This window comes from Streptomyces sp. NPDC041968 (assembly GCF_055589025.1).
The window spans coordinates 1-111,149 of sequence record NZ_JBVJCB010000005.1 but is presented as its reverse complement, the minus strand read 5'-3'; the positions used below and the strand labels follow the sequence as shown (position 1 = coordinate 111,149).

108 protein-coding genes, 1 pseudogene and 1 riboswitch (1 of these 110 running past the window's edge) are annotated in these 111,149 nt (G+C 72.9%); of the genes and pseudogenes, 62 read left to right on the top strand and 47 right to left on the bottom strand.

Annotated features, from left to right (window positions below; genetic code table 11):
• Positions 1-224 carry the 5' end (the start) of a hypothetical protein gene (locus ACZ6EG_RS14140; RefSeq protein ID WP_469604491.1) on the bottom strand. 583 nt of this gene lie to the left of the window's left edge, so only the first 224 of its 807 coding nucleotides appear in the window; it begins with the start codon at positions 222-224; the stop codon falls past the left edge of the window.
• A 348-nt stretch (positions 225-572) separates the two neighbouring features.
• Here ACZ6EG_RS14140 and purN point away from each other — a divergent pair, with 348 nt between their 5' ends.
• Both purN and purH read left to right on the top strand, forming a co-directional pair.
• Complete coding sequence (purN, locus tag ACZ6EG_RS14135; RefSeq protein ID WP_384695082.1) at positions 573-1,211, top strand: phosphoribosylglycinamide formyltransferase; 639 nt, start codon at positions 573-575, stop codon at positions 1,209-1,211.
• Positions 1,208-2,773, top strand: coding sequence for a bifunctional phosphoribosylaminoimidazolecarboxamide formyltransferase/IMP cyclohydrolase (gene purH / locus ACZ6EG_RS14130; RefSeq protein WP_391969887.1), 1,566 nt, complete (start codon positions 1,208-1,210; stop codon positions 2,771-2,773). The genes purN and purH overlap by 4 nt, the downstream gene beginning before the upstream one ends.
• 76 nt (positions 2,774-2,849) lie before the next feature.
• On the opposite strand, the gene ACZ6EG_RS14125 is transcribed toward purH, so the two are convergent.
• On the bottom strand, positions 2,850-3,227 hold the full coding sequence (locus tag ACZ6EG_RS14125) for an ATP-binding protein (protein ID WP_469604487.1): 378 nt from the start codon (positions 3,225-3,227) through the stop codon (positions 2,850-2,852).
• On the bottom strand, positions 3,224-3,427 hold the full coding sequence (locus tag ACZ6EG_RS14120; protein ID WP_469604484.1) for a hypothetical protein: 204 nt from the start codon (positions 3,425-3,427) through the stop codon (positions 3,224-3,226). Before ACZ6EG_RS14120 ends, ACZ6EG_RS14125 begins: the two co-directional genes overlap by 4 nt.
• 121 nt (positions 3,428-3,548) lie before the next feature.
• On the opposite strand from ACZ6EG_RS14120, the gene ACZ6EG_RS14115 reads away from it, so the two are divergent.
• A complete protein-coding gene (locus ACZ6EG_RS14115; protein WP_469604481.1) occupies positions 3,549-4,457 on the top strand; it encodes a helix-turn-helix domain-containing protein in 909 nt (302 codons plus the stop codon).
• Positions 4,381-4,578 carry a DUF397 domain-containing protein gene (locus tag ACZ6EG_RS14110; protein WP_469604478.1) on the top strand — a complete coding sequence of 66 codons (198 nt, stop codon included), beginning with the start codon at positions 4,381-4,383 and terminating at the stop codon, positions 4,576-4,578. Before ACZ6EG_RS14115 ends, ACZ6EG_RS14110 begins: the two co-directional genes overlap by 77 nt.
• 120 nt (positions 4,579-4,698) lie before the next feature.
• Here ACZ6EG_RS14110 and ACZ6EG_RS14105 read toward each other — a convergent pair whose 3' ends face one another.
• From ACZ6EG_RS14105 to ACZ6EG_RS14090, 4 genes are all read right to left on the bottom strand, one after another.
• Positions 4,699-5,166 carry a hypothetical protein gene (locus tag ACZ6EG_RS14105; protein ID WP_469604475.1) on the bottom strand — a complete coding sequence of 156 codons (468 nt, stop codon included), beginning with the start codon at positions 5,164-5,166 and terminating at the stop codon, positions 4,699-4,701.
• A 97-nt stretch (positions 5,167-5,263) separates the two neighbouring features.
• Complete coding sequence (locus ACZ6EG_RS14100) at positions 5,264-6,832, bottom strand: protein kinase domain-containing protein (RefSeq protein ID WP_469604472.1); 1,569 nt, start codon at positions 6,830-6,832, stop codon at positions 5,264-5,266.
• The gene (locus tag ACZ6EG_RS14095) at positions 6,829-7,575 is read right to left on the bottom strand and encodes an FHA domain-containing protein (RefSeq protein WP_356601915.1); all 747 of its coding nucleotides are present in this window, start codon (positions 7,573-7,575) and stop codon (positions 6,829-6,831) included. The genes ACZ6EG_RS14100 and ACZ6EG_RS14095 overlap by 4 nt, the downstream gene beginning before the upstream one ends.
• A 126-nt stretch (positions 7,576-7,701) precedes the next feature.
• Positions 7,702-8,289 carry a hypothetical protein gene (locus ACZ6EG_RS14090; RefSeq protein ID WP_391969880.1) on the bottom strand — a complete coding sequence of 196 codons (588 nt, stop codon included), beginning with the start codon at positions 8,287-8,289 and terminating at the stop codon, positions 7,702-7,704.
• Positions 8,290-8,637: 348 nt separating this feature from the next.
• On the opposite strand from ACZ6EG_RS14090, the gene ACZ6EG_RS14085 reads away from it, so the two are divergent.
• The 12 genes from ACZ6EG_RS14085 to ACZ6EG_RS14030 all read left to right on the top strand — a co-directional run bounded on the left by ACZ6EG_RS14085 (position 8,638) and on the right by ACZ6EG_RS14030 (position 23,793).
• Complete coding sequence (locus tag ACZ6EG_RS14085) at positions 8,638-9,492, top strand: bifunctional methylenetetrahydrofolate dehydrogenase/methenyltetrahydrofolate cyclohydrolase (RefSeq protein ID WP_356601919.1); 855 nt, start codon at positions 8,638-8,640, stop codon at positions 9,490-9,492.
• The gene (locus ACZ6EG_RS14080) at positions 9,482-10,039 is read left to right on the top strand and encodes a DUF3017 domain-containing protein (RefSeq protein ID WP_391969879.1); all 558 of its coding nucleotides are present in this window, start codon (positions 9,482-9,484) and stop codon (positions 10,037-10,039) included. Before ACZ6EG_RS14085 ends, ACZ6EG_RS14080 begins: the two co-directional genes overlap by 11 nt.
• Positions 10,040-10,428: 389 nt before the next feature.
• On the top strand, positions 10,429-11,715 hold the full coding sequence (locus tag ACZ6EG_RS14075) for a helix-turn-helix domain-containing protein (RefSeq protein ID WP_469604467.1): 1,287 nt from the start codon (positions 10,429-10,431) through the stop codon (positions 11,713-11,715).
• A 401-nt stretch (positions 11,716-12,116) separates the two neighbouring features.
• Positions 12,117-13,106, top strand: a complete 990-nt coding sequence (locus ACZ6EG_RS14070) for a malate dehydrogenase (RefSeq protein WP_391969877.1) — start codon at positions 12,117-12,119, stop codon at positions 13,104-13,106.
• Between the two features lie 168 nt (positions 13,107-13,274).
• Positions 13,275-15,032 carry a hypothetical protein gene (locus ACZ6EG_RS14065; protein WP_469604464.1) on the top strand — a complete coding sequence of 586 codons (1,758 nt, stop codon included), beginning with the start codon at positions 13,275-13,277 and terminating at the stop codon, positions 15,030-15,032.
• Positions 15,019-15,372 (top strand): hypothetical protein, encoded by a 354-nt coding sequence (locus ACZ6EG_RS14060; protein WP_361012625.1) that lies wholly within the window; start codon positions 15,019-15,021, stop codon positions 15,370-15,372. Before ACZ6EG_RS14065 ends, ACZ6EG_RS14060 begins: the two co-directional genes overlap by 14 nt.
• Before the next feature lie 367 nt (positions 15,373-15,739).
• On the top strand, positions 15,740-16,462 hold the full coding sequence (locus ACZ6EG_RS14055) for a hypothetical protein (RefSeq protein WP_469604461.1): 723 nt from the start codon (positions 15,740-15,742) through the stop codon (positions 16,460-16,462).
• Between the two features lie 194 nt (positions 16,463-16,656).
• Entirely contained in the window at positions 16,657-18,177 is a 1,521-nt protein-coding gene (locus ACZ6EG_RS14050; RefSeq protein ID WP_391969873.1) for an aldehyde dehydrogenase family protein, read from the top strand.
• Positions 18,178-18,241: 64 nt separating this feature from the next.
• Complete coding sequence (locus ACZ6EG_RS14045) at positions 18,242-19,774, top strand: GMC family oxidoreductase (RefSeq protein ID WP_469604457.1); 1,533 nt, start codon at positions 18,242-18,244, stop codon at positions 19,772-19,774.
• On the top strand, positions 19,771-20,898 hold the full coding sequence (locus tag ACZ6EG_RS14040; protein ID WP_391969871.1) for a quaternary amine ABC transporter ATP-binding protein: 1,128 nt from the start codon (positions 19,771-19,773) through the stop codon (positions 20,896-20,898). The genes ACZ6EG_RS14045 and ACZ6EG_RS14040 overlap by 4 nt, the downstream gene beginning before the upstream one ends.
• Positions 20,898-22,841, top strand: a complete 1,944-nt coding sequence (locus ACZ6EG_RS14035) for an ABC transporter permease (protein ID WP_469604454.1) — start codon at positions 20,898-20,900, stop codon at positions 22,839-22,841. Before ACZ6EG_RS14040 ends, ACZ6EG_RS14035 begins: the two co-directional genes overlap by 1 nt.
• Position 22,842: 1 nt before the next feature.
• Positions 22,843-23,793, top strand: a complete 951-nt coding sequence (locus ACZ6EG_RS14030; protein WP_469604451.1) for an ABC transporter substrate-binding protein — start codon at positions 22,843-22,845, stop codon at positions 23,791-23,793.
• Between the two features lie 60 nt (positions 23,794-23,853).
• Here ACZ6EG_RS14030 and ACZ6EG_RS14025 read toward each other — a convergent pair whose 3' ends face one another.
• Entirely contained in the window at positions 23,854-24,327 is a 474-nt protein-coding gene (locus ACZ6EG_RS14025; RefSeq protein WP_469604448.1) for a carboxymuconolactone decarboxylase family protein, read from the bottom strand.
• Positions 24,324-24,857, bottom strand: coding sequence for a carboxymuconolactone decarboxylase family protein (locus tag ACZ6EG_RS14020; protein WP_391969867.1), 534 nt, complete (start codon positions 24,855-24,857; stop codon positions 24,324-24,326). The genes ACZ6EG_RS14025 and ACZ6EG_RS14020 overlap by 4 nt, the downstream gene beginning before the upstream one ends.
• Positions 24,858-24,904: 47 nt before the next feature.
• Here ACZ6EG_RS14020 and pdxR point away from each other — a divergent pair, with 47 nt between their 5' ends.
• The 4 genes from pdxR (at position 24,905) to ACZ6EG_RS14000 (ending at position 29,841) form a co-directional block, all read left to right on the top strand.
• A complete protein-coding gene (pdxR, locus tag ACZ6EG_RS14015; protein ID WP_469604445.1) occupies positions 24,905-26,308 on the top strand; it encodes a MocR-like pyridoxine biosynthesis transcription factor PdxR in 1,404 nt (467 codons plus the stop codon).
• Between the two features lie 144 nt (positions 26,309-26,452).
• Positions 26,453-26,538: riboswitch (ZMP/ZTP riboswitch) on the top strand.
• A gap of 35 nt (positions 26,539-26,573) precedes the next feature.
• Entirely contained in the window at positions 26,574-28,019 is a 1,446-nt protein-coding gene (locus ACZ6EG_RS14010; RefSeq protein ID WP_469604443.1) for a glycine hydroxymethyltransferase, read from the top strand.
• Between the two features lie 52 nt (positions 28,020-28,071).
• Positions 28,072-29,085 (top strand): tryptophan--tRNA ligase, encoded by a 1,014-nt coding sequence (gene trpS, locus ACZ6EG_RS14005; RefSeq protein ID WP_391969864.1) that lies wholly within the window; start codon positions 28,072-28,074, stop codon positions 29,083-29,085.
• A 177-nt stretch (positions 29,086-29,262) separates the two neighbouring features.
• Positions 29,263-29,841, top strand: coding sequence for a 2'-5' RNA ligase family protein (locus tag ACZ6EG_RS14000; RefSeq protein ID WP_391969863.1), 579 nt, complete (start codon positions 29,263-29,265; stop codon positions 29,839-29,841).
• A 6-nt stretch (positions 29,842-29,847) separates the two neighbouring features.
• On the opposite strand, the gene ACZ6EG_RS13995 is transcribed toward ACZ6EG_RS14000, so the two are convergent.
• Both ACZ6EG_RS13995 and ACZ6EG_RS13990 read right to left on the bottom strand, forming a co-directional pair.
• The gene (locus tag ACZ6EG_RS13995; RefSeq protein ID WP_391969862.1) at positions 29,848-30,603 is read right to left on the bottom strand and encodes a decaprenylphospho-beta-D-erythro-pentofuranosid-2-ulose 2-reductase; all 756 of its coding nucleotides are present in this window, start codon (positions 30,601-30,603) and stop codon (positions 29,848-29,850) included.
• A 16-nt stretch (positions 30,604-30,619) separates the two neighbouring features.
• Complete coding sequence (locus ACZ6EG_RS13990; RefSeq protein WP_391969861.1) at positions 30,620-32,011, bottom strand: FAD-binding oxidoreductase; 1,392 nt, start codon at positions 32,009-32,011, stop codon at positions 30,620-30,622.
• Positions 32,012-32,144: 133 nt separating this feature from the next.
• Between ACZ6EG_RS13990 and ACZ6EG_RS13985 the strand changes: the two genes are divergently transcribed.
• Genes ACZ6EG_RS13985 through ACZ6EG_RS13970 form a run of 4 tightly spaced genes read left to right on the top strand, consistent with a single transcriptional unit; the run spans position 32,145 to position 35,002 of the window.
• Entirely contained in the window at positions 32,145-32,654 is a 510-nt protein-coding gene (locus ACZ6EG_RS13985; protein WP_384695159.1) for a phosphatase PAP2 family protein, read from the top strand.
• Positions 32,647-33,597, top strand: a complete 951-nt coding sequence (locus tag ACZ6EG_RS13980) for a decaprenyl-phosphate phosphoribosyltransferase (RefSeq protein ID WP_391969859.1) — start codon at positions 32,647-32,649, stop codon at positions 33,595-33,597. Before ACZ6EG_RS13985 ends, ACZ6EG_RS13980 begins: the two co-directional genes overlap by 8 nt.
• A gap of 8 nt (positions 33,598-33,605) precedes the next feature.
• Positions 33,606-34,076, top strand: coding sequence for a GtrA family protein (locus ACZ6EG_RS13975; protein WP_469604987.1), 471 nt, complete (start codon positions 33,606-33,608; stop codon positions 34,074-34,076).
• The gene (locus ACZ6EG_RS13970) at positions 34,064-35,002 is read left to right on the top strand and encodes a YihY/virulence factor BrkB family protein (protein ID WP_391969858.1); all 939 of its coding nucleotides are present in this window, start codon (positions 34,064-34,066) and stop codon (positions 35,000-35,002) included. The genes ACZ6EG_RS13975 and ACZ6EG_RS13970 overlap by 13 nt, the downstream gene beginning before the upstream one ends.
• On the opposite strand, the gene ACZ6EG_RS13965 is transcribed toward ACZ6EG_RS13970, so the two are convergent.
• A complete protein-coding gene (locus ACZ6EG_RS13965) occupies positions 34,950-36,230 on the bottom strand; it encodes a D-alanyl-D-alanine carboxypeptidase family protein (RefSeq protein ID WP_391969857.1) in 1,281 nt (426 codons plus the stop codon). The two genes, ACZ6EG_RS13970 and ACZ6EG_RS13965, sit on opposite strands and share 53 nt — an antisense overlap.
• A 91-nt stretch (positions 36,231-36,321) precedes the next feature.
• Here ACZ6EG_RS13965 and ACZ6EG_RS13960 point away from each other — a divergent pair, with 91 nt between their 5' ends.
• On the top strand, positions 36,322-36,561 hold the full coding sequence (locus ACZ6EG_RS13960; protein WP_391969856.1) for an SCO4848 family membrane protein: 240 nt from the start codon (positions 36,322-36,324) through the stop codon (positions 36,559-36,561).
• A 36-nt stretch (positions 36,562-36,597) separates the two neighbouring features.
• Positions 36,598-37,962: a metallophosphoesterase gene (locus ACZ6EG_RS13955; RefSeq protein ID WP_469604434.1), complete on the top strand. Its 1,365-nt coding sequence runs from the start codon at positions 36,598-36,600 to the stop codon at positions 37,960-37,962.
• Here ACZ6EG_RS13955 and ACZ6EG_RS13950 read toward each other — a convergent pair.
• From ACZ6EG_RS13950 to ACZ6EG_RS13935, 4 genes are all read right to left on the bottom strand, one after another.
• Positions 37,948-38,724, bottom strand: coding sequence for a TetR/AcrR family transcriptional regulator (locus tag ACZ6EG_RS13950; protein WP_469604431.1), 777 nt, complete (start codon positions 38,722-38,724; stop codon positions 37,948-37,950). The genes ACZ6EG_RS13955 and ACZ6EG_RS13950 overlap by 15 nt on opposite strands.
• Positions 38,725-38,735: 11 nt before the next feature.
• Positions 38,736-39,218 (bottom strand): thiol-disulfide oxidoreductase DCC family protein, encoded by a 483-nt coding sequence (locus ACZ6EG_RS13945; RefSeq protein ID WP_391969853.1) that lies wholly within the window; start codon positions 39,216-39,218, stop codon positions 38,736-38,738.
• Positions 39,219-39,222: 4 nt separating this feature from the next.
• Positions 39,223-39,630 (bottom strand): hypothetical protein, encoded by a 408-nt coding sequence (locus tag ACZ6EG_RS13940; protein ID WP_356601976.1) that lies wholly within the window; start codon positions 39,628-39,630, stop codon positions 39,223-39,225.
• A gap of 122 nt (positions 39,631-39,752) precedes the next feature.
• The gene (locus ACZ6EG_RS13935) at positions 39,753-40,163 is read right to left on the bottom strand and encodes a VOC family protein (RefSeq protein WP_391969852.1); all 411 of its coding nucleotides are present in this window, start codon (positions 40,161-40,163) and stop codon (positions 39,753-39,755) included.
• A 167-nt stretch (positions 40,164-40,330) separates the two neighbouring features.
• Between ACZ6EG_RS13935 and ACZ6EG_RS13930 the strand changes: the two genes are divergently transcribed.
• The 3 genes from ACZ6EG_RS13930 (at position 40,331) to ACZ6EG_RS13920 (ending at position 41,706) form a co-directional block, all read left to right on the top strand.
• Complete coding sequence (locus tag ACZ6EG_RS13930) at positions 40,331-40,780, top strand: TM2 domain-containing protein (RefSeq protein ID WP_391969851.1); 450 nt, start codon at positions 40,331-40,333, stop codon at positions 40,778-40,780.
• Positions 40,773-41,192: a DUF2752 domain-containing protein gene (locus ACZ6EG_RS13925; protein WP_469604426.1), complete on the top strand. Its 420-nt coding sequence runs from the start codon at positions 40,773-40,775 to the stop codon at positions 41,190-41,192. The genes ACZ6EG_RS13930 and ACZ6EG_RS13925 overlap by 8 nt, the downstream gene beginning before the upstream one ends.
• A 247-nt stretch (positions 41,193-41,439) precedes the next feature.
• Positions 41,440-41,706: a TM2 domain-containing protein gene (locus ACZ6EG_RS13920; protein ID WP_356601983.1), complete on the top strand. Its 267-nt coding sequence runs from the start codon at positions 41,440-41,442 to the stop codon at positions 41,704-41,706.
• A gap of 98 nt (positions 41,707-41,804) precedes the next feature.
• Here the strand turns inward: ACZ6EG_RS13920 and ACZ6EG_RS13915 are convergent, their stop codons facing one another.
• The 5 genes from ACZ6EG_RS13915 to ACZ6EG_RS13895 all read right to left on the bottom strand — a co-directional run bounded on the left by ACZ6EG_RS13915 (position 41,805) and on the right by ACZ6EG_RS13895 (position 45,982).
• Positions 41,805-42,578 carry a succinate dehydrogenase iron-sulfur subunit gene (locus ACZ6EG_RS13915; protein ID WP_053136005.1) on the bottom strand — a complete coding sequence of 258 codons (774 nt, stop codon included), beginning with the start codon at positions 42,576-42,578 and terminating at the stop codon, positions 41,805-41,807.
• Positions 42,578-44,332, bottom strand: a complete 1,755-nt coding sequence (sdhA, locus tag ACZ6EG_RS13910; protein ID WP_356601985.1) for a succinate dehydrogenase flavoprotein subunit — start codon at positions 44,330-44,332, stop codon at positions 42,578-42,580. Before sdhA ends, ACZ6EG_RS13915 begins: the two co-directional genes overlap by 1 nt.
• A gap of 19 nt (positions 44,333-44,351) precedes the next feature.
• A complete protein-coding gene (locus tag ACZ6EG_RS13905; protein WP_356601987.1) occupies positions 44,352-44,840 on the bottom strand; it encodes a succinate dehydrogenase hydrophobic membrane anchor subunit in 489 nt (162 codons plus the stop codon).
• Positions 44,841-44,845: 5 nt separating this feature from the next.
• Positions 44,846-45,226, bottom strand: coding sequence for a succinate dehydrogenase, cytochrome b556 subunit (sdhC, locus tag ACZ6EG_RS13900; RefSeq protein WP_079030355.1), 381 nt, complete (start codon positions 45,224-45,226; stop codon positions 44,846-44,848).
• A gap of 180 nt (positions 45,227-45,406) precedes the next feature.
• Positions 45,407-45,982, bottom strand: a complete 576-nt coding sequence (locus ACZ6EG_RS13895; RefSeq protein ID WP_391969849.1) for a 2-oxo-4-hydroxy-4-carboxy-5-ureidoimidazoline decarboxylase — start codon at positions 45,980-45,982, stop codon at positions 45,407-45,409.
• Positions 45,983-46,263: 281 nt separating this feature from the next.
• Here ACZ6EG_RS13895 and ACZ6EG_RS13890 point away from each other — a divergent pair, with 281 nt between their 5' ends.
• From ACZ6EG_RS13890 to ACZ6EG_RS13855, 8 genes are all read left to right on the top strand, one after another.
• On the top strand, positions 46,264-47,841 hold the full coding sequence (locus tag ACZ6EG_RS13890; protein ID WP_391970124.1) for a beta-N-acetylhexosaminidase: 1,578 nt from the start codon (positions 46,264-46,266) through the stop codon (positions 47,839-47,841).
• 125 nt (positions 47,842-47,966) lie between these two features.
• Complete coding sequence (locus ACZ6EG_RS13885; RefSeq protein WP_469604420.1) at positions 47,967-48,482, top strand: hypothetical protein; 516 nt, start codon at positions 47,967-47,969, stop codon at positions 48,480-48,482.
• 87 nt (positions 48,483-48,569) lie between these two features.
• Positions 48,570-49,178 carry a hypothetical protein gene (locus ACZ6EG_RS13880; RefSeq protein WP_469604417.1) on the top strand — a complete coding sequence of 203 codons (609 nt, stop codon included), beginning with the start codon at positions 48,570-48,572 and terminating at the stop codon, positions 49,176-49,178.
• Positions 49,179-49,343: 165 nt separating this feature from the next.
• Complete coding sequence (locus ACZ6EG_RS13875; RefSeq protein ID WP_356602963.1) at positions 49,344-49,730, top strand: hypothetical protein; 387 nt, start codon at positions 49,344-49,346, stop codon at positions 49,728-49,730.
• Between the two features lie 185 nt (positions 49,731-49,915).
• Positions 49,916-50,533 carry an RNA polymerase sigma factor gene (locus tag ACZ6EG_RS13870; protein WP_391969846.1) on the top strand — a complete coding sequence of 206 codons (618 nt, stop codon included), beginning with the start codon at positions 49,916-49,918 and terminating at the stop codon, positions 50,531-50,533.
• Positions 50,530-51,366 (top strand): hypothetical protein, encoded by an 837-nt coding sequence (locus tag ACZ6EG_RS13865; RefSeq protein ID WP_469604414.1) that lies wholly within the window; start codon positions 50,530-50,532, stop codon positions 51,364-51,366. The genes ACZ6EG_RS13870 and ACZ6EG_RS13865 overlap by 4 nt, the downstream gene beginning before the upstream one ends.
• Positions 51,367-51,751: 385 nt before the next feature.
• Entirely contained in the window at positions 51,752-52,414 is a 663-nt protein-coding gene (locus ACZ6EG_RS13860; RefSeq protein ID WP_383641179.1) for an RNA polymerase sigma factor, read from the top strand.
• On the top strand, positions 52,414-53,580 hold the full coding sequence (locus tag ACZ6EG_RS13855) for a hypothetical protein (protein ID WP_469604411.1): 1,167 nt from the start codon (positions 52,414-52,416) through the stop codon (positions 53,578-53,580). The genes ACZ6EG_RS13860 and ACZ6EG_RS13855 overlap by 1 nt, the downstream gene beginning before the upstream one ends.
• A 209-nt stretch (positions 53,581-53,789) precedes the next feature.
• On the opposite strand, the gene ACZ6EG_RS13850 is transcribed toward ACZ6EG_RS13855, so the two are convergent.
• Positions 53,790-54,635: a L,D-transpeptidase family protein gene (locus tag ACZ6EG_RS13850; RefSeq protein ID WP_391969843.1), complete on the bottom strand. Its 846-nt coding sequence runs from the start codon at positions 54,633-54,635 to the stop codon at positions 53,790-53,792.
• Positions 54,636-54,887: 252 nt separating this feature from the next.
• Here ACZ6EG_RS13850 and ACZ6EG_RS13845 point away from each other — a divergent pair, with 252 nt between their 5' ends.
• Together ACZ6EG_RS13845 and leuE are read left to right on the top strand one after the other, a co-directional pair.
• Positions 54,888-56,468, top strand: a complete 1,581-nt coding sequence (locus ACZ6EG_RS13845) for an acyl-CoA mutase large subunit family protein (RefSeq protein WP_391969842.1) — start codon at positions 54,888-54,890, stop codon at positions 56,466-56,468.
• Positions 56,469-56,546: 78 nt separating this feature from the next.
• Positions 56,547-57,200: a leucine efflux protein LeuE gene (gene leuE, locus ACZ6EG_RS13840; protein WP_391969841.1), complete on the top strand. Its 654-nt coding sequence runs from the start codon at positions 56,547-56,549 to the stop codon at positions 57,198-57,200.
• A 79-nt stretch (positions 57,201-57,279) separates the two neighbouring features.
• Here leuE and ACZ6EG_RS13835 read toward each other — a convergent pair whose 3' ends face one another.
• Together ACZ6EG_RS13835 and ACZ6EG_RS13830 are read right to left on the bottom strand one after the other, a co-directional pair.
• Positions 57,280-58,239, bottom strand: a complete 960-nt coding sequence (locus tag ACZ6EG_RS13835; protein ID WP_391969840.1) for a class I SAM-dependent methyltransferase — start codon at positions 58,237-58,239, stop codon at positions 57,280-57,282.
• 241 nt (positions 58,240-58,480) lie between these two features.
• A complete protein-coding gene (locus ACZ6EG_RS13830) occupies positions 58,481-59,389 on the bottom strand; it encodes a class I SAM-dependent methyltransferase (RefSeq protein WP_469604406.1) in 909 nt (302 codons plus the stop codon).
• A gap of 382 nt (positions 59,390-59,771) precedes the next feature.
• Between ACZ6EG_RS13830 and ACZ6EG_RS13825 the strand changes: the two genes are divergently transcribed.
• A complete protein-coding gene (locus ACZ6EG_RS13825; RefSeq protein ID WP_469604403.1) occupies positions 59,772-60,860 on the top strand; it encodes an acyltransferase in 1,089 nt (362 codons plus the stop codon).
• Between the two features lie 81 nt (positions 60,861-60,941).
• Here the strand turns inward: ACZ6EG_RS13825 and ACZ6EG_RS13820 are convergent, their stop codons facing one another.
• From ACZ6EG_RS13820 to ACZ6EG_RS13795, 6 genes are all read right to left on the bottom strand, one after another.
• Positions 60,942-62,297, bottom strand: a complete 1,356-nt coding sequence (locus ACZ6EG_RS13820) for a polysialyltransferase family glycosyltransferase (RefSeq protein ID WP_391969837.1) — start codon at positions 62,295-62,297, stop codon at positions 60,942-60,944.
• Positions 62,298-62,300: 3 nt separating this feature from the next.
• Positions 62,301-63,266, bottom strand: coding sequence for a glycosyltransferase family 2 protein (locus ACZ6EG_RS13815; RefSeq protein WP_391969836.1), 966 nt, complete (start codon positions 63,264-63,266; stop codon positions 62,301-62,303).
• Between the two features lie 153 nt (positions 63,267-63,419).
• Complete coding sequence (locus ACZ6EG_RS13810; RefSeq protein WP_469604399.1) at positions 63,420-65,732, bottom strand: polysaccharide pyruvyl transferase family protein; 2,313 nt, start codon at positions 65,730-65,732, stop codon at positions 63,420-63,422.
• The gene (locus ACZ6EG_RS13805; RefSeq protein ID WP_391969834.1) at positions 65,729-66,994 is read right to left on the bottom strand and encodes a hypothetical protein; all 1,266 of its coding nucleotides are present in this window, start codon (positions 66,992-66,994) and stop codon (positions 65,729-65,731) included. The genes ACZ6EG_RS13810 and ACZ6EG_RS13805 overlap by 4 nt, the downstream gene beginning before the upstream one ends.
• 158 nt (positions 66,995-67,152) lie before the next feature.
• On the bottom strand, positions 67,153-68,508 hold the full coding sequence (locus ACZ6EG_RS13800; protein WP_391969833.1) for a polysialyltransferase family glycosyltransferase: 1,356 nt from the start codon (positions 68,506-68,508) through the stop codon (positions 67,153-67,155).
• Positions 68,505-69,494: a glycosyltransferase family 2 protein gene (locus ACZ6EG_RS13795; RefSeq protein ID WP_356602025.1), complete on the bottom strand. Its 990-nt coding sequence runs from the start codon at positions 69,492-69,494 to the stop codon at positions 68,505-68,507. The genes ACZ6EG_RS13800 and ACZ6EG_RS13795 overlap by 4 nt, the downstream gene beginning before the upstream one ends.
• A 198-nt stretch (positions 69,495-69,692) precedes the next feature.
• On the opposite strand from ACZ6EG_RS13795, the gene ACZ6EG_RS13790 reads away from it, so the two are divergent.
• The 13 genes and pseudogenes from ACZ6EG_RS13790 (at position 69,693) to ACZ6EG_RS13730 (ending at position 85,273) form a co-directional block, all read left to right on the top strand.
• On the top strand, positions 69,693-71,036 hold the full coding sequence (locus ACZ6EG_RS13790; RefSeq protein ID WP_469604394.1) for a DUF6716 putative glycosyltransferase: 1,344 nt from the start codon (positions 69,693-69,695) through the stop codon (positions 71,034-71,036).
• A gap of 134 nt (positions 71,037-71,170) precedes the next feature.
• The gene (locus ACZ6EG_RS13785; RefSeq protein ID WP_391969831.1) at positions 71,171-72,445 is read left to right on the top strand and encodes a cytidylyltransferase domain-containing protein; all 1,275 of its coding nucleotides are present in this window, start codon (positions 71,171-71,173) and stop codon (positions 72,443-72,445) included.
• 14 nt (positions 72,446-72,459) lie between these two features.
• Positions 72,460-73,398, top strand: coding sequence for an N-acetylneuraminate synthase family protein (locus ACZ6EG_RS13780; protein WP_356602031.1), 939 nt, complete (start codon positions 72,460-72,462; stop codon positions 73,396-73,398).
• A gap of 40 nt (positions 73,399-73,438) precedes the next feature.
• Entirely contained in the window at positions 73,439-74,506 is a 1,068-nt protein-coding gene (locus ACZ6EG_RS13775; RefSeq protein WP_391969830.1) for a hypothetical protein, read from the top strand.
• A 245-nt stretch (positions 74,507-74,751) separates the two neighbouring features.
• Positions 74,752-75,987: a M20 family metallopeptidase gene (locus ACZ6EG_RS13770; protein WP_391970123.1), complete on the top strand. Its 1,236-nt coding sequence runs from the start codon at positions 74,752-74,754 to the stop codon at positions 75,985-75,987.
• Between the two features lie 262 nt (positions 75,988-76,249).
• The gene (locus ACZ6EG_RS13765) at positions 76,250-77,299 is read left to right on the top strand and encodes a BMP family lipoprotein (RefSeq protein WP_356602035.1); all 1,050 of its coding nucleotides are present in this window, start codon (positions 76,250-76,252) and stop codon (positions 77,297-77,299) included.
• A gap of 355 nt (positions 77,300-77,654) precedes the next feature.
• A complete protein-coding gene (locus tag ACZ6EG_RS13760; protein WP_469604388.1) occupies positions 77,655-78,704 on the top strand; it encodes a BMP family lipoprotein in 1,050 nt (349 codons plus the stop codon).
• 224 nt (positions 78,705-78,928) lie between these two features.
• Complete coding sequence (locus tag ACZ6EG_RS13755; protein WP_391970122.1) at positions 78,929-80,494, top strand: ABC transporter ATP-binding protein; 1,566 nt, start codon at positions 78,929-78,931, stop codon at positions 80,492-80,494.
• A complete protein-coding gene (locus tag ACZ6EG_RS13750; protein WP_391969828.1) occupies positions 80,494-81,615 on the top strand; it encodes an ABC transporter permease in 1,122 nt (373 codons plus the stop codon). The genes ACZ6EG_RS13755 and ACZ6EG_RS13750 overlap by 1 nt, the downstream gene beginning before the upstream one ends.
• Positions 81,612-82,877: an ABC transporter permease gene (locus ACZ6EG_RS13745; protein WP_391969827.1), complete on the top strand. Its 1,266-nt coding sequence runs from the start codon at positions 81,612-81,614 to the stop codon at positions 82,875-82,877. The genes ACZ6EG_RS13750 and ACZ6EG_RS13745 overlap by 4 nt, the downstream gene beginning before the upstream one ends.
• Entirely contained in the window at positions 82,874-83,266 is a 393-nt protein-coding gene (locus tag ACZ6EG_RS13740) for a cytidine deaminase (protein ID WP_469604383.1), read from the top strand. The genes ACZ6EG_RS13745 and ACZ6EG_RS13740 overlap by 4 nt, the downstream gene beginning before the upstream one ends.
• Before the next feature lie 51 nt (positions 83,267-83,317).
• Positions 83,318-84,595, top strand: coding sequence for a thymidine phosphorylase (locus ACZ6EG_RS13735; protein WP_391970121.1), 1,278 nt, complete (start codon positions 83,318-83,320; stop codon positions 84,593-84,595).
• 95 nt (positions 84,596-84,690) lie between these two features.
• A pseudogene (locus ACZ6EG_RS13730) lies at positions 84,691-85,273 on the top strand (Uma2 family endonuclease).
• Position 85,274: 1 nt separating this feature from the next.
• Here the strand turns inward: ACZ6EG_RS13730 and ACZ6EG_RS13725 are convergent.
• On the bottom strand, positions 85,275-86,195 hold the full coding sequence (locus ACZ6EG_RS13725; protein WP_391970120.1) for an AEC family transporter: 921 nt from the start codon (positions 86,193-86,195) through the stop codon (positions 85,275-85,277).
• 129 nt (positions 86,196-86,324) lie between these two features.
• On the opposite strand from ACZ6EG_RS13725, the gene ACZ6EG_RS13720 reads away from it, so the two are divergent.
• Complete coding sequence (locus ACZ6EG_RS13720) at positions 86,325-86,711, top strand: STAS domain-containing protein (RefSeq protein WP_391969825.1); 387 nt, start codon at positions 86,325-86,327, stop codon at positions 86,709-86,711.
• Here the strand turns inward: ACZ6EG_RS13720 and ACZ6EG_RS13715 are convergent.
• Both ACZ6EG_RS13715 and ACZ6EG_RS13710 read right to left on the bottom strand, forming a co-directional pair.
• Complete coding sequence (locus tag ACZ6EG_RS13715; protein ID WP_469604380.1) at positions 86,595-87,608, bottom strand: sigma-70 family RNA polymerase sigma factor; 1,014 nt, start codon at positions 87,606-87,608, stop codon at positions 86,595-86,597. The two genes, ACZ6EG_RS13720 and ACZ6EG_RS13715, sit on opposite strands and share 117 nt — an antisense overlap.
• A gap of 141 nt (positions 87,609-87,749) precedes the next feature.
• Positions 87,750-89,069: an MFS transporter gene (locus ACZ6EG_RS13710; protein WP_469604377.1), complete on the bottom strand. Its 1,320-nt coding sequence runs from the start codon at positions 89,067-89,069 to the stop codon at positions 87,750-87,752.
• A gap of 63 nt (positions 89,070-89,132) precedes the next feature.
• Here ACZ6EG_RS13710 and ACZ6EG_RS13705 point away from each other — a divergent pair, with 63 nt between their 5' ends.
• The gene (locus ACZ6EG_RS13705; RefSeq protein ID WP_469604374.1) at positions 89,133-90,086 is read left to right on the top strand and encodes a LysR family transcriptional regulator; all 954 of its coding nucleotides are present in this window, start codon (positions 89,133-89,135) and stop codon (positions 90,084-90,086) included.
• A gap of 7 nt (positions 90,087-90,093) precedes the next feature.
• Here the strand turns inward: ACZ6EG_RS13705 and ACZ6EG_RS13700 are convergent, their stop codons facing one another.
• Complete coding sequence (locus ACZ6EG_RS13700) at positions 90,094-90,855, bottom strand: alpha/beta fold hydrolase (protein ID WP_391969821.1); 762 nt, start codon at positions 90,853-90,855, stop codon at positions 90,094-90,096.
• Positions 90,856-91,003: 148 nt separating this feature from the next.
• Between ACZ6EG_RS13700 and ACZ6EG_RS13695 the strand changes: the two genes are divergently transcribed.
• Positions 91,004-92,173: an adenosine deaminase gene (locus tag ACZ6EG_RS13695; protein ID WP_469604371.1), complete on the top strand. Its 1,170-nt coding sequence runs from the start codon at positions 91,004-91,006 to the stop codon at positions 92,171-92,173.
• A 138-nt stretch (positions 92,174-92,311) separates the two neighbouring features.
• Complete coding sequence (locus ACZ6EG_RS13690) at positions 92,312-92,680, top strand: ATP-binding protein (protein WP_391969819.1); 369 nt, start codon at positions 92,312-92,314, stop codon at positions 92,678-92,680.
• Between the two features lie 134 nt (positions 92,681-92,814).
• On the opposite strand, the gene ACZ6EG_RS13685 is transcribed toward ACZ6EG_RS13690, so the two are convergent.
• From ACZ6EG_RS13685 to afsQ1, 5 genes are all read right to left on the bottom strand, one after another.
• Complete coding sequence (locus ACZ6EG_RS13685) at positions 92,815-93,018, bottom strand: PspC domain-containing protein (RefSeq protein WP_053136142.1); 204 nt, start codon at positions 93,016-93,018, stop codon at positions 92,815-92,817.
• Between the two features lie 94 nt (positions 93,019-93,112).
• Positions 93,113-93,664 carry a VanZ family protein gene (locus ACZ6EG_RS13680; RefSeq protein ID WP_469604367.1) on the bottom strand — a complete coding sequence of 184 codons (552 nt, stop codon included), beginning with the start codon at positions 93,662-93,664 and terminating at the stop codon, positions 93,113-93,115.
• Positions 93,665-93,778: 114 nt separating this feature from the next.
• Positions 93,779-94,390 (bottom strand): hypothetical protein, encoded by a 612-nt coding sequence (locus tag ACZ6EG_RS13675; RefSeq protein WP_391969817.1) that lies wholly within the window; start codon positions 94,388-94,390, stop codon positions 93,779-93,781.
• Entirely contained in the window at positions 94,390-95,973 is a 1,584-nt protein-coding gene (locus ACZ6EG_RS13670) for an ATP-binding protein (protein ID WP_384695285.1), read from the bottom strand. Before ACZ6EG_RS13670 ends, ACZ6EG_RS13675 begins: the two co-directional genes overlap by 1 nt.
• Positions 95,970-96,647, bottom strand: a complete 678-nt coding sequence (gene afsQ1, locus ACZ6EG_RS13665) for a two-component system response regulator AfsQ1 (protein ID WP_053136154.1) — start codon at positions 96,645-96,647, stop codon at positions 95,970-95,972. Before afsQ1 ends, ACZ6EG_RS13670 begins: the two co-directional genes overlap by 4 nt.
• Positions 96,648-96,917: 270 nt before the next feature.
• Between afsQ1 and ACZ6EG_RS13660 the strand changes: the two genes are divergently transcribed.
• Entirely contained in the window at positions 96,918-97,664 is a 747-nt protein-coding gene (locus tag ACZ6EG_RS13660) for a SigE family RNA polymerase sigma factor (protein ID WP_458418884.1), read from the top strand.
• Positions 97,665-97,916: 252 nt separating this feature from the next.
• Here the strand turns inward: ACZ6EG_RS13660 and ACZ6EG_RS13655 are convergent, their stop codons facing one another.
• On the bottom strand, positions 97,917-98,519 hold the full coding sequence (locus tag ACZ6EG_RS13655; protein ID WP_391970119.1) for a uridine kinase family protein: 603 nt from the start codon (positions 98,517-98,519) through the stop codon (positions 97,917-97,919).
• Between the two features lie 192 nt (positions 98,520-98,711).
• Here ACZ6EG_RS13655 and ACZ6EG_RS13650 point away from each other — a divergent pair, with 192 nt between their 5' ends.
• Positions 98,712-99,125, top strand: coding sequence for a hypothetical protein (locus ACZ6EG_RS13650; RefSeq protein WP_391969815.1), 414 nt, complete (start codon positions 98,712-98,714; stop codon positions 99,123-99,125).
• 99 nt (positions 99,126-99,224) lie between these two features.
• Here ACZ6EG_RS13650 and ACZ6EG_RS13645 read toward each other — a convergent pair whose 3' ends face one another.
• From ACZ6EG_RS13645 to deoC, 3 genes are read right to left on the bottom strand one after another with little or no spacing between them, the layout of a single operon-like run.
• On the bottom strand, positions 99,225-100,142 hold the full coding sequence (locus tag ACZ6EG_RS13645; protein WP_469604361.1) for an aldehyde dehydrogenase family protein: 918 nt from the start codon (positions 100,140-100,142) through the stop codon (positions 99,225-99,227).
• On the bottom strand, positions 100,135-101,571 hold the full coding sequence (locus ACZ6EG_RS13640) for an aldehyde dehydrogenase family protein (RefSeq protein ID WP_391969813.1): 1,437 nt from the start codon (positions 101,569-101,571) through the stop codon (positions 100,135-100,137). Before ACZ6EG_RS13640 ends, ACZ6EG_RS13645 begins: the two co-directional genes overlap by 8 nt.
• A gap of 5 nt (positions 101,572-101,576) precedes the next feature.
• The gene (gene deoC / locus ACZ6EG_RS13635) at positions 101,577-102,548 is read right to left on the bottom strand and encodes a deoxyribose-phosphate aldolase (RefSeq protein ID WP_469604359.1); all 972 of its coding nucleotides are present in this window, start codon (positions 102,546-102,548) and stop codon (positions 101,577-101,579) included.
• A 107-nt stretch (positions 102,549-102,655) separates the two neighbouring features.
• On the opposite strand from deoC, the gene ACZ6EG_RS13630 reads away from it, so the two are divergent.
• Positions 102,656-103,351, top strand: a complete 696-nt coding sequence (locus ACZ6EG_RS13630; RefSeq protein ID WP_391969811.1) for a PH domain-containing protein — start codon at positions 102,656-102,658, stop codon at positions 103,349-103,351.
• Between the two features lie 55 nt (positions 103,352-103,406).
• On the opposite strand, the gene ACZ6EG_RS13625 is transcribed toward ACZ6EG_RS13630, so the two are convergent.
• The 4 genes from ACZ6EG_RS13625 to ACZ6EG_RS13610 form a co-directional block, all read right to left on the bottom strand.
• Positions 103,407-104,648 (bottom strand): hypothetical protein, encoded by a 1,242-nt coding sequence (locus tag ACZ6EG_RS13625; RefSeq protein WP_391969810.1) that lies wholly within the window; start codon positions 104,646-104,648, stop codon positions 103,407-103,409.
• Between the two features lie 221 nt (positions 104,649-104,869).
• Positions 104,870-106,501, bottom strand: coding sequence for a phospho-sugar mutase (locus ACZ6EG_RS13620; RefSeq protein WP_391969809.1), 1,632 nt, complete (start codon positions 106,499-106,501; stop codon positions 104,870-104,872).
• 362 nt (positions 106,502-106,863) lie between these two features.
• Entirely contained in the window at positions 106,864-107,688 is an 825-nt protein-coding gene (locus ACZ6EG_RS13615; protein WP_391969808.1) for a purine-nucleoside phosphorylase, read from the bottom strand.
• A 92-nt stretch (positions 107,689-107,780) separates the two neighbouring features.
• Positions 107,781-108,218, bottom strand: coding sequence for a gamma-glutamylcyclotransferase family protein (locus tag ACZ6EG_RS13610; RefSeq protein ID WP_391969807.1), 438 nt, complete (start codon positions 108,216-108,218; stop codon positions 107,781-107,783).
• Positions 108,219-108,301: 83 nt separating this feature from the next.
• Here ACZ6EG_RS13610 and ACZ6EG_RS13605 point away from each other — a divergent pair, with 83 nt between their 5' ends.
• Both ACZ6EG_RS13605 and ACZ6EG_RS13600 read left to right on the top strand, forming a co-directional pair.
• Positions 108,302-109,750, top strand: a complete 1,449-nt coding sequence (locus ACZ6EG_RS13605) for an NAD(P)H-quinone dehydrogenase (protein WP_356612948.1) — start codon at positions 108,302-108,304, stop codon at positions 109,748-109,750.
• A gap of 218 nt (positions 109,751-109,968) precedes the next feature.
• Positions 109,969-110,961, top strand: coding sequence for a DeoR/GlpR family DNA-binding transcription regulator (locus ACZ6EG_RS13600; protein ID WP_391969806.1), 993 nt, complete (start codon positions 109,969-109,971; stop codon positions 110,959-110,961).
• The last annotated feature ends 188 nt before the right edge of the window (positions 110,962-111,149 follow it).

Genomic DNA, 111,149 nt, shown 5'->3' with positions numbered 1-111,149 from the left:
CCCGACGGGTGCCGAGGCTGCCACGGACGGTCCGGCGTGCCCTCCGGGGGCGGGGCGAACGGGTTGTCCTGCTGGCCGGCGCCGTCCTGCCCGCCGCCGTTCCTCCCGTCCGAAGGGGTGTCGGGCGGTGAGGAGGGGCGCTCCCGCAGCAACACGGTGCTGCGCTCCCCTGGCTGCGCCGACTGCTGGGGGAGGGTGAGCAGTCGCAGGCTGCGGTCCGGCATCAAGTGAGCGTCTTCCCCTTGGCGATCGTGACGGTAAGGAACGGGCGAACGGGTCGGTACGACTGGTGAACGCCTGACACACGGGTCGCGTTCCCGGCCCGGCTCCACGCAGACGCTACCTCCCGGCCGCGCCCCCGTCCCGAGGGGGCCGTCCGGTGTGCCGGTATCGTTGCTGACGGTCGGCCGCTTCGTAGACTTCCCCGTATACCGGGGCGCGAAGCATTCGTACGACCGTACAAACCGATGAACGTGCACAACCGCCGGTCGCCTCCGACCGGCGGACGAGCGCAGCCGACGGCCGTACGAGACCGACCGCACCGACCCGCTCCCCCGAGAAAGGCCCCCACCGTGGCCGCCAAGCCCGTGGCCCAGCGAGCCAAGCGCCTCGTCGTGCTGGTCTCCGGTTCCGGCACCAACCTCCAGGCGCTCCTCGACGAGATCGCCGCCACCGGGGTCGAGGCCTACGGGGCCGAGATCGTGGCCGTCGGCGCGGACCGCGAGGGCATCGAGGGGCTGGCCCGCGCCGAGCGCGCCGGGCTGCCGACCTTCGTGCGGAAGGTCAAGGACCACGGGACCCGTGAGGAGTGGGACGCCGCGCTCGCCGAGGCCGTCGCCGCGCACGAGCCGGACCTCGTCGTCTCGGCCGGGTTCATGAAGATCGTGGGCAAGGAGTTCCTGGCCCGCTTCGGGGGGCGGTTCGTGAACACCCACCCCGCCCTCCTCCCCAGCTTCCCGGGAGCCCACGGCGTGCGGGACGCGCTCGCGTACGGCGCCAGGGTCACCGGCTGCACCGTCCACTTCGTCGACGACGGCGTCGACACCGGGCCGATCATCGCGCAGGGCGTGGTGGAGATCCGGGACGAGGACGACGAGAGCGCTCTGCACGAGCGCATCAAGGAAGTCGAGCGAAGGCTGCTCGTCGATGTCGTGGGGCGGCTCGCCCGCAACGGCTATCGCATCGAGGGACGAAAGGTAGTTATCCAGTGACCGCCGAGAGCAACAAGCGGGCCATCCGTCGCGCGCTGGTCAGCGTCTACGACAAGACCGGGCTGGAGGATCTCGCCCGCGGGCTCCACGAGGCGGGCGTCGAACTCGTCTCCACCGGCTCCACGGCCGGCCGTATCGCCGCCGCCGGCGTCCCGGTCACCAAGGTCGAGGAGCTGACCGGCTTCCCCGAGTGCCTGGACGGCCGCGTCAAGACCCTGCACCCCAAGGTGCACGCCGGCATCCTCGCCGACCTGCGCCTGGACAGCCACCGGCGGCAGCTCGGCGAGCTGGGCGTGGAGCCGTTCGACCTGGTCGTGGTCAACCTCTACCCGTTCCGCGAGACCGTCGCCTCGGGCGCCACCCCCGACGAGTGCGTGGAGCAGATCGACATCGGCGGCCCCTCCATGGTCCGCGCCGCCGCCAAGAACCACCCCTCCGTCGCGGTCGTCACCAGCCCCGCCCGGTACGCCGACGTGCTCTCCGCGGTCAAGGACGGCGGCTTCGACCTCGCCGCCCGCAAGCGGCTGGCCGCGGAGGCCTTCCAGCACACCGCCGCCTACGACGTGGCCGTCGCCTCCTGGTTCGCCTCCGAGTACGCCCCCGTCGACGAGACCCGGTTCCCGGACTTCCTCGGCGCCACGTACGACCGCGCCCACACCCTGCGCTACGGCGAGAACCCGCACCAGCCGGCGGCCCTCTACACGTCCCCCGAGGGCGGCGGCCTCGCCCGTGCCGAGCAGCTGCACGGCAAGGAGATGTCGTACAACAACTACACGGACACGGACGCCGCCCGCCGTGCCGCGTACGACCACGACGAGCCCTGCGTCGCGATCATCAAGCACGCCAACCCGTGCGGCATCGCGGTCGGCGCGGACGTCGCCGAGGCCCACCGCAAGGCGCACGCCTGCGACCCGCTCTCCGCGTTCGGCGGCGTGATCGCGGTCAACCGCCCGGTGTCCAAGGAGATGGCCGAGCAGGTCGCGGAGATCTTCACCGAGGTCATCGTCGCGCCGGACTACGAGGACGGCGCGCTGGAGGCCCTCGCCAAGAAGAAGAACATCCGCGTGCTGCGCGCCCCCGAGGCGCCCGCCGCCCCGGTCGAGGTCAAGCCGATCGACGGCGGCGCCCTCCTCCAGGTCACCGACCGCCTCCAGGCCGAGGGCGACGACCCGGCCACCTGGACGCTTGCCACCGGCGAGGCCCTCTCCCCGTCCGACCTGGCCGACCTGGCCTTCGCGTGGAAGGCCTGCCGCGCCGTCAAGTCCAACGCGATCCTCCTCGCCAAGGACGGCGCCTCCGTCGGGGTCGGCATGGGCCAGGTCAACCGGGTCGACTCCGCGAAGCTGGCGGTCGAGCGGGCGGGCGCCGAGCGCGCCGAGGGCGCGTACGCCGCCTCCGACGCCTTCTTCCCCTTCCCGGACGGCCTGGAGATCCTCACCGCGGCCGGCGTGAAGGCCGTGGTCCAGCCCGGCGGCTCGGTCCGCGACGAACTGGTCGTCGAGGCGGCGAAGAAGGCCGGCGTCACGATGTACTTCACGGGGACGCGGCACTTCTTCCACTGACGCGGCACGCGAGGGCGCCCCGGTGCACCGGCACCGGGGCGCCCTCCGTCGTCCCCGCACCGAGCGCGGCCGTCCCTCAGTCCTCCCCGGGTCGGACCTCGCACCAGACCGTCTTGCCACAACGCCCCTGCTCGACGCCCCAGCGCAGCGCCACCGCGGCCAGCAGCGGAAGGCCCCGGCCGCTCTCGTCGTCGTCGCGGGCGCGGCGCGGCGCGAGCCGGGTGTGCGGTGCGAGGTCGGTGACTTCCAGTCGTACGCGGTCCCGTGTCCGCGTCAGCCGCAGGGCCACCGGAGTGCCCTCGCCCACGTGGTCGATGACGTTCGTCAGCAACTCGCTGACGCAGAGCTGGACGTCCGGGCAGGGGAAGCCCAGGTACGCGCGGACGTGGCGGCGGGCCTCCGGGACCGCCTTGGGGAGCGCGAGCAGGTCCAGCACGAGGGGGTCGGGACTCACGTGCCGGCCGCCTTGCGCAGAACGGCGGTCAGGGCACGGGCGGTCTCCTCGTTGCAGTTGCCGAGCGCGATGAGCGGCGGCGTGCGGTACACGCTCGCGAAGGTCGGCAGGTCGGTTCCCAGGGACGGGAGCGTGATGCCGTGCGCCGCCAGGGCGGCCCGGAGTTGTTCGACTTGAGACGTCGTGTCGTGGGGGTGCATGCAGTACGCCTTTCACGTCCAGTGCGTTCCGTGACGGATCGCTCACAGAGTGACGCGGGCCGGGGTACCGTGACAGACGTTTCGGTTGCGCACGGTAACTGGTGAACGGCGGTGGTGGGTGGTGCCTCCTCGTAAGGACACGGACGCCTCGGCGAGCGTCCCCTGCTTCTACGGCGCGGAGTTGCGCTTCCAGCGGGAGCAGGCGGGGCTGACACTGGAGCAGTTGGCGGCAGGCAGCTTCCGGGGGATCTCGTTCCTGAGCCAGATCGAGCGCGGTGAGCGGGGGATGCCGATGGATCTGGCCCGGCATGTGGACGAACGGCTGGGGACGGACGGGTTTTTCCAGCGGCGGTGTGAAGACGCGGCGCGGGCGCGGCGGGTGGGTATCGCCGAGTACTTCGCGGATATCGCCGAACTGGAGAGGCAGGCGGAGGGCATCGAGGAGTGGGCGCCCTTGCTCGTTCCGGGCTTGTTGCAGACCAGCGCGTACGCGCGCGCGATCACGAAAGCGGCGATGTGGCGGGCGTCGGACGACGTGATCGCGGAGAGGGTCGGTGCTCGACTGGAGCGGTCCCGGCTCTTCGAGGGCGAAGCCCCGCCCAGGTTCTGGGCGATCCTGGACGGCTCCGTGATCCGGAGGCGGGTGCTGCCGCCCGCGGGAATGGCCGAACTGCTGAGCCACATCGCAGCACGGGTCAAGGCCACGCGGTCCATTCTGCAAGTCGTGCCGGAAACCGCCGCAGTTCACCCCTTGATGATGGGGATGGCCAAGATCATGACCTTTTCCGACGCGCCCCCGCTGGTGTACACCGAAGGGGAGCACAGCGGTCAGGTCATCGACTATCCGGCTCTCGTGAAGGACTATCGCGAGTCATACGATCTGCTCAGGGCCGCCGCCCTGCCGCCGGAGGCGTCCCTGGCCATGATCGAGGCTGCGGCTGAGGAGTACCGGAATGAAGCCCAACAGCAGGATCGACCTGAACTCCGTGCAGTGGCGCAAGAGCAGTTACAGCAACGGGACCGGGGGTGACTGTGTCGAGGTGAGCGACGATCTCCCCGGTCTCGTCCCCGTCCGTGACTCCAAGAACCCGCACGGCCCCGCCCTGCTCTTCCCCTCCGCGGCCTGGTCGGCCTTCGTCGGCGCGCTCTGAGCCGGGCTCAGGTCAGCCCTCCCACAGCGCCCGCCACCGCGGGCATTGGCATCACAAGGCCCCCGGGCCCTCCAGGGAGGGGCCGGGGGCCGCCGTTCGCCGGCCGGCGAACGGAGTGGATCAGCAGGGGCGCAGCGACCAGATCGGGTCCCACGTCGCGGTGCCCGCCTGGTAGGCCGTCGAGGTCCAGCGGACGCTTCCGTCCTGGTTGAAGAACTTGGCGACCGTGCCGCGCGTCTGGTTGTTGGTGAACGGCCCGTCACCGGTCCAGTTGGTGAGGTTCCATGTCTGGCACTTGTAGAAGTCGAACTTGGTGCCCTTGACGACCATGCACAGGTGGCCGTAGTCGCAGGCCAGGTCCTGGGCGCCCATGGTCCGGGGCGCCTCGGTGACGGTCAGGCCCTCGTACTTCACCGCGTCGGCGGTCACCCGGAGCGGTTCGGGCCGGTCGGCCAGCACCTGTTCGGCCGCCTGCTGGAGCGCGGTCACCCGGGTGCCGGCCGGGTCGGCGGCGGTGGCCGCGGCCGTGGAGCCGGCGACCAGGGCCGAGGCCGCGACGAGCAGCGCGGCGGGCTTGAAGATGTTCACTGTGGTTCCCCCATGAACGTCGGTGTCGTACCGCCGAAGCGGTGTGCTCACACCGTGCCCGTGCCGCCCGCCGCGCGGTACCTGCCACTTCACAGGGTCACTTCGCGCCCCGCGGCGTGTACTCCTTGAGGTGGTGGGCGACGCGGTCGGCGTAGTCGCGGTACTTCGGGGGAACACCGCCCGCGTCGTTCACCTTGTCGTACGACGTCCGGTAGGCGACCGCGATCAGCACCCGGCGGTCTCCCGGCAGGCGGGCGTCGAGGCGCGGCGCGATCCAGCACAGGTAGCGGCCCATCGCCGGGATGGACTCGGCGGGCGGGAACGGCGGCTCGGGGACGGTGGTGCCGGGGGTGCCGTCCTCGTTCATCCACCAGCGCAGCACCTTCGGGGTCCAGCGGGCGATGCCGTACTCGTCCCGGGCGGGGTCGGAGAGGGCCGGGTCGAAGTCGCTCTCCACCTTCAGCATGGCGGCGATCAGGGGCGAGCTGACGTCCTTGCGATCGCAATCGTGTGCGGTCTCGACGATCAGCAGGCGGTAGGCGGGCGGCACGCCCCGGTCGGTGCGCAGCTCGTCCGCGCCGTAGGAGGCGGCGGAGACGTTCGTCGCGGTGGCGCCGGTGCCCTGGGCCCCCGGCCCGGAGCCGCCGCCCTCGTCGTCGTCGCGGACGGCGAGGCCGTACCCGAGCGCGGCGGCGGTCGCTGCGGCGGTCAGGGCGAGGGCCACCCGCCGGGTGCGGGCGCGGCGCGGGACGGACCGCCCGATGCGGATACCGGACGCCGCCGCGACCCGCCGGGACAGGGCGTCCGTGCCGATGCGCTCGGCGTGCGTACGGGTCAGGCAGGCCCGCACGATCTCCCGCCACTCCTCGGGCAGCGCGGGGGACAGCCGCAGCTCCTCGGTGCCGCGGGCGTAGGCGGCGCCGGCGTCGCGGCGGGCCGCGGGGGTGCCGCCGGGCAGGGGGAAGGAGCCGCTGAGCACGAGGTGGGCGAGGACGCCGAAGGCCCACACGTCGGCCGAGGGGCGGACCCGGCGGCCGCGTTCACCGATCTCGGACCAGAGCAGTTCGGGCGGCGTGTAGTCGGGGGTGGAGAAGGCGGGCGTGTAGGCGTGGGTGCCCTCCAGCTCGGCGGCCATGTTGAAGTCGGCGAGCCGGACCGAACCGTCCGCCATCAGCAGCACGTTGGCCGGTTTCAGGTCGCCGTGCACCCACCCGGCACCGTGCAGCTGGGCCAGGCCCTCGCACACCTCGGCGACCAGCGCGGCGCCGCCGGCCGGACGGGGCCGCGCGGACAGCAGGGCGGCCAGGGACCCCTCCGCCTTCTCCAGCACGAGGACGGTGGCACCGTCGAGGGCGGGGCGGGCCGGGTCGTCGACGACCAGTGTCTCGTACATCCGCACCAGCCGGGGCCTGCGCAGCCTGCGGTGCAACTCGACCTCTCGCTCGACGAGTTCGCGCAGGTGGGTGAGCTGGCGCGGGGTGCCCGTCCCGGTGGGCAGGAACTTCAGGGCGGCCGTGTGCGGCAGCCTCCCGTCGGCACCGTCACCACCGTCGACGCGGCGGGCCTCGTACACGCTGCCGAAGGCGCCCGTCGCGATCGGCGCCCGTACCTCCCAGCCGCCGACCCGGTAGCCCTTCGGGACGGCGACGGCGTACGGCTCGGTCACCGCGGCACCCGGCGCGGCGGTGGGGCGAGGACCACGAGGTCGTCCTCCCGCACGAGGTCGAAGCGGAGCGCCATGGAGACCAGCGACTCCTTCTTGCCGTTGAGCCGCGCGCCCGCCTCCGCCGTCTCCGGCCCCGGCTTCAGGCGCAGCTTCACCGCCAGGTAGTCGATGTTCCACTGGACGGTCGTGCGCGAGGCGGCCGGCCAGCCGGGCCGCAGCCGCTCGACGACCTGCTCGACGGTCGGCAGCGGCGCGTGCGGCGCCCCGCGCAGCCGCGGCTCGCACAGGGCGGCCAGGACGGCGAAGTACCGCTTGGTGCGGTCGACGGAGAAGGCCGGGGCGGTCGGCTCGCCGTCGGTGCCGTCCTCGGCGCGCAGGTAGTCGTGGCGCGGCGCCCACACCTCGACCGGCAGCAGGTCGCCCGCCGCGGGCAGCACGATCCGGGAGAACTCGAAGGGCACCGGGGCGTCCAGCCGGCCCGGCGCCACCTTGATGTGCTCGCCGGCGCCCTCGGGGTTCTCCACCACGTACGTCTGGTGGGCCGAGAGGTTGCTCACGGTCCAGAAGGTGCCGTGCGCGGTGATCTCACCCGCTCTGCGGGACACCCCGTCGTGCCCGATCAGCAGGCCGCCCTCGGGCACGGCCCGCCCGAAGACGAGCCGTTCGCCGGGGGCGAGTCGGAGCTGGGTGCGGGTGCGTTCGTCCTCCGTGGTCGGCGGAGGTACCACGATGATGCTGTACAAGGTGCGTCTCCCCGTGCCTGACGGCTACCCGGGCCAGACTATTGCGACGCACCAGGGCCGTGCCCCCCTCGTACGGGTGAGACACGGCCCTGTGACGTGATTGGCGAGAAAGCGTTCCGCGGCGGGTCAGTAGCGCGGGCGCTTGAACCAGGCGGCGCCGTTCGCATTGCCGACGAACACCGCGATCAGGATGCCGAGCACCAGATGGATGATGCCGAAAATGGTGAACGGGTAGACGGCGAGGATCGCGGTCAGGATGCCGAAGACCAGCGCGGTCACGCGCAGACCGCTGCCGCCGGCCGCGAACTTCACCGCCAGGACGGCCGCCCAGACGCCCCAGACCAGCGCGAGCACCGCGATGCCCCACAGGGCGCCGGTCGGGTAGTCGGCCAGCCCCTCGAAGGCGGGATCGTCCTTGGCCTGGTCGACGGCGACGGCCGAGAAGGCGAAGAGGGCCGTGCCGATCACCTGGAAGCCGACGATGACCCAGAGCATGACCCGGGCGGCACCGACGGTGCCGGGCATCGTGGTGGGCGCGCCGCCGCCGTAGGGCTGCTGCACGGGCGGCGCCGACGGGTAGCCGTAGCCGGGCTGTCCCTGCTGCTGGGGATAGCCGTAGCCGGGCTGGCCCTGGGGCGGCTGCTGGGGGTGGCCGTAGCCCGGTTGCTGGCCCTGCGGCGCACCGTAGGGATTGTTCGGGTCGCCGAAACTCATGGCGGGACTTCCTCCGTCGCTGTCACGTGCGGGGACGACGCGCGGCCCGGCTCGGAGGAGGTACGTCGTTGCGGTTCGTCCCCCCGGTACGGCCCCGCGGCACTGTGCACCCCAATCGTTCTTGACCCGTCTCTCGCTTGTCCAGCCCGGCAGCGAGGTGTTGTGCAAGTGCAACCACGTCGATCATGGACGGACACGCGTGAAGTGTTCCGTGATGTCGGTTTACTGGCGATTTGACGGTGCTTTGTCGTCGATCCGGTGCCCGGTCGGTGTCCGGGCGGCCTCCGCTCACCGTCCGGATCATGACCGGATTGGAACCGGGGGCCGGTCATCCGCGAGGATGGGGGCATGACCGCCCAGATTCTCGATGGCAAGGCCACCGCAGCCGCGATCAAGTCCGAACTGACCGCCCGCGTGGCGGCGCTGAAGGAGAAGGGCGTCACGCCCGGCCTCGGCACGATCCTCGTCGGGGAGGACCCCGGCAGCCAGAAGTACGTAGCCGGCAAGCACCGCGACTGCGCCCAGGTGGGCATCGCCTCCATCCAGCGCGAGCTGCCCGCCACGGCGACGCAGGAGGAGATCGAGGCGGTCGTCCGCGAGCTGAACGAGGACCCGGCCTGCACCGGCTACATCGTCCAGCTCCCGCTGCCCCGGGGCATCGACGAGAACCGCATCCTGGAACTGATGGACCCGGACAAGGACGCGGACGGCCTGCACCCGATGAACCTCGGCCGTCTCGTGCTGAACGAGCCGGCCCCCCTGCCCTGCACCCCGAACGGCATCCTCACCCTGCTGCGCCGCTACGGCGTGGAGATCAAGGGCGCCGAGGTCGTGGTGGTCGGCCGCGGTGTCACCATCGGCCGCCCGATGCCGCTGCTGCTCACCCGACGCAGCGAGAACGCCACCGTGACCCAGTGCCACACCGGCACCCGCGACCTGGCCGCCCACCTCAAGCGCGCGGACATCGTCATCGCCGCCGCCGGCTCCCCGCACCTGGTCCGCCCCGAGGACGTGAAGCCGGGCGCCGCCGTCCTCGACGTCGGCGTCTCCCGCAACGCCGAGGGCAAGATCATGGGCGACGTCCACCCCGGCGTGTCCGAGGTCGCCGCCTGGATCTCCCCGAACCCGGGCGGTGTCGGCCCCATGACCCGCGCCCAGCTGCTCGTCAACGTGGTCGAGGCGGCGGAGCGCAGTGCCGGCTGACGACACGCGCGCAGAGGACCAGGAGCGCGCAGAGGGCCAGGAGGACGGCGAGCGCGCCGAGGGCCGTACGCGCGCGGAGGCTCCGGCGGCCCCCGAGTACGGGGAGGAACTCACCGTCCGGGACCCCGTCAGCGCGCCCGACGCCGAGGGCAGGCCACGGCGGTCCACCCGCCGGTTCCCCCTCTTCACCCGTGACACCGCGCGCCCCGAGGGCGGCGGCCGGGCCGCCACCGCCGACGCGCCCGCGCCCGCCCGGCAGTGGCCGATCCTGCTCGTGGTCGGCCTGGTCGGGATCGGCCTCCTGCTCAGCGCGCTGGACGTGTTCCGCTGGGGTCTGGTCCTGATCGGCGCCGCGCTGCTCGGCGGCGCCGTGCTCCGCTGGGTGCTGCCCGACGTCGGCATGCTCGCCGTGCGCTCGCGCTTCACCGACATCGCCACCTACGGCGTCCTCGGCCTCTCCATCGCGCTGCTGGCGCTGATGGCCCAGCCGGACCCGCTGCTGGAGATCCCGTTCCTGAAGGACACCCTGCACTTCACGGTGAGCTAGGAACGGGGCGCGACGGCCCGTCCTCCACCCCCGTGGAAGGACGGGCCGTCGCCGCGACCCACCTTCCTGTACGCCGAACGCCCTGTTCAACGCCTGGCAGGCCGCTGTGGCACGGAAGTGACCGTTCCGCTACTCCGTCACGCGAGCCGTGAAAAAGAGGGTTCGGTGCGGGGCACGGTGACGCCGGTGGGACACTGGACCGCGGGCCGGTGGGCGTGCGACGGTGCATGCCCACGGCCCCTGTGCTCCTGTGCGCCCCCACCCCGGGAACTGACTTCCTGACCGGGCGCATCCCTGTGGGTAGCCAGAACGAGGACTCCGCGCGGGACGCCGCGTGCGAGGACAACGGGGAACGAACAGCACGTCACCGGGGGGAAGAGGGGGAAGCAATGCCTCGTTGGAAGGCCTTGCCGGAAGAACTCGATCCGCAGATCAAGGAGTTCACCAGCCAGCTGCGTCGACTCGTGGACCGCAGCGAGCTGGGCATCGCGTCGGTGGCCGACGCCACGGGCTACAGCAAGACGTCCTGGGAGCGCTATCTGAACGGCCGGCTGCTGGCGCCGAAGGGCGCCATCGTGGCCCTGGCCGAGGTGACGGGGACCAACCCCGTCCACCTGACCACCATGTGGGAGCTGGCGGAGCGTGCCTGGAGCCGCTCCGAGATGCGCCACGACATGACCATGGAGGCCATCCGGATCTCGCAGGCACGCGCCGCGCTCGGCGAGCTGGGCACGCCCGCGACCGCGTCGGGCAACGGCGGCAGGAACGGCAGGGGAAGCCGCTCCGGCCGCCACGGCGGGGGAGCGACGGCCACGCCCGGGATCGCCGGGCCGGCCGGTGTCGCGCCCACCCTGCCGCCGGCGGTCCCCGTGCAGCCGACGGCCGCCGACAGCCCCGACTCCGCCGTCGGCACGGCGCGGAGCGGCGGTGCGCCGGGCTTCCCCTCCGTCCCGTCCTCCGGCGACGCGACCGACGGCAACTCATGGAACATCGCGGGGTACCGGGGGCCGGCACCGACCGGTGACCGCACGGCGCGGCCCGCGCACCCGGCGGGCACCCGGGACGAGGCGGGGCCCGCGACCCCACCGGCCACCCCCGCCCCGGGCCACCGGGGGACCCCGGGCGCGCACGGCGAGCCCCCGCGCGGCGGCTCCCGCTCGCGGAACGGGTCCGCCGGTGGCGGCAGCAAGCGGACGGCGACGTTCGTCGCGGGTGTCGTCGGCGTGCTCGTCGTGATCGCGGGCGCCTTCTTCCTGCTGAACGACGGCGGTGACAAGAAGGACGAGGGCGCCGCGCCCTCCCCGTCGCCGACCGTCAGCAGCGACCCCGCGCTGCCGCCGGGCGTGAAGTGCAGCGGCGACTCCTGCACCGGCAAGGACCCGGAGGTCATGGGCTGCGGCGGCGACCTGGTGACCACCGCCGCGACCGCCACCGTCGGCACGGCCGCCGTCGAGGTCCGCTACAGCAAGACCTGCGGTACCGCGTGGGCCCGCGTCACCCAGGCCGCACAGGGCGACGAGGTCCAGGTGAGCGCGGACGGCAGGAACGCCCAGACGGGCTCGGTCACCGGGACCGGCGACACCGTCGCCTACACGCCGATGGTGGCGGTGAAGTCCCCGGCCGACGCCGAGGCGTGCGTGACGCTGGCCTCGGGCCAGAAGGGGTGCACGGAGTAGACGGGCGGCGGTTCCCGACGGCCGGAAAAGAAAATCCGCTCCGGACACGCATGGCCCGCGCCGAGTCGGGCACGCGAAAAGTACCCCCACGGGAGTCCGGCAACGGCACCCCCGAACGGCGGTCGCCTTCGTCCCTCCTCTCCCGGACAGGCGGCCGCCTCACTCATGCCCCCGCTCGCACCGTGCCGCGGCACCCCGGGCCCCCGCCCCCCCAGGCACCCCCGCCCTCCGCGGCGCCCGGGTGACCCGGCGGCGCCTGTGGGCCGGGCCACACGGGCCCGGACGTCCCGCGCACCGCGGGCGCGATAGCCTGACGGCTGCATGGATCTCTTGATACCAAGAGATCGATCAGACGCCCGGGGCAGGGACGCCCCACCGCCAGCTGTCATACGGAGAACGCCATGACCCGCACTCCCGTGAACGTCACCGTCACCGGCGCGGCCGGCCAGATCGGTTACGCCCTGCTCTTCCGCATCGCCTCCGGCCAGCTGCTCGGCGCGGACGTGCCGGTCAAGCTCCGCCTCCTGGAGATCACCCCGGCGCTCAACGCCGCCGCGGGCACCGCGATGGAGCTGGACGACTGCGCGTTCCCGCTGCTCCAGGGCATCGAGATCACCGACGACCCGAACGTCGCCTTCGACGGTGCCAACGTCGCCCTCCTCGTGGGCGCCCGCCCGCGCAGCAAGGGCATGGAGCGCGGTGACCTCCTGGAGGCCAACGGCGGCATCTTCAAGCCGCAGGGCAAGGCCATCAACGACCACGCCGCGGACGACATCAAGGTCCTCGTGGTCGGCAACCCGGCCAACACCAACGCCCTGATCGCCCAGGCCGCCGCCCCGGACGTACCGGCCGAGCGCTTCACCGCGATGACCCGCCTGGACCACAACCGCGCGCTGACCCAGCTCGCGAAGAAGACGGGCGTGTCGGTCACCGACATCAAGCGCCTGACCATCTGGGGCAACCACTCCGCCACCCAGTACCCGGACATCTTCAACGCCACCATCGCCGGCAAGAACGCCGCCGAGGTCGTGAACGACGAGAAGTGGCTGGCCGACGACTTCATCCCGACCGTCGCCAAGCGCGGCGCCGCCATCATCGAGGCCCGCGGCGCCTCGTCGGCCGCGTCCGCCGCCAACGCCGCCATCGACCACGTCCACACCTGGGTCAACGGCACCGCCGACGGCGACTGGGCCTCCATGGGCATCCCGTCGGACGGCTCCTACGGCGTCCCCGAGGGCCTCATCTCCTCCTTCCCGGTCACCTGCAAGGACGGCAAGTACGAGATCGTCCAGGGCCTGGAGATCAACGACTTCTCCCGCGCCCGCATCGACGCCTCCGTCAAGGAGCTGTCGGAGGAGCGCGACGCGGTCCGCGGTCTCGGCCTCATCTGACCCACCGCACCGGCCCCCGGCACCGCCTCACGGGCGGTCCGGGGGCCGAGGTGTTCCCGGGTGCCCTGTCCCCGTTCGGGACGTGCGGGCCCGGTCGCTCCCCTATGCTGATGCCTCGTCAATTCGTCCGTCGACGACGACGGACTTCACGCGCATCGGGGGATCGGCGTGAGCACCGCCTACGTGCCGCAGCAACCACAGCAGGGCGACGCGGCGACACCGCCGGAACCCGCACCCGTCCCGCCGTACGCCAGCGAGGCCACCCGGCTGCTGTGCGCGGGCACCTACCTCGACCCCGCCTACCGGGACCGCGTCATCGAGGAGCTGTACCTCGACGAGCAGCGGATCGTGGCGCCGTCCCTCGGCTTCGACGCGGCCCGGGTCCTCGCACACGCCCTGCGGGCCCGCCGGCACGAGCTGCTGTGGTCCGCGGCCGTCATCGGGCTGTGGGTGGTGGGCCTGCCCCTCAGCGGCTGGCTGCTCGCCTTCTTCGTGTGGCCCAGCGTGCTGCTCGCCCTGGCCCCCTGGCTCCGCGGCCGCGCCGAGCAGCCGCCCCTGTACCGGCGGCTCGCGGCCTTCGTGGCCCGCTGGTGGGGCCGGCTGCAGTTCGCCTTCTTCCTGTTCGTGCTGGTCGCCTTCGCGTTCGGCGGCGGCGAGGACGACTCCTCCTACGGATCGTCGTCGTACGGCCCCTACGACTCGGGCGGCGGCGACTGGCAGGAGGCCACGGAGCTGCTCACCCCGTCCGTCGGGGGCGACCTGATCGAGGTGTGGCAGGCCTGGTTCGGGATCGCCGTCCTGGTGCTCATCGGACTCTGCGTGGCCGCGCAGCGCAACCAGTTCGCCCGCGCGCTCGCCGCCGAGCTGTCCCCGGGACGCTTCCCGGACGCGGCCGGTGACCCGGCGGAGAAGGGCGACGGCGCCCGCTTCCAGCGGATGATGCGGCGCATCCGGCTGGAACAGCACGCACCGCTGGTCATGTACAACGAGAGGCACCCCTTCTGCGGGGCGGGAGCGGCGTACGACACCTGGGTCCTGGCCGTCGAGCTGAAGCCGGACGAAGAGAGGAAGCAGCAGCCGCTCAGCAACCGCGCGATCCTGGACCGCGTCCGGCCTCTGATCGAACAGCTGCGCCTGCCCTCCGAGTACGCGGGCGCCCAGGTGCGCGACCGGTTGCGCCGGCTGGAGATCGACGAGTGCGTCTTCCTCCCGGTGGAGGGGCTGCTCGACCGTGAGCAGGCCCCGTACGGCTGGGAGCTGTTCGAGCAGCACCGGACGAGCGCCGTGGAGGAGGGTGCCGAGAAGCGGCGGCACTTCCTGCGGATCCGGGTCGGCGGCTGGGAGGAGGAGCTGGTCGTCACGGTCTTCGTGCGCCTGCACACGCAGGGCCGGATGCTGATGCTGGAGATCGCCCCGCACGTGCTGACGCCGGTGCGCGCGGACTTCAAGGACGCCGACCGCGCCTCCCACCGGTTCCGCAACAACAACGTGCTGGGCAAGGCGGCCGGCGCCGTCGTCCTGGTGCCCGGGTCCGTGGGCCGCTCCCTGGTCACCCTCGGCCGCGGCGCGGTGTACGGCTGGCGGCTGCTGACCGGCGGCCACACCGGCGCGCTTCCCGCCGGGCCCGCGGTCTCCGTACGGGAGCTGGCCTCGACGCCCACCGGGTCGACCTTCCAGGAGATGGACGTCAGCCGCTATCTCCGGAGCATCCAGGACCGGGTCGGGCACGGGGTGCGGCTGGCCCTGGCCGACGCCGGTTACGAGACCGGCGAGTTCGTCCAGAAAATCGTGAACCTCAGCAACGGCAGCACCTACATCGGCAACGCGGAGGGGGCGACCTTCGCCGTCGGCGACAAGGCGCACGTCTCGTCCACGTCGGGCGGCCGCGCGCCGCAGAAGGGATCCGGAAACCATGGCGGCACATGAGCCGAACGTGCACATCGGCAACGCGCAGGGGGCCACGTTCGCCGTCGGCGACAACGCGAACGTGACGGGCAACTACGGCACCGCGCCGGCGCGCGACGAGGCGGCTGAGGAGCTGCTGAAGGCGGTGCGGGAGCTGCGCGCCGACCTGGCCCGCATCCAGCGGACCGAGCAGACCGCCGAGCTGGACACCGCCCTCGCGGACACCGAGGAGGAGATCACCCGGACCGGCACGACCCCCGAGGGCCGTCTCCAGCGGCTGCGGACCGCGCTCGAGGACACGCAGACCGCCCTGTCGCTGTTCGCGTCCTTCGGGACGGTGGCCGGGCTGCTGGGGATGTGAACCGATGAGCGGGGGACAGCAGCGGTACTGGAACGAGGCCGCCCAGCGCTGGGAGGACGCGGCGGGGAGCACGACACCCGCCACCCCACCACCACCGCCCCGGCCGGGGCCCGTGCCCGAGGCACCCCGAACGCCCACACCCCAGGCACCCCAAGAGCCTCGGCCACCCCAGACACCCCAAGCGCCCCAGCCCCCGGGCTCCACCGGCCCCTCCGGCCCCTCCGGCGGCTCCGCGCCGGTACCGCCGCCCGTCCCCGGCCCCTGGTCCGCGCCCGAACTGCCGCATCCGGGGGCGCCACCGCCCGGATACCCGCCGGCCCCGGCCCCCGCCGGCACCGGCGGGCCCAGCCGCCGGCTGGTGTGGTCCGTGCTGGGCGGAGCCGCCGCGGCGGGAGCGGTGGTGGCCCTCGTGCTGACGCTGGTGGTCCCGGGGGACGACGGCACGGACGACCGCGGCGGCCGGGCGGCGGAGTCGGCGAGCGCCTCCGGGAGCGCGGATTCCCCGGCCCCCGAGCCCACCGCCCTGCGGACCGGGGAGACAGGAGAGACAGGGGAGTCCGCATCCCCCGAGGAGCCCTCGGGAGCGGTCACCGAGCCGCCCGACGGCTACGAGGTGCACGTCGACGAGGAGGGCTTCACCCTCGCCAGGCCCGAGGGCTGGGTGCGCGAGGAACTGCCCTCGGAGTACGGCATGGGCGTGGTCAACTACCGCAGCTCCGACGGCGAGCGGCGGCTGCAGGTCTACCAGGTGGCGGAGTCCTCGCCCGCCGCGTCCTTCGAGCTGTTCCTCTCCGACGCCACACCCAAGGGGGACGGTTTCCGCCGGCTCTCCCTGGAGACGCTGGACGACGGCGACTTCACCGGCTCCCGGCTGGAGTACCTCGTCGACTCCATCAAGAGGGAGCCGGAGATCGGACCCTGGCACGTCGTGGACGAGCGTTTCGTGGCCGCCGACGGCGAGGTGTACGCGATCGCCGCCTACGGAGCCGACGCCGACGGCCGGGAGGACGAGCGCGAGCTCCTGCGGACGGCGCTCGGCCACTTCTGCCCGCCGTCCACCTCCTGCCCGCCGGCAACCGGTGACCAGTAGCGGGCCACCGGACTCCGGCCCCCCCCCGCCGCGCGGGTGATGTATTCCGTTCTGCCCGATTGTTCAGTGACTCGGCACACTTCCGGCCCGGGATCCGCATGCATGCGGAGCCCGAGGGCATGAGCCCCCGGTCCCGTGGGCGACACGCATGTGACTCACGGGCGCTGAACAGGAACGGAAGGCATTCATCGATCATGGCGGACAGTACGGAACCTCAGGCACGCGAGACGATCCACGCCGATGGCGAGTGGCGGGCGGCCGTCTCGGGCGGCACCCGCGAGATCCTCGACCCCGCGGACGGCCTGCCCTTCGCCGTGGTCGCGGAGGGTGACGAGCAGGACGCCGACCTCGCGGTGGCCGCCGCCCGGCGCGCCTTCGACGAGGGGGAGTGGCCGCACACCCCGGTCGCCGCCCGCGCCGCCCTGCTGCGCCGCGTGGCCGACCTCCTGGTGCGCGACCGCGAGCGGCTCGGCCTGCTGGAGAGCCGCGACGCGGGCAAGACGGTGGAGGAGGGGCGGGTCGACATCGACTGCGTCGCCGACGCCTTCCGCTACTTCGCGGACCTGGTCGCCGGCGAGGCCCCCGGCCGGGTCGTCGACGCCGGCTCGCCCGATATCCACAGCGTCGTCGTGCACGAACCGGTCGGCGTCTGCGCGATGATCACGCCCTGGAACTATCCCCTGCTCCAGGCCAGCTGGAAGATCGCTCCGGCGCTCGCCGCCGGCAACACCTTCGTGATCAAGCCCAGCGAGATCACCCCGCTCACCACCGTCGCCCTGATCGACCTGCTGGTCGAGGCCGGCCTCCCCACCGGCGTCGCCAACCTCGTCACCGGCCCCGGCCACACGGTCGGCGCCCGGCTCGCCGAGCACCCCGGCGTCGACCTGGTCTCCTTCACCGGCGGCCTGGTCAGCGGCACCAAGGTCGCCCAGGCCGCCGCCGTCACCGTCAAGAAGGTCGCCCTCGAACTGGGCGGCAAGAACCCCAACGTGGTGTTCGCCGACGCCTGCGCGACCGAGGAGGGCTTCGACACCGCCGTCGACCAGGCCCTCAACGCCGCCTTCGTCCACAGCGGGCAGGTCTGCTCGGCGGGCGGCCGCCTGATCGTCGAGGAGTCGGTCCGCGAACGCTTCGTCACCGAACTCGCCCGCCGCGCCGAGCGGATCCGCCTCGGCCGCGGTACGGAGGAAGGCGTCGAGTGCGGACCGCTCGTCTCCGAGCAGCAGCGCGCCAGGACCGAGGACCTCGTCGCCTCCGCCCTCGCCGAGGGCGCCGAACTGCGCTGCGGCGGCAAGCGTCCCGCGCCCTCACCCCAGCGGCCGGAGAGCGGCTACTTCTACGAGCCGACCGTCCTCGACCACTGCCACCGCGGGATGCGGGTCGTACGGGAGGAGGTCTTCGGGCCGGTCCTCACCGTCGAGACCTTCCGCACGGAGGACGAGGCGGTAGCCCTCGCCAACGACACCGAGTACGGTCTGGCCGGTGCCGTCTGGACCGCCGACGCGGGACGGGCCCGCCGGGTCGCCGGCCGGCTGCGGCACGGCACCGTCTGGATCAACGACTTCCACCCCTACCTGCCGCAGGCCGAGTGGGGCGGCTTCGGCAAGAGCGGAGTCGGCCGCGAACTGGGCCCCGCGGGCCTCGCCGAGTACCGCGAGAGCAAGCACGTCTACCAGAACCTCGCCCCCGAGCCCGTCCGCTGGTTCGCCGGCTGACCGCACCCGCTCCCCGCACCCTCCGCGCCCCCGCACCATCCGCTCGCCCCACTGGAGTACCTCCATGCCAGAGACCACCCATGTCTACGACTACGTCGTCATCGGCGGCGGCACGGCGGGCTCGGTGATCGCCTCCCGCCTCACCGAGAACCCGGACGTCACCGTCGCCGTCATCGAGGGCGGCCCCAGCGACGTCGGCCGCGACGACGTGCTGACCCTGCGCCGCTGGATGGGCCTGCTCGGCGGCGAGCTGGACTACGACTACCCGACCACCGAGCAGCCACGCGGCAACTCGCACATCCGGCACAGCCGCGCCCGGGTCCTCGGCGGCTGCTCCTCGCACAACACCCTCATCGCCTTCAAGCCGCTGCCGTCCGACTGGGACGAGTGGGAGGCCGCCGGTGCCGAGGGCTGGGGCGCGGTGCCGATGGAGGCGTACTACGCGCGGCTGAAGAACAACATCGTCCCGGTCGACGAGAAGGACCGCAACGCCATCGCCCGCGACTTCGTCGACGCCGCGCGGAAGGCGCTGGAGGTCCCGAGGATCGAGGGCTTCAACAAGAAGCCGTTCACCGAGGGCGTCGGCTTCTTCGACCTCGCCTACCACCCCGAGGACAACAAGCGGTCCTCGGCCTCGGTGGCGTACCTGCACCCGGTGATGGACGAACGCCCCAACCTCACCCTCATGCTGGAGACCTGGGCGTACCGGCTGGAGCTGGACGGCACCCGCGCCGAAGGCGTGCACGTGCGCACCAAGGACGGCGAGGAGATCCTCGTCCGGGCCCGCAACGAGGTCGTGCTGTGCGCCGGCGCGGTCGACTCGCCGCGCCTGCTGCTGCACTCCGGCATCGGGCCCCGCGAGGACCTCGAAGCCCTCGGCATACCCGTGGCGCTCGACCTGCCCGGCGTCGGCGAGAACCTGCTCGACCACCCCGAGTCGGTGATCGTGTGGGAGACCCACGGCCCCATCCCGGACAACTCCGCGATGGACTCCGACGCCGGCCTGTTCGTGCGCCGCGACCCCGAACACGCGGGCCCCGACCTGATGTTCCACTTCTACCAGATCCCGTTCACGGACAACCCGGAGCGCCTCGGCTACGAACGCCCGGCGCACGGCGTCTCCATGACGCCGAACATCCCCAAGCCGAAGAGCCGCGGCCGCCTCTACCTCACCAGCGCCGACCCCCAGGTCAAGCCGGCCCTGGACTTCCGCTACTTCACCGACGAGGACGACCACGACGGCCGCACCCTCGTCGACGGCATCCGCATCGCCCGCGAGGTCGCCGCGTCCGAACCGCTGGCCGGCTGGCTCAAGCGCGAGGTCTGCCCCGGCCCGGACGTCACGGGCGACGAGGAGCTGAGCGAGTACGCCCGCAAGGTCGCCCACACCGTCTACCACCCGGCGGGCACCTGCCGGATGGGCGCCGCCACCGACGAGCAGGCCGTCGTCGACCCCGAGCTGCGCGTGCGCGGACTGAGCGGCCTGCGCGTCGCCGACGCCTCCGTGTTCCCGACCATGCCCGCCGTGAACCCGATGATCGGCGTGCTCATGGTCGGGGAGCGCGCCGTCGAGCTGATCGGTGGTGACCACCGATGACCACGACCGTCAACGACACCGCCGCCGAGCGTCCCCCGGTCTTCGCCGTCGAGGGCCTGTGGAAGGTCTTCGGCCCCAAGGCCGCCCGCGTCCCCGCCGACCCGGAACTGGCCGCCCTGAGCCCGGCCGAGCTGCGGTCCCGCACCGGCTGCACGGCCGCCGTGGCGGACGTCTCCTTCGACGTGCGCAAGGGCGAGGTCTTCGTCGTCATGGGCCTGTCCGGCTCCGGCAAGTCCACGCTGGTGCGCTGTCTGACCCGGCTGATCGAGCCGACCGCGGGCTCCATCGCCATCGACGGCGAGGACGTCCGCGCCATGGACCGGTCCCGGCTGCGCGCCCTGCGCCGCCACCGCGCCGCGATGGTCTTCCAGCACTTCGGCCTGCTCCCGCACCGCACGGTCCTCGACAACGTGGCCTACGGCCTGGAGGTCCAGGGCGTGGGGCGCGCCGAACGCCGCGAGCGCGCCGCCGCCGTCGTCGCCAAGGTCGGCCTGGAGGGCCTGGAGCACCGCCGCCCCGGCCAGCTCTCCGGCGGTCAGCGGCAGCGCGTCGGCCTGGCCCGCGCCCTCGCCGTCGACCCCGAGGTGCTGCTCTTCGACGAGCCGTTCAGCGCGCTCGACCCGCTGATCCGGCGGGACATGCAGGAGGAGGTCGTCCGGCTGCACCGCGAGGAGGGCCGCACGATGGTCTTCATCACCCACGACCTCCAGGAAGCGCTCAAGCTGGGCGACCGCATCGCCCTGATGCGCGACGGCCGCGTGGTGCAGCTCGGCACCCCCGAGGAGATCGTCGGCTCACCCGCCGACGACTACGTCCGGGCGTTCGTCCGCGACGTCCCGCGCGAGCAGGTGCTCACCGTCCGGACGGCCATGCGCCCCGCCGCCTCCGCCGACGAGGCCGGGAACGGTCCGGCGCTCCGGCCCGACGCCACCGTGTCGGAGGCCATCGAGGCCGTCGCCCGGGCCGGCACCCCGGCCCGCGTCATGGACGCCGGACGCTGCCTCGGCGTGGTCGACGCGGACGCGCTGCTCGGCGTCGTGGCGGGCACGGAACGCCCCGGGGAGGCTGATGCCCCGGGCCCGGACCCCGTCGGGGAGGCGGACCAGCGCAAGGAGGCGGTCTGATGGCAACGGCCACCGCCCCCGCCGCCCGCCCCGCGCTCCCCGGCGTCCTCGGCCGCCCGGCCGTCCGCAAGCTGCTGGTCCTCGCGCTCGCCGCCGCCGTCCTGGTCCCCCTCGCCGTCGCCCGGTGGGGCGGAGCCACCTGGCCGGACGCCCTCACCGTCGACGTCTCCGGACCGCTCGGCGAGGCCAGCGACTGGATCATCGACCACCGCGACAGCCACCCGCTGTTCCTCCACTTCCTCGGCCACGTCAGCAACGTCGTCGTCATCGCCGTACGCGCCGTGTACCTCGCCCTCCTCGCCGTCGGCTGGGCCGGGGTCACCGCGATCGGCGCCCTGGTCGCCTGGCGCGTCGCCGGCGTGCGCCTCGCGTTGGGCACCGCCGCCGCGTTCCTGGCCTGCGGTCTGCTCGGCATGTGGGTGCCGACCATGCAGACCCTGGCCCTGATGGTCGTCGCCGTCCTCGCGTCGGTCGCCGTGGGCGCCCTGCTGGGCCTCGCCGCCGGCCTGTCCGACCGGATGGACCGCCTGCTGCGCCCGGTGCTCGACACCATGCAGGTGCTGCCCGCCTTCGCCTACCTCCTCCCCGTCGTCCTGGTCTTCGGCATCGGCGTGCCCGCCGCGGTCCTCGCCACCGTCGTCTACGCCGCACCGCCCATGGCACGGCTCACCTCGCTCGGCCTGCGCGCCGCCGACCAGGAGGTCCTGGAGGCCGTCGAGTCCCTCGGCACCACCGCCCGCCAGCGGCTGCTGACCGCCCGCATCCCGCTGGCCCGCAAGGACCTCCTCCTCGGCGTCAACCAGACGATCATGATGGCGCTCTCCATGGCGGTCATCGCCTCCGTCATCGGCGCCGGCGGCCTCGGCGACCGCGTCTACCAGGCGCTGGCCTCGGTCGACGTCGGCGCCGCCCTCGCGGCGGGCATCCCGATCGTGCTGCTCGCCGTCGTCCTGGACCGCGTGACCGGCGCGGCGGGGGAGCGGCTCGGCGGGTCCGGCACGTCCCCGCTGACCTGGCTGTACGTCCTCGTCGCCGCCACGGCCGTCGCGGTCGCCGGACGGGTCGCCGGGTTCCTGGACTGGCCCGAGGCCTGGGAGGTGGACATCGCCGAGCCCGTCAACCGGGCCGTCGACTGGATGACCGCCCACCTGTACTCCGGGGTACCCGTCGTCGGCGGCACCGCCGACTGGGCCGCGCACTTCACCAGCTGGGTCCTCAACCCGCTCCGGGACGGCCTCCAGTGGCTGCCCTGGTGGTCCGTCCTGCTGGTCGTCGCCGCCCTCGCCTGGCTGATCGGCACCTGGCGCACGGCGCTCACCGCCGTCCTCGCCATGGCCGCGATCGGCGTGCTCGGCGTGTGGAAGCCGTCCCTGGACACGCTCTCCCAGGTCCTGGCGGCCGTCGCCGTGACACTGGTCGTCGGTTTCGCCGCGGGCATCGCCGCCGCCCGCAGCGACCGCTTCGAACGCCTGCTGCGACCCGTACTGGACGTCTTCCAGACCATGCCGCAGTTCGTCTACCTGATCCCGGTCGTCGCCCTCTTCGGCGTCGGGCGCGCCCCCGCCGTGGCCGCCGCGGTCGTCTACGCCCTCCCGGCCGTCGTCCGCATCACCGCCCAGGGGCTGCGCCAGGTCGACCCGGCCGCGATGGAGTCGGCCCGCTCGCTCGGCGCCACCAGCGGACAGCAACTGCGGCAGGTGCAGCTCCCGCTGGCCCGCCGGTCGCTGCTGCTCGCCGTCAACCAGGGCGTCGTCCTGGTCCTCGCCGTCGTCATCATCGGCGGCCTGGTCGGCGGCGGGGCGCTCGGCTACCAGGTCGTCTTCGGCCTGGCCCAGGGCGACCTGGCGACCGGCCTGGTGGCCGGCGCGGCGATCGTCTGCCTCGGCCTGATGCTCGACCGGGTCACCCAGCCGTCCGAACGACGTACGAAGAAGGGGGCCTGAGATGTCCCGCAAGCGGATCACGGCTGCCGCCACCGTGCTGGTGCTGGCCACCGGCTGCGGCGCCGCCGACATGACCCGGCAGGCGTCCCCGTTCGCGAACGCGCAGGGCGCGAGGACGGTCACCCTGTCCGTGCAGTCCTGGGTCGGCGCCCAGGCCAACGTGGCCGTCGCCCAGTACCTGCTGGAGCACGAACTCGGCTACCGCGTCGACACCGTCCAGGTCGACGAGGTCCCCGCCTGGGACGCGCTCAGCCAGGGCCGCGTCGACGCCATCCTGGAGGACTGGGGCCACCCCGAGCAGGAACAGCGCTACGTCCGGGACAAGCGGACCATCGCCCCCGGCGGCGACCTCGGCGTCACCGGGCACATCGGCTGGTTCGTCCCGACGTACTTCGCGCAGAAGCACCCGGACGTCACCGACTGGAAGAACCTCGACAAGTACGCCGACCTCATGCGCACCGCGGAGAGCGGCGGCAAGGGCCAGCTGCTGGACGGCTCCCCGTCCTACGTCACCAACGACAAGGCCCTGGTGGACAACCTGGACCTGGACTACCAGGTCGTCTTCGCCGGCTCCGAGGCCGCCCAGATCACCCAGATCCAGCAGTTCGCCAAGGAGAAGAAGCCCTTCCTGACCTACTGGTACACCCCCCAGTGGCTGTTCGAGAAGGTGCCGATGACGGAGGTGAAGCTGCCCCCGTACAAGGAGGGCTGCGACGCCGACCCCGAGAAGGTCGACTGCGCCTACCCGGTGACCCCGCTGCAGAAGTACCTCAACGCCGACTTCGCGAAGGACGGCGGCAGCGCGGCGGAGTTCCTGAAGAGGTTCAGGTGGACCACCGAGGACCAGAACCAGGTCTCCCTGATGATCGCCGAACAGAAGATGCGGCCCGACGAGGCGGCGAGGAAGTGGGTGGACAGCCACGACTCCGTCTGGAAGCGCTGGCTTCCCTGACGGCACCCGAGCGACCCGGCCCCGGGCCCGCCCCCCGCGGCGGACCGGGGCCGGGGTCGCTCACCAGTCGTCGCTGCCGGGCGGGATGCGCCGGCCGACCATCAGCCGGTTCCAGCTGTTGATCGCGGCGATCAGCCCCAGCAGGTGGGCTAGCGCGGCGGCGTCGAAGTGCCGGGAGGCCTCCTCGTACACCTCGTCCGGCACGAAGCCTCCCCCGGACTTCGTCCGGGAGGTGCCCCCAGTCAGCACGGTCACCGCCTCGGTGAGCGCCAGCGCGGCCCGCTCCCGGGCGTCGAAGACCTCCTCGGCCTCCTCCCAGGCGTCCAGCAGACCGAGCTGCCGTTCACCCACCCCCTGCTTCCGGGCGATGCCGAGGTGCAGGTCCAGACAGAACGCGCAGCGGTTGAGCTGCGAGGCGCGGATCTGCACCAGCTCGGCGAGGGCCGGGTCGCCCAGGCCCCGCTTGGCGGCGGCACCCAGTTCCCGCAGTGCGGAGCGGACGCCGTCGGCCAGGAAGGTGGTGCGGGCCGTCACGCGTACTGGCCCGGCGTGTAGTGCCCCGGCGTCAGCCGGCACGTCACACCGAAGCGGTTCCAGGCGTTGATCACCGTGATCGCGGCGATCAGGTGGGCCATCTCCGTCTCGTCGAAGAACTTCGCGGCCCGCTCGTACACGTCGTCCGGCACGAACCCGTCCGTGAGCACGGTGACCGCCTCGGTCAGCTCGATCGCGGCGAGCTCCCGCTCCGTGTAGAAGTGCCGCGACTCCTCCCATGCGGCGAGCTGCACGATCCGCTCCACGCTCTCACCGGCCGCCAGCGCGTCCTTGGAGTGCATGTCGAGGCAGAACGCGCAGTGGTTGAGCTGGGAGGCGCGGATCTTCACCAGTTCCTTCACCTTGGGGTCCAGCCCCTGGCCCGCGGCCTTCTCCAGCCGCAGCATCGCCTTCCAGACCTCGGGGGCGTGCTTGGCCCACTCCAGCCGGGGGGCCTGCTCGGGAGCGAAGGAGTCGGGAGCGGCGGCCGTACCCGCCGTGTGCGTCGTCTGCGTCGTGTTCGTCGTCATGCCTTCGAGACTAGAAGCGGGGCAGCCCAGGAGTATGGTCCATTCCCATGGGGAAACCGTGGGCCACTTTCGGCGTCGACCTGCACCTCGACCGCTCCGGGCCCGGGCTGCGCCGCGGTCTCACCGACGCCCTGCGCGAGGCCGTCCGCGGCGGCAGGCTGGCTCCCGGCACCCGGCTGCCCTCCTCCCGCTCCCTCGCCGGCGACCTGGGCGTGGCACGCAACACCGTGGCCGAGGTCTACGCCGACCTGGTCGCCGAGGGCTGGCTCACCGCCCGCCAGGGATCCGGCACCCGGGTCGCCGAACGGACACCGGCCGCGCCCCGCCACCGCCCCGCCCCCACCCGCCCCGCCCCGCACCGCCGGGACCCCGCCCCGCCCGCCTACGACCTCGTCCCCGGCACCCCCGAACTCGCGTCGTTCCCCCGCACCCGGTGGCTGCGGGCGGCCCGCCGCGCCCTGACCGCCGCACCCGACCGGGCCCTCGGCTACGGCGACCCCCGCGGCCGCGTCGAGCTGCGCACCGCGCTCGCCGGCTACCTCTCCCGCGCCCGGGGCGTGCGCGCCGACCCCGACCGGATCGTCGTCTGCTCCGGCTTCCTCGGCGGACTGGGTGTCCTCGCCGACCTGCTGCACCGCCGGGGAGCGCGCTCCCTCGCGGTCGAGTCCTACGGCCTGCCCCACCACCGCCGGCTGCTCGGGCGCGCGGGCTTCGCCGTGCCGCCGCTGCCCTTCGACGACCGCGGCACCCGCCTCCCGGACGAGCGGATCACCGCCCGGGCCGTGCTGCTGACGCCCTCCCACCAGTTCCCGCTGGGCATGCCGCTGCTCCCGGAGCGCCGCACGGCACTGATCGACTGGGCCCGCGCCACCGGCGGCCTGGTCCTGGAGGACGACTACGACGGCGAGCTGCGCTACGACCGCCAGCCCGTCGGCGCCCTCCAGGGACTGGACCCCGACCGCGTCGTCTACCTGGGCACCGCCAGCAAGTCCCTCGCCCCCGCACTGCGCCTGGGCTGGCTGGTGCTGCCCGCGTCGCTCGTCGAGGAGACCATGGACGCCATGGCCGGCCGTACCCCGGGCGTCCTCGACCAGCTGACCCTCGCGGAGTTCCTCGGCTCCGGGGACTACGACCGGCACGTGCGGGCCGCCCGGCTGCGCTACCGTCGCCGCCGCGACGCCCTGGTCGCCGCCCTCGCCGAGCGCGCCCCCGAGGTGCGGGTCACCGGCATCGCCGCGGGACTGCACGCCGTCCTGCGGCTGCCGCCGGGCACCGAGCAGCAGGTCGTCCGGGCCGCCGCCTGGCACGGGCTGGCGGTGCACGGCATGTCCACCTTCCGGCACCCCGAGGCGGCCGTCCCCCCGTTGGACGCCCTCGTGGTCGGCTACGGCACCCCGCCCGACCACGCCTGGGCGGGGGCGCTGGACGCGCTGTGCCGGGCGCTGCCGTAGGGGTCCCCCGGCCGGTGACCGCCGGGTCACCGGCCCGGTCGACGCCGTCGAGGCGCCGTCCACGGCGATCCGCCGCACCCGTGCCCGGCGAGCGGCCCGGTGCGGCTCCGCACGGCACCCCGGCGGACGCCTTCCGGTAGCCTTGCCCCGGGCCGTGACTGGCGCGCTGGGATGGACCAACCATCGGGGAGCGGCCCGAGCAACGAGTGCCGTGCGCCTGGGCCGTCCGTACCGTGAACGCTGCACACAACGTCCGGAGGCCCCCATGTCCGCAGAGCGCACCCCCGAGTCCACCGCCTACCGAGCCGCCCTCGACGTCATCCGCGCCGTCGAGCCGCGCGTGGCCGACGCGATCGGCCAGGAGGTCGCCGACCAGCGCGAGATGCTCAAGCTGATCGCCTCGGAGAACTACGCCTCCCCGGCCACCCTGCTGACCATGGGCAACTGGCTCAGCGACAAGTACGCCGAGGGCACCGTCGGCCGCCGCTTCTACGCCGGCTGCCGCAACGTCGACACCGTCGAGTCGCTGGCCGCCGAGCACGCCCGCGAGCTCTTCGGCGCCCGGCACGCCTACGTCCAGCCGCACTCCGGCATCGACGCCAACCTCGTCGCCTTCTGGGCCGTCCTCGGTGCCCGCGTCGAGGTGCCCTTCCTGGAGAAGACCGGCGCCCGCCAGGTCAACGACCTGACCGACGCCGACTGGGCCGAGCTGCGCCGCGCCTTCGGCAACCAGCGCATGCTCGGCATGTCCCTCGACGCCGGCGGCCACCTCACCCACGGCTTCCGCCCCAACATCTCCGGCAAGATGTTCGACCAGCGCTCCTACGGCACCGACCCGGCGACCGGCCTCATCGACTACGAGGCTCTGCGCGCCTCGGCCCGCGAGTTCAAGCCGCTGATCATCGTCGCCGGGTACTCCGCCTACCCCCGGCTGGTGAACTTCCGGATCATGCGCGAGATCGCCGACGAGGTCGGCGCGACCCTCATGGTCGACATGGCGCACTTCGCCGGTCTCGTCGCGGGCAAGGTCCTCACCGGCGACTTCGACCCGGTCCCGCACGCCCAGATCGTGACGACGACCACCCACAAGTCGCTGCGCGGCCCGCGCGGCGGCATGGTCCTGTGCGACGACTCCCTCAAGGACCAGGTCGACCGCGGCTGCCCGATGGTCCTCGGCGGCCCGCTCCCGCACGTCATGGCCGCCAAGGCCGTCGCCCTCGCCGAGGCCCGCCGGCCCGCGTTCCAGGACTACGCCCAGCGCATCGTCGACAACGCCCGCGCCCTCGCCGAGGGCCTGATGAAGCGCGGCGCCACCCTGGTCACCGGCGGCACCGACAACCACCTGAACCTGATCGACGTGGCGTCCTCCTACGGCCTCACCGGACGCCAGGCCGAGGCCGCCCTCCTCGACTCCGGCATCGTCACCAACCGCAACGCGATCCCGGCCGACCCGAACGGCGCCTGGTACACCTCCGGCATCCGGATCGGCACCCCGGCACTGACCACGCGGGGCCTCGGCACGGCGGAGATGGAGGAGGTCGCGGGCCTGATCGACCGCGTCCTGACCGCCGCCGAGGCCGGCACCACCAAGTCCGGCGCCCCCTCCAAGGCCTCCCACGTCCTCGACGCGAAGACCGCCGACGAGATCTCCCGCCGGGCGACCGACCTGGTGGCGGGCTTCCCGCTGTACCCGGAGATCGACCTCGGCTGACGGCCGCGACCAGGGGAACGAGCCACGGGTGGAACCTGAGAGAATGGTGCGCATGGCGACTGACCGACCCCGCGTGCTCTCCGGAATCCAGCCCACCGCAGGCTCGTTCCACCTCGGCAACTACCTCGGCGCCGTCCGCCAGTGGGTGGCGCTGCAGGAGACCCACGACGCGTTCTACATGGTCGTCGACCTGCACGCGATCACGGTGCCGCAGGACCCGAAGGAGCTGCGCGCCAACACCCGGCTCGCCGTCGCCCAGTTGCTGGCCGCCGGTCTGGACCCGGACCGCTGCACGCTCTTCGTCCAGAGCCACGTCCCCGAGCACGCCCAGCTCGCCTGGGTCATGAACTGCCTCACCGGCTTCGGCGAGGCGAGCCGCATGACCCAGTTCAAGGACAAGTCCGCCAAGCAGGGCGCCGAGCGCGCCTCCGTCGGCCTGTTCACGTACCCCGTCCTCCAGGTCGCGGACATCCTGCTCTACCAGGCCAACGAGGTCCCGGTCGGCGAGGACCAGCGCCAGCACATCGAGCTGACCCGCGACCTGGCCGAGCGCTTCAACGGCCGCTTCGGCGAGGCCTTCACCGTCCCCTCCCCGTACATCCTCAAGGAGACGGCGAAGATCTACGACCTCCAGGACCCGTCGATCAAGATGAGCAAGTCGGCGTCGACGCCGAAGGGCCTGATCAACCTCCTGGACGAGCCCAAGGCCACCGCGAAGAAGGTCAAAAGCGCGGTCACCGACACGGACACCGTGATCCGCTTCGACCCGGCGGAGAAGCCGGGCGTCAGCAACCTGCTCTCCATCTACTCGGTGCTCACCGGCGCGGGCGTCGCCGAGCTGGAGGAGAAGTACGTCGGCAAGGGCTACGGCGCGCTCAAGACGGACCTCGCCGAGGTCATGGTCGAGTTCGTGACCCCCTTCCGGGAGCGCACCCAGCAGTACCTCGACGACCCGGAGACGCTGGACTCGATCCTGGCCAAGGGCGCGGAGAAGGCGCGCGCCGTCGCCGCGGAGACCCTCGCCCGGACCTACGACATGGTGGGCTTCCTGCCCGCCAAGCACTGAGCACGGCCCCGCACCCCAGTACGGGTCCCAGTACACCCGTGCGCCCCGGTACGCCGTCACAGCGCTGCACATCACTCCGGTTGCGCCTGCCCAGGGCACGGCCGTGGCCGTACAGTCGATAGCCGGGTGTCCGACACCGCGACACACCACCAGTGACACGGAACGACAGGAGACGACGTGGGGACCGTAACGATCGGCGTGTCGATCGCGGTCCCGGAGCCTCACGGCAGCCAGCTCCAGCAGCTGCGCGCGGGCTTCGGCGACGCCGCTGCTCACGGTATCCCCACGCACGTCACCCTGCTGCCGCCGACCGAGGTCGACGGCGCCGCGCTGCCCGCGATCGAGGCCCATCTCGCGGAGGTCGCGGCGCGCGGCCGGCCCTTCCCGATGCGGCTGTCCGGCACCGGGACCTTCCGCCCGCTGTCGCCGGTGGTCTACGTCCAGGTGGTCGAGGGCGCCGCGGCCTGCTCCTGGCTGCAGAAGCGCGTCCGGGACGCCTCCGGGCCGGTCCCCCGCGAACTCCAGTTCCCGTACCACCCGCACGTCACCGTGGCGCACGGCATCGAGGAGGCGGCGATGGACCGCGCCTACGAGGAGCTGTCCGACTACGAGGCCCAGTGGCCCTGCACCGGCTTCGCGCTCTACGAGCAGGGCGCCGACGGGGTGTGGCGCAAGCTGCGGGAGTTCCCCTTCGGCAGCGCCACGGTGCCCCCGCAGACGGGACGCGTGGAGAGCGGTTCCCTGCCCGCCCGGTAGCCCCGCTCAGACCGGCAGCCGCCGGAACACCGCCCGCGGCAGGTGCCGCAGCGCCGACATCACCACCCGCAGCGCGCCGGGCACCCACACCGTCTCCGAGCGCCGCCGCAGCCCCAGCTCGATCGCCGTGGCGACCGCCTCGGGCGTCGTGGCCAGCGGCGCCTCCTCCAGCCCCGCGGTCATCCGCGACCGTACGAACCCGGGGCGCACGACCATGACGTGCACGCCGGTGCCGTGCAGCGCGTCGCCGAGGCCCTGGGCGAAGGCGTCCAGGCCGGCCTTGCTGGAGCCGTAGATGAAGTTGGCGCGGCGGGCCCGCTCACCGGCCACGGAGGAGAGCACCACCAGGGAGCCGTGGCCCTGGGCCTGGAGGGCACGGGCGCTGACCAGCCCGGCCGAGACCGCCCCGGTGTAGTTGGTCTGCGCCACCCGCACGGCGTTCAGCGGCTCGCGCTCGTCGTGGGCCTGGTCGCCCAGGATGCCGAAGGCGAGCAGCACCAGGTCGACGTCGCCCTCGGCGAAGACCTTGCCGAGCGCCGCCTCGTGGGACTCGGGATCGAGTGCGTCGAAGGCGACGGTGCGCACCTCGGCGCCGAGGTCGCGCAGCTGCTCGGCCGCCCCGTCCAGGGCGGGGGAGGGGCGGCCGGCCAGCCAGACCGTGCGGGTGCGGCGGGCGACGAGACGACGCGCGGTGGCGAGCGCGATCTCGGACGTACCGCCGAGGACGAGAAGGGACTGGGGGATGCCGAAGGCGTCCTTCACTGCAGCTCCTGATTGCCTAGAGGTGGAGACGGCGGGCCAGGTCGGACACGAACACCCCGCGCGGGTCCAGCTCGGCCCGCAGGGCGCGGAACTCCTCCAGCCGCGGGTACATCGCGTCGAGCAGCTCGGGCCGCAGCCGGGAGTCCTTGGCGAGGTAGACCCGGCCGCCGGCCTGGGCGACCTCCTCGTCGAGTTCGTCGAGGAAGGCACCGAGTCCCGGCAGCCCCGCCGGGACGTCCAGGGCGAGGGTCCAGCCGGGCACGGGGAAGGACAGCCACCCCGGATCGGCGTCCCCGAACCGCTTGAGGACGGCCAGGAAGGACGGGCAGCGGTGCTCCGAGATGCGCCGCACGATCCGGCGCAGGGCGTCCTCCCGCCCGTGGCCGACGACGAACTGGTACTGCACGAAACCGCCGCGGCCGTAGACCCGGTTCCAGTGCGGGACGCCGTCCAGGGGGTGGAAGAACGTGGAGATCCGCTGGAGCTGGCCGGTGCGCCGGCGGGGGGCCCGGCGGTACCACAGCTCGTTGAACAGGCCCACCGTCGTCCGGCTCAGCAGGCCGTCGGGGACGAGGTCGGGAGCGGCCGGCAGGCGGGAGGTGCGGAAGGCCAGCGGTGCCCGCCGGGCCCGCCCGCCCTCGGGCAGCGCGTCCAGCGGGGCGTGGTCGCCGCGGGTGAGCACCGCCCGGCCGGTCGCCGCGCCGCGGGCGAGGAGGTCGATCCAGGCGACGGAGTAGCGGTAGCGGTGGTCGGTGGCCGTGAGGCGGGCCATCAGGTCGTCGAGGTCGGTGGCGCGCTCGGTGTCGACCGACATCAGGGAGGTTCCGACCGGCTGGAGCCGCACGGTGGCGGTGAGGATCACGCCGGTCAGGCCCATCCCGCCGGCGGTGGCGTCGAACAGGGGGGTGCCCTGCTTCACGGTGCGGACCCGGCCGTCGGCGGTGAGCAGCTCGAACGCCGGCACGTGCCGGGCGAAGGACCCCGACACGTGGTGGTTCTTGCCGTGGATGTCCGCGCCGATCGCCCCGCCGACGGTCACGTAGCGGGTGCCGGGCGTCACCGGCACGAACCAGCCGAGCGGCAGCAGGACCTCCATCAGCCGGTGCAGGGAGACGCCCGCGTCGCACAGCACGGTGCCGCCGGCGACGTCGATGGCGTGGATGCGGTCCAGGCCCGTCATGTCCAGCACGGCGCCGCCCGCGTTCTGCGCGGCGTCCCCGTACGCCCGTCCCAGGCCCCGCGCGATGCCGCCGCGGGCGCCGCAGTCCCGCACGGCGTCGGCGGCCTCCTGGTAGGTCCGGGGGCGGATCAGCCGGGCGGCGGTGGGCGCGGTGCGGCCCCAGCCGGTGACGGGTCCCCAGGCGACGGCGGGGCCCTCTGCGGCGGCGGGAACGGTGTCGGCAGACATGCCGGTGACCGTATCGCCCCCATGCGAACGATTAGTTCCAAAACATCCCGCTCATACCCGAAACGGGTGATTAATGGTATGTCGCTCCATCATGCCGGACTTCCCACGGCGTCGGCGTGAACAGTGAGGACACATGGACGACCTCGACGACATGGACCACCGGATCGTGACGGCGCTCAGAGCCTGCGGCACGGACCCGCGCGTGGCCGGTGCCGCGCGTGCCCTGTCCTGGGCCGGGGAGCACGGAGCGCTGTGGCTCGCGGCGGGCCTCGCCGGAGCCGCCGTGGACGGCGCGCGACGCGGCGCCTGGCTGCGCGGAACAGCGCTCACCGCGGGCGCGCACCTCGTCAGCATGGGAGTCAAGCGGGTCGTGCGCCGCCCGCGCCCCACCCACGTCGTGCCCCTGGTGCGCACCGCCGGCCGGCACTCCTTCCCCAGCTCCCACGCCGCCTCGGCCGCGGCGGCCGCCGTCGCCTTCGGCGCGCTGGGCATCGGCGCCGTCCGGCCCGTCGCCGCCGCCGTCTGCGTCTCCCGGCTGGTCGTCGGCGTCCACTACCCCTCCGACGTGGCGGCGGGCGCGGCCCTGGGCGCGCTCACCGCCCGCCTCGGCGCCGACTGGATGCGCGGAGGCACCCGTGACTGAGACGGCGGTCCTGCGGCAACGCGCCCCCGAACAGCGGCCGGACCCCGCCCCGCCCGGCCGCAAAGGGCTGCTGCCCGGCCTGCTCAGGACCGCGCGCCCCCGCCAGTGGATCAAGAACGTCCTGGTCGTCGCCGCCCCCGCCGCCGCCGGCGAGCTGTTCTCCCGGCACACACTGGTCCAGCTCGCCCTGGTCTTCGTCCTCTTCACCGCCTGCGCCGCCGCCGTCTACCTCGTCAACGACGCCCGGGACGCCGAGGCCGACCGCGCCCACCCCGTCAAGCGGCACCGCCCGGTCGCCGCCGGGCAGGTCCCGGTACCGGTCGCCTACGCGGTCGGGGGCGCCCTCGGCGTCCTCGCGCCCGTCGCCGCGGCCTGGTTGTGCCCGCCGGCCGTCGCCGCCCTGCTGACCGCCTACCTCGCGATGCAGCTGGCGTACTGCGTCACCCTCAAGCACGTCCTCGTCGTCGACCTCGCCGTCGTCACCACCGGCTTCCTGATGCGGGCCATGATCGGCGGCCTGGCGCTGGGCATCCCCCTGTCGCGCTGGTTCCTCATCACCACCGGCTTCGGCGCGCTCTTCATGGTCTCGGCCAAGCGCTACTCCGAAGCCGTCCAGATGGCCGGGAAGGCGGGCGCCACGCGGGCGCTGCTCACCGAGTACACCACCGGCTACCTCCGCTTCGTCTGGCAGCTCGCGGCCGGCGTCGCCGTCCTCGGCTACTGCCTGTGGGCCATGGAGGAGGGCGGCGTCCCGCACACCAGCGTCCTGCCCTGGCGCCAGCTGTCCATGGTCGCCTTCATCCTCGCCGTCCTGCGCTACGCCGTCTTCGCCGACCGCGGCACCGCCGGCGAGCCCGAGGACGTCGTCCTGCGCGACCGCGCGCTCGCGCTGATCGGGGTGGCGTGGATGGCGATGTACGGCCTGGCGGTGGCCAATTGGTAACCGCCCGCATCCCGGGCACCCGACGCGAGCTGGCCGGCTTCGCCGCCGCCGGTCTCCTCGCCTACGCGGTCGACCTCGGCCTCTTCACGCTCCTGCGCGGCCCGGCCGGCCTCGATCCGCTCACCGCCAAGACCCTGTCCTTCCTCGCCGGCTGCTCCGTGGCGTACGCGGGCAACGCGCTCGGCCCCTACCGGCACCGACGCCCGCGGGGCCTGCGCCCCTACGCCGTGTTCTTCGCCGTGAACGCCGCCGGCGCGGCCGTCCAACTGCTCTGCCTGGCGATCAGCCACTACGGCCTCGGCCTCACCTCGCAGCGTGCCGACACCGTCTCCGGGGCGGTCGTCGGCATGTTCCTTGCCACGCTTCTGCGTTTCTGGGGCACAAGGGCCCTGGTGTTCCGCGCCGGTCCCACGACCGGCGGCGCAGCGGGATCATGGAACGAGGGAACCGGGGGCAGGGTCGGATCATGGACTGGCTGAAGAAGCTCCCCGTCGTGGGGCCGTGGGTGGCACGGCTGATGACCACGCACGCCTGGCGGTCCTACGAGCGGCTGGACCGCGTGAAGTGGACGCGGCTGGCCGCCGCCATGACCTTCACCAGCTTCCTCGCGCTCTTCCCGCTGCTCAGCCTGGCCGCGGCCATCGCCGCCGCCACGCTCGGCAAGGAGCAGCAGGACCAGCTCCAGGACAAGATCGCTGAGCAGATCCCCGGCATCTCCGAGCAGCTGAACATCCAGGGCCTGATCGACAACGCCGGCACCGTCGGCCTCATCTCCGGCGCCCTGCTGCTGTTCACCGGCATCGGCTGGGTCGACGCCACCCGGGGCTGCCTGCGCGCCGTCTGGGAGCTGCCCGACGAGGAGGAGAACCCGGTCATGCACCGGGTCAAGGACGGGGGCGTCCTCGTCGGCCTCGGCGGCGCCCTCCTGGTCACCGTGGCCATCTCCACCGTCGCCTCGGCCCTCGTCGGCTGGATCATCCGCCAGCTCGGCATCCCCGAGGGCGGCTTCGGCGGGGTGCTGCTCTACATCGCCGCGATCGCCGTCGCCGTACTCGCCGACTTCCTCCTGCTGCTGTACGTCCTGACCCTGCTCCCCGGCGCCAAGCCGGAGCGCCGCCGCCTGGTGGTGGCCGCGCTGATCGGCGCGATCGGTTTCGAACTGCTGAAGCTGCTGCTGAGCGGCTACATGCAGGGCGTCGCCGCGAAGAGCATGTACGGCGCCTTCGGCGTCCCCGTCGCGCTGCTGCTGTGGATCAACTTCACCTGCAAGCTGGTGCTGTTCTGCGCCTCCTGGACGGCGACGGGCAGCAAGGAGCAGGAACTCGGCGACCAGGAGGACGGGGAGCAGGACGTCACGGGCGGGTCCGGCGACGGACCAGGTCCGGCAGCGGCCATTTCCGGTTGATCAGGAACACGCCGCCCGCGAGCAGCACCAGCAGTCCGCCGGCGATGCCGGCCGCGACGCCGACCCCGCTGGAGCCGTCGGCGGCCGGGGCGCCCGCCACCGGCTTGGTGCCCGCCGCGCCCTTCCCGGTGCCGCCGGCCTCCCCGACGGCGGTGTCGTCCGGCGCGGGGCTCGCCTGCGCGGCGCTCCTCGGCGGCACCAGCTCACCGACCGGCTCCACCTTGCCGGCCGCCTTGAAGCCCCAGTCGAACAGGCGGGCGGTCTCCTTGTAGACCTCGTTGTGCTCGTCCTTCGCCGGGTTCATGACCGTGACCAGCAGCACCTTGCCGCCCTGCTCGGCGACGCCGGTGAAGGTGGAGCCCGCGTTCGTGGTGTTGCCGTTCTTCACGCCCGCGATGCCCGGGTAGACGTCCACGTCCGAGTCGCCGGACAGCAGCCTGTTGGTGTTCTGGATCTCGAAGGGCTCGCGGGACGTCCTGCCCTTCTTGTCCTTCTTCGTCTCGCCCGGGAACTTGGCGCTCACCGTCGACGCGTACTCGCGGAAGTCCTTCTTCTGCAGCCCGGAGCGGGCGAACAGGGTCAGGTCGTACGCGGAGGAGACCTGCTCAGGGGCGTCGTAGCCGTCGGGGGTGACGACGTTCGTGTCGAGGGCCTGGAGCTCCTCGGCATGGTCGTTCATCTCCGCCACGGTGCTCTCGACGCCGCCGTTCATCGCGGACAGCACGTGCACGGCGTCGTTGCCCGAGCGCAGGAAGACGCCGAGCCACAGGTCGTGGACGGTGTAGGTCTCGTCCTCCTTGATGCCGACCATGCTCGACCCGGCGCCGACGTCCACCAGGTCGGAAGGGACGACCTTGTGCTTGGTCGACTTCGGCCACTTCGGCAGCAGCGTGTCCGCGAACAGCATCTTCAGGGTGCTCGCCGGGGCCAGCCGCCAGTGCGCGTTGTGCGCGGCGAGCACGTCGCCGGACTCGGCGTCGGCCACGATCCAGGAACGGGCGGTGAGGTCCTTCGGCAGCACCGGCACCCCGCCCGCCAGAGAGACCTGCGTGCCGGGCTTCCCGAGCCGCGCGCCGCCCACGGTCGACATCGACGCGGGCGGGGTGGCCGACGGGCTCGCCGAGGGATCCGGGGCGGCCAGTGCGCCGGGGGTGAGGGCGGCGAGAGCGGTCAGGGCGGCGGAGGCGACCGTCAGGGCGCGCCGGACGGTCTTCTTGGGTGCGGGCACGAGCGAGAACGTACCGCCCGCGACCGGCGCTGACCTAGCCCCCTCCCCACCCCGCGCACGGTTCCGGACACGGGGCGGCGATACTGAAGCCATGAAGCTCAGCCGCCCCGTCTCCTGGTTCCTGCTCACTTTCGGGGTGTGGAGCTGGATCATCTGGATCACTTTCGTCAAAAACCTGGTCAAGGACGGCAGCGGGCTCGCCTTCGAGGACGGCGACCCCACGGCGTACTTCTGGGTGCACCTGCTGCTCGCCGTCGTGTCCTTCGTATGGGGGACGGCCGTCGGGCTCATCGGGTTGCGCGGACTGCGCGCACTGCGCCGAACGTCATAGGCGTCGAGGACGTCACAACTGAGGGGAATCGACGGCATGGTGGTCGTCTTCGCGCTCGTCGCGCTGGCCGTGGTGAGCGTCCTCGTCACGGCGAACTGGTACATGTGGCGGCGCCTGTTCCGCGACACGACCCGGGCCCCCGGCCCGGTGCGCCGTATCGGCGCGGTGGTGATCGCCGGCGGCTGGGTGCTGGCGGTGGCCGCGCTGGTCGCCGAGCGCGCGGGCGCCCCCTTCTGGCTGCAACGCGTCCTGGCCTGGCCGGGCTTCCTGTGGCTGGCCCTGTCGATCTACCTGCTGCTGGCGCTGCTGGTGGGCGAGGTCGTCCGGCCGCTGCTGCGCCGGTTCCTGGAGCGGCGGGCGGCCCGGCGGACGACCGTGGGGGAGGCGGCGCCGGGAACGGCACCGGCGCCCGGCGCGGACGCCGAGCGCATACCGGCGGGGACGGCCCCGCGCGAGGAGGCCGCGACCGAGGAGGCCGCGCCCGTTTCCGGGCGGGGCGCCGGCCCGGACGCCGTCCCGCCCGGCACCGCGCCCGACGCCGGCTCCGGCGGCCGGCCCGAGAGCCCCCTGGCCCTCCCCTCCCGCCGTCTCTTCGTCTCCCGCGTCGTCGCCGGCGCAGCCGCCGCGGCGGCCGTGGGAACGGTCGGCGCCGGCACGTACGGCGTGCTGAACGGCCCGTCGGTGAAGCGGGTCACCGTGCCGCTGGCCAAGCTCCCGCGCGCGGCGCACGGCTACCGCATCGCCGTGGTCAGCGACATCCACCTCGGGCCGGTGCTCGGCCGGGGCTTCGCGCAGAAAGTCGTCGACACGATCAACGGCACGCAGCCCGACCTGATCGCCGTCGTCGGCGACCTGGTCGACGGCAGCGTGAAGGACCTCGGTCCGGCGGCCGCCCCGCTGGCCCAGCTGCGGGCGAGGGACGGCGCGTACTTCGTCACCGGCAACCACGAGTACTTCTCCGGTGCCGAGCAGTGGGTCGCCGAGGTGCGGCGGCTCGGCCTGCTCCCGCTGGAGAACGCCCGCACCGAGCTGCCCCACTTCGACCTGGCCGGTGTCAACGACGTGGCGGGCGAGCAGGAGGGCCAGGGCCCCGACTACGCCCGGGCCCTCGGCGACCGGGACCGGGCCCGCGCGTGCGTGCTCCTCGCCCACCAGCCGGTGCAGATCCACGACGCCGTCGACCACGGCGTCGACCTCCAGCTCTCCGGCCACACCCACGGCGGCCAGCTCTGGCCCGGCAACCTCATCGCGGGCGCGGCCAACCCGACCCTGGAGGGCCTGGAGCGCTACGGCGACACCCAGCTCTACGTCAGCCGCGGCGCCGGCGCCTGGGGTCCGCCCACGCGCGTGGGGGCGCCCTCGGACGTCACGGTGATCGAACTGGCCTCACTGCGGGCCTGAGGGGCCCGGCCCGGCGGCGTCCTCCGGGGGCGCCGCCTTCCTCGCCGGGTCCGGCAGCGCCTTGGTCATCCCGGGCAGGAAGTCCGTGAACAGCTCGTGCACCTCGCGCACCAGCGGGCGCAGCACCCGGAAGCGGGCCAGGGCCACACCCCGCGCGGTGAGCCGGGCGCCGCGCTCGGCGAGGCGGTAACTGCGCTCGCGCCCCTCGGTCCGGTCGAAGATCCAGTACAGGACCAGGCCCATCTGGGAGAGCCACATCAACTCCGGCAGGATGTCCCGCAGTTCCGCGGGCACCTTGGTCCTCGTCCCGGCCAGCACCGAGCGGTGCACGCTGATGGCCTCCACGCGCGCGTGCTCCGACTCCGGGGAGAAGGGGCTGAGCGGGCTGTCCGGATCGGCCGCGTTCTTGAAGAACTGCACCGCGAACTCGTGGTACGGCGTGGCGATGTCCAGCCAGACCTTCAGCACGCCCGCCAGCCGCGACTCCAGGTCGGTCTCCTTGGCCAGCACCTCCCGGACCGCCGCCTGGTGCTCGGCGGCGATCCGGTCGTAGAAGCCCTGGATCAGGTGCTCCTTGCCGGCGAAGTAGTAGTACGCGTTGCCGACGGAGACCCCGGCCTCCTGGGCGATGGCCCGCATGGTGGTCCGGTCGTAGCCGCGTTCCTGGAACAGCCGCATGGCCGTCTCCAGGATCAGCGCGCGGGTCTGCTCGGACTTGCTGAGGGGGGCGCCGTCGTCGGGGCCGTCGTTCTTCGCAGGCACGGGACCAGAGCCTAACGAGTGGCGCAGGTGCCGTCGCCACAGCCGGGTCCCGTGTACCTCCACCCGTGGCCGGGCTCGTAGACCCAGCCGTCGGCGCGGCGGTAGCCGTTGCCGCCCCACCGGCCCGCCTGGCGCCACTTGGCGGCGGCCAGCACGGCTCCCCTGGCCAGCTTCGCCCCGGCGGGCGTGCCGAGCCGGTGGGCGAGCGGCCGGTGCTCGCGCAGCGCCCACAGGACGACGATCCAGGCGGCGGCGCCCCGGTACACCTGCCCGGCGTCACCGACCACGGTGACCTCCTCCAGGGAGGTGCCGTGGTCGAGTCCGGGGAAGCGCCGGCGCGCCTGGTCCGACCCGGCCGGCACCAGCTCCAGCGGCACCAGCCGCGGCTGCCGCAGCAGCCAGTCCCGTACGTGGGTGCACAGGGAGCACTCGGCGTCGTAGAGGACGGTGAGCCGGCGCACGGGGGCGCCGGCCGTCCCGGGAGCGGGAGCCATCGGCTCAGGCCCCGGCCGTCGGGGCCACCCAGCCCTGCGGCGGGACCGGCGGTACCTGCTCCCGCTCCATCACTCCGCGCCGCCGGATGCGGTTGAGCACGTACACGTTGCCGAGGTGCATCACGCCGAGCACCAGCAGCACCACGCCGAGCTTCGTGGACAGGGCCTCGAAGACGCCCCGGGTGTCGGCGATGGTCTCGTCGCCGCTCAGGTAGAGGGCGACGAAGCCGAGGTTGACGAGGTAGAAGCCGACCACCAGGAGGTGGTTGACGGCGTCGGCGAGCTTCTCGTTGCCGTGCAGCACGTCGGCCAGGAAGACCCGGCCGTTGCGGCTGAGCGTGCGGGCCACCCAGATGGTCAGACCGATGCTGACCAGCAGGTAGATGACGTAGGCGATGACGGTGCGGTCCATGTCCCACCCCTTCTTGAACGCGTTCAAAACGCTGACGGGGAAGACTCTAGACCTGTTTTTGAACACGTTCAAGCGAGAGTCGGGGAGGGGCGGCGGGGGGGGGGGAGGGGCGGGGGTCGGCCTCAGGGGCGGCGGGCCAGCTCGGGCCGCTTGGAGTAGTCCGTGAGGCCGATGACGTTGCCCCAGGGGTCGGCGAACTCGACGGTCCAGCCGGTGGCGACGGAGAAGGGCTCGTCGAGCGGCTCCACCCCGGCGTCCCGTAGGGCCTGGGCGGCGGTGCGGGCGTCCGACACCTCCAGCCACACCCGCGCGGCGGGCCACAGCGGTGGCCGCCGCCCGAACTCCTCCTCGGCCCGCAGCAGGATGCCAGGGGTCTCGCCACCGGCCTTCAGCAGGGCGATCCCGGCCTCGTCGAGCCGGAAGGCGACCGGGAAGCCGGCCCGCTCGTAGAAGTCGACGGCCGCGCCGAGGTCCCCGACGGGCAGCAGGACGTTGTCGAACCCGAGCAGTTCGTACGACTCATGATCTGACATGACGTCACATTAGGTGTGCGGGGCGCGAACCGGTCGCAACCGGCGGCGGGGCGGCGGCGCGGTCACTCGCCCGGGCGGACGGCCCTGGCGGGCCCCGACTTCTCTTTGTCCTTCCGGTCCTGCAATATGACCGGCAGTTTCCCGCGACGTCCAGGAGTGACACCACTGTGAGCGAGCAGCCGCAGCAGCCGTCCCAGCCGCCCGGTTACGGCTACCCGAACCAGGGCTCCGGCCAGGCCGGTCAGGCCGGTCAGGCAGGCCCCTACGGCTACCCGCAGGGCGCCTACCAGCAGCCCGGCCAGCAGCCGCCGCCCGGCGGTTACCAGGCACCGGGCTACCAGCCGCCGCCCGGCTACTACGCCCCCGACCCCAACGTGCCCTTCGGCTACGACCCCTACGGCCGCCCGTACTCGGACAAGTCGAAGATCGTCGCCGGCATCCTCCAGCTCTTCCTCGGCTCCTTCGGCATAGGCCGCTTCTACGTCGGCAACGTCGGCATGGGCATAGCCCAGTTGCTCACCTGCGGCGGACTGGGCTTCTGGGCGCTGGTCGACGGCATCATCTACCTGGTCAGCAACGACCGTACGGACGCCCAGGGGCGGATCCTGCGTGGCTGACGTGGCGCGTCCCGCACCACCCGGGGCGCGGCGCCTGATCCGGCACCCCGCGGCGGCACCCCTGGCGGTGCTCGCCGCGGGCGTCGCGGGCGCCGCGTACCTGTGGGGCACCGACCCGCACGAGTCCGGGCACCTGCTGCCCCAGTGCCCCTTCCGCTTCGTCACCGGGCTGCTCTGCCCGGCCTGCGGCGGCACCCGCATGACGTACGACCTGATGCACGGTCACTTCGCCGCCGCCTGGCTGGACAACCGGGCCCTGCTGCTGGCCGCGCCCCTCGCGCTGGCGCTGTGGGGCCGTTGGACGGTGGAGGGACTGCGCGGTCGCCGCTACCGGCCGCGGCTCGCCCCGTGGGCGCAGGCGCTGATCCTGCTGACGGCGGTGGCCTGGACGGTCGTCCGCAACGTCGTGTGAGCACGGGTCGTGTGAGCACGGGTCACGTGAGCAGGCATCACGTGAGCGAGGATCACGAAATGGGAACGTTGGATCATAATATTTCCCAACCGCCCCGCCCGTCTCCTACGCTTCGTCACGCACAGGGGGGGACGGCCACGTCACTGACGTGAGCCGCCGTGCGTCGAGCGTGCGATCAGCGGTGTTCCCTCCTGGGCCGCCGGGGCCATCCGCCCCGGTCCGTCCCACGTCTTCCAGGAGCACCACCATGACCGTCCCCCCGAACGCCGCCGCTCCCTACGGTGTCGACCCGCAGGGCCGTCCGTACTCGGACAAGTCGAAGATCATCGCCGGTATCCTCCAGCTCTTCCTGGGCACCCTGGGTATCGGCCGCTTCTACGTGGGCTCCGTCGGCGTGGGTGTGGCCCAGCTGCTGACCTGCGGTGGCCTCGGCGTCTGGGCGCTGATCGACGGCATCATGTTCCTGGTCAGCAACGACCGCACGGACAAGGAAGGCCGCCCGCTGCGCGGCTGACGCCCCGTCGCCCGGCGGCTCGGCCGCCCGCGACGCGGAACGGCCGAGGGCCCCGATCGACGTGATCGGGGCCCTCGGCCGTGGCGGTCGCCGGCGGGTCAGAAGCGGCGCGTGATGAGCGCCCGCTTCACCTCCGCGATCGCCTTGGTGACCTCGATGCCGCGCGGGCAGGCGTCCGTGCAGTTGAAGGTCGTGCGGCAGCGCCAGACGCCGTCGCGGTCGTTCAGGATCTCCAGCCGCTGCTCGCCGGCCTCGTCGCGCGAGTCGAAGATGAAGCGGTGGGCGTTGACGATCGCCGCCGGGCCGAAGTACTGCCCGTCGTTCCAGAACACCGGGCACGAGGACGTGCAGGCGGCGCAGAGGATGCACTTCGTCGTGTCGTCGAAGCGCTCGCGGTCCTCGGCGGACTGCAGGCGCTCACGCGTCGGCTCGTTGGTGTCCTTCGTGATCAGGAAGGGCATCACGTCCCGGTACGCCTGGAAGAACGGCTCCATGTCGACGACCAGGTCCTTGAGGACCGTCAGGCCCTTGATGGCCTCGACCGTGATCGGCTTCTCGGGGTTGATGTCCTTGATCAGCGTCTTGCAGGCGAGCCTGTTCTTGCCGTTGATCCGCATGGCGTCCGAACCGCAGATGCCGTGCGCGCAGGAACGGCGGAAGGTGAGGCTTCCGTCCAGGTCCCACTTGATCTTGTGCAGCGCGTCGAGGACGCGCTCCTTCGGGTCGATCTCCAGCTGGAAGTCTTCCCAGGCCGCCTCCGCCGAGACCTCCGGGTTGAACCGCCGGACGCGGAAGGTGACCGTGATGTAAGGAGAGTCGGCGAAACCGGGCTCGGGGGCCTTGTCGCTCTTCTCCATGACAGGGGTAGCCATCAGTACTTACGCTCCATCGGCTGGTAGCGGGTCTGGACGACCGGCTTGTAGTCGAGCCGGATGGACTCGGCGCCGTCGTCGCCCACCTCGCGGTACGCCATGGTGTGGCGCATGAAGTTGACGTCGTCGCGGTTGGGGAAGTCCTCGCGGTAGTGACCGCCGCGCGACTCCTTGCGGGCGAGCGCGGACACCGCCATGACCTCGGCCAGGTCGAGCAGGTTGCCCAGCTCCACGGCCTCCAGCAGGTCGGTGTTGAAGCGCCGGCCCTTGTCCTGGATCGACACGTTCCGGTAGCGGGCGCGCAGCTCGCCGATCTTCTCGACGGCCGTCTTGATCGTCTGCTCGGTGCGGAACACCATGACGTTGGCGTCCATGCACTCCTGCAGCTCGCGGCGCAGCTCGGCCACCCGCTCGGTGCCGGTGGAGGCGCGCAGCCGCTCGATCTGCTCGACGACCAGGGACTCCGGGTTCTCCGGCAGCTCGACGAAGTCCGCCTTCTGGGCGTACTCCGCCGCCGCGATGCCGGCCCGCTTGCCGAAGACGTTGATGTCCAGCAGCGAGTTGGTGCCCAGGCGGTTGGCGCCGTGCACGGAGACGCAGGCCACCTCGCCGGCCGCGTACAGGCCCGGGACGACGGTGGTGTTGTCCGCGAGGACCTCACCCTCGACGTTGGTCGGGATGCCGCCCATGGCGTAGTGCGCGGTGGGCTGGATCGGGATCGGGTCCGTGTAGGGCTCGATGCCGAGGTAGGTCCGCGCGAACTCCGTGATGTCGGGCAGCTTGGCGTCCAGCTGCTCCGGCGGGAGGTGGGTGAGGTCCAGGTAGACGTGGTCGCCCTCGGGACCGCAGCCGCGGCCCTCGCGGATCTCCGTGTAGATGGAGCGCGAGACGACGTCGCGCGAGGCGAGGTCCTTCATGACCGGCGCGTACTTCTCCATGAAGCGCTCGCCGTCCTTGTTGCGCAGGATGCCGCCCTCACCGCGGGCGCCCTCCGTCAGCAGGATGCCCATGCGCCAGATGCCGGTCGGGTGGAACTGGAAGAACTCCATGTCCTCCAGCGGCAGTCCGCGCCGGTACACGGCCGCCTGGCCGTCGCCGGTCAGCGTGTGCGCGTTGGAGGTCACCTTGAAGAACTTGCCGGTGCCGCCGGACGCGTAGATCACGGACTTCGCCTGGAAGACGTGGATCTCGCCGGTCGCCAGCTCGTAGGCCACCACACCGGCGGACTTCTTGACGCCGTCGACCTCGGTGATCAGCTGGTCCAGGACGTAGAACTCGTTGAAGAACTCCACGCCCTCCTTGACGCAGTTCTGGTACAGCGTCTGGAGGATCATGTGACCGGTGCGGTCGGCCGCGTAGCAGGAGCGGCGGACCGGGGCCTCGCCGTGGTTGCGGCTGTGACCGCCGAAGCGGCGCTGGTCGATCGTCCCGTTCGGCGTGCGGTTGAAGGGCAGGCCCATCTTCTCCAGGTCGAGGACCGAGTCGATGGCCTCCTTCGCCAGGATCTCCGCGGCGTCCTGGTCGACCAGGTAGTCACCGCCCTTGACCGTGTCGAAGGTGTGCCACTCCCAGTTGTCCTCCTCCACGTTGGCCAGCGCGGCGGCCATGCCGCCCTGGGCGGCGCCCGTGTGGGAGCGGGTGGGGTAGAGCTTCGTCAGCACGGCGGTGCGGCTGCGCTTCGTCGACTCGATGGCCGCGCGCATGCCGGCGCCACCGGCGCCGACGATGACGGTGTCGTACTTGTGTACCTTCATGATTTTCGCAGCCCCGTGCCTAGCGGATGTTCGGGTCGAAGGTGAAGATCACCAGCGTGCCCAGCAGGATGGTGAACACCGTGGCGGTGTAGAGCAGGCCCTTGAGCCACAGGCGGGTGTTCGGGCGCTCCGCGTAGTCGTTGATGACCGTGCGCAGGCCGTTCGTGCCGTGCAGCATCGCCAGCCAGAGCATCAGGAGGTCCCAGACCTGCCAGAACGGCGAGGCCCAGCGGCCCGCCACGAAGGCGAAGCCGATCTTCGAGACGCCGCCGTCCAGCACCAGCTGGATGAGCAGGTGTCCGATGACCAGGACGACCAGCACCACGCCGGACAGGCGCATGAACAGCCAGGCGGCCATCTCGAAGTTGCCGCGCGTGGACTTCGGGGACTTCTTGGTCCGCTTGCGGGGCGGCTCGATCAGCGGCGCCGGGTTGTCCACGGTGTAGACCGAGGCGCCCGCGCCCTCGACGGGGCCGATGCCGGAGGGGGTGGTTTCAGTGGTCGACATGTGCGTCAGCTCCCGAACAGTTCACGAGCGGCGTGGCCGAGGACGGGGTAGATCGCCCCGACCATGAGCACGACCCACAGGGCGACGACGGTCCAGAGCATCTGCTTCTGGTAGCGGGCGCCCTTGACCCAGAAGTCGACGGCGATGACACGCAGGCCGTTGAGCGCGTGGAACAGGATGGCGGCGACGAGGCCGTACTCCAGCAGCGCGACGATCGGCGTCTTGTACGTGGCCACGACGGTGTCGTAGGCCTCGGGGGACACCCGCACGAGAGCGGTGTCCAGCACGTGAACGAACAGGAAGAAGAAAATGAGGACGCCGGTGACTCGATGAGCCACCCAGGACCACATTCCTTCCCGGCCGCGGTACAGCGTTCCAGCCGGCACGGAAGTTTCCTCCGGGAGCGGTGATTGGGGCCGCGCCGGCTTTCCTTGTCGGTCGGGCCCGGCCGGGTACGGTCCACCGGCCCCCAGCATCGTAGCGACGGTTGCCTGCGGCGCTTACGGGGGGCCTGCTTGTGTGATCAAAGTTGCACTCAAAGGAGCAGTGGGATGACCGCGGGGCGGCTACCGGGCCGGGGGCTCCGGCAGGTTGGCCGGGCGCGGACCGTCCGTTTCCGGCCCGGCCTGTGCGGCGCGGCCGCCGAGGTCACCGCCCCGGGCCCCGGTGAGCCGGGCCAGCCGGCCCCTGGCCAGGAGGCGCAGCTCCTCCAGCGCGATCAGCCGCTCCTCGTCGGGATCGTTCGCCAATCGTGACCGGATGCCGGTCAGTACGTGGTTCACGGCCTCGGCCGCCGCCAGGCCGTCCAGACAGATGGCGAACACGTGTCCGAAGCGCGCCTCGTACGCCGCGTACCCCGCGCCCAGGGCGGTGTGCGCCGCCGCGTACGTGTCCTCGGGGAGCGGGGGCAGCGTCTCCGCCGCCAGGGCCTCCGCCAGATCGTCCGGGGAGAGGTCGTACGCCGCCTCGTCCGCGGCCGCCAGCAGGGACGGCAGGTCGGGATAGGGGCGGTGGGAGGTCAGGCGCTCGGCCCACCAGGCGCTGTTCAGGCAGGTCAGGAGCGCGGCGACGGCCTCCTCGGCCGGGGCGGTGTTGAAGCGCTCCAGCGAGGAGGGCGGGACCGGTGCGGCGCGGGTTTGCACCGGTACCGGTGGGGCCACTCGGCCGGGGAGGTCGGGAAGACGGTGCGCAGGCAGCGTGGGTCCTCGTGGGCGTCACGTGTGTGTCGGCAGGGGATTGTGCGAAAGATGTGGCGTCACGTTATCGAGTGACGGCATGGCGTGTCCGTCCGATGCCCGAATTTCACCTGAACGGGAGAGTTTCAGAACATGTGGTGGACGCATGGTGAGGCTCATGACCCTAGGTTGGCGATGTGAGCGAGCACGCACGCCGGTCACCGGCGCACAGAGTCAGGCAGCGGGCCGTGATCGCCGGCACGGTGGTCGCCGCCCTCGGCGTGGGAGTGGGCCTGTGGGCCACCGACGGTGACGGGGACGGCGAGGGCGGGGCCCCGGCGGCGCGGTCCTCCGGCGAGGCGGCCGCACCCGCCACCTCGCCCAGCCCCAGCCGCTCCTACGCCCTGTCGAAGGAGCCGCGCACCATACCCGCGGTGCGCGAGCACACCCCGGCCCGCGGTCCGGGCTGGCAGCCGGAGAAGGCGCACCGCGTCGTCGTCGCCGACCCCGGCCTCGCCGACGAGGGGCGTCAGACCGCCGCCGAGCTGGGGCTCACGTACGCGGGGGAGAAGGACGACGAACGCGCCGGCGACCTGCTGCTGGACGTCCGGCAGGACAAGGGCGCGAACCCGGAGTCGTACACCATGACGGTGCGCGACGGCCGCGTCACCGTCACCGGTCCGGCCGAGGCCGGCGTCTACTACGGCACCCGGACCCTGAAGCAGGCCGTGGACGGCGGCGGCACCGCGCCGGAGGGCGTGGTGAAGGACGAGCCGGCCAAGCCGAAGCGCGGCCTCTCGCTCGACATCGCCCGCAAGCACTACGACGCCGACTGGATCAAGGACCGGATACGCGAGCTGGGCGACCTGAAGTTCAACGAGCTGGGCCTGCACTTCTCCGACGACCAGGCCTTCCGCATCGAGTCCGACTCGCACCCCGAGATCGTCTCGGACGACCACCTGACCAAGGCCGAGATGAAGGAGATCATCGATCTCGCCGCCTCGCGCCACATCACCGTCGTCCCCGAGATCGACTCGCCCGGCCACCTCGGCGCCGTGCTCGCCGCCCACCCGGACCTCCAGCTGCGCAACGCGCAGGGCACGCCCACCCGGGGCGCGATCGACATCTCCAAGCCCGAGGCCGCCGAGATCGTCGACGACCTGCTGAACGAGTACGCCGACCTCTTCCCCGGCACCCAGTTCCACCTGGGCGCCGACGAGTATCAGGCGCTCGTGGTCTCCGACCCCGAGGCGTCCTACCCGACGCTGGCCGCCGCCGCCCGCGAGGCCTACGGCCCCGGAGGCACCGTCGCCGACCTCACCACCGGCTGGCTCAACGGCCGCGCGAAGACGGTGCAGGCCCACGACCGCGTCCCGCGCGCCTGGAACGACGGGTTCTTCAAGGACACCTCCGTCGAGCCCTCGAAGGACATCAAGGTCGCCTACTGGACCGGCAAGGAGATCGGCGCCCGCCCGCCCACCGAGTACCTCGCCGAGGGGCGCCAGGTCATCAACTACAACGACGAGTTCCTCTACTACGTCCTCGGCGAGCCGCAGACCTTCGTCTACCCGACCGGCGAGCGCATCTACGAGCAGTGGACCCCGCGCGTCATCCGCGGCACCACGCCGGTCGACGCCCGGTACGACGACCAGATCCTCGGCGGCGGCTTCGCGGTCTGGGGCGACATCCCGAGCGCCCAGACGCAGGCGCAGGTCGCCGAGGGCATCCGGCTGCCGCTGGCGGCGACGGTCCAGAAGCTCTGGGACCCGGGCGAGCCCGAGCTGTCCTGGGCGGAGTTCAGGTCGCTGGCGGACCGGCTCGACTGAGCCGGTCCGCCCCGGGGGCCGGACGCCCGGCCGGGACGGGAGTTGCCGGATACGGCTGCGCACTCCCGTACGGCTGTGGTGGTCTTTTCGGGCGAGCCGAACCGAGACGCCGGGGGGACCGGGACATGGGCTACTGGGGGTACTACGTCGTGGGCCGCGCCGAGCGGCCGCTCGCGGAGCTGGAGGCGCTGTCGGGCGCCGCGGACATGACCCTGCGTCTGACGGCGCCGGACGGCTGGCAGGTGTGGGAGTTCCCGGGCGGCGACGGAGACGTCGGGAACATGAACGACCTGGCCGCGCAGACCGGCGCGCCCGCGCTGTTCGGGTACGTCATGGACAGCGACTGCGTGGTCGTGGAGGCCGCGGCGCCGGAGAGCGGGGCGTGGACGACCTGTCTGGCGCGGTCCGCGATGGCCGGGTACCTGGGCGCCGAGAAGAAGGGACTCACGCTGGAGGACTACTTCCTGGAGCCCCGCGACGCCGCCGAGCGGGCCGTTGCCTGGGCCGCCGAGGCGGGGCGCACCGCGGATGCCGGGGAGTTGGCGGAGGTGCTGTCGGCGGACCCGGACCCGGCGACCGGTCCGGTGGCCGAAAACCTCTTCTTCCGCTTCCTCGACCGGCTGGGCGCAGTGCCCCTGTGACACTCCCGGGCCGTCGCACGCAGTAAGGGAAAGTGCGGGCTCCGTGCTGGTGGGCGGGCCGGAGTAGGAGCGACAGGGAGGCACCGGATGAGCCTGGTGGAACTGATCACGCGGGCCGACGCACGCGGACTCGCCGGAAGCGGACTGGCTTGTTTGGATCGTTGCGTTCCCTTGTTGGACGGCGACGACGAGGTCCTGAGACCGCTGTGGGCGGCCCTCGCCGAGACCGGGCAGGACGCCGACGACGCCGACGACGCCGACGGCGGGGACGGCTGGGCCCAGGGGCTGGCACGGGTGCGCGAGCGGCTCGCCGGCCCCGACGCCTCCGGTGAGGACGAGGCGGTGCTGCTGGTCCGCCGGATGCTGGCCGCCGTACCGGACACGTGCTCCGGCGCGCGGATACGGGTGTGGGCCGACGCCTGTTCGGTCGCCTCGCTCCGCGTCCACCGGCTCCTCGACCCCGTCGCGGACCCCGGCGGCGGCCTCGGCCGGGAGAACTCCGCGGGCGGCCTTGCGCAGGACCGTACGGAGGGCCTCTCACCGCTCGTCGCCGCCGAACTGCGCCGCCAGATCATCGTCCTTGAGGTGCTCGCCGGTCACGGCCCCGCCGGGCTGCGCCGGGCCGTGGAGGTCTCCACGGAGGGCCGCCGGGTGCTGCGCGCGGTGGTCTCCCGCCGGGCCCGCGGCCGGGGCTGACCCTCCGGCGGCCTGTGGCCGTCGTGCGGGGAAGGTGCGGCGGCGGTGCGACGGACGTGACGGACCTGGGGCGGTCCTGCGCCGGTTGCGGAACGGGCGGCGGACGTGTGTGACGAAACGCCGCCCGGCGGCGCTCTAGCCGATGTGACTACTGTGACCAGCGGATTGACGACCCAGCAGGAGAACCGGCCGTCGGCCGCCGCCAAGCCGGTGCGGTGGGCGGCGGACGCGGTGGCCACGATGCGCGAGGGCGCCCGGCTCCGCCTGGACTACTCGGCGCAGAGCCTGTGGCGCGTGGACCGGGTGATAGACGGCATCCGGCGCGAGGGACCGCCGTACGCCGCCGTGGAGACTGCACTGCGCGGACTCGGCGCCTACGCGGGCGAGGTGATCGTGCGCCGGAGCGGCGGCGAGTGGTGGGCCGCGGGCGGGGACCACTGGGTCCGCACCCCCGACGGCCGCCTGTGGGACCCGATCGACGAGGCCCGCCGCTGCTTCGCCGGCGACGGTTCGCTGCGGCTGCTGTGCCGGGACGCGACGGCGGACGGCTGACCGGGGCGACGGGCCCGCGCCGATCCGACGTCCCGTCCCCCGGACCGGCGGGGCGAGGGGAACGGCCAGACCGCGTGCCGGTCCCGGCGCGTTTCCTGTGACACTTCCGTGCGCGCCCACGCTGATGACGGTGGGGGCGGGCTCACCCGAGCACGCGGAGGACTCGGTACGGACGAGGACGGTTCTTGGGCCAGCGAGGGGAAGCCCGCCGCGTTCAGGCGTACGACGGGGAACTGGGCGCGGCCGTCGCGCGGGCCCAGGAGGGTGACGAGGCCGCCTTCGCGGTCGCCTACCGGATCGTGCAGCCCGGCCTGCTGGGCTACCTGCGCGGACTCGTCGGCGACGACGCCGAGGACGTCGCCTCGGACGCCTGGCTGGAGATAGCCCGCGACCTGCGGCGCTTCCGGGGCGACGGGGCGGGCTTCCGGGGCTGGACGGCGACGATCGCCCGGCACCGGGCGCTGGACCACCTGCGGCGCCAGAAGGTGCGCCCCCGGCCGAGCGCGCTGGAACAGGACGTACTGGACCTGCCAGGCCCGCACTCCACACCCGACCAGGCGCTGGAGACGCTGTCCACGGAGGCCGCCCTGGCGCTGGTCTCCGGGCTGCCGCGCGACCAGGCCGAGGCCGTGCTCCTGCGGGTCGTCGTCGGCCTCGACGGGCCGTCCGCCGCCCGGGTGCTCGGCAAGCGTCCGGGCGCGGTGCGGACCGCGACGTACCGGGGGCTGAAGCGGCTGGCCCGGCAACTCGGAACCGGCGGTGTGACGGACGAGGCGCCCAGGGCGCTGGGGGAGTCGACATGACGGGCGCCCACGGCGGCGGCCCGGCGGACCGGGCGGGAACGGGGGCGGACATGGACGCACGGCACGGCGACGGCGGCGCCGGCCGCACCGTCCCCCGGACCGCCGCGCCCGCCACCCCGGCAACGGAGGGGGTGCTCGCCGCCGCCCTGCGGGACGAGCGCGTCGGAGCCGAGGGCGAGCGGCGCGCCGTGGCCGCCTTCCGGGCGGCCCTCGACGCCCGGCCGGAGCGGGCCCCGCGCACCCGTCGGCGGGACGACTGGCGTCCCCGGGAGCGGTGCCGCGCACGGCGTTCGTCGAGGGCCGTGCTCTCGGTGCTGCTGGCGAGCCTCACCCTGGGAGGCGTCGCCTACGCGGCCATCGGCGGGAACGGTTTCCTGCCGGGCGCCTCCGGGCCGGACCGCGTCCGCCCCACCGCCGGCCCGGAGGGCACCGCGGAGCGGCGCACCGCCGACCCGCTCCCCGTCGTGCCGCTGCCCACCTCCACCGCACCCCGTGCCCCCGCGCCGCCCGGCCCCGGGGCCACCACCCCGGACACCGGGGCGGGCTGCCGTGCCCACCAGCGGCCGCGGGAACGCGGCAAGGCGCCGGACACCGAGGTCCAGCAGCGGCTCGCCGGGGTCGCGGACGGTGAGGAGGGCGGCGCGGCCCACTGCGCCGGCCGGGGCGCCCGGCAGACCACGCCGAGCGCCGCGTCCGGCCCGACCGCGCCGGGCCGGACGGGCACCGCCACCGGGCCGGGGCGGGCGCAGGGCAAGACCGACGGTGGTGGCGAGGGGACCGGGGCCGACGGGAGGACACGGCGGGCGGACCGGGCGGCGGGCGCCGGCGACTAGGACCCGCCCGGCAGTCCCCGGCCCCCGCGCGGGCGGCGGGCACGGCGGCCAAGGCAACGGCCGGGGCCGCCACCCCCCACAGGAGAGGCCCCGGCCGTCGCGCGGCACGGGCCGCGCGGCGGCCCGTACTTCCTACAGCGCCGCGACTGCGTTTTCTGTCACACCTTCTCGCGTCACGGCTTAGTTGCATCTTGTACGGCAAGGCGAGGAGGACATGGACGAGGAACGGTTTCTAGACGTAACGTGCCATTCGCGCCGATGAGCGGGGGACTGTCTCCCGCACCCGACCAGCGGTGGGCCACCGCGACCACACTCCTTGAGGAACCACGACGGCGAGTACCCGGTCCGCGAGAGCGGCGCCGGCTGAGGCGCAAAGAGAGGCTCGGTGCTGGGGGACGACGCGGAGCTGACCGCCGCGGTGCGTGCGGCACAGGGCGGGGACGAGACCGCGTTCCGGACCGTGTACCGCGCGGTGCAACCGCGCCTGCTGGGGTACGTGCGGACGCTGGTCGGCGATCCGGACGCCGAGGACGTGGCCTCCGAGGCCTGGCTCCAGATCGCCCGCGACCTGGAACGGTTCGACGGCGACGCCGACCGGTTCCGCGGCTGGGCCGCCCGCATCGCCCGCAACCGCGCGCTGGACCACATCCGGATGCGCGGACGCCGGCCCGCGGTCGGCGGCGACGAGACGGAACTGACCGGCAGGCCCGCCGAGTCCGACACCGCCGGCGAGGCCATCGAGGCCCTGGCCACCGACAGCACCCTCTCCCTCATCGCCCGGCTGCCCCAGGACCAGGCCGAGGCCGTGGTGCTGCGCGTGGTGGTGGGCCTCGACGCCAAGAGCGCCGCCGAGACGCTGGGCAAGCGGCCGGGCGCCGTCCGCACGGCCGCGCACCGCGGTCTGCGGCGCCTGGCCGAACTTCTCGGCGGCGATCCGGAATCGGGCGGCGGGCTCGACGCGCTGCCGCCCCAGCGAGAACCGCGCGGCCACGCGGTGACGTCCGCGAGTGTGACGCATACGCGTGCGCGGACGCAGAAGGACATGTGATGGCCGACGAGCAGGACAGGTGGCTGGACCGCGCGACGGCGGAGATCCTGCTGCGCGGAGAGTCACCGGAGGCTGTCGATCCCGCGGTCCGCGACCGGGCCGCACGACTCGCCGAGGCCCTCCGCGCACTGGCCGCCCCACCCGCGCCGACCAGCGGTGAACTCCCCGGCGAGGCCGCCGCGCTGGCCGCCTTCCGCACGGCGCGCGCCGAGCGGGCCGACGTGCCGGAGGGGACGCCGGCCCGCCCGGGGCGGGACACCTCGGCGGCGCCCTCCGATGCCGGGCTGGTCCGCATCGGTCCTCGCGGGAACGGTGCCGGGCGCGCCCGGTGGAACCGCCCGCTGCGCCTCGGTCTGGCCGCCGCGCTGACCGTGGGCATGGTCGGCGGGGTGGCAGTGGCGGCCGGAACCGGAGTTCTGACGACGCCCTTCGAGGGCTCCGGACCCGACCCCGCCGCGACCGTGTCGGCCGCCACGTCCTCCGACGGCCCGCCCGCCTCGCCCTCACCGTTGGACGGGGTGCAGGGCGGCGCCGGGCCCGGCCGGGACGGCGCCGAGGGCGGCGGCAGGGCCGGGGACCGCGACGCCGGCTCCGACGAGCGGGCGGCGGCGGGGGTCGGCGACGGGCGACCGGACCTGACCGCGGTCTGCCGTGAGGTGAGGGCCGGCGAGCATCTGGAGGGTGCGCGCGGGCGCGCGCTGAAGGAGGCGGCCGGGGGCGCGTCGCGCGTCGTCCTGTACTGCCGGAGCCTCCTGGCCCAGGCCGGCACGAGCGCCCAGGACCGCGACGGCGCGAGGGACGCCAAGGAGAACGGCCAGGCCCGGGAGATGACCCGGGAGCAGGACCCGTCGCGGAACGGCAAGGGCGGCAAGGGCGGTAGGGACGGAAAGAGCGGCAAGAGCCACAAGGGAAGCAAGAGCACCAAGAGCACCAAGAGCACCAAGAGCACGAAGGGTGACAGGGGCGGCAAGGACTCCGGGGATTCCCGAGAGGGCGAGGGTGGAGGGAGGGGCGGCGGCAAGGACGATGACGACGACCGCCACCGCCCGCTCCCGCCCGCCGGCCACCGGTACGACCCGCGCGCCCCCTCGGCCTTCGCGCCCTCGCCGCAGCAGCGGCCGGCCTTCCCGGCGCATGCCGTGCTCACTCTCGCGGAACCGGCCTGACCTGCGCTTTCACAGAGGCGCCGAACATTTCTCGCCGAGGGTGTGACACTTTCGGCCGCCCTGGCGCAGTAATGAGTGAGCCGACTGGTCATCGGCTTCCGCACCGAGCCGGGGTTCCCCCCGTACCTACGGCTCGTGCACCTCGGCGCGGGCGGGACACGTTCCCCCGGTCCCGTCCGCGCCCCATCCCCCTCCGGTTCCGCCCCGCCTCAGCGGTACACGACGACCTTGTCGCCGTCGCGCACCTGGGCGTAGAGGTCCGCGATCGCCGCCTCGTCCCGCACGTTGACGCAGCCGTGCGAGGCGCCGGCGTAGCCGTAGGCGGCGAAGTCCTCGGAGTAGTGGACGGCCTGGCCGCCGCTGAAGAACATCGCGTACGGCATGGCCGAGTCGTAGAGCGTCGAGACATGGTGGCGGGACTTCCAGTAGACGTGGAACACCCCCTCCCGGGTCGGTGTGTACTGCGAGCCGAAGCGCACCGGCAGCGTCGACAGGGTCCGTCCGTCGACCATCCAGCGCAGTGTCCGGCTCGACTTGCTGACGCACAGGACCCGGCCGGTCAGACAGCGCGGGTCGGGCGCGGCGGCCGGCTGCCCGCCCATCAGGTACAGCTCCCACCGGCCCGGCTCGCGCGTCATCCTGAGCAGCCGCTGCCAGGTGACGTCGTCGGTCCGCCCGGTCCGGGGCAGCCCGCGCTTGCCCTGGAAGCCGCTCACCGCGCGCTCGGTCAGGTCGTCGTACGTCCCGGTCGGACCGTCCACGAGCCACTCCACCTGACGCAGCCGCGCCTGGAGTTCGCGTACGTCCCGGCCGGTGTCGCCGCGCGTCCACAGCACCCGGGGCGCGGTGCGGACGGGCGGCGCACCGGACGGTTCGCCGGTCCCCGGCGCGTCCTCGGACGGTGCGCCCGTGACGTCGATGCGCACCGGTGAACGCCCCTTGCCGTCGGCGCCGGTGCCCTGCACGGTGCAGCCGCCCGCCACCAGTACGGCCCCCAGCGCCGCGGCGACCGCCCGGCCGGCACCCCCCGCGCTCCCCCTGCCCGTCCCGCGCATCGCGCCCCCCGTCGTCTCACCGCCTCGCCCGGACGTTCCCTGGGATGCTCCCCCCGAATCACGTGCCGCGAACGGCGGCGGCACCGTTGTGACCGGGACCGTAGGAGGGCTGTGAGCAAGGTCCCAGCGTGTGGCTCTCCACCGGGTGCACGCACGCCGATACAGTCCGTCGAGGGATCGGCCTGTACTGGCGAGTAACTGACGGGTAGTTCGAGCACCTTCGAACATGTGCTCAGCGGGAGGCATCACACCATGGCGCGCGAGTCTGAGTCCGGACTGCCCATCGAACCGGTCTACGGGCCCGACACCCAGGCGGACTGGAACCCGGCCGAGAAGCTCGGTGAGCCGGGGCAGTACCCGTTCACCCGGGGTGTGTACCCGTCGATGTACACCGGCCGGCCCTGGACGATGCGCCAGTACGCCGGTTTCGGCACGGCGACGGAGTCCAACGCCCGCTACAAGCAGCTCATCGCCAACGGCACCATGGGCCTGTCGGTCGCCTTCGACCTGCCCACCCAGATGGGCCACGACTCCGACGCGCCGATCGCGAGCGGCGAGGTCGGCAAGGTGGGCGTGGCGATCGACTCGATCGACGACATGCGGGTGCTGTTCGGCGGGATCCCGCTGGACCAGGTCTCCACCTCGATGACGATCAACGCCCCCGCCGCCCTGCTGCTCCTGCTCTACCAACTCGTCGCCGAGGAGCAGGGGGTCGGCGCCGACAAGCTCACCGGCACCATCCAGAACGACGTGCTGAAGGAGTACATCGCGCGCGGGACGTACATCTTCCCGCCCAAGCCCTCCCTGCGGCTGATCGCGGACATCTTCAAGTACTGCCGGGCCGAGATCCCGAAGTGGAACACCATCTCCATCTCCGGCTACCACATGGCCGAGGCGGGGGCCTCGCCCGCGCAGGAGATCGCCTTCACCCTCGCGGACGGCGTCGAGTACGTGCGCACCGCGGTCGCGGCCGGCATGGACGTCGACGACTTCGCGCCGCGCCTGTCCTTCTTCTTCGTGGCCCGCACGACGATCCTGGAGGAGGTCGCCAAGTTCCGCGCGGCCCGCCGGATCTGGGCGCGGGTGATGCGCGAGGAGTTCGGCGCGAAGAACCCCAAGTCGCTGATGCTGCGCTTCCACACGCAGACGGCGGGGGTGCAGCTGACCGCCCAGCAGCCCGAGGTCAACCTGGTCCGCGTCGCCGTGCAGGGCCTCGGCGCGGTGCTCGGCGGCACGCAGTCCCTGCACACCAACTCCTTCGACGAGGCCATCGCGCTGCCGACCGACAAGTCCGCGCGCCTCGCCCTGCGCACCCAGCAGGTGCTCGCCTACGAGACGGACGTGACGGCGACCGTCGACCCGTTCGCCGGGTCCTACGTCGTCGAGAAGATGACCGACGACGTCGAGGCGGCGGCGCTCGACCTGATGCGCAAGGTCGAGGACCTCGGCGGCGCGGTCAGCGCCATCGAGCACGGCTTCCAGAAGAGCGAGATCGAGCGCAGCGCCTACCGCATCGCCCAGGAGACCGACTCGGGCGAGCGGGTCGTGGTCGGCGTCAACCGCTTCCAGCTCGACGAGGAGGAGCCGTACGAGCCGCTCCGCGTCGACCCGGCCATCGAGGCCCAGCAGGCCGCCCGCCTCGCCGCGCTCCGCGCGGAACGCGACCAGCGGGCGGTGGACACCGCGCTCGCGGCGCTGAAGAAGGCCGCCGAGGGCGAGGACAACGTCCTGTACCCGATGAAGGACGCGTTGCGGGCGCGGGCGACGGTGGGCGAGGTGTGCAACGCGCTGCGGGAGGTCTGGGGGACGTACGTGCCCTCCGACGCCTTCTGATCCCGGGCGCCCCCGGCCTCCTTCTCGACGTCTGGAACACCCGCGCGGAGTGTCGCACCGCCGTGCGACACTCCCTCCATGTTCGGCGTCATCGATCTCCCCACCTATCTCGCGGGCCTCGCTCTGATCATCCTGCTCCCCGGCCCCAACTCGCTCTACGTCCTGTCCGTGGCAGCCCGCCGCGGCGTGCGCTCCGGGTACACGGCCGCCGCCGGGGTCTGGTGCGGGGACATGGTGCTGATGACCCTGTCGGCCGCCGGGGTCGCCTCCCTGTTGCAGGCCAACGCCCTGCTGTTCGGGATCGTGAAGTACATCGGCGCCGGATACCTGACGTGGCTGGCGATCGGGATGATGCGGGCCGCCTGGGCGATGTGGCGGACGCGGCGGGAGCAGACCCCGCAGGGCGCCGGCACCGAGTCCGCGGCCGACGCCGAGCGGCCGTTCCGCCGTGCCCTGGTCGTCAGTCTCGTCAACCCGAAGGCGATCCTGTTCTTCGTCGCCTTCTTCGTGCAGTTCGTCGACCCGGGCTACGCCTACCCCGCCCTCTCCTTCGTCGTCCTCGGCGTCTTCGCCCAGCTCGCGAGCTTCCTGTACCTCAGCGCCCTGATCTTCAGCGGCACCCGGCTGGCCGCGGCCTTCCGCCGCCGCAAGCGGCTGTCGGCGGGGGCCACCTCGGCGGCGGGCGCGCTGTTCCTCGGCTTCGCGGTGAAGCTGTCGGTGGCGAGCGCGTAGCTCCGCACGGACCACGACCGGCCCTTCGAGGAAGGGCCGGTCGTGGTCCGTCGTCGTGCATCGCGGGACTCGGGGCGGCCTACGGCCTCCGTGCCGTCCCGCCCGTCTTCGCGCGCCGCGCCGCCCGGTACCGGCGCACCGCCCGGGTGACGACCGGGGGCAGCAGGTCCAGCGCGAGCCGGCGGGTGCGGGGCTTCGCCGGGCGGACCGACGGACGGGCCTGCGCCGCCTCGCCCGGCAGGGTGTCCGGTCGCCGTGCCGGTGCATCGGGCGCCGGGTGCCGTGAGGCCGGCAGCGAGGGCGGCTGCATCCGCTTGCCCTTGGCGCGGGCCCGGACCAGCCGGTGCCCGGCGGCCTGCTCCACGGTCACGGCGACGTCGTCGCGTCCACGCAGCGCGGCGAGCAGCTCCTCCTGGACGGGTTCCGGATCGCCCCAGGTGGCGTACAGCTTCTGGCTGCTCAGGCAGACGGGACGCAGTCCTCGGTTGAGCACGGCCTCCCAGGCGGCGACGGCGACCCCCGGGGTGTGCTCGCTGCGGAAGTCGTCGAGGACGACGATGCCGTCCGGCAGCAGCAGTCGGCGGGCCGCGCCGATGTCGCCGTGGACGTGCTCGTACAGGTGCGAGGCGTCGATGTGGGCGAAGCGGCAGGTGCCGGGCCCGACCTCGTCGGTGATCGTGGAGCTGACGTCCTGGACGATCCTGGGCAGGGTGTCGTGGAAGGAGAGGTAGTTCCGCTCGAAGGCCCGCCGGGTGAGCGTGGAGTACGACTGCGCCGCCTCCGCCCGGTTGGCCGCGTCCGGCGGCTCCGTCTCGAACAGGTCGCAGACCGTGAGCGTTTCGCCGTCCCGCAGATGGTGGCCCAGCAGGATCGCGCTCTTGCCCAGGTAGGCGCCCAGTTCGAGCAGGTCGCCGCGGGTGCCCCGCCGCTCCTGACGCTCCAGGAACCAGGAGAACAGCACCTGGTCGAGCGGCCAGAACCAGCCGGGGACGTCGTTCAGGTCGCCGGGGTACGTGTGCGTCTCTTGCGCAGTGGCCATGCAGGGAGGATGCCTCCTCGCCGGCCGAAAAGAGGTCGGCGCGCGCGATCTGGTGTGAGGAAAATCGCACGAATCGCCCAACGTGCTCGCCTCGGCGCCTTCCGCGACCGAGACGCCCAGGTCGCCCGGGTCGCCCAGGGGCGCGCGATCTGTCCCGGGCGCCCCCTGCGTGCGGCGGATCGCGCGATGTGGGCGTCGGATCGCGCGTGCCCGCGTCGGGTCGCGTCCCCGACGCGCCGGCTCAGGCCGCCCGCAGGTACGCCGAGTGGGCCGCCTTGCCCAGGTAGGTGAGGCGCGTGTCCTCCTTCAGGTGCTCGTCCAGGGCCTCCTTGATGCCCTTCCAGTTGGGGTCGCCGTAGTCGTCGAGGACGACGATCGCGCCGGGCGCGGCGATCTCCTCGGCCCACTGGAGGTCCTGGCGGACGCCCTTGGCCGAGTGGTCGCCGTCGATGACGATGACGCCGTACGCCCGGTCGGAGACCGCCTCCCGGGTCTCCGGGTCCTCCGAGAAGCCCTGCCGGATGCGGGCCGCCGCGCCCGCCGGGCCGGCCAGGGCGAGGTTGGTGCGCACCGCGTGTTCGTCGACCGGGGTGCCCGTCGGGTCGGGGCGCGGGTTGGTGCCCGGCTGGAGCTGCACGCCGGCGAAGGGGTCGACGATGGTCAGGCGCGGGCTGCGGCCGTCGCGCTCCAGCATCCGGATCAGGCCGGTGGAGAACATGCCGTACAGCGTGCCTATCTCCAGGATCTCGTCGTTCGGCGGGCCGAGCAGCGGGATCGTGCCGAGCTTGCCGCAGATGTTCATGGTGCCGCCCGCGACCCGGCCCACGCCCAGCGACTCCAGCGCCACGAGCAGCCGGTAGGCGGTGGCGACGTTGCGCTCCGCCGCGTCGCGGTCGCCGGACAGGGCCGCGACCTCGACGTGCAGGCGCTTGAGCGGGCCCTCGGCCACCACGCGGGACAGGCCGCGTCCGTGGGAGCCGAGGAGCAGCTCCGAGGCGAGCCGGTGGGTGGTGGACTCGCGCACCGCCTCCCGCACCCCCTCCCGTACCGCCGAGCGGACCTGACGCTGGACGCGCTGGTCGATGAGGTCCGCCACGGGACGCAGCAGTCGCCGGGAGACCGGACTGCGGAGCAGGGAACGGCTGTTCATGGGCAACGACCTCAATCCGTCACGGAGGTGAACGTGTGGGTACGTGGAACGCCTGTGGGGTGGACGGGGCCAGACTAGGGAGGACCCCGGACGGAAACCGAGCCGTCCGAACGGGCCACCGGGGGAACTCTTGCGGAACGCCGGATGACGCGGCGGTGGCGGCACCCGGCGTTCACCGGAAGGTCACGCGCGCGTGGCCGATGTTCATCCCGGACAGGTTCCCGGTGCTCGCCGCACCCTCGTAGCCTGCACCGATGTGCGCCGCGCGGCGCCGCCACCGGGAGTGCGCGCGGCGCCGGCACCCCACCCCTCCCGGGCCCGGCCGGAAACCGGCGGGCCCGCGCGTCCTGTCCGGGAGTGAACACCCATCGCCGCCGAGCCCATGACCGCCGCCGAGCCCCGGCGCGGCCCCGCACCCGAAGGGGCCCCCGCGGCCCCGCGCCCCCGGGGCGAGCACCGCCACGACATCGACCTCGTCCGGGTCCTCGCCTCGGTCGGGGTCATCGTCTGCCACGCCGCGGGTGAACTCATGAAGTCCGTGGACCGCACCCCCTCGGGAGGCGGCCCCGTGTACTGGACCGCGCTCGTCGGGGACGCGCTGAGCCGGTGCGCCGTGCCGCTGTTCTTCGCGATCGCCGGCTGGGTCGTGCTGAGCGGGGCCCCGCCCCGGGACGGCGGGCAGGTCCGCAGGCGGCTGACCCGTATCGTCGTGCCGATGGCCGTGTGGACCGCCGGCTACCTGCTGTGGGACTGGGCTCGGGACGCCAACTCCGAGCCCACGCGGGACCTCGCACGGGACGCGCTGTTCGCCTCGGTGCGCCCCGCCTTCCACCTCTGGTACCTGTACGCCTACGTCCCGGTCGTCCTGCTGCTCTCGGTCGTCCTGCTGATCCGGGCCGGAAAACGGCCCTGGGGCGCGGGCGCCGTCCTGCTCGGGCTGGCGCTCGCCCCGACCCTCCTCGGCGACCTGGCACGCCTCCTCGACGTCGAACGCCCGCCCTTCGCCTGGCAGTTCGGCGTCTACCAGATCGTGTACGCGGTCACCGGTGCCCTGCTGCTGTCCCTGCCGGGTGCCGCGGTCGCCGGACGGGGCAGGCGCCTGCTGTGGCTGGCCGGCGGGCTGTGCGCCTGGGGTGCGGTGGCCGTGTACGAGCACCGGGTGCACTTCCCCGGCCCGTACGGCTCCGTCGTCGTGGCCCTCCTCGCGGGGACCCTGCTGATGGCCCTCAACCGGATCAGGGTGCCGGAGCGGTTCCGTCCGCTGCTGGGCCGGCTGGCCGGGGTCTCCTTCGGCGCCTACCTGGTCCACCTGCTGTTCCTGGAGGCTCTCGCCCCGCGCGTGGTGTCGGCGGACGCCGGCTGGCCGGGTGCCGTCGGCGCGCTCGCGGGGCTGACGGTGGCCACGGTGGTGCTGTCCTTCGCCGCCGCCCTGCTGTGGACGCGGCTGCGGCTGGGCCGCTGGCTGGGCTGAGCCCGGAGGGAAACGCCGGAGCCCCCTTCTGCCATGCGGCGGAAAGGGGCTCCGTTGCCGTCGGCCGCGGCCGCGCCCGGGTCACTTCCTCCCGGCGCCGCGCCGTACCGCCCTGCGCACCACGCGCCGGGCCCGTCGCACCTGGAGCTTCGCGCGCAGCTGCGGGCGGCTGCCGGGCAGGCCCAGCTCGGTCAGCCGCAGCTCCGGGAAGTAGTACTCGGGGACGCCCGCCAGGTTGGCCCGCAGCCAGGCCTCCGTCGGCTCGCGCAGCTCGGCGTACGTCTTGGGCTGCATGCAGAACCCGATCGCCCGCACCAGCGGCGACAGGGACGCGGGGGCCGCCTCCACCCGCGCCGGGGCCTGACCGATCTCCAGGTCGGGCACCAGGTGGTCGACGACGGCCAGCGGCACGCGGTTGCTGTTGGGGTACGGCTTGAGCCGCTCCGTCACCAGCGCGGTCCCCACCCGGGCGATGGGGACGTCGTAGTAGGCCGAGGCGGTCACCATCGCCGTGGAGAAGCAGCCGACGACCAGTTCGGGCGCGCAGTGGTGGTACAGCGTCTCGGCCAGCAGGGGCGCGTCCAGCACGGTGAGCCGGACGCCCGCGTCCGCCGCCGCCTTGCTCAGCGCCGTCGTGTAGCCCGCGGGAGCCGTCGGGTGCGGCTTGAAGACCACGGACCGGTGTCCGGCGCGCGCGGCTCCGGTGAGCATGCGGACGTGGAGGTCCTCCTCCTCCTGCGCACTGAGGATGTTGATGGCCGCGAGGTACTGCCCGAGCAGCACCGCCGTCGGGCGCTGGGCCACCACGGGCGCCAGCCGGGGGTCGTCGGCGGCGTCCCGGGAGATCTCGTCGAGCACCGCGCGGAACGCCGCGTCCGGGACGACCTCGGGCGCCACGCCGAACTCGGAGAGCAGCAGCGGCGTCAGACCCGGGATCAGGTCGAGGTGGAGCAGCCGCCGGATGCGGCGCGCGAGGGTCAGCGGCAGCTTCTCACGGGTCGGGCCGTAGCTCATCAGGCCGTCGGCGTACACGTGCAGGGCGGCCTCGGAGAAGATCGCCGCCAGCGCGCGGGCCGGGTTGACCTGGATCGACTCGACGGCCAGCTCGACCGGCTCCCGCTCGCCGATGCCCCAGGCCAGGCGGAACGCCTTCTGCCACAGCGACACGTCATTGCCGCGCGGGCCCCAGGCGCTCGGGTGGTGCGGGCGGATCGCCTCGTTCCAGCTGATCACCGAGTCGAAGCGGCCTGATATCCGCTCGTAGCCGTGCATCTCGTCGAGCCGCAGCGCGGTCTCGGGTATCGCGGCGTTGTTGGACACCAGCAGGACGCGCCGGGCTTCGTCGCGCGGCCCGAACAGTCCCGCGTCGAGCGCCGCGGCGAGGGTGGCCGCTCCGTACAGGGTCGACACCTGGAAGATCTGGGTCTTGTGGGGCATGGGTCAGGCAGCCTTCCGGCCGTCGCGCAGGCGGCTGAGCAACCTGCTCCGAGTGCTGTCGATGGTCCTGAGGGTCTCCTCCAGCACGTGCTGGGGCATGCGGTGCAGCGCGTCCCGTGCCTCGTGCCGCAGCCGCCGCGCCGCCGACGCCTCGTACTCGTTCACCTTGCCGAGGTGGAAGGCGATCATGGCGCAGTACGTCCGTACCGCCTTGGGGAGGAAGCGTTCGGCCTCCGGGTCCCGCAGCAGGTCCTGAAGGAGCATGTCGTAGGCCGGGATGAAGTCCAGCTGGCGGGAGTCCTTGATCTGGGTGAGCGAGGTCGCGACGCCCCGCCGGTAGAACACCCCGTGCAGGCCGACGGAGGCGTACGAGGCCGCCTTCAGGTGCAGCCGCCAGATCCACAGCCGGTCCTCGGCGGTGCGCAGTTCGGTCGCGAAGCGCATCCCGCCGTCGTCGAAGAGGTGCCGGCGGTAGATCCCCGCCCAGACGAAGGGATAGTCGACCATCGTCTCCATGTGGGGCGGCGCTATGCCCTCGCGCGGGTCCATCACCGTGTTGCGCAGGGGCGCCGGGGGCCGCCGGATCACGCGCTCGGTGCCGGTGGCCTGGACGTGGTCGGTGCGGGCGAAGTCGCAGCCCAGCTCGTCGGCGAAGGACACCAGTTCGGCGAGGTAGCCCGGTCCGTACCAGTCGTCGCCGTCGAGGAACGTGACGTACTCGCCCCGGGCCGCGTCGATGCCGCTGTTGCGGGCCTGGGCGATGCCCATGTTCTTCTCGTGCCGGATCACGCGCGCGGTGGGACGTTTCTCCGCCCAGCGGTCGATCGCCCATGGGGTGGAATCCGTGGAGCAGTCGTCGACGAGCAGGAACTCGAAGTCCGGGTCCGCGTTGTTGGCCAGACTTCTCAGAGTGCTCTCGGCGAAGGCTTCCACATTGTGCATGGGGACGACGACGGACAGTTTCGGCACGCGGGCCTCTCACGCTCGAAGGTTGGAGAGAAAATCGGAGATTGGAACAGGCTAGCTACGCTCCCGAAGTCAGCGGTGTCGAAAAGGGCGCGCGAAGGCGAACTCCGTTCGCAGGGGAAGTGAATTCTCGGTGTAACGGGATGTTCCGGGCGCTCAGGACGGGCCGAAGGTGTTCCGCAGTTCCTCGATGTTCGACCGGGTGGTCTTCCACAGGAGTTCCTGCGCGCCGTGCACGTCGGCCACGGCGGCCGCGTGGTGGTCGAGGATCGCCGACGCCCGCTCCGCGAGCCGGGGGCCCAGCTCCCGGTCGTGCACGGACAGCCCCCACTCCGGGCGGCCGATGTCCGACAGGAAGTACGCGAGCTTGGGGTGCGAGACGAGGCTGAGGATCGGGGTGCCGCAGCCGAACGGGATCATCCCGGCGTGCCCGCGCATCCCGATCACCAGCCGCGCGCGTCCGTACAGACCGCGGATGGTGTCGTTCGACATGTCGTACAGCTGCTCCACGGGCAGGGCGATCCCGTGCTCCCGGCGCAGGTCGTGCACGAACTTCTCGTCGGCCGGCATGTGTGCCGCGTACCGTACGTCGGCCCGGTCCCGCAGACTCCGCAGCGCCGTGGCCATCTGCGTGAGGAAGTGGCCGTAGTCGTGGCCGAACCGCAGGCCCGCGCGGTCGTAGGCGCAGTTGACCAGGACCGTGTCGGACCGCTCCACCGAGGCGAACCGCTCCGGGTCCAGGTGCCGGGCCACCGTGGTCGGACAGGGCTGGTAGCGCACCCGGTCGCGCAGCCCCGCGGGGAGCAGCTCGCGGACCCGGTCGATGGAACCGTGGTTGCGCAGCCCGAAGAACGCCGACCGCTCGACCAGGACCCGCAGGCTCTCCGCGAACCGGCTCCGGCGGTAGAGCTGCCCGTCGAAGACGTTGTAGCCGACCGCGAACACCGCGAGCGGCGCGCTCACGCGGGCCAGCAGGTCGTTGGGGACGTTCCACTGCCAGTGGCTGTTGCCGTTGGGGGAGGTGTCCGGGAGGAAGAGCCCGCCGCCTCCGACGACGATCCCGCGCCGCGCGTTCAGCTGCTCCAGCGCCTCCTCGTCCACCAGCCGGTGCACCGGCTGCCCGTACCAGCGGCGCGGGCCCGTGTCGGTGTCGAAGCAGCTGCGCACCGCCTCGGGCAGGACCTTGTCCCCGGCGTTCTCCTGGCCCTCCGCGAACAGCGCCACGTGCGCGAGCTGCCGCGCGGCGTCGTCGGCGGCGTCCGCGTCGGCGTCCGGTCGTCGCGGCTCGGGCACCCGCGGACGGGTGCGTACGTACCAGCCGTGGCAGCCGCCGTCCGTCGGGTCGGCGTCCAGGCCCTCGCGGGCGTAGGCGTGCGCCTCCGCGTCCCGGCCCCACAGCCACGCCAGGCGGGCGAGCTGGGCGAAGGCGCGGGGAGCGACGTCGGGGGAGGCCGCCGCCAGCAGCAGGTGCGCCTCGGCCTCGTCGTAGCGCGACAGCGCCATCAGGCAGACACCGAGCGTCTCGTGGCAGCGCGGCGCGTCCAGCCGGTCGCCGACGACCGGGGCGAGCACCGCGACGGCCTCGTCGTAGCGGCCCTGCTGTCGGTGGACGTCGGCGACCGTGCGGGCGAGGTCGAGGGAGGGGCGGGCGGCGAGCAGGGGCGGCGCGCAGTGCGCCAGCAGGTCGGGGTGCTTGCGGCCGGGCAGGGCGCAGTAGGCGGCCCGGAACTCCTCGTCGCCCAACTCGAAGCGGCGCCGCGCCTCGGTGGCCGGGCCGTACCCGGGGGCGTCGGTGCCGACCGGTCCGGTGAAGCGCAGGACGGCCACGTGTCCGGGCACCGGTGTGTCGTCGTGGAGGCGGCGGGCGAGGAAGTCGTACCGGGCGTCGAGCTCGACCAGCGCCCCGGTGAGCGCCGGACCGAGGTCGTCGCCGGTGGCGTCGCCGAGCCGGTCCGCCAGGGCGTCGTCCACGTCGGCACGCTGGATGACCAGGAGACCGTCCGGCAGCACGGCGCGTCGCTCCCCGGCCTCCCCGGCGCACAGCACCTGCCGTACGGCGCCGACGCCGTGGCGCATCCGCAGCAGCTCGTCGAGGGCGCCGAGGACGACCATGGCCGGGGTGAGGGCGACGACGGTGTCGTACCCCTCCAGCCGGAAGACGTCCGTACGGTCCTCGGCCCGGCGCGTGACGAGGCGCGGGTGCAGCCGCCGGGCCGCGTCGAACGAGGAGTCGGGCAGGCCGGGGTGGAGGACCACGAGGTCCTCGCAGACGCCCGGGTTGGACAGCGCCAGGCTGCGGATCAGCGTGGCCAGGCCGGGCAGGCCGTCCCGGTCGGTGTGGACGGCGAAGGCGATCCGGCGACGGCCGGTGACGGCGCTCCGGTCGTCCGCGACGGAGACCGGGGAGCCGGGAGCGGAGGCCCCGGGAGCGGAGGAGCCGGGACCGGAGGACTCGGGGGGAGGGGTCATCGCAGGGCGATCCTCATCTTGCTGTCGTCGACGTGCGTGGCGCGGTCCATGACCCACTCGGCCTCCTTCGGCCGCAGCCGGCCGGGCAGGGTGAAGCCGATCAGGTCCAGGCGAGGACTCGCGTCCAGGAAGTCCAGGAGCCGCAGGACGGTGAAGGCGGTGGTCGGCGCCGGGCCCCAGCCGTCCTCGCCGAGCAGCGCCGGGTCGCTCAGCGGCCGGCGCAGGGAGGCGTCGCCCACGTGCTCCTGCGCCCCGGGCACGAGCCGCTGCCGGGTGGCGCGGCGCCAGCCGGCGGCCGGGTCGCCGAACACGAGCCGGACACCGGCCCGCTGCGTCCAGGCGGGCCCCTCCCACGGGGTGTCGCCCCGCAGCGAGACGGCGTGCAGCCCGGTCCGCTCGCCGGTGCCCCCGGCACGGATGCGGAACGCGTCGCAGCGCACCACCAGGTCGTAGCGGTCGATCTCGGCGCCGAGCGCGCTGCCGGCCACGTCACCGGCGTTCGCGACCAGGCACACCGTCCGCCCCGCGACCAGTCCCCGCAGCCCGCCGACACCGATCGGCGTGCTGCCGCCCGGCGCCGGGTCCGGCGACGCGGGCCGTTCGACGAGCCGCCGGTAGCCGCCGTACAGCTCCAGCAGGCGCCGCACGGCGGGGTCGCCGGGACCGTGCTCGGCCACCCGCGCCCGCACGTACGCGGCGAACCGGGGAGCGATGACCGCGGTGGTCGTGTCGGGCTGGTCGAGCAGCTCGCGCAGCGGGGCGCCCGCCTCGGGGAAGAGCGCGAGGGCCGCGTCGAGGCACGCTCGCCGGCGGCGCAGGGTGTCCGTCCTGCGGGCGACCTCGGGCGCCGGGGTGCCGCCGTTCAGCAGCGCGGTGTAGCGCGCGTAGCACTCCAGCGCCTCGTGGCCGCGGCCCAGCCCGTCCAGGGCCAGGCCGCGCAGCCGCCACGCCCCCTTGGAGCGCTGCCGGATCATGGCCGAGGTCTCGGCGACGCCCAGCGCGAGGACCAGTTCGCGCTCCCCGCCGGCCTCCAGCGCGCGCTCGCCGACCTGGAGGAGGGCGTCGAAGGGGTCGGCCGACGGGCTGCCGAGGGAGGCCGCGAAGGTCCCGATGGCCTGGGTGAGCCGGACCTGCGGGGGAGCGGACCCCGCGTCCCGCGCCGCGAGGTGCTCACCGCACAGGCGCATGCCGCGGGCGTACAGCGCCGGCTCGGCGGCCTCCTTCTGCCGCGCCTTGAACAGTCCCGCCAAGGGCTTCGTCATGCCTTCCACCGTTCTCCGACCGGAGGCCGAATGTGCCCCAGAGCGACGGGCCGCGGGTGGCTTCCCGGCACACGGCGGGTGAACACTGCCCCGCATGCGGGCGACCGGAGTCCCCGCTCGCCCGCCCGCGGGGTTCCCGGCGCCCCTACGTCACCGCCTCACCGCCCCATCGAGCGGCGCAGTGCCCGGGCCCGGCGGACCACCTTGCGGGCCGTGGAGTTGTGCGGCAGGAAGCCCAGGCGGGCCGGGATGCCGCCCGGGAGGCCCAGCGAGGTGAGCCGGCGCTTCTTGAAGTAGCGCCAGGTGCGCGCGTCCAGGTGCTCCCGCAGAAACCCCTCGGCCGCCGGCCGCAGCTCCGGCAGCACCCTCGGCTGCATCGCGAACCCGACGGCCCGCACCAGCGCGGCGAGCGTTTCGGTGTCCATGCCCCGCCGGCCCTCGGTGACGGCGGCCGGGTCGGCCAGGTCGGGGAGGAGCGCGTCGACGACGGTGGCGGGGACGCGGTTGCTGTTCTCGTACGGCGTGAGCCGGTCCAGCAGCGTCTCGGTGCCGATCCGGGCCACCGGCAGGCCGTACAGCGCGGACGCGGTGAGCAGGGCCGTGGAGAAGCAGCCGACGACCAGTGCCGGACGCGTCCGCTGGAACAGCACCTCGGCGAGGACCGGCGTGTCCACCACCGTGAGGTCGACGCCGAGCCTCCCGGCCTCCTCCTCCAGGGTCCGGGTGAAGCGGGCCGGCGCCGTGGGGTGCGGTTTGAACACCACCCGCGTGTGCCCGAGCCCGGCCGCGCCCGTCAGCATCCGCACGTGCAGGTCCTCCTCCTCGTCGGCGGAGAGGATGCCGAGCGCCGACAGGTACTGGCCGAGCAGCACCGCGGCCCCGCCGGTGTCCGGCAGTCTCGTGCCGGGGCCCGCCGGCTGCGCGCCGTCACCCGCCAGTTCCGCCAGCACCTTGGTGAACGCCGCCGTCGGCACGACCTCGGGCTCGACGCCGAACTCGGTGAGCAGCAGCGGCGTGAGCCCCGGCACCAGGTCGAGGTGGAGCAGCCGCTCCACGCGCGTGCCGACCAGCGGGGCGAGCTTGGTGCGGGTGGGCCCGTAACTCATCAGGCCGTCCGCGTAGACGGTCAGGGGCGCGTCGGTGAAGATCTGCGCCACCCCGAGCGCCGGGTGCACCTGGATCGACTCCACGGCCAGCGCCACGTCGTCCTCGCCCAGCCCCCAGGCCAGCCGCAGGTGCCGCTCCCACATCGGCACGTCCTCCAGCCGCGGTGACCAGCCGCCCGGGTGGAAGGGGGAGACGGCCTCGTTCCACGACACCACGTCGTCGAAGCGGTCCCGCACCCGCTCGAAGCCGGGCATCGCGTCCACGGACGGGGTCGTCTCGGGCGTCGCCGCGTTGTTGGAGACCAGCAGGATCCGCCGGTCGGCCGGTGCGAAGCAGCCGCTGTCCAGGGCCGCGGCGAGCGTGGCCGTGCCGTACAGCGTCGACACCAGAAAGATCTGCGTGGTCACGCCGCCACCCCTCCGTCCGTCCGGTCCGCCGTCGCGCGGCGGCGCAGGCGCCGCAGCCGCGTGGCCCGCTCGGCGTCCATCGAGCCCAGTACCTCGTCCAGCGCGTCCTGCGGCATCCGCCGCAGCGCCGCCGCGCTCCTCGCGCGCAGGGTCCGGGCCACCGCGGGCTCGAACCGCTCGATGGAACCGAGGTGGTGGGAGATGATCGCGCAGTACGTACGCACCGCCTTCGGCACCAGCCGCCCGGCGTCCTCGTCCCCGGCCGCCCCCGCCAGGACCTCGTCGAAGGCGCGGATGAAGTCGAGCTGGCGGACGTCGCCGATCTGGGTGAGCGAGGACGCCACCCCGCGCCGGTAGAAGACGCCGAGCAGCCCGGTCACCGCGAAGGACTCGGCCTCGCGGTGCAGCTTCCAGATCCACGGCCGGTCCTCGGCCGTGCGCAGCCCGTCGGTGAAGTGCAGCAGGCCCCGCTCGACCAGCCGGCGGTGGTAGACACCCGCCCACGCGTAGGCGTAGTCGACGGAGGTGGTCCGGTGGGCGGGCAGGATCGCGTCCCGCGGCCGCAGCGCCACGTTGCGGCGGCCGTGCGGTACGCGGTGCAGTGTGCGCACCCGTCCCGTGCACTGCACGTGATCGGTGCGCAGGAAGTCGACGCCGAGCCGCTCGACCGCCGCCACCAGCCGGTCGTAGTGGCCGGGCGCCAGCCAGTCGTCGCCGTCCAGGAAGGTGAGGTACTCGCCGCGCGCCCGGTCGATGCCGGTGTTGCGGGCGGTCGCCAGGCCGCCGTTGCGTTCGTGTATGACCAGCACCGCCCCCGGCAGCTCCCGTTCGGCCCGCGCGAGGAGGTCCGCGGTCCCGTCGGTGGAGCAGTCGTCGACGAGAATGAATTCGAAGTCGTCCCGCGCGTTGGCGCGCAGACTCCGCAGGGTGTCTGGTGCGTATTGCCGGACGTTGTAGAACGGCACGATGACGGAGAGCTTGGGCACGTCAGTGACGTTATGCGGCGGCCCGGCATGCGGCTTTACCTTGGCCTTGATACGGGGTGAACGCGGCGTGGCGAAGCGGTGAAGCGAACGTTTTTCCGGGCGCCGGGCGGCCTGATCACCTATTCGGCGATGTGCTGTTCACCCTTTGTTGGATTGCGGTTGGGCCGGTCCTAGAAATGGCTTCCTAGCGTCTACGGCGTGCCAGCAAGTGCAACGAAGGCCCTGCGAGTCGCCGTTCTGGCGGACTCCGACACCCGGTGGAAATGGGGCGCGCTCACCGCGACCCGTATCTCCCCCGGCGACACGGACATCCGCCTCGACGGCTACCTCCTGCGCGGCCGAGCCACCCCCACCCCCCGCCAGCTGCGGGAAGTCGGCGTCACCGCGGACTCGCTCCGCGAGGTGACCGCCGTCGAGTTCCTGCGCGCCATGGGCGACGCGACGGGCGAGGAGTCCTACGACGTCCTCGTCCTCGCCCTGGTCGGCGGCGGCGTCCAGGCGACGCTGCACGGCCTCGGGCGCATCTGGCGGGACCGCGCCGACCGCCCCGTGGTCGTCACCGGCTACGTCGGCGTCGTCTACGAGAAGCTCGCCGACGGCCTGCTGCTGCGGCACGGCGCGGACCTCGTGCTCGCCAACTCACGTCAGGACGCGGACCGTTTCCGGGCCGTGTACGAGGGGGTGGGGGCCGACGCCGCCGCGGTGACCGAGGTCGCCCTGCCCTTCCTGGGCGGCGCCGACTACACCGGGGAACCGGACCGCGAGGGCGGGCAGCGCCCCTACACGGTGGTCTTCGCCGCCCAGCCCTCCGTGCCGGACAACCGCAGGGACCGCACCTACCTCCTCGAACGGCTGATCCGCCACGCCCGCCTGCACCCCGAGCGCGAGGTGCTGCTGAAGCTGCGCTCCAAGCCCGGCGAGCACACCACGCACATCGAGGAACTGCCGTACCAGAAGCTCGTGCAGCGGGCCGACCCGCCGCCCAACTTCCGGCTCGTCTACGGGCACATGGGCGAGGTCCTCGACCGCACCGACCTGCTGGTCACCATCAGCTCCACGGCCGCACTGGAGTCCCTGCACCGCCGCATCCCCACGGTCGTCCTCTCCGACCTGGGCGTGCGGGAGGCGCTGGGCAACCACCACTTCGTCGGCTCCGGCTGCCTCGCCTCCTGGGAGCAGCTCGACGAGGGCCACCGCCCGGTGCCCGACCCCGAGTGGGTCGCCCGGCAGGGAGTCGCGGCCGACGGCGGCTACGAGACCGCCTTCGACGAGGCCCGGGAACGCATCACCGGGCTGCTCGGCCGCCCGGGCGGGCTCCCCCCGCTGGCCCCGTACTACACGACGGTCACCGCCCCCGGCTATCTCCCCGGCGTCCTCGCCCGCCACCACCTGGGCCCGGACGGCACACCCCTGCCCGGGGCGCCGGCCGCCGACAAGGCCCCGGGCCCGGTCCGCCAGGTCGTACGCCGGGCCGCCCGCGGCGCCTACCGCCACGGCGTCCAGCGGGTCGCCCCGGTGATCCGGCGGATGGGGGAGCTGTGAACGGCCCGACACCCGGGACCCCCGCGGCTCCGCAGACACCTGAGACCCCCGCGGTTCCGGCCCCGCGGACCTCCGGGACCCCGGAGGTCCCGGCCCCGCAGACACCCACGACGCCGGCGCAAGGAGCAGAACCCATGTCCAACCCGGAAGCGGGCCGGGGCGCTTCGATGCGCCGCGTGCTCGCGGTGATCCCCGCACGCGGCGGCTCCAAGGGAGTGCCCGCGAAGAACCTCGCCCCCGTCGGCGGCGTCCCGCTGGTGGCCCGCGCGGTGCGCGAGTGCCGGGCCACCCGCCTGGTGACGGACGTCGTGGTCTCCACGGACGACCGGACCATCGCCGCCGCGGCCCGTGAGGCCGGCGCCGAGGTCGTACTGCGGCCCGCCGCCATCGCCGGTGACACGGCCACCTCGGAGGCAGCCGTCCTGCACGCGATGGACGCCCACGAGGCCCTGCACGGCGCGGCCGTGGACGTGGTGCTGCTCGTGCAGTGCACCAGTCCCTTCCTCGTCCGCGAGGACATCGACGGCGTGGCCGGAGCGGTCGCGGAGAACGGCGCCGACACCGCGGTGACGGTCGCCCCGTTCCACGGCTTCGTGTGGCGGGACGGCACCGGCGAGGGCGACGGGGAGGAGGGCGGACACGGCGTCAACCACGACAAGTCCTTCCGCCCCCGCCGCCAGGACCGCCCCCAGGACCTGCTGGAGACCGGCGCCGCCTACGCCATGGCCGCGCCCGGCTTCCGCAAGCACCAGCACCGCTTCTTCGGACGCACCGAGCTGGTCCGCACCGACCCGGCCCGCGTCCTGGAGATCGACGACCCGCACGACCTGGCCCGCGCCCGCGCGCTGGCCCCCCTCTTCGACGAGGCCCGGCCCGGCACGCCCGCCGCCGGTCGTCTCCCCGCCGCCGCCGACATCGACGCGGTGGTCCTCGACTTCGACGGCACCCAGACCGACGACCGGGTGCTGATCGACTCCGAGGGACGGGAGTTCGTCTCCGTGCACCGCGGCGACGGACTCGGCATCGGGGCCCTGCGCCGCAGCGGCCTGGCGATGCTGATCCTGTCCACGGAGGAGAACCCGGTCGTCGCCGCCCGTGCCCGCAAGCTCCGGCTTCCGGTCCTGCACGGCATCGACCGCAAGGACCTCGCGCTCCAGCAGTGGTGCGAGGAGCAGGGCATCGCGCCCGAACGCGTGCTCTACGTCGGCAACGACGTCAACGACCTCCCGTGCTTCGCCCTCGTCGGCTGGCCCGTGGCGGTCGCGAGCGCCCACGACGCCGTCCGCGGCGCAGCCCGCGCGGTCACCACCGCCCCCGGTGGCGACGGCGCGATCCGGGAGATCGCCGGCTGGCTCCTCGGCCCTTCGCTCGACTCCCTCGACTCCCCCACGATCACCCAGTCCAAGTAAGGAAACCCCCTGTCATGAGCACCGACTCCCGCATCCGCACCTTCGGCACCCGCGAGGCCGGCCCCGGCCGCCCCGTCTACATCACCGGCGAGATCGGCATCAACCACAACGGTGAGCTGGAGAACGCGTTCAAGCTGATCGACGCCGCCGCCGAGGCCGGCTGCGACGCCGTCAAGTTCCAGAAGCGCACCCCGGAGATCTGCACCCCGCGCGACCAGTGGGACATCGAGCGGGACACCCCCTGGGGCCGGATGACGTACATCGACTACCGCCACCGCGTGGAGTTCGGCGAGGACGAGTACCGCCAGATCGACGAGTACTGCAGGACCAAGAACATCGACTGGTTCGCCTCCCCGTGGGACACCGAGGCCGTCGCCTTCCTGGAGAAGTTCGACGTCCCCGCCCACAAGGTCGCCTCCGCCTCCCTGACCGACGACGAGCTGCTGCGCGCCCTGCGCGCCACCGGCCGCACCGTCATCCTCTCCACCGGCATGTCCACCCCGAAGCAGATCCGCCACGCGGTCGAGGTCCTGGGCAGCGACAACATCCTCATGTGCCACGCCACCTCCACCTACCCGGCGCAGGCCGAGGAGCTGAACCTCCGCGTCATCAACACCCTCCAGCAGGAGTTCCCGAACGTCCCGATCGGCTACTCCGGCCACGAGACGGGCCTGCAGACCACCCTGGCCGCCGTCGCCCTCGGCGCCACCTTCGTCGAGCGCCACATCACCCTCGACCGCGCCATGTGGGGCTCCGACCAGGCCGCCTCCGTCGAGCCGCAGGGCCTGACCCGCCTGGTCCGCGACATCCGCACCATCGAGGCCTCCCTCGGCGACGGCGTCAAGAAGGTCTACGACTCGGAGCTCGGCCCGATGAAGAAGCTGCGCCGCGTCTCCGGTGTCGTCGCCGAGGCGGAGATCGCCGCCGCCGCGGGCGAGCCGGTCACGGTCTGACACCCCCACCACGCCCTCACCACGGGACGGTCGTACGCCGATGAGCCCCCGCGCCGGGAATGCCGGCCCCCGCACCCTCGCCTTCGTCGAGAGCCCGGTACAACTGCTGAACGTGCTGGAGTGGGCGCACACGCGCGCACTCGGCGCGGAGCTCACCCTCGTGGTCCTGTCACCCGTGGATCCGATGACCCGGGGCCAGCTGCGCCGCATGGCGGAACTGGCCCGCAAGGAGGGCCACGAGATCCGGTGGGAGGAGGCCCGGGGCGGCGCAACGGCCCCCTTCCGCACGGTCGGCGGCCTCACGACCGCCCTCCGCCAGGCGGACCGGGTCGTCATGGGCGACCCCTTCTCCCGCTACGTGCAACTGCTGCTCACCATCACCCGCGCCCACGACCTGGTCGTCGTCGACGACGGCACGGCCACGATGGAGTTCGTCACCCAGCTCGCCCACGGCGAGCGCCTGGTGCGCTGGCACCGCAAGGGCAGCCGCCCCGGTCCGCGCGACCTGCTCTTCGCCCCCGTCTCCCGGTCCGCCCGGCACCGGCTGACCCCGGCGGGCGACCGCCGGGTCTCGGTCTTCTCCTCCATGCCGATCGACGACGTCCCGGACGGTGTCACGGTCACCGCGAACGACTTCGCCTGGACCCGGGCGCGCTTCGGCCCGCCCCGCATCACCAAGGGCGCCGACATGGTCGGCACGTCCCTGGTGGAGACCGGCGTCGTGGACGGCGACCGCTACGTGGACGCCGTACGCGCGCTGGCGAGGACCCACGGCGCGGCCCGCTACTTCGCCCACCGCCGCGAGAGCGCGGAGAAACTGCACCGGCTTGCGGTCGAGACCGGCCTGGAGATCGTCCGACCCGACCTCCCCCTCGAACTGATCGCACGCCGCGGCCCGATCGGCCGCACCGTCCTCAGCTTCCCGTCCACCGTCGTCCACACCCTCCCCCTCGCCCTGGCCGGCACCGAGGTCAAGGTCGCCGTCTGCGACATCGACCCCGCCTGGCTCACCCAGCACGCCTCGCCCCGCGCCCGCGGCTTCCTGTCGGGCGTGACGGGCTCGGCGCGCGACGTGCACCGGCTGTCGGCGGTGGCGGCCGCCGGGTAGGTGGTCCTGGTCACGTCACGTGGACAGCCCCGGCGTGGTCGGGCCGTACCGTGGTATGGGTGAAAGGAGAAGTGAACAGGAAAGACGGAACCGGGTGCCGAGGCCGAAGCGGGTGAGTGTACCCACCCCCGTTGAGAGCCATGCGCCGTGCGGTCAACTTTTCTTCCCCTAACGGGCTGAACTTTTGTTGATCGTGGGACAGTTGACCGCCCCGGCGTCCTACCCTTCAGAGGGTGAAGCAACTGATGTCCCGAGAGACCGAGGCCGATCCGTCCGGAGAAGCGCTGCTCCCCGGCACCTTGCCGGACGCGCTGCGCGCGGAGCTCGTGGCCTTCCGCCGCGACCTGCACATGCACCCCGAGCTGGGCAACCAGGAGTTCCGCACCACCGCCGCGATCAAGGAACGGCTGGAGCGGGCCGGCCTGAAGCCGCGGGTGCTCCCCGTCGGGACCGGGCTCATCTGCGACATCGGCACGAACACCGACTCGGGACAGTGGACCGGCGGGCCCCGCATGCTCGCCCTGCGGGCCGACATCGACGCCCTGCCCATCCCCGACACCAAGAGCGAGTGCGCCTACCGCTCCCAGGTGCCGGACCGCGCCCACGCCTGCGGGCACGACGTGCACACCACCGTCGTCCTCGGCACCGGCCTCGTCCTCGCCGCCCTGCACGAACAGGGCCTGCTGCCCCGGCCCGTGCGGCTGGTCTTCCAGCCGGCCGAGGAGGTCCTGCCGGGCGGCGCCGCCGACGCCATCGAGGGCGGCGCGCTCGACGGGGTGCGCCGCATCCTGGCCGTGCACTGCGACCCCCGGGTGGACGCGGGCAGGATCGGGCTGCGGGTCGGCCCGATCACCTCCGCCTGCGACCGGCTGGAGATCGCCCTCGACGGCCCCGGCGGACACACCGCCCGCCCGCACCTCACCACCGACCTGGTCACCGCCGCCGCACGCGTCGTCACCGACGTGCCGCCGCTCGTCGCCCGGCGCGTCGACAGCCGCAGCGGCCTCGCCCTGACCTGGGGGCGGATCGAGTCCGGTCACGCCCCGAACGTCATCCCGCAGCACGCCGAACTCGCGGGGACCGTGCGCTGCCTCGACCTCGACGCCTGGCGGCAGGCCCCGGACCTCGTGGTCGGCGCCATCGACGAGATCGCCAACCTGTACCGGGCGAAGTCCGAGATCACCTACGTCCGCGGCGTCCCCCCGGTCGTCAACGAGGTCACCAGCACCGAACTGCTCCAGGCCGCCATGGCCGCCCGGCGCGGCACGGACTCCGTCGAGTCCACCGAGCAGAGCCTCGGCGGCGAGGACTTCTCCTGGTACCTGGAACACGTGCCCGGTGCGATGGCCCGGCTCGGCGTCCGCCCGCCCGGCGAGCGCGTCATCCGCGACCTGCACCAGGGCGACTTCGACGTCGACGAGCACGCCATCACCGTCGGGGTGGAGATGTTCACCGCGGCCGCGCTGATCGACGCCGTGTAGCGCGGCCGGCCCCGCCCCGGCCCGCCGCGGTTGCGGCCCCGGCGGGTCGGGGGCAGCCTGATGCACAGCGCACGAGGTCGCGCGGCGCGCCCCGGGTGCCCCCTTCGCTCCCCTTCGCGCCGGTGGTTCACAGGGCCGTAACCGGCCAGCGGCACGAATGGGTAACGGCCCCGGGGAACCCCGTTCCCAGGAGTTTCTACGCGCGTTAATCTGCGCCGAACCGAGCGCCCGCTGCGGGGCTTTGGAGAATGGGGAGCTTCAGATGCGTCGGATATCCAGACTGACCCGCGTCGCGGTGGGGGTCGCGTCGCTCGCACTCGCCGCCACGGCCTGCGGCGGCACCAGCGGCGAGAGCGACAGCGGCGACGGCGGCAAGGACGACAAGGGCCTCGCCATCGCGTACGACATCGGCGGCAAGGGCGACCAGTCCTTCAACGACGCCGCGTACGCCGGACTGGAGCGGGCGAAGAAGGAGTTCGGCTACAAGACCGCCGACATCGAGCCCACCGAGGGCGAGACCGACGCGGACAAGGAGCAGCGCCTCGCCTCGCTCGCGAAGCAGGGCTACGACCCGGTCATCGGCGTCGGCTTCGCCTACGGCCCGGCGATGAAGGCCGTCGCCGCGAAGTACCCCGACACCACCTTCGGCATCGTCGACTCCGTGGTCGAGGGCGAGAACGTCGCCTCCCTCGTCTTCGCCGAGAACGAGGCCTCCTACCTCGCCGGCGTCGCGGCGGCCAAGGCCACCAAGACCAAGACGGTCGGCTTCGTGGGCGGCGTGGACATCCCGCTGATCCACAAGTTCGAGGCCGGCTACAAGCAGGGCGTCCAGGACACCGACCCGAAGGTCAAGGTCGTCTCGCAGTACCTGACGCAGACCGCGGAGGAGGGCGGCTTCTCCAGCCCCGACAAGGGCCGGGCCGCCGCAGAGGGCCAGATCGAGAAGAAGGCCGACGTCGTCTACCAGGCGGCCGGCCTGTCCGGCCAGGGTGTGATCGAGGCGGCCGCGAAGGCGAAGGTCTGGGCGATCGGCGTCGACTCCGACCAGTACGAGCAGGAGGCGCTCGCGGCCTACAAGGACTCCATCCTGACCTCCGCCCTCAAGGACATCAACGGCGCGGTCTACGCCCTGGCCAAGTCCGTCGAGGACGGCAAGCCGCTGAACGGCACCCGGACCTTCGACCTGAAGTCCGACGGCGTGGGCCTGTCCGACGCCAACCCGAAGTACGCCGAGGTCCCGGGCCTGACGGAGGCCGTGGCCAAGGCGAAGGAAGGCATCATCGCCGGCTCGATCAAGGTCAAGACCGAGTAGACCCCACTGGCACGGCACGGCACGGCACGGCACGGCACGGCACGGCACGGCACCGGACGACGGAGCGGGCGGGCGCGCGAAAGCCCCCGCCCGCTCCGCCATGCCCGGCCCCTGCCCGCTCCGGGCGCCCGGCCCTCGCCGTTCCGCCCCGCCCGCCCCGGCGCCCGGCGTCACCCTCCGCCACCCTTCGTTTGCGCCCGGCAAGCCCCGGACGCCCGCACGCCCTGCCTTGCTCACGGGCGGATAACAAGGTGGACAGAAGGGGTTTTCAGGCAGGTCTACGCGCGTTAATCTGCGGCGAAGCCAGCGCCGTACCCGAACCGTCCCCGGCGCTTGTACGACAGGAGCACCAGACATGCGCCGGATTTCCCGGATCACGGTCGCAGGCGCAGCGACCGCCTCCCTGGCCCTCGCCCTCTCCGCCTGCGGTGGCACCTCCACCGACTCCGGTTCCTCGGAGTCCAAGGGCGACAAGGGTCTCGCCATCGCGTACGACGTCGGCGGCAAGGGCGACCAGTCCTTCAACGACGCCGCTTACGCGGGTCTGGAGCAGGCCAAGAAGGAGTTCGGCTACGAGACCGCCGACGTCGAGCCCACCGACGGTGAGACCGACGCCGACAAGGAGCAGCGCCTGGTCTCGCTGGCCAAGCAGGGCTACAACCCGGTCGTCGGCGTCGGCTACGCGTACGCCGCCGCGCTGAAGAGCGCCGCCGCGAAGTACCCCGACACCACCTTCGGCATCGTCGACGACGCCACCATCGAGGCGAAGAACGTCGCGGACCTGGTCTTCAACGAGGAGCAGGCCTCCTACCTCGCCGGTGTCGCCGCCGCCAAGACCACCAAGAGCAAGACGGTCGGCTTCGTGGGCGGCGTGGACATCCCGCTGATCCACAAGTTCCAGGCCGGCTTCGAGCAGGGCGTCAAGGACACCGACCCGAAGGTCAAGGTCGTCTCGCAGTACCTGACGCAGACCGCCGAGGAGGGCGGCTTCTCCAGCCCCGACAAGGGCAAGACCGCCGCCGAGGGCCAGATCGAGAAGAAGGCCGACGTCGTCTACGCGGCGGCCGGTCTCTCCGGTCAGGGCGTCATCGAGGCCGCCGCCACCAACAAGGTGTGGGCGATCGGCGTCGACTCCGACCAGTACCAGCAGGAAGCCCTCGCGAAGTACAAGGAGTCCATCCTGACCTCCGCGACCAAGGACGTCGCCAAGGCGGTCTACAACCTCTCCAAGTCGGTCGAGGACGGCAAGCCGGAGACCGGTATCGTTCGGGGCGATCTGAAGTCCGGTGAGGTCGGTCTGGCGGACTCCAACCCGAAGTTCGCGGACGACGCCGAGCTCCAGGCAGCCCTCAAGACGGCCAAGGAGAAGATCGTCAGCGGCGAGATCAAGGTCAAGAGCAGCTGAGCCGAGCAACACCTCGAACAGCGTGTAACCGCGGTGGTCGCACCGCTCGACGGGGTACGAGGAGGACGCCTCCGGGCCTCCTCCTCGTACCCCGTCGTGCGATGTGCCGCCGCCGCTTTTAGATGCCGTAGGGGCGCTACGCGCGTAGACGGCCCCCTTCCCCAGGAGAGTGCGCCATCAACGCGTCCAGCAGCCCTCCGGCCGGAGCGGCGGTCAACGAATCGGTGACCGCCGTCGAGCTCGCCGGGATCACCAAGCGATTCCCCGGTGTCGTGGCCAACCACGACATCCACCTGACCGTCCGCAAGGGCACCGTCCACGCCCTCGTCGGGGAGAACGGCGCCGGCAAGTCGACCCTGATGAAGATCCTCTACGGCATGCAGAAGCCGGACGAGGGCACCATCGCGATCGACGGCGAGCAGGTCACCTTCTCCTCGCCGGCCGACGCCATCGCCCGCGGCATCGGCATGGTCCACCAGCACTTCATGCTCGCCGACAACCTCACGGTCCTGGAGAACGTGGTCCTCGGCAGCGAGAAGCTGTACGGCATCGGCGCCAAGGCCCGCCGCACGATCAAGGAGATCTCCGAGCGCTACGGCCTCGGCGTGGAGCCCGACCGCCTGGTCGAGGAGCTGGGCGTCGCCGCCCGCCAGCGCGTGGAGATCCTCAAGGTCCTCTACCGCGGCGCCCGCACGCTGATCCTGGACGAGCCGACCGCCGTGCTCGTGCCCCAGGAGGTCGACGCCCTCTTCGACAACCTGCGCGAACTGAAGGCGGAGGGCCTCTCCGTCATCTTCATCTCCCACAAGCTGGGCGAGGTCCTCTCGGTCGCCGACGACATCACCGTCATCCGGCGCGGCACCACGGTCGGCACGGCCGTGCCCGCCGAGACCACCCCGCGCCAGCTCGCCGAGCTGATGGTCGGCAGCGAGCTGCCCACGCCGGAGACGGCCGAGACCACGGTCACCGACCGCGCGGTCCTCACCGTCGACACGCTGCGCCTCGCGGCCCCCGGCGGCAAGGCCCTGCTGGACGACATCTCCTTCACCATCCACGCCGGCGAGGTGCTGGGCATCGCCGGCGTCGAGGGCAACGGCCAGACCGAGCTGGTCGACGCCCTCATCGGCCTGCGCCACGCCGACTCCGGCACCATCCGCTTCCTCGACGAGGACATCACGGCGCTGCCCACCCGCAAGCGCCGCGAGCAGGGCGTCGGCTACATCCCCGAGGACCGTCACCGCCACGGCCTGCTCCTGGAGTCCCCGCTCTGGGAGAACCGCATCCTCGGCCACGTCACCGAGAAGCCCAACAGCAAGGGCGTCTGGCTGGACCCGAAGGGCTCCCAGGAGGACACCCGCCGCATCGTCGAGACGTACGACGTCCGCACCCCGGGCATCGACGTCACGGCCGCCTCGCTCTCCGGCGGCAACCAGCAGAAGCTGATCGTCGGCCGCGAGATGAGCCACAAGCCGCGCTTCCTCATCGCCGCCCACCCCACCCGCGGTGTGGACGTCGGCGCGCAGGCCGCCATCTGGGACCACATCCGCGAGGCGCGCCGCGAGGGCCTCGCCGTCCTGCTGATCTCCGCCGACCTGGACGAGCTGATCGGCCTCTCCGACACCCTCCGGGTGATCTACGACGGCCGGCTGGTCGCGGACGCCGACCCGGCCACCATCACCCCCGAGGAGCTGGGCTCGGCCATGACGGGCGCCGCGACCGGCCACCTGGAACACGAAGAGACCCCCGAGATCCGCAAGTCTCCCGAGGCTCCGGAAGACGAGGCCCGCTGATGAAGAAGTTCGACAAGGAGCGCGTGCTCCTCGCGGTGGCCGGACCGGTCATCGCGCTCGCCGTGGCCTTCGTGCTGAGCGCGATCGTGCTGATCGCCTCGGGCAAGAACCCGGTCGAGCCGTTCGCCCTGATGTTCGAGCAGGCCGGTTTCTCCGACATCCAGGTCCTGATCATCAACCAGGCGTCGATGTACTACATCGCGGCCCTGGCGGTCGCCATCGGCTTCCGGATGAACCTGTTCAACATCGGCGTCGACGGCCAGTACCAGCTCGCCGCCATGATGGCCGCGATCGTCGGCGCCCACGCGAACCTGCCGGCCGCCCTCCAGATCCCGCTGCTCCTGCTGACCGCCGTCCTCACGGGTGCCTTCTGGTCCGGCATCGCCGGTGTCCTCAAGGTGACCCGGGGCGTCAGCGAGGTCGTCGCGACGATCATGCTCAACGCCATCGCGACCTCCGTCATCGGTTACCTCTGGCTGCCGGACGTCTTCGGCGTCAAGATCGGCAACAACAACACCACCGGCGAGATGCACGAGTCCGGCTGGATCCCCGGCATCGGCATGGGCGCGGCCGGCGAGGTCTACGGCCTGGTGATCCTGGCCGTGCTGCTCGGCATCGGCTACTGGGTCGTCCTCAACCGCACCCGCTTCGGCTTCGACCTGCGCGCCTCCGGCGCCTCCGAGTCCGCCGCCGCGGCCAGTGGCGTCGACCCCAAGCGCATGGTGCTCACCGCGATGCTCCTCTCCGGCGGCCTCGCCGGTCTCGCGGGCCTGCCGATCCTGCTCGGCGACACCCACACCTACAGCCTCAACTTCCCCACCGGCATCGGCTTCCTCGGCATCGGCATCGCCCTGCTCGGCCGCAACAGCCCCGTCGGCATCGCCTTCGCCGCCCTGCTGTGGGCCTGGCTCGACAAGGCCAGCCCCGAGCTGGACTTCCACGGCTACGACAAGGAGATCGCGGTCATCATGCAGGGCCTGATCGTCCTGTCCGTCGTCGTCTCCTACGAGGCCGTCCGCGAGTGGGGCCTGCGCCGCCAGCAGCGCCGCGTCGGCGCGGAGCTGGCCGCCGGCCACGTCCTCGGCGCCACCGACAACAAGAAGGAGGTGGCCGGCCGATGACCACCGCGACCGACCTCAACCAGCCCACGCTGCAGCCCGCGGCGCCGACCGGCCGCCGCCTGTCCCTGTCCGTCCTGATGCTGGTCATCGCCGGAGCCCTGGCCCTGACCTCCCTGGTGCGCCTGATCACCGGCGCCGACGGCATCACCAACGTCAGCCAGATGTCCACCGCGCTCCAGCTCGCCGTGCCGATCGGCCTCGCCGGTCTGGGCGGTCTGTGGGCCGAGCGCGCGGGCGTCGTCAACATCGGCCTCGAGGGCATGATGATCCTCGGCACCTGGTTCGGCGCCTGGGCCGGCTTCCAGTGGGGCCCGTGGACGGGCGTCCTGGTGGGCATCGTCGGCGGCGCGATCGGCGGCCTGCTGCACGCCATCGTGACGATCACCTTCAACGTCAACCACATCGTCTCCGGCGTGGCCATCAACATCCTGGCTCTCGGCGCCACCCGCTACCTCGCCCCGCTCGCCTTCGAGGGCCACCAGGGCGGCTCCGCCAAGCAGTCCCCGCCGGTGGACTCCCTCGGGCACTTCACCGTGCCGGGCCTCTCCGACGGGCTGGTCGACCTCAACGACAAGGGCTGGTTCCTCATCTCGGACCTCGCCGGCCTGCTCGGCGGCCTGGTCACCAACGTCTCCTGGCTGACCCTGATCGCCGTCGCGCTGATCCCCGCCACCTGGTACATCCTGTGGCGCACGCCGTTCGGCCTGCGGCTGCGCTCCTGCGGCGAGAACCCGGTCGCCGCCGAGTCGCTCGGCGTCAACGTCTACAAGTACAAGTACCTGGCCGTGATCATCTCCGGCGGCCTGGCCGGTCTCGGCGGCGTCTTCCTCTCCATCGTGGCCAACCCCTTCTACCTGGAGGGCCAGACCAGCGGCCGCGGCTACATCGGCCTCGCGGCGATGATCTTCGGCAACTGGATGCCCGGCGGCCTCGCCATCGGCGCCGGCCTCTTCGGCTACACCGACAGCCTCAACCTGCGCGGCGGCTCCGCCAACGTGCACGCCCTGCTGCTGCTCGGCGCGCTGCTGCTCATCGCCGGCGCGATCTGGCTGGTGATCCGCAAGAAGTACGTCAAGGCCGCGATCACACTGGTCGTCGGCGCGCTGGTCTTCGCCTGGTACGCGGGCACCGACGACGTCCCCAACCAGGTCGTCTCCGCCACGCCGTACGTCGTCACCCTCGTCGTCCTCGCGCTCTCCGCCCAGCGGCTGCGGATGCCCCGGGCGAACGGCATGCCGTACCGGAAGGGGCAGGGCAAGTGACCGACGTCGACTGGGGCGCGCTGCGCACGGCGGCCCGGGAGGCGATGGCCCAGGCCTACGCCCCCTACTCCGGGTACGCCGTCGGCGCAGCCGCCCTGGTCGACGACGGCCGCACGGTCTCCGGCTGCAACGTGGAGAACGCCAGCTACGGCATCGGCCTGTGCGCCGAGTGCGGACTGGTCTCCCAGCTCCAGCTGACCGGCGGCGGCCGGCTGACGCACTTCGCCTGCGTCGACGGCCACGGCGAGATCCTCGTACCGTGCGGCCGCTGCCGACAGCTGCTGTACGAGTTCGGCGGGCCGGACATGCTGCTGGAGACCCCGGCGGGTGTACTCCCCCTCTCGGAGATGCTCCCGCAGGCCTTCGGCGCCGACCACCTCGGCAAGTAACCCCCGCAATCCCGCAATCCCGCAATCCCGTAAGGAACGCCAGCCATGGCCATGGACGTCATCTCCGTCATCCGCACCAAGCGGGACCGCGGCGAACTCAGCCACGAGCAGATCGACTGGGTCATCGACGCGTACACGCGCGGCGAGGTGGCCGACGAGCAGATGTCGTCGCTCGCGATGGCCATCCTGCTCAACGGCATGAACCGCGGCGAGATCGCCCGCTGGACCGCCGCGATGATCGCCTCCGGCGAGCGCATGGACTTCTCGTCCCTGTCCCGCCCGACCGCCGACAAGCACTCCACCGGCGGTGTCGGCGACAAGATCACCCTGCCGCTCGCCCCGCTGGTCGCCGCCTGCGGCGCGGCCGTCCCGCAACTTTCCGGCCGGGGCCTCGGCCACACCGGCGGCACCCTGGACAAGCTGGAGTCGATCCCGGGCTGGCGCGCCCTGCTCTCCAACGAGGAGATGCTGGACGTCCTGGACACCACCGGCGCGGTGATCTGCGCGGCGGGCGACGGCCTCGCGCCCGCCGACAAGAAGCTGTACGCCCTCCGGGATGTCACCGGCACCGTCGAGGCGATCCCGCTCATCGCCTCCTCCATCATGTCCAAGAAGATCGCCGAGGGCACCGGCTCGCTGGTCCTGGACGTGAAGGTGGGCAGCGGCGCCTTCATGAAGACCATCGAGGACGCCCGCGAGCTGGCCTCCACGATGGTCGGCCTCGGCACCGACCACGGCGTGAAGACCGTCGCCCTGCTCACCGACATGACCACCCCCCTCGGTCTCACCGCGGGCAACGCCCTGGAGGTCCGCGAGTCGGTCGAGGTCCTGGCGGGCGGCGGCCCGGCCGACGTGGTCGAACTGACCCTCGCCCTGGCCCGGGAGATGCTCGACGCCGCCGGCCTGAAGGACGCCGACCCGGCGAAGGCCCTCGCCGACGGCTCCGCGATGGACGTCTGGCGCCGCATGATCAGCGCGCAGGGCGGCGACCCCGACGCGGCCCTGCCCACGGCGAAGGAGCAGCACGTGGTGAAGGCGGGCGCCTCCGGCGTCCTGACCCGCCTCGACGCCTACGACATCGGCGTCGCCGCCTGGCGCCTGGGCGCCGGCCGCGCCCGCAAGGAGGACCCGGTGCAGGCCGGTGCGGGCGTCGAGCTGCACGCGAAGCCCGGCGACACGGTCACCGAGGGCCAGCCCCTGCTGACCCTGCACACCGACACCCCGGACCGCTTCGCGTACGCCCTGGCCGCGGTCGAGGGCTCCTACGACGTGGCCCCCGCGGGCACGGCCTTCACCGCCTCGCCGGTGGTGCGGGAACGTATCGCCTGACCTGCGCTTTCCTCATTCGGGTGAACGGGACCGGTGGACCTCCACCGGTCCCGTCGGCATGCTGGGATCGGTGACGCACCGATAGGAGCACCGCCATGAGCGCACTCACCGTGAGCCAGGAGCCCGACCAGAGCTGGGACGACCTCGTCCGGTTCTGGGAGGAGATGGAGTGGCCCGAGGGCAGCAAGGTGGAGATCCTCGAGGGGATCATCACCGTGTCACCTGCTCCGGGACTGCCTCACAACGACATCACCGATCGCATCCAGCGCCGTCTGTATGCGGTGATCCCCGACCGATGGGGCGTCTATCAGACACTCGCGCTCTCGGTGCCGTCCCGCCTGGGAATGCTGATCCCCGACCTGGGCGTGACCCAGCTCCCCGACCACACCGAGTCCGACACCCACATCCCCGCCGCCCTCGCCCAGCTCGTCGTCGAGGTCACCTCCAAGTCCAACGCCCGCCACGACCGCGTGAGCAAGCCCGCCGCCTACGCCACCGCCGGCATCCCGCTCTACCTCCTCGTCGACCGCTGGGCCCCCGGTGGACCCACCGCGACGCTCTACGGCGAACCGAAGGGTGACGTCTACCGGGTGCTGGACGCCGCCATTCGGCGACCCTCTCCGGCTCCCCGCTCCCTTCGACCTGACCCTCGACACCGGCGAGTTCCCCGAGACCTGACTCACCCCAGCACCGCCGCCACCCCCACCAGCACCGGCACGGACACCACCGTCGACACCAGGACCGCGTCCCGCGCCAGCCGCTCGCCCACCCGGTAGGTGGACGCGTACGTGTAGAGGTTCTGGGCAGCCGGCAGCGCCGACGTCACCACCACGTCCAGCAGATGCGCGCCCCGCAGCCCGAACACCCCGGACGCCAGCGCCCAGGCCACCGCGGGCTGACCGACCGTCTTGAGCACCACCGCCAGCAGCACCGGCCGCCGTTCCACGCCCCGCAACGGCATCGTGGACCCGCACAGCCCGATGCCGAAGGCCAGCAGGACCGCCGGGACGGACATGTTGCCGATCAGGGTCAGCGGGTCCATCACCGCCTCCGGCACCCGCAGTCCGCTCGCGGCGACCGCGACCCCGGCGAGCGAGCCCAGCGCTATCGGATTGCGCACCGGCGTCAGCAGCCGGCGCCACAGCGGGCCCTCACCGCCTCCTCCCGCCAGGTCCAGGATCGTCACCGCCACCGGCGTCACCAGCACCAGCTGGAACAGCAGCACCGGCGCCACCAGCGAGGCGTCCCCCAGCACGTACACGGCGATCGGGATGCCGAGGTTGCCGGCGTTCACATAACCGGAGCACAGCGCCCCGATCGTGGTCCGGCCCACGCCCCAGCCCCGGGCGGCACCCACCGCGACGAAGACCCCGGCCACCGCCACCGTCGACAACGCCGTGACCAGCAGCCGGCTGGAGAAGACCACCGACAGGTCGGCCGTCGCGAGGGTGGTGAACAGCAGGGCCGGTGAGGCCACGTGGAACGCGAGCTTCGTCAGGACCTCGCGCCCCTGCGGACCGAGGTGGCCGCGCAGACCGAGCACGTACCCGACGGCGATGACCACCGCGATGACCGCGAACCCGGTCAGCACCCCCTGCACGGCCACGCCTCCTCGACGGTCACGATGACGTCCTGCGGCACGGCGGCGGGAGGGGATGCGTGGGGCATACAGCAAACCCTCGGGGGGAGGGTGTGCGCACGTCAATGTGATCTCTGATGGCGGGCACCGATGAGTTCACGGACCGTGCCGGGTCTACCGCACGTGGACGCCGTGACACCCGCCGTACTCGTGCTGCCGGGGCCCGTCTCCCGAGGGGAGACGCCCAGGCTCTGCGACGAGGTGCGCGCGCAGCTGGAAGCCACCCGGGCCGGAGTGGTCGTGTGCGACGTCGGCGGGCTCGGACCGCCGGGGCTCGCCGTCGTCGACCTGCTGGCCCGCCTGCAGCTCACCGCCCGGCGGGCCGGGGGCCGGATACGGCTGCGCGACCCCGACCCCGCCCTACACGCCCTCCTGGACCTCGTCGGGCTCCGCTTCGAGACGGAGCGGCAGGTCGAAGAGCGGGAACCACCGCTTGGTGTCGAGGAAGCAGTGGAACCCGGTGATGCGCCCGTCTGAGATCTCCAGCACCTGGACCGCCCACGGCGCGTAGCCGCCCGCCTCCGGGTCCGGCTTGTACTGCGCGAAGCCGGGCAGCCCGTTGGCGTTGACCGGCAGCAGCCGGGAGTGCGCGCACGCGGCGCCGAGGGTCGCCATGAAGCCGGTGATGTCCGCCGGACCGGCCAGCCACAGGTCGAACGGCGGCATCGTCATCACCGCGTCCTCGTGCAGCAGCGCCGTCAGCGCCGTCATGTCATAGCCCTCGAAGGCCGCGACATAGCGGTCCAGGAGCTTCTGCTGCTCCTCGTCCAGCGGGTCGGACACCGCGGCGGCGTCGGCCCGCTCCTCCCGCTCGGCGAGGGTCGCGCGGGCGCGCTGAAGGGCGCTGTTGACGGACGCCACCGAGGTGCCCAGCAGCTCGGCGACCTCGGCGGCCTTCCACGCCAGCACCTCACGCAGGATCAGCACCGCCCGCTGCTTGGGCGGCAGCTGCTGGAGCGCGGCCATGAAGGCCAGCCGCACCGACTCCTTCGCGACGGCGGCCTCGGCAGGGTCGGCGGTCGAGGGCAGCACGCGGGCGTCCGGCATCGGCTCCAGCCAGGTGTGGTCCGGGCGGGGCGACAGAGCGGCCTGCGCGAGGGGGGTGGAGTCCGTGAGGTCCATCGGACGGGCCCGTTTGTTGCCCGCGGTCAGCATGTCCAGGCAGACGTTGTGCGCGATCCGGTAGAGCCAGGAACGGAGGCTGGAGCGGCCCTCGAACTTGTCGTAGCTCCGCCAGGCGCGGACCAGGGTGTCCTGGACCGCGTCCTCCGCCTCGAAGGAGGAGCCGAGCATCCGGTAGCAGTACCCCGTCAGCTCGGTCCGGTGCTTCTCCAGCGCGGCATCCAGCTCCGTCGTCATGGTGCCGTTGCTCATGGTCCACCCACCCCTGGGCCGTCACGTCGTGCGCGTCTTCGCGCCTCGCACTTCGGAAGCTACCGCAGGGGACTGACAATGGCCTGTGCAGTCAAGGAAAGCGCAGGTCAGCGAGTCGGTTCTGATCGGTCCCGAGCCCGCTCAGGCGGGCACCGGCGCGGCCTCGGCCGTGCGCCGGGCGGCCAGCGAACCGGCGACCGTGAGCGCCACCACGCCCGCCACCGCCAGCAGGCCGACCCCGACCGTCCCGGCCCAGCCGCCGGAGTGGAAGGCGAGCGCGCCCACCGTGCTGCCCGCGCTGGAGCCGATGTAGTAGGCGGACTGGTACAGCGCCGAGGCCTGGGCGCGGCCGTGGGTGGCCGTCCTGCTCACCGCCGAGGACGCCACCGCGTGCCCGGCGAAGAAGCCCGCCGTGATCAGCACCAGCCCGAGGAGCACCAGGGGAAGGGACGGAGCGAGGGACAGCAGCAGACCCGCCGCCGTCGTTCCCCCGCCCAGGTACAGCGCCCCTCGGCGGCCGAGGCGGCCCACCAGGCGGCCCGCCGTCGACGCCGAGACCGTGCCGACCAGGTAGACCAGGAAGATCGAGCCGACGACGCCCTGCGGGAGCGAGAACGGCGCCTCCGTCAGGCGGTAGCCGATCACCGTGTAGACGCCGCCGAACACCGTCATGAACAGCGCGCCGATCGCGTACAGGCGGCGCAGCAGCGGGTCGGTGAGGTGGTCGCGGACCGTGCGGACCAGGACCCGCGGGCGCAGCGAGCCCGGCGTGAAGTGCTTCGGCGCCGGCAGCAGCATCCGGAAGGCCACCGCGCAGGCCACCGCCACGGCGCCGATCACTCCGACGGCGACCCGCCAGCCCCACTCCTGGGCGACCCAGCCGGTGATGACCCGGCCGCTCATCCCGCCCACGCTGTTGCCCGCGACGAACAGGCCGATCGCGGTGACCAGCGCCCTCGGCGTGACCTCCTCCGCGAGGTACGCCGTCGCCGAGGCCGGCAGCCCGGCCAGCGCCGCGCCCTGCACCGCGCGCAGCGCGACCAGCGCGGTCAGCGACGGGGCGAAGGGGACCAGCAGCCCGACGGTCACCGCGACCGCCAGGGACGCCGTCATGACCGTACGCCGGCCGAAACGTTCCGACAGGGCGCTCATCGGCAGGACGAACAGTGCGAGGCCACCCGTCGCGGCGGCCACCGTCCAGCTCGCGTCGCTCGCCGTGACGCCCATGTCGCCGGAGATCAGCGGCAGCAGGGCCTGGGTGGAGTACAGGAGCGCGAAGGTCGCGACGCCCGCGAGGAAGAGGGCGAGACTCATCCGGCGGTAACCGGGACCGCCCGGGGTCATGCGCGCCTCGCGGGCGCCGGCCGGATCGACGGCGGCGGCCTTGGCGGGGGCGTGGGGAGCGGGGACGGATGCAGCGGCGCCCACGGTCGTGGACGCCCCGGTATCGGCGGGAGTCATGCGGCGACCGTACGGAGACCGCGACTCATCCGTCCAATGCATGGAACGGGGATAATCGTTCCCATGGCGCATCAGCAAAGCTCACAGCCCCGCCTGTCACCGCACGGTGACACGGAAGACATCGTCACGCTGCTCGCGCCCCGCCTCGCGCACTTCGCCGGCGTGGCCCGCACCGAGCACGTCACCCGGGCCGCCCAGGAGATGAACGTCCCCCAGTCGACCCTCTCCCGCGCCCTGGTCCGCCTCGAGGCCGACCTGGGCGTCGACCTGTTCGTGCGCCGCGGCCGCACCCTCGCCCTGACCGTCGCCGGGCGCACCTTCCTCGGCTCCGTGGAGCGCGCCCTCGCGGAGGTGGAGCGCGCCGCCGAGGAGGTCCGCGCGGACGCCGACGCGGCCACCGGCAAGGTCGCCTTCGGCTTCCTGCACACCATGGGCGCCGAGACCGTCCCCGGCCTGCTGCACGCCTTCCGCGCCGACCACCCCCGCGTCCGCTTCAGCCTCGTCCAGAACTACGGCGAGGCCATGCTGGAGCGGCTGCGCGCCGGCGAACTCGACCTCTGCCTGACCTCCCCCGTCCCGGACGCCCCCGACCTGGTCGCCCGGCGCCTCGACGAGCAGAAGCTGCGCCTGGTCGTCCCGGCCGACCACCCCCTGGCCGGCCGCCGCCGCATCCGCCTCGCCGAGGCCGCCGACGAGACCTTCGTGACCCTGGAGCCCGGCTACGGCCTGCGCCGCATCACCGACGACCTGTGCAAGGAGGCCGGCTTCCGGCCCCGGGTGGCCTTCGAGGGGGAGGAGGCGGAGACGCTGCGCGGCCTGGTCGCGGCCGGCCTCGGCGTCGCCCTGCTGCCGCCGCCCGCCGTCCCCCGCCCCGGCGTGGTCGAACTGACGGTCACGGCACCGCGCGCGGCCCGCGAGATCGGCGTGGCCTGGCTGGCGGGGCGCACGGACACGCCCCCGGTGGCGGCCTTCAAGAAGTTCCTGCTGTCGCGCCGCGGCCACCTGCTGCCGTCCTGACCCGCGCCTACCGCCGCAGCGACCGTCCGAAGCCCACCGCCAGCGGCATCCGCAGCCCCAGCGGCGGGGGAGCGGCCAGGGCGTCCTCCAGCGGCCGGGCGAAGGGCTGCCCGAAGAGCACGCCCATCACGAAGTCCTCGGCCAGCGCGGCCACTTCGTCCCGGTACTGGCGCAGTCCGTGACCGTCGGAGTGCACCTCGAAGCGGCACACCGCGCGGTTGGCCTTCTTCGCGCGCGCGGCCAGCCGGAACGACAACTCGGGGTCGCTGCGCTCGTCGTTGGTGCCGTGCACGATCAGCACCTGGCGCCCGACGAGCTGCTTCACCGGTTCGGGGGGCGCGGCCATGTCCTCGTCCGGCAGCCACGGGGCGATCGCGAGCGCCGCGTTGACGGCCTCGTGCCCGGCCGCGTGCAGGGCCGCCCGCCCGCCCATGCCGACGCCGAGCAGGCAGACCGGGACGTCGCCGTAGCGCCGTACGGCCTCGCCGGCGGCCCAGTCGGCGTCGCGGGCCAGGTGGGCCTCGGCGCCGTTCCAGCCGCGGCAGCGGTAGTGCACGACATGCGTGGCCAGGCCCTCGTCCCGGCCCGCGCGGGCGAGCCGGCGCCCCAACGCCCGTACGGACGCGGTCGCCAGCAGCGGGGACGGCCTGCGGCTGGACACCTCGTCGCCCGCGGGGAGCAGCAGCACCACCCCGCTGACCGCCGTCCCCTCCGGACCGAGCGTTCGCCCCAGCCGGGCCTGACGGACCGGCGTCGCTTGCTGTGCCATGACAGAACATTCTCAGAAGACCGGGTGTACGCCACCCGTCTTCGCAGTCACCGTTACATATCGACGGATCCGTACACCCCGGCGCGTCTCCCGTGCGCGCGTACTCCTCCGACCCCCTTTCTACGCGCGTAGGAGTTAGAGTGCGGAAATGACGAGCCAGAGCACCGCGAAGACCACCGCGAAGACTCCGACGCCGGAACAGATCCGCCGGGCGCCGAAGGTTCTGCTGCACGACCACCTCGACGGCGGGCTGCGTCCCGGCACGGTCGTCGAACTCGCCCGGGCGACAGGCTACTCGGGCCTCCCCGAGACCGACGCCGACCGGCTCGGCGCCTGGTTCCGGCAGGCCGCCGACTCCGGTTCGCTGGAGCGGTACCTGGAGACCTTCTCCCACACCGTCGGCGTCATGCAGACCCGCGACGCCCTCGTCCGGGTCGCCGCCGAGTGCGCCGAGGACCTCGCCGAGGACGGCGTCGTCTACGCCGAGGTGCGCTACGCCCCCGAGCAGCACCTGGAGGGCGGGCTCAGCCTCGAAGAGGTCGTCGAGGCGGTCAACGAGGGCTTCCGCGAGGGCGAGCGCCGCGCCCGGGGCAACGGCCACCGCATCCGGGTCGGCGCCCTGCTCACCGCCATGCGGCACGCCGCCCGCGCCCTGGAGATCGCCGAGCTGGCCAACCGCTACCGGGACCTCGGAGTCGTCGGTTTCGACATCGCGGGTGCCGAGGCGGGATACCCGCCCACCCGGCACCTGGACGCCTTCGAGTACCTGAAGCGGGAGAACAACCACTTCACCATCCACGCCGGCGAGGCCTTCGGGCTGCCGTCCATCTGGCAGGCCCTGCAGTGGTGCGGCGCCGACCGGCTCGGGCACGGCGTGCGCATCATCGACGACATCCAGGTGCACGAGGACGGCACGGTCAAGCTCGGGCGGCTCGCCTCGTACGTCCGGGACAAGCGCATCCCCCTGGAGCTGTGCCCCAGCTCCAACCTCCAGACCGGCGCCGCCGACTCCTACGCCGAGCACCCGATCGGGCTGCTGCGCCGGCTGCACTTCCGGGCCACCGTCAACACCGACAACCGGCTGATGTCCCACACCGGAATGAGCCGGGAATTCGAGCACCTTGTCGACGCGTTCGGTTACACGCTCGACGACATCCAGTGGTTCTCCGTCAATGCGATGAAATCAGCGTTCATTCCTTTCGATGAACGACTGGCCATGATCAATGACGTCATCAAGCCCGGATACGCGGAGCTGAAGTCCGAATGGCTGTTCCAGCAGACGGCCTCCACCAGCGGTTATTCGGAAGGCGAGGGCTGAGCGGAAGCCGACGGTAAACGGAAACGCGGACGGGCTTTCACCATCCGTCCGCATTTCGATGTTTGCCGCGAGGGGTGTCGCGTGTTTACGGTCGAGGACCGCTCACATCCCCGTCATCCCATTTCGAGGACGCATTTCATGAAGCAGTCTGCTGCCAAGACCCTCGGTGTCGCCGCCCTCGGTGCCGCCTTCGCCGCCGCCGGTGCCGGTGCGGCCACCGCGGCCCCCGCACTGCCGGACACCGCGAAGACGGTGGACTCCGTCGCCGCGACGCTGCCCGCGGAGACCCTCTCCCAGGTGGTGCCCGGCGCGGGCAACGCGCTGGAGCAGGGCCGCCGCGTCTCCGGCACGGGTCTGACCGCCGCTCAGCCGGTCGTCGAGCAGGTCCTCAACGAGCAGCTCTCCAACGGCCCGACCAAGCCGGTGGCCGGCCTGCTCGGCGGTCTGCCGACGAAGGGCCTGCCCACCTCGGGCCTGCCGGTCAACGGCCTCCCGCTCGGCGGCTGAGTCCCGCCGCCCCCGCACCTCCCCATGCGCCGACGGGGCGCACCCGAAGCCTTCGGGTGCGCCCCGTCGGCGTACCGGAGGGGAGGTACGTCCACCAGGCCGGCCGTACCGTCCCGCGGGGCCGCGCGGGGGCGTCACCAGGCGGTACGGGCGGCCTTCTCCTCGGACGGCAGCAGGAGCCACAGGGCGAGGTAGAGCAGGAACTGCGGGCCGGGCAGCAGGCAGGAGACCAGGAAGATCACCCGCATCGTGGTCGTGGAGGTGCCGAAGCGCCTGGCCAGCGCGGCGCACACTCCGCCGATCATGCGGCCATGGGTGGGGCGGGCGAGGCGGGACATCGCGGCTCCTTCGTGAGCGGGGGGCGGGTCTGCCGGTCGGCTTCCCCTTCATCTGCCCTCCACGCTACGGAGACGAACGGAACAAAGCGTCGCTCTACGGGGCGATACCGACCCTGGGAATCGTCGGGGTCCGACCCTGAGCCGGCTCGTCCCTGGGGACGTCACCCCATCGCCGCTCCTCGGACCTGCGACGGAGCCGGGCGCGGCCCACGGGGACCAGGGCGAGGTGGGCGAGGGCAGCGCCCGCCGTGTTCAGCAGCAGCGAGTCCACGTCGACGACCTGACCGGGCACCCCCGTCTGCAACAGCTCGATCCCCAGCGACAGCAGGGCGGCCGCGGCCAGGGTGCGCAGCAGGGAGGCCAGCGGCGAGACGGTCAGCCGGCCGCCCGCCATGGGCAGCAGGACGCCCAGCGGCGCCAGGAGGGCGAGCGACCCGCCGAGCGCCCGGACCGCCGAGGGCCAGCCGAGCGCCAGGTCGGCACGGATCGAGGCGAAAGGCTGGAGATTGGGCGGCAGGACCCACGGAACGTCGAGCGGCCGCAGGGTGTACCAGGCGACGAACGCGAGATGTGCGACGAGGAGGACACTTCCTGTCACACGGATGCGGAGCGCGGCGCTGCCGCCGGGAAACCCAAGACGCTGCACGTCCCCCAAGACGCCGGTGCCGCCGCGCGCGGTTCCGGTGACTCCCGCGCAAGGGTGAGGCCTGCGCCACACGGCCCCGCCGGGCCGCCGCCCCCCGGGGGCGGAGAGGCACCGTCAGCCGTCGGTGACCTCGGTGGAGGGCGGCTCGCTGCTGCCGGGCCGGGCACGGACCTCGTCCGTGCAGGTGTAGCGGCGGGCGGCCTCCTCGGCGGGCCCGGCCAGGATGACGGAGCCGTCGCCCTCGGCGGCGGCCGAGTCGGAGAAGGTGCAGACGACCTGGGCGAGGGCGTACGAGGTGAGGTCGCCGGGGGCGGTGCTCAGCCGCAGGGTGTCCTCGGGGTCGCCGGGGCGCGGGCCGGTGACGCCGGTCCCGCGGCGTACGTCCGTGCTGTACCCCGCCTCCTCCTCCGCGGCCGACGGCTCCGCCGTGAGCTGGTCGAGCAGCCCCTGGGCCACCAGCACCCGCCGTCCGGCGTCCGCCGCGCCGTCCGGCACCGGGACCGTCCGGTCCACGGCCACCAGCGACGAGCCGCACAACAGGAAGACCTGCACCGGAAGCCCGGGCGCCGCCCCCGTCGTCCCGTCCGGCTCGGCGAGCGAGCACCGCACCCTCGACGGCGCCGGGCCGTAGTCCGTGGGCACCTCCGTGGCGCGGATGCCGCAGCCGGCGAGCAGCGCGGCCAGCACGGCCAGCCCGGGCAGTGCCGACAGGCGGCGTACGGTCATCAGACCTGTCCCTTCGCGTCCTTGCCCCTGCTCCCGTCACCCGCGGCGTCCTCGGCCTCCTCGTCCGCCGGCGGGTCCTGCGGCAGCCGCAGCGTGAACACCGCGCCGCCCTCGGGGGAGTTCTCCGCGGTGATCTCACCGCCGTGGATGTGCGCGTTCTCCAGGGCGATGGACAGGCCGAGCCCGCTGCCCTCGGAGCGCGGCCGGGAGGCGCTCGCCTTGTAGAAGCGGTCGAAGACGTGCGGCAGGACGTCCTCGGGGATGCCGGGCCCGTGGTCCCGTACCCGGATGACGACCTCGTCGTCCGCCCGCGCCACCGACACCCTGACCGGCGATCCGCCGTGCTTGAGGGCGTTGCCGATCAGGTTGGCCAGGATGACGTCCAGGCGGCGCGGGTCGAGCCGGGCGTGGATGCCGCGCTCGGCGTCCAGGTCCACGGCGTCCAGCCAGGCGCGGGCGTCGATGCAGGCGGTGATCTGGTCGGCGACGTCGACGTCGTCGAGGACCAGCCGGGCGGTGCCCGCGTCGAAGCGGGTGACCTCCATCAGGTTCTCCACCAGGTCGTTCAGCCGCCGCGTCTCGCTGACCACCAGCCGTACGGCGGGCTCGATCATCGGATCGAAGCCGCCGCCCTCGAACTCCAGTTCCTCCTCCAGCACCTCGGTGACGGCGGTGATCGCCGTCAGCGGGGTCCGCAGCTCATGGCTCATGTCCGCCACGAAGCGCCGTGAGGCCTGCTCGCGGCCGGCCATGTCCGCGACCCGTTTCTCCAGCGCCTCGGCGGCGCTGTTGAAGGTCCGGGACAGGTCGGCCAGTTCGTCGGTGCCGGACACGCGCAGCCGGGTGTCCAGCTTGCCCTCGCCCAGGCGCCGCGCCGCGACCCCGAGCCGGTGCACCGGCTTCAGCACGGTCGTCGCCAGGGCCTGTGCGAGCAGCGCCGACCCCAGCAGGGCGAGCGCGGTGGCGATCCCTAGCGACCAGGCCAGCGAGTTGAGGTCCTTGGCCTCCGGCTCCAGCGACTTGAGCATGTAGCCGGTCGGACCGCCCCCGATCACCCTCGTGCCGGCCACCAGGTAGGGGGTGTCGCCGTCGGTGATCCGCTGCCAGTACAGGTGGTACGGGTGCTTGTTGGCCGAGGTGACCTTCTGCTCCTTGTTCACCGCCGTGCGCAGCGACTCGGGCACGTCGGCGAGCGCGAAGCCGCCCAGCCCCCCGGAACTGCCGTACACCGTCCGGCCGGCGGCGTCCTCGGCGACCAGCAGCACGCTGAACCGCTGGCTGCTGTTGGCCATCTGACCCGCGGTGTGCTGCAACTCGTCCTGCGCGGGGTGCTCGGGCAGCGCGCCCGCCCGGTTCTGCATCTCCTGTTCGAATCCGCGCAGCACGGCGTCCTGGGTGCGGGTGAGGACCGCTTCCCGGTTCAGCCAGTACGCGATGCCGGACGCCGAGACGGCGGCGGTGAGGGCGACCAGCCCGAAGACGAGGACCAGTCGCAGGCGCAGACTGGTGAAGCGCAGCCAGGACCAGACTCCCTTGCGCGTCGCGGTCCAGCCGCGTGAACCCCCCTGGTGCTCCTGGGTCACTGAGGCGGGTCCAGCCGGTAGCCGACACCTCGTACGGTGCGGATCAGCGTCGGGGACGACGGCACGTCCTCGACCTTGGCGCGCAGCCGCTGCACACAGGCGTCCACCAGGCGCGAGTCGCCGAGGTAGTCGTGCTCCCACACCAGCCGCAGCAACTGCTGCCGGGACAGCGCCTGCCCGGGCCGCCGGCTCAGTTCGAGGAGCAGCCGCAGCTCGGTCGGCGTGAGCTGGAGATCCTCGCCGTTCTTGGTCACGGTCATCGCGGACCGGTCGATGACCAGGCCGCCGAAGCTCGCCGAGTCGCTGGACTCCCGCTCCCCGCGCCGCAGCACGGCCCGGATACGGGCGTCCAGCACCCGGCCCTGGACGGGTTTGACGACGTAGTCGTCGGCGCCCGACTCGAGACCGACGACCACGTCGATGTCGTCGTTGCGCGCGGTCAGCAGGATGATCGGCAGCTGGTCGGTGCGCCGGATGCGCCGGCACACCTCGAAACCGTCGATGCCGGGCAGCATCACGTCCAGCACGATCAGGTCCGGCCGCTGCTCGCGCAGCAGCTTCAGACCGTCCTCACCGCTGGCAGCGGTGGCCACCCGGTGGCCCTGGCGGGTCAGGGAGAGCTCCAGGGCCGTACGGATGGCGTCGTCGTCCTCGATCAGCAACAGGGAAGGCACGGGCTCATTCTGGCCCATGGAGGGGGTGGCGTACGACCCGTGGGTCCCGAAGAGGGCGGACCTCGCCGCCGGACCCTGTGAAGGAACGGTGCGGCAGCCGTGACGGACCCCTGTGACAGGTCTGTGACAGTCGACGGACACGGCCATGAAGTCACCGCGGCAGGCTTCTCGTCACGGGCAACACAGCGAGTCGCCGGCCGAGCAGGAAGCGGTGAGGCGCCTCGCGGCACAGCACGACGAACACCGGAAGTCCACGACGGGGGGCGCGAGATGAACACGCTGCACGGCACCAGCACCAGCGCAGTGGTCACGCGTCTGCACGACGTGCACGTACACCGGGGTTCCGAGAAGTCCGGTGCCGCTGTGAGCGGACGGGGGTGCGCTCGTGGCACCGGGCGTCAGCACACCGCGTACATGGCGGTGGTCGACGCGCGTCAGGGGGAGACGCACGGGGGAAGCGCGTACGGGGAGGCAGAGGGGGAGCGTCGCTCCCTGTCGGAGGCGGAGTTCACCGCCTACGTCCAGGAGCGCCGCGCCTCCCTGTACGCCACCGCCTACCACCTCACGGGGGACCGTTTCGAGGCCGAGGACCTGTTGCAGAGCGCGCTGTTCTCGACCTACCGGGCGTGGGAGCGGATCAGCGACAAGGCCGCGGTCGGCGGGTACCTCCGCCGCACCATGACCAACCTGCACATCAGCGCCTGGCGGCGCCGCAAGCTCAACGAGTACCCGACCGAGGAACTCCCGGAGACGCCCGGCGACACGGACGCGATGCGCGGCACCGAACTGCGTACGGTCCTGTGGCAGGCGCTGGCCCGGCTCCCCGAACTCCAGCGCACGATGCTGGTCCTCCGCTACTACGAGGGCCGCACGGACCCGGAGATCGCCGGCATCCTCGGTATCAGCGTCGGCACGGTGAAGTCCAGCATCTGGCGGTCGCTCCGCCGGCTGCGCGAGGACGAGGTCCTCAGCTTCGGCCGCGACCGGGAGGACGCCTTCGGCGAACTGGTCGCCTGAAGGTCCGGGGGGACGAGGGGCCCGCGGCGGAACCCGCGAAAAAAAGTACGAGCCGGGGTGTATCAGGGGGCGGGGCCCGGGCTCTTACTCACGGGGAAGCACCACGGGGGAACACCGGGGGGACACCCCGGGGGGACACGGGGGAACGGGGAACACGGGGGAAGCACGGGGGAGCAGGAAGAGAGCGGGGCTGGAGGGCCGGGGGGTCCGTCCAGTCCCGCTCTCGCGTGCGCGGGGTGTCCGAGGCGCGTGCTACGCCGCTGTACGCACCGCCGGACACCGGCCGGCCGCCGCGGCGGTCAGCCGGCCCATCGCCTCGTCCCGGTCGCAGGCGTGGGCGCCCAGCGCCGTCTGCCGGGCGATGACCGACCGCTCCTGCCGCATCAGCCGCCAGCCGCGGCGCAGCAGGAAGGGCACGGACTTGCGGCTCTCCCTCAGGTCCCGCAGGAAGCGGCGGCGGAAGGTCGTCAGCGGCCCCCGGCTCAGGCAGAGGGCGTCGGCCAGCACGCCCAGGTCCCGGCAGCGGGAGACGAGTTCGGCGGCGAAGATGCCCTCCGCGAGGAACAGCGGGGCCCGCCCGATGTCGATCGCCGACTCACCGGTGCGGGCGCTGAGCGAGAGGTCGTAGACGGGCACCTGGGTACGGCCCGCGCGGCACAGCTCCGTGATGGCCGCGACGGCGGCGTCCGCGTCCCACGAGCCGGGGTGGTCCCAGTCGATGTCGGAACTCCGCGGCACCAGCGGCAGCGTCGGGTCGGTGCCCTCCTTGTAGAAGTCGTCGAGGCGCAGCACCGGAAGGCCGGCGCGGGCGGCGAGGAGGGACTTGCCGGAGCCGGAGGGGCCGCAGAGCAGCACGACTCGCGTCGGTATGGGCGGATGGGTGGTCACGGGACACCAGTCTGAGGCATCGGCCGCCCGCCGTACGACCCCGCGGGCCGACTTTGGAACGCGCGTCACACGTCGGTCGCGGTGTGCGGTGACCTGATCACCGTCCGCACGGTTAGCACGGTAGTCCGTAGCAACCCACACCAAGAGGTGGTAGCAGCGATGGCCCGACACGCGTCCCCCCGCACCCCGCACGCTCCGCACGCCCAGCGCGCCCTGGTCGCCCTCGCGACCGCCGGGGCGGCCCTGGCCGCGGGTGCCGCGACGGCCTCCGCGGACGGCGGTGAGGCGATCGGCGGCCTGGCGCACACCCGTCCGTCCTCCCTGGGGAACATCGACCCGCAGGCGGGCCTCCAGGCCGTGACCGGCACGGTCGGTTTCGTCACCGGCCCGGTCGCGGACCTCAAGCCCAACCCGCTGGCCGGCACCGGTGTGGACCCGCTGGACAACGGCGTTGGCACGAAGGTCGCCGACTTCCAGCCGCTCACCTCGACGGCACTGACCGGTCCGGTGGCGCAGGCGCAGTCGCTGGGCGGTGTGCCGGTGGTCGGCCAGGCGACGCAGCTGCTGCGCTGACGGCCGTCCCCCGTGCGCGAAGAACCGCGCCTTCCCCGGACGGAGGGAAGACGCGGCTCGCTCGTGGGTGCCCCGCCGTGCTGCGGGGCCTTTGGTGTCTCAGTACGACGAGCCGGACGCGCCCAGCGCGCCCGTCGGGTGCCAGACCGTCTTGGTCTCCAGGAACGCCGTCATGCGGTCGGTGCCCGGCGTCGCGGACCAGTCGGCTCCGTCCACAGGCTGTGGACGGAGGACGCGCTTCAGGTTGTCCGCCGCCGCGATCTCCAGCTCCTTCGCCAGCGTCTCGTCGGCGCCCGTGAGGTCGATCGCGTTGACGTCCTGGTGCGCGGCGAGGGGGGCCGCGATCTCCGCCGTACGGCCGGACAGGACGTTGACCACGCCACCGGGGAGGTCGGAGGTGGCCAGCACCTCGCCCAGGGAGAGGGCCGGGAGCGGGGACCTCTCGCTCGCGATCACGACCGCCGTGTTGCCCGTCGCGATCACCGGGGCGACGACCGAGACCAGGCCCAGGAACGACGACTCCTGCGGGGCCAGGACGGCGACGACGCCCGTCGGCTCCGGGGAGGACAGGTTGAAGAAGGGGCCCGCGACCGGGTTGCCGCCGCCGACCACCTGGGCGATCTTGTCGGTCCAGCCCGCGTACCAGACCCAGCGGTCGATCGCCGCGTCGACCTGGGCCGCCGCCGCCTTCGACCTCGACAGGCCCTCCGCGGCGGCCACCTCCGCCACGTACTGGTCGCGGCGGCCCTCCAGCATCTCGGCGACGCGGTAGAGGATCTGGCCGCGGTTGTACGCCGTCGCGCCGGACCAGCCGCCGAACGCCTTGCGCGCGGCGACCACCGCGTCGCGGGCGTCCTTGCGGGAGGAGAACGGGGCGTTCGCCAGCCACGTGCCCTTAGCGTCTGTCACCTCGTACACCCGGCCGCTCTCGGAACGCGGGAACTTGCCGCCCACGTACAGCTTGTAGGTCTTGAAGACCGAGAGTCGCGGTCCGGTCTTTTCGGTCTTCTCAGACATCGAGGTACGCCTCCAGGCCGTGGCGGCCGCCCTCGCGGCCGAAGCCCGACTCCTTGTAGCCGCCGAACGGCGAGGTCGGATCGAACTTGTTGAACGTGTTGGACCAGATCACGCCCGCGCGGAGCTTGCCCGCGACCGCCAGGATGCGCGAGCCCTTCTCCGTCCAGATGCCCGCCGAGAGGCCGTACGGCGTGTTGTTGGCCTTGGCGACCGCCTCGTCGGGCGTGCGGAAGGTGAGGACGGACAGGACCGGGCCGAAGATCTCGTCGCGGGCCACCGTGTGCGCCTGGGTGACGTTGGTGAAGAGCGTCGGGGCGAACCAGTAGCCGGAGGTCGGCAGTTCGCAGGCCGGGGACCAGCGCTCGGCACCCTCCGCCTCGCCCTGGTCGGCCAGCGCGGTGATCCGGGCCAGCTGCTCGGCGGAGTTGATCGCGCCGATGTCGGTGTTCTTGTCCAGCGGGTCGCCCAGGCGCAGGGTGGTCAGCCGGCGCTTGAGGGAGTCCAGCAGCTCGTCGTGGATCGACTCCTGGACCAGCAGGCGCGAGCCCGCGCAGCAGACCTGGCCCTGGTTGAAGAAGATGCCGCTGACGATGCCCTCGACGGCCTGGTCGATGGGGGCGTCGTCGAAGACGATGTTGGCGCCCTTGCCGCCCAGCTCCAGGGTGAGCTTCTTGCGGGTGCCCGCGACCGTGCGCGCGATCTGCTTGCCGACGGCCGTCGAGCCGGTGAAGGCGACCTTGTTCACGTCGGGGTGGGCGATCAGCGCCGCGCCGGTGCGGCCGTCACCGGTGAGGATGTTGACGACGCCCCTGGGCAGGCCCGCCTGACGGCAGATGTCCGCGAAGAACAGGGCGGACAGGGGGGTCGTCTCGGCGGGCTTCAGCACCACCGTGTTGCCGGTGGCGAGCGCCGGGGCGATCTTCCACGCCAGCATCAGGAGCGGGAAGTTCCACGGGATGACCTGGCCGGCGACGCCGAGGGGGCGCGGGTTCGCCCCGTAGCCGGCGTGGTCGAGCTTGTCGGCCCAGCCCGCGTAGTAGAAGAAGTGCGCGGCGACCAGGGGGAGGTCCGCGTCGCGGGTCTCCTTGATCGGCTTGCCGTTGTCGAGGGTCTCCAGGACGGCCAGCTCGCGGCTGCGCTCCTGGATGATGCGGGCGATGCGGAAGAGGTACTTAGCGCGCTCGGAGCCGGGGAGCGCCGACCACTTCTCGAAGGCCTTGCGGGCGGCCCGGACGGCGCGGTCGACGTCCGCCTCGCCGGCCTCGGCGACCTCGGAGAGGACCTCCTCGGTGGACGGGGAGACGGTCTTGAAGACCTTGCCGTCGGCCGCCTCGGCGAACTCGCCGTCGATGAAGAGGCCGTACGACGGCGCGATGTCGACGACCGCACGGGACTCGGGCGCCGGCGCGTACTCGAAAACAGGTGCCATGGTGATCAGTCCACCGTCACGTAGTCGGGGCCGGAGTAGCGGCCGGTGGCCAGCTTCTGACGCTGCATCAGCAGGTCGTTCAGGAGCGAGGAGGCGCCGAAGCGGAACCAGTGGTTGTCCAGCCAGTCCTCGCCCGCGGTCTCGTTGACCAGGACCAGGAACTTGATCGCGTCCTTGGCGGTGCGGATGCCGCCGGCCGGCTTCACGCCGACCTGGACGCCGGTCTGCGCGCGGAAGTCGCGCACCGCCTCCAGCATCAGGAGGGTGTTGGACGGCGTCGCGTTCACCGCGACCTTGCCGGTGGACGTCTTGATGAAGTCGGCGCCCGCCAGCATGCCGAGCCAGCTCGCGCGGCGGATGTTGTCGTACGTCGACAGCTCGCCGGTCTCGAAGATGACCTTGAGGCGGGCCGACGTCCCGCAGGCCTCCTTCACGGCGACGATCTCGTCGTACACCTTCATGTAGTGCCCCGCGAGGAACGCCCCGCGGTCGATGACCATGTCGACCTCGTCCGCGCCCGCCGCCACGGCCTCGCGCACGTCGGCCAGCTTGACGGCGAGGGACGCGCGGCCCGCCGGGAAGGCGGTGGCGACCGAGGCGACCTTCACGTCGGAGCCGGCGACGGCCTCCCTGGCGGCGGGCACCATGTCGGGGTACACGCAGACGGCCGCCGTCGCGGGGGCCGTGCGGTCGGTCGGGTCGGGGCGGACCGCCTTGGCGCCGAGCGCCCGGACCTTGCCCGGGGTGTCCGCGCCTTCCAGCGTCGTCAGGTCGACCATCGAGATCGCGAGGTCGAGGGCGTACGCCTTCGCGGTGGTCTTGATCGAACGGGTGCCGAGCGAGGCGGCGCGCGCCTCCAGGCCGACCGTGTCGACGCCGGGCAGCCCGTGGAGGAAGCGGCGCAGCGTGCTGTCGGACGCGGTGACGTCGGCGAGTCCGTGTGCGGGTGCAGCGGATGCAGTGGTGGGCATGGTCACCAGGCGAGCATATCTACGCGCGTAGCGGCTGTACAGCCCCGTGCCTCCGTTCCGCGCAGTGACACCGCCCATGAGCGCCGCGCGGGCCGTCGGGCACAATCGGCACCATGACGACCCCGGAGTCCCAGTCACCACCGCCGCAGCCGCCGGTACCCGTGTCCAAGGACCGGATCTACCGTTCGCCCGCGGGCCTCGCCGGCGGCGTCCTGCTGCTCGCCCTCGCTCTGTGGCTCGGCATCGACGCCTTGGTCGCGGGGGAGGGGCGCACGCCCTGGACCGCGCTCGCGGTGCTGCTCTTCCTCGCGCCGCTCATCGCCGCCTACACCGTGCGGCCCGCGGTCTTCGCCAACGACGACCGGCTGCGCGTGCGCAACCCGTTCCGCGTGATCGTGCTGCCCTGGGGGCAGGTCGCGTCCTTCCGGTCGAGTTACTCCAACGAGGTCTTCACCGAGTCCGGCGACAAGTACCAGCTCTGGTCCATCCCCGTCTCCCTGCGTGGCCGGAAGAAGGCCGCACGGCAGGAGGCACGGCGGGCCTCCGGGGGCGGACGCGGACGCGGTGGCCTGCTCGGGGGCCTCGGCGGGGGCGGGGCGCGGGCCGACGTCGCCGCTCCGGGCGCCGTCGTCGAGGGGCCGGTGCGGGCGGAGACCGACAAGGTCATGGACGAACTGCGGGAGCTGTTGGAGGCGCGGAAGCCGGCCAACACCTCGCAGGGCGAGGTGACGGTGCGGTGGGCCTACGAGATCCTCGCGCCGGTGGCCGCCGGGGTGGTACTGCTCGCCGTGCTGCTGGGGACCGGCTGACCGGACGCGGGGCGCGGTGGCTTCGACGGTGCGGCCTCGTGGTGTCGCGGGGTGTTCACGGGGCCGCTGACCAGGCCACCAGCATGTACCCGCCGCAGTACGCCGACCCCAGCACCGCCGCCGACAGCGCCAGCGCGCGGTGGCGCCGTGAGGCGCGGGACAGGTGCACGGCCAGCGGCAGCAGCAGCGGGAAGGCGGGGAGCAGGAAGCGCGCCCGCGGGAAGTACACGCCTCCGCTGCCCAGGACGATCGCCAGCATGACCCCCGTGAAGACCAGCAGCGCGGCGGGCTGGCGGTCCCACGCGGACAGGCCGAACAGCACCACCGAACCGAGCAGCGTGAGCGTCACCATCACCAGGAACAGGTGCGGTGTCGGGTCGCGCCACAACAGCCACCGGATCTGGTGCAGCGTCCGCAGGCCGCCGTCCAGCTCGTTGTACCAGAGCCGCTGTACGGCGAAGTAGCCGTCCCAGCGGCCCAGGCGCAGGCCCACCCAGGCGAGGTACGCGCACCAGCCGAGCGGCGCCAGGGCCGCCGCCGCCAGGACGCGGGGCAGGAGCGCGCGGTGACGGGCCAGGTGCAGCAGCGCCGTCACCGTGACCGCCGCCGCCACCGCGATGCCGGTCGGACGGGTCAGCCCCGCCAGCGTGGCGAAGCCCGCCGCACACAGCCAGCGTTCCGTCAGCACCGCGTACAGCGCCCACGCCGCGCAGGCCGTGAACAGGGACTCCGTGTACCCCATCCACTGCACCGCGCCGACCGGGAACGCAGCCCACAGCGTGGTGAGCAGCACGCCGACGCGGCGGCCGTGCAGCCGGTCGCCCACCGCGAAGATGCCCCACGCGGCGACCAGCGAGGCGACGACCGCGAGACCCAGGCCCGTCGAGGCGCGGCTGCCGGGGGTGAGGACCGCGACCGCCTTGACCAGGACCGGGTAGAGCGGGAAGAACGCCAGGTTGTTGGCGTTGGGAGTGGTGCCGAGTTCGCGGGCGTAGCCGTGCTCGGCGATGCCGAGGTACCAGTCGGAGTCCCACTGGGCGGCCAGGTTCACCCAGAGGTCCTGGTGGCGGCGGGGCGCCCAGACGGCGAGCACCAGCAGGCCCGTGAGGCGCACGGCCAGGTAGGCGCCGAGGGCGGGCGCGGCGTGCTGCGCGGCGCTCAGGAGGCGTCGGGCGTGGGCTCGGGCACGGTCGCGGGCGCCGCCTCGCGGTGACGGTGCGGTGGGGACCGCCGGACGGGGGCGGCGGGTGCCGGGGATGTGTCCGCTGGGGGTGGTCTTGGGCGCGGTCGAGGACACGGCGGCTCCCTGGGTGGCTCTCGGCGGTGCGGTTTCCGGTCCACCGTTGCCCGGAGGGGAGCCAGGTAGGGGGAGGGTGGGTCAACCGCATGCCGGAAATCACCCGATGGGGTGCCGCCGGGTGGGGTGCCGCGTCCGGCCTGTGGGGGGTGCAGGTCCGTGGTGACAGCCGGGGCGGTCCTGGTGGCTGCCACCTCGTGCGTGGCAGCCACCCCGGTTCGTCAGATGCCCGCCGCCGCGGAGAGGTCTCGCTTGAGGGCCGTCAGCAGGGCGTCGGCATGGGCGCGCGCCTCCGGGAGGGCGGAGTGACCGGCGACCGGGACCACCACCTCCAGGTAGCACTTCAGCTTCGGCTCCGTACCGCTCGGGCGGACGATCACCCGCGCGCCGTCCAGCGTGTAGCGCAGGCCGTCCGTGGGCGGCAGGCTCTCCGTGCCCCGCGTGAGGTCCTCCGCGCGCGTGACGGGCAGGCCCGCGAGGCGGGTCGGGGGCTGCTCGCGCAGGCGGTGCATCGCGGCCGCGATGACGGAGAGGTCCTCCACGCGGACCGAGAGCTGGTCGGTGGCGTGCAGGCCGTGCTCCACGGCCAGGTCGTCGAGGAGGTCCAGGAGCGTGCGGCCCTTCTCCTTGAGGGCGGAGGCCAGCTCCGTGATCAGGAGGGCCGCGGTGATGCCGTCCTTGTCGCGGACGCCCTCCGGGTCGACGCAGTAGCCGAGGGCCTCCTCGTAGCCGTAGCGCAGGCCCTCGACGCGGGCGATCCACTTGAAGCCGGTGAGGGTCTCCTCGTACGGGAGCCCCGCCTTCCCGGCGATGCGGCCGAGGAGGGAGGAGGAGACGATCGACTCCGCGAACGTGCCCCGCGCGCCGCGGGTGACCAGGTGCGCGGCGAGGAGGGCGCCGACCTCGTCGCCGCGGAGCATGCGCCAGTCGCCGCCGGAGGGGACGGCCACCGCGCAGCGGTCCGCGTCCGGGTCGTTGGCGATGACCAGGTCGGGCTCGGTCTCGCGGGCCCGCGCGAAGGACAGGTCCATCGCACCGGGCTCCTCCGGGTTGGGGAAGGCGACGGTGGGGAAGTCCGGGTCGGGCTCGGCCTGCTCCGTGACGAGGACGGGCTCCGGGAAGCCGGCCCGGGCGAAGGCGGCCAGGAGGGTGTCCTTGCCGACGCCGTGCATCGCGGTGTAGACGGTGCGGGCGGTGCGGGGGGAGCCGGCGGAGAGGACCGCGTCCGTGCGGGCGAGGTAGGCGTCCAGGACGGAGTCGTCGAGGGTCTGCCAGCCGGTGGTGGGGCGGGGGACGTCGTCGAGGGAGCGCACGGCGTCGATCTCGGCGGCGATCCCGGCGTCGGCGGGGGGCACGATCTGGGAGCCGTCGCCCAGGTACACCTTGTAGCCGTTGTCGCGGGGCGGGTTGTGGCTGGCGGTCACCTCGACGCCCGCGACGGCGCCGAGGTGCCGGATGGCGAAGGCGAGGACGGGGGTGGGGAGGGGGCGGGGGAGGACGGCCGCGCGGAGGCCGGCGCCGGTCATGACGGCGGCGGTGTCGCGGGCGAAGTCCTCGGACTTGTGGCGGGCGTCGTAGCCGATGACGACGAGACCGTCGGGGTGGCCCTGGCCCTTCAGGTACGCGGCGAGGCCGGCGGCGGCGCGGATGACGACCGAGCGGTTCATGCGCAGGGGGCCGGCGCCGAGTTCGCCGCGGAGGCCCGCGGTGCCGAACTGGAGGGTGCCGGAGAAGCGTGCGGTGAGTTCGGCGTGGTCCTCGGCGTCGATGAGCGCGGCGAGTTCCGCGCGGGTGTCCGCGTCGGGGTCCTCGGCCAGCCATGCCTTGGCGCGTGCGAGGAGGTCGTCGTGCACGTCGGTCAGCCTCTCGTGTCTGCGGGGGCCTGCGGCGCCTTTGCGGGGGTGCCTGCGGCGGCCTCGGGGGGTTCGGTGGGGGCGCGGGTGCCTGCGGGTGCCTCGGCGGGGTGCCTGCGGCGGCCTGTGCGGGTTCGGTGGGGGCGTGCGTTGCGCGTGCGGTGGTCTGTGGGTCGGGGCCGTGCCGGGGGGCGTTCGTTGACGGGCCAACCGCTGCGGGCGGACACCCCCCGGCCCGGCCCCTTCTCGCCGTACGCGGCTGCGGGTGCTCGCCCTCCCCGGGTCCGCTCCTTCTCGCCGTACGGGACCGCGGGGCGTCGCCTTCCCCGGCCCGCGCCGGGCGCGGGCCGGGGCGACCTTGGTCAGAGGCGGCCGAGGACCTGGGTCAGGAGGGAGCCCATCCGGGTGGCGGAGTCGCGGCCGGCCTGGAGGACCTCCTCGTGGTTGAGGGGTTCGCCCGTCATGCCCGCGGCGAGGTTGGTCACCAGGGAGATGCCCAGGACCTCCGCGCCGGCCTCGCGGGCCGCGATCGCCTCCAGGACCGTCGACATGCCCACCAGGTCCGCGCCGATCACGCGGGCCATGCGGATCTCGGCCGGCGTCTCGTAGTGCGGGCCGGGGAACTGGGCGTAGACGCCCTCCTCCAGCGTGGGGTCGACCTCCTTGCAGAGGGCGCGCAGGCGCGGGGAGTAGAGGTCGGTGAGGTCGACGAAGTTGGCGCCGACGATGGGGGAGGTGGCGGTGAGGTTGATGTGGTCGCTGATCAGGACCGGCTGGCCGGGGCGCATGCCCTCGCGCAGGCCGCCGCAGCCGTTGGTCAGGATGATGGTCTTGGCGCCGGCCGCGACGGCCGTGCGGACGCCGTGCGAGACGGCGGCCACGCCGTGGCCCTCGTAGTAGTGGGTGCGGCCCAGGAAGACCAGCGCGCGCTTGTCGCCGATGGAGTACGAGCGGACCTTGCCGCCGTGCCCCTCCACCGCCGGCTTGGGGAAGCCCGGCAGGTCGGTGACCTGGAGATCGGTCTCGGGGGCGCCCAGGGCGTCCACGGCCGGTGCCCAGCCGGAGCCCATCACGAGGGCGACGTCGTGGGTCTCGGCGCCGGTGAGTTCGCGCAGGCGGGCCGCGGCGGCGTCGGCGGCGGCGTACGGGTCGCCCTGGATGTCGTCCGGAAGAAGAGATGCGTTCACGCCGAAGAGGGTAGCCGGTTTACGCCTACGCGCGTAGATGACGGAGCTCACGGGATTGCGATTGTTGTTTTGTTGTTTCTGACGAGGGCGGCTCAGCAGGGGCGCTTGCGGAGTCCCATCACGTAGTCGTGGGGCGCGCCGGCCGACTCGGCGGCGTCCGCCACCTCGCCCAGGTAGCGGGCGGAGGGCAGGCCGCCCTCGTACGCGTTCAGCACGTACGTCCACGCGCCCTCCTCGCCCTCCAGGGTGTGGATGCGGACGCGGGTGCGGCGGTATATGTCCATGCCCACGCCCTCCCAGCGGTCGAGCGAGTCCTCGTCCATCGGGGCGATGTCGTAGAGGGAGACGAAGACCTGCGACATCGGGTCCTCGACGAGCGTCGCGAGGGCGCCCTCCCAGCCCATGTGCTCGCCCCCGAAGGTCAGCCGCCACCCGTTCAGCCAGCCGGTGGCGCGCAGCGGCGAGTGCGGGGCGCGGCGGGTCATCAACCGCGCGTCGAGGTTGCCGGCGTACGCGGCGTAGAGCGACATGGGGGAAGGGTACGGCAGCGGTGCGGCGTCACTCGTGTAACAGGTGTGCCCCCGGGCGGCCGCCCGTTGAAGGGTGCGGGACAATGGAGTACGTGACTCGGATCGTGATCATTGGCGGCGGACCCGGCGGATACGAAGCGGCGCTGGTGGCCGCCCAGCTCGGCGCGGAGGTGACCGTCGTCGACTGCGACGGCCTGGGCGGGGCGTCGGTGCTGACCGACTGCGTGCCGTCCAAGACCCTGATCGCCACGGCCGAGGTGATGACCACCTTCGACTCCTCGTACGAGGAACTGGGGATCATCGTCGCCGACGACACCCCGCCCATGGAGCAGGCGGCCCGGGTGGTCGGGGTCGACCTGGGGAAGGTCAACCGGCGGGTGAAGCGGCTCGCGCTGGCGCAGTCGCACGACATCACCGCTTCCGTGACGCGCGCGGGCGCGCGGGTCGTGCGCGGGCGCGGTCGGCTGGAGGGCATGCAGGCCCTGGACGGGTCGCGCAAGGTCGTGGTGCGCGCCGCCGACGGGAGCGAGGAGACGCTCACCGCGGACGCCGTGCTGATCGCCACCGGCGGGCACCCGCGGGAGCTGCCGGACGCGCGGCCCGACGGCGAGCGGATCCTGAACTGGACCCAGGTGTACGACCTGGACGAGCTTCCCGAAGAGCTGATCGTGGTCGGGTCCGGTGTGACCGGTGCCGAGTTCGCCGGCGCCTACCAGGCCCTCGGATCCAAGGTCACGCTCGTGTCGTCCCGCGACCGGGTGCTGCCCGGCGAGGACCCCGACGCCGCCGCCGTCCTGGAGGACGTGTTCCGGCGGCGCGGCATGAACGTCATGGCGCGGTCGCGGGCCCAGTCCGCCAAGCGGGTCGGCGACCGGGTCGAGGTGACCCTCTCCGACGGGCGGGTCATCACCGGGTCGCACTGCCTGATGGCCGTCGGCGCCATCCCCAACACCGAGGGGATGGGGCTGGAGGAGGCCGGGGTCCACCTCAAGGACTCCGGGCACATCCGCACCGACCGGGTGTCGCGCACCTCGGCCCCCGGTGTGTACGCCGCCGGTGACGTGACGGGCGTCTTCGCCCTCGCCTCGGTCGCCGCCATGCAGGGGCGCATCGCGATGTACCACTTCCTGGGCGACGCCGTGACCCCGCTGAACCTGAAGACGGTCTCGTCCAACGTCTTCACCGACCCCGAGATCGCCACGGTCGGCTACTCGCAGGCCGACGTCGACGCCGGCAAGATCGACGCCCGGGTCGTGAAGCTGCCGCTGCTGCGCAACCCCCGCGCCAAGATGCAGGGCATCCGGGACGGCTTCGTCAAGATCTTCTGCCGGCCGGGCACCGAGATCGTGGTGGGCGGGGTCGTGGTGGCGCCGCGGGCCTCGGAGCTGATCCACCCGATCTCGATCGCGGTCGACAACAACCTGACGGTCGAGCAGATCGCGAACGCCTTCACGGTGTACCCCTCGCTGTCGGGCTCGATCGCGGAGGTGGCGCGGCAGTTGCACTCCCGGAAGGGCGCCGGGGACGCGTAGCGTGTCCCATGGAGCGTCAAGTGGCGTGGATCGCTGGTGGGTTGAGGCCTGCGGCCGGAAGTCCACCGTCCGTGGTCACGGTGCGTCGCGGCGTGTGCGGGCGGCATAGTCGGCCGGAGTAGGCGCGTATACCACCTCCGGGTCTGCCATGCGAACAACTTCTGTTATTCGGCGCATACTGCTGAAAGCAGACGGTCGTTGGGGTTACTGTCAGTTTCGTGTTCGCTGCAGAACGTCGCCAATTGATCCTCGAAATGGTGCGAGCGAACGGAGCCGTGTCGCTCCGTGAGCTCGCCCGCGTCGTCCAGACCTCCGAAGTGACCGTACGGCGGGACGTGCGCGCACTGGAGGCAGAAGGACTCCTCGACCGCCGGCACGGCGGTGCGGTACTGCCGGGCGGATTCACGCGAGAATCCGGCTTTCCGCAGAAGTCCCATCTCGCGACCGCCGAGAAGACGGCCATCGCCGACCTCGCCGCGGGCTTCGTGGAAGAGGGCGAGGCCATCGTGGTCGGGGCCGGGACCACCACGCAGGAGCTGGCGCGCCGGCTCGCGCGGGTGCCCGGGCTGACCGTCGTCACCAACTCGCTGCTGGTGGCCCAGGCCCTCGCCCACGCCAACCGGGTCGAGGTCGTGATGACCGGTGGCACCCTCCGCGGGTCCAACTACGCGCTCGTCGGGTCGGGGGCCGAGCAGTCCCTCCAGGGGCTGCGCGTCTCCAAGGCCTTCCTGTCCGGGAGCGGGCTGACGGCGGAGCGGGGCCTGTCCACGTCCAACATGCTGTCGGCGTCGGTCGACCGCGCGCTGGTGCAGGCGGCCGCCGAGGTCGTCGTCCTCGCCGACCACTCCAAGCTGGGCACCGACACCATGTTCCAGACCGTGCCCACGGACGTCATCACCCGCCTGGTCACGGACGAGCCGCCCGCCCACGACGACCGTGCCGGTACCGAACTCCAGGCGCTGGCCGACCAGGGCGTGCAGATCGCGGTGGCGGGAGCGTCGGGGGGAGGGGCAGGGGCCCCGGGAGCGCCGGTGGCCCCGGTGGCGGGCGGTGAACCGGCCCCGGCGCGCCAGCAGCGCCGGGACGTGCCGCTCCCGGGGCCGCGCCGGCAGGTCCCGGGCGCCGCGGGGGGCCTGCGTTCGGCCACGGCCCTGGGGGAGCAGAACCCCGGAGCCGACCGGGCGCGGGTCGCGGATCTGCGCCGACGCTGAGCCATCGCGCGGTCCGTCGAGGCCCGGCACCGAACGGGGCGCCCGGCGGACCGGATGATCGGTCCGCCGGGCGCCCCGGTCGTGTCGTACGGCTCAGTCCTTGATCTCGCAGATCGCGGCGCCGGAGGTGACGGAGGCGCCGACTTCGGCGCCCAGGCCCTTGATGGTGCCGGCCTTGTGGGCGTTGA

Coding starts and splice junctions, on each gene's coding strand:
- ACZ6EG_RS14120 (WP_469604484.1), bottom strand. CDS start 3,427: ATGCACCCCCACGACACGACGTCTCAAGTCGAACAACTCCGGGCCGCC.
- ACZ6EG_RS14110 (WP_469604478.1), top strand. CDS start 4,381: ATGAAGCCCAACAGCAGGATCGACCTGAACTCCGTGCAGTGGCGCAAG.
- ACZ6EG_RS14090 (WP_391969880.1), bottom strand. CDS start 8,289: ATGAGTTTCGGCGACCCGAACAATCCCTACGGTGCGCCGCAGGGCCAG.
- ACZ6EG_RS14085 (WP_356601919.1), top strand. CDS start 8,638: ATGACCGCCCAGATTCTCGATGGCAAGGCCACCGCAGCCGCGATCAAG.
- ACZ6EG_RS14075 (WP_469604467.1), top strand. CDS start 10,429: ATGCCTCGTTGGAAGGCCTTGCCGGAAGAACTCGATCCGCAGATCAAG.
- ACZ6EG_RS14070 (WP_391969877.1), top strand. CDS start 12,117: ATGACCCGCACTCCCGTGAACGTCACCGTCACCGGCGCGGCCGGCCAG.
- ACZ6EG_RS14060 (WP_361012625.1), top strand. CDS start 15,019: ATGGCGGCACATGAGCCGAACGTGCACATCGGCAACGCGCAGGGGGCC.
- ACZ6EG_RS14050 (WP_391969873.1), top strand. CDS start 16,657: ATGGCGGACAGTACGGAACCTCAGGCACGCGAGACGATCCACGCCGAT.
- ACZ6EG_RS14045 (WP_469604457.1), top strand. CDS start 18,242: ATGCCAGAGACCACCCATGTCTACGACTACGTCGTCATCGGCGGCGGC.
- ACZ6EG_RS14040 (WP_391969871.1), top strand. CDS start 19,771: ATGACCACGACCGTCAACGACACCGCCGCCGAGCGTCCCCCGGTCTTC.
- ACZ6EG_RS14035 (WP_469604454.1), top strand. CDS start 20,898: ATGGCAACGGCCACCGCCCCCGCCGCCCGCCCCGCGCTCCCCGGCGTC.
- ACZ6EG_RS14030 (WP_469604451.1), top strand. CDS start 22,843: ATGTCCCGCAAGCGGATCACGGCTGCCGCCACCGTGCTGGTGCTGGCC.
- ACZ6EG_RS14020 (WP_391969867.1), bottom strand. CDS start 24,857: ATGACGACGAACACGACGCAGACGACGCACACGGCGGGTACGGCCGCC.
- pdxR (WP_469604445.1), top strand. CDS start 24,905: ATGGGGAAACCGTGGGCCACTTTCGGCGTCGACCTGCACCTCGACCGC.
- ACZ6EG_RS14010 (WP_469604443.1), top strand. CDS start 26,574: ATGTCCGCAGAGCGCACCCCCGAGTCCACCGCCTACCGAGCCGCCCTC.
- trpS (WP_391969864.1), top strand. CDS start 28,072: ATGGCGACTGACCGACCCCGCGTGCTCTCCGGAATCCAGCCCACCGCA.
- ACZ6EG_RS13990 (WP_391969861.1), bottom strand. CDS start 32,011: ATGTCTGCCGACACCGTTCCCGCCGCCGCAGAGGGCCCCGCCGTCGCC.
- ACZ6EG_RS13985 (WP_384695159.1), top strand. CDS start 32,145: ATGGACGACCTCGACGACATGGACCACCGGATCGTGACGGCGCTCAGA.
- ACZ6EG_RS13970 (WP_391969858.1), top strand. CDS start 34,064: ATGGACTGGCTGAAGAAGCTCCCCGTCGTGGGGCCGTGGGTGGCACGG.
- ACZ6EG_RS13960 (WP_391969856.1), top strand. CDS start 36,322: ATGAAGCTCAGCCGCCCCGTCTCCTGGTTCCTGCTCACTTTCGGGGTG.
- ACZ6EG_RS13955 (WP_469604434.1), top strand. CDS start 36,598: ATGGTGGTCGTCTTCGCGCTCGTCGCGCTGGCCGTGGTGAGCGTCCTC.
- ACZ6EG_RS13945 (WP_391969853.1), bottom strand. CDS start 39,218: ATGGCTCCCGCTCCCGGGACGGCCGGCGCCCCCGTGCGCCGGCTCACC.
- ACZ6EG_RS13940 (WP_356601976.1), bottom strand. CDS start 39,630: ATGGACCGCACCGTCATCGCCTACGTCATCTACCTGCTGGTCAGCATC.
- ACZ6EG_RS13935 (WP_391969852.1), bottom strand. CDS start 40,163: ATGTCAGATCATGAGTCGTACGAACTGCTCGGGTTCGACAACGTCCTG.
- ACZ6EG_RS13920 (WP_356601983.1), top strand. CDS start 41,440: ATGACCGTCCCCCCGAACGCCGCCGCTCCCTACGGTGTCGACCCGCAG.
- ACZ6EG_RS13915 (WP_053136005.1), bottom strand. CDS start 42,578: ATGGCTACCCCTGTCATGGAGAAGAGCGACAAGGCCCCCGAGCCCGGT.
- sdhA (WP_356601985.1), bottom strand. CDS start 44,332: ATGAAGGTACACAAGTACGACACCGTCATCGTCGGCGCCGGTGGCGCC.
- ACZ6EG_RS13905 (WP_356601987.1), bottom strand. CDS start 44,840: ATGTCGACCACTGAAACCACCCCCTCCGGCATCGGCCCCGTCGAGGGC.
- ACZ6EG_RS13885 (WP_469604420.1), top strand. CDS start 47,967: ATGGGCTACTGGGGGTACTACGTCGTGGGCCGCGCCGAGCGGCCGCTC.
- ACZ6EG_RS13880 (WP_469604417.1), top strand. CDS start 48,570: ATGAGCCTGGTGGAACTGATCACGCGGGCCGACGCACGCGGACTCGCC.
- ACZ6EG_RS13865 (WP_469604414.1), top strand. CDS start 50,530: ATGACGGGCGCCCACGGCGGCGGCCCGGCGGACCGGGCGGGAACGGGG.
- ACZ6EG_RS13855 (WP_469604411.1), top strand. CDS start 52,414: ATGGCCGACGAGCAGGACAGGTGGCTGGACCGCGCGACGGCGGAGATC.
- ACZ6EG_RS13850 (WP_391969843.1), bottom strand. CDS start 54,635: ATGCGCGGGACGGGCAGGGGGAGCGCGGGGGGTGCCGGCCGGGCGGTC.
- ACZ6EG_RS13845 (WP_391969842.1), top strand. CDS start 54,888: ATGGCGCGCGAGTCTGAGTCCGGACTGCCCATCGAACCGGTCTACGGG.
- leuE (WP_391969841.1), top strand. CDS start 56,547: ATGTTCGGCGTCATCGATCTCCCCACCTATCTCGCGGGCCTCGCTCTG.
- ACZ6EG_RS13835 (WP_391969840.1), bottom strand. CDS start 58,239: ATGGCCACTGCGCAAGAGACGCACACGTACCCCGGCGACCTGAACGAC.
- ACZ6EG_RS13830 (WP_469604406.1), bottom strand. CDS start 59,389: ATGAACAGCCGTTCCCTGCTCCGCAGTCCGGTCTCCCGGCGACTGCTG.
- ACZ6EG_RS13825 (WP_469604403.1), top strand. CDS start 59,772: ATGACCGCCGCCGAGCCCCGGCGCGGCCCCGCACCCGAAGGGGCCCCC.
- ACZ6EG_RS13820 (WP_391969837.1), bottom strand. CDS start 62,297: ATGCCCCACAAGACCCAGATCTTCCAGGTGTCGACCCTGTACGGAGCG.
- ACZ6EG_RS13810 (WP_469604399.1), bottom strand. CDS start 65,732: ATGACCCCTCCCCCCGAGTCCTCCGGTCCCGGCTCCTCCGCTCCCGGG.
- ACZ6EG_RS13805 (WP_391969834.1), bottom strand. CDS start 66,994: ATGACGAAGCCCTTGGCGGGACTGTTCAAGGCGCGGCAGAAGGAGGCC.
- ACZ6EG_RS13785 (WP_391969831.1), top strand. CDS start 71,171: ATGTCCAACCCGGAAGCGGGCCGGGGCGCTTCGATGCGCCGCGTGCTC.
- ACZ6EG_RS13780 (WP_356602031.1), top strand. CDS start 72,460: ATGAGCACCGACTCCCGCATCCGCACCTTCGGCACCCGCGAGGCCGGC.
- ACZ6EG_RS13775 (WP_391969830.1), top strand. CDS start 73,439: ATGAGCCCCCGCGCCGGGAATGCCGGCCCCCGCACCCTCGCCTTCGTC.
- ACZ6EG_RS13770 (WP_391970123.1), top strand. CDS start 74,752: ATGTCCCGAGAGACCGAGGCCGATCCGTCCGGAGAAGCGCTGCTCCCC.
- ACZ6EG_RS13765 (WP_356602035.1), top strand. CDS start 76,250: ATGCGTCGGATATCCAGACTGACCCGCGTCGCGGTGGGGGTCGCGTCG.
- ACZ6EG_RS13760 (WP_469604388.1), top strand. CDS start 77,655: ATGCGCCGGATTTCCCGGATCACGGTCGCAGGCGCAGCGACCGCCTCC.
- ACZ6EG_RS13750 (WP_391969828.1), top strand. CDS start 80,494: ATGAAGAAGTTCGACAAGGAGCGCGTGCTCCTCGCGGTGGCCGGACCG.
- ACZ6EG_RS13745 (WP_391969827.1), top strand. CDS start 81,612: ATGACCACCGCGACCGACCTCAACCAGCCCACGCTGCAGCCCGCGGCG.
- ACZ6EG_RS13735 (WP_391970121.1), top strand. CDS start 83,318: ATGGACGTCATCTCCGTCATCCGCACCAAGCGGGACCGCGGCGAACTC.
- ACZ6EG_RS13720 (WP_391969825.1), top strand. CDS start 86,325: ATGAGTTCACGGACCGTGCCGGGTCTACCGCACGTGGACGCCGTGACA.
- ACZ6EG_RS13715 (WP_469604380.1), bottom strand. CDS start 87,608: ATGAGCAACGGCACCATGACGACGGAGCTGGATGCCGCGCTGGAGAAG.
- ACZ6EG_RS13710 (WP_469604377.1), bottom strand. CDS start 89,069: ATGACTCCCGCCGATACCGGGGCGTCCACGACCGTGGGCGCCGCTGCA.
- ACZ6EG_RS13705 (WP_469604374.1), top strand. CDS start 89,133: ATGGCGCATCAGCAAAGCTCACAGCCCCGCCTGTCACCGCACGGTGAC.
- ACZ6EG_RS13700 (WP_391969821.1), bottom strand. CDS start 90,855: ATGGCACAGCAAGCGACGCCGGTCCGTCAGGCCCGGCTGGGGCGAACG.
- ACZ6EG_RS13695 (WP_469604371.1), top strand. CDS start 91,004: ATGACGAGCCAGAGCACCGCGAAGACCACCGCGAAGACTCCGACGCCG.
- ACZ6EG_RS13690 (WP_391969819.1), top strand. CDS start 92,312: ATGAAGCAGTCTGCTGCCAAGACCCTCGGTGTCGCCGCCCTCGGTGCC.
- ACZ6EG_RS13685 (WP_053136142.1), bottom strand. CDS start 93,018: ATGTCCCGCCTCGCCCGCCCCACCCATGGCCGCATGATCGGCGGAGTG.
- ACZ6EG_RS13675 (WP_391969817.1), bottom strand. CDS start 94,390: ATGACCGTACGCCGCCTGTCGGCACTGCCCGGGCTGGCCGTGCTGGCC.
- ACZ6EG_RS13660 (WP_458418884.1), top strand. CDS start 96,918: ATGAACACGCTGCACGGCACCAGCACCAGCGCAGTGGTCACGCGTCTG.
- ACZ6EG_RS13650 (WP_391969815.1), top strand. CDS start 98,712: ATGGCCCGACACGCGTCCCCCCGCACCCCGCACGCTCCGCACGCCCAG.
- ACZ6EG_RS13645 (WP_469604361.1), bottom strand. CDS start 100,142: ATGTCTGAGAAGACCGAAAAGACCGGACCGCGACTCTCGGTCTTCAAG.
- ACZ6EG_RS13640 (WP_391969813.1), bottom strand. CDS start 101,571: ATGGCACCTGTTTTCGAGTACGCGCCGGCGCCCGAGTCCCGTGCGGTC.
- ACZ6EG_RS13630 (WP_391969811.1), top strand. CDS start 102,656: ATGACGACCCCGGAGTCCCAGTCACCACCGCCGCAGCCGCCGGTACCC.
- ACZ6EG_RS13610 (WP_391969807.1), bottom strand. CDS start 108,218: ATGTCGCTCTACGCCGCGTACGCCGGCAACCTCGACGCGCGGTTGATG.
- ACZ6EG_RS13605 (WP_356612948.1), top strand. CDS start 108,302: ATGGAGTACGTGACTCGGATCGTGATCATTGGCGGCGGACCCGGCGGA.